This is a genomic window from Candidatus Stoquefichus sp. SB1, assembly GCF_001244545.1.
In the GTDB taxonomy this organism is placed as follows: domain Bacteria; phylum Bacillota_I; class Bacilli_A; order Erysipelotrichales; family Coprobacillaceae; genus Stoquefichus.
Genome location: NZ_LN852692.1, coordinates 57,672 through 173,014, shown reverse-complemented (window position 1 = coordinate 173,014; position 115,343 = coordinate 57,672). Strand labels below are relative to the sequence as shown.

Sequence of the window (115,343 nt, the reverse complement as noted above, 5' to 3'; positions counted from 1 at the left end):
ACGACCTTTTTTAAAGATCATTGGACTACCACATTTTGGACATGTTTCCCCAGTATATTCAACTTCTTCAGGATCCTTTTTAATGTATTTACAAGTTGGATAATTTGAACATGCTACAAATGTTCCATATCTTCCTTTACGAATAACCAAATCTCCACCACATTCTGGACATTGCTCACCCGTTTTTTCAGGCTGAATTTGTTCCATTTTATCATATGCATTTTCTAATAAAGGTTCAAACTTATCTTCAAAAGTTGTTAAAGCATGAACATAATCATCTTCACCTTCAGCAATTTCATCTAACTCTTTTTCCATTTGCGCAGTGTATTCAACATTAATAATACTATCAAAGAATTCAACCAGTTTATCATTTGTAAGAATTCCTGAATCGGTTGGTTTAAATGCCTTATCAGCCATTTCTACATATTGTCTTGTGACGATTGTATCAAGAATACTTGCATAAGTACTTGGTCGTCCAATACCTAATTCTTCTAATTCTCTAATCAATTTTGCTTCTGTATATCTTGCTGGTGGTTTTGTAAAGTGCTGAGATTTTTGAATATCTTGACTTAAGAGCGCTTCTGATACATTGACTTCAGGTAAAAATTCATCTGTTTGTTTTTCATAAGCACTATAAACTCTTAAATATCCATCAAAAGCAATAACCGAACCACTGGCTTTGAATTCATAACCATTATTATCTAAAGCGACAGTTGTTGCATTTAATTTTGCTGGTGCCATTAATGAAGCAACAGCTCTGGCATAAATCAGTGAATAAAGTTTCAATTCATCAGCTGTTAAATATTCTTTCATACTTTCAGGAGTACGCATAACACTCGTTGGACGAATTCCTTCATGTGCATCCTGGACATTTTCTTTTTTCTTAGAAACTTTCACACTTCCAACATAATCTTTGCCATATTTTTCTTGAATATAATGTTTAGCTTCATCAATAAATGTATCAGACAAACGAATAGAATCCGTTCTCATATAAGTAATTAACCCAACGGTTTCTTCTCCAATGTCAATACCTTCATATAACTTTTGAGCAATCATCATTGTTCTTTTTGCTTTAAAATTCAATTTAGAAGAAGCTTCCTGCTGTAAAGTTGAAGTAATGAACGGTGGCTTAGACGCACGTTTCTTTTGTGTCTTTTTCACATCTGAGACAATAAATTCTTTATTTAAAGATTCATAAACATGTTGTGTCTCTTCAGCATTTTTCAATTCAATTTTTTTATTCTGATATTTAGCCAGCTCTGCTTCAAAAGAAATATCATCTTTTTCAAACATCGCTTTTACACGCCAGTATTCTTCAGGAATAAATGCTTCAATTTCTTTTTCTCTTTCACAAATCAATCGCAAAGCAACTGATTGAACACGACCTGCTGATTTTGATTTAATTTTCTTTTGTAATAATTTAGAAAGCTTAAATCCAATAATTCTATCTAAAACTCGACGTGTCTCTTGTGATTTCACAAGATTTTGATCAATCGTACGCGGATGATTTAATGCATCAATAACAGCATCACGTGTAACCTCATTAAAAACCACACGATTTGTTAAAGTCTGATCCAACCCTAGCACTTCAGCCAAATGCCATGAAATAGCTTCTCCTTCACGGTCAGGGTCAGTTGCTAAATAAACATAATCAGCATCTTTTACACATTTTTTTAATTCTTTAACAACATCTTTTTTCTCTTTATTTATGACATAGTTTGGTTTAAAACTATCTTCTATATCTACACCTAAACCACCTTTTCCGGTTGTGGCCAAGTCTCTAATATGTCCTTTTGAAGAAGTCACCTCATAATCAGCACCCAAATATTTTTCAATCGTTTTGGATTTTGAAGGTGATTCGACAATCACTAAATTCTTACCCATCATTTTACCTCCTGTGTTTTTTCTATTATTAGGTCTTTTTTGAATTTTGTCAACCAAAATCTTCATCTTCTATAATATCCTGCACATTTGTCACTAACTTTGCCCCTTGTTTAATCAACTCATTACAGCCATCAAAGTCATCAAATCTGCCTGGCACACAATAAATATCTTTTCCTTGTTCTAAAGCATAACCAGCTGTAATCATTGTCCCACTTTTTTGTCTTGCTTCAGTAATCATCACCTTTTCACTAAGTCCAGCAATAATCCGATTACGAAACGGAAACAATCTTTTCTGGGGTGATGTCAAAAACGGATATTCACTCATGACAAGATGAGATTTCTTGAGTTCATCATACAATAATCTATTCTCTTTAGGATAACAATATTCTATCCCTGTTCCTAATACTGCAATTGTTTTTCCACCTTTATTCATAGCTGTATGGTGTGCAACTGTATCAACACCTCGAGCCATCCCACTTACAATAACATAATCATGATTGACTAATCCAGATACAAAATACTGAGTTGCCCTTTTCCCATAATCGCTCATTTCACGCATACCAACAACACCCATAAGTTTTTCTTTCACCAATGCCAAATTACCATAATAATATAAGACAAACGGTGGACAGTTAATCTGTTTCAAAGCTTCCGGATAATCGTCACTAAAAATCGTTGTATATTGACATTTCAACTGCTTTTTTAGGTCATATTTTTGAACTTCATCAACCTCTTCCTTTTTTAATAACGCATTGTAAATACTTTGAAAATCACCTGCATACTTTAACGAAAAATATAATACTAATTCTTCCATATAATAATCCTCCTACTTCTTATATACACAAAAAAATCCCATTTTTCTTTTTTTATTTTTAAAAAAATAAAAAAAATTATACAAAAATGTATAATTTTAAAGTTCAAGTACCAATTGTTCATTTAAAACATCAATAACAGGTTGAAAAGAACGACGATGAATTGGTGTAACACCATATGTTTTCAATGCTTCTTTATGTTGTTTCGTTGGATACCCCTTATGCTTAGCAAAACCATATTCAGGATATATCAAATCATATTCTTTCATAATACGATCACGTGTCACTTTTGCTAAAATACTTGCTGCCCCAATACTTAAAGACAAACTATCACCTTTAACAATAGCCTGATGTTCAATCGCATCACCTAAAGGCATAGCATCACTTAAAGCATAGTCAGGATGAATACTGATATGTTTAATCGCATCAAGCATTCCTTTTTTACTTGCCTGATAAACATTGAGACGATCAACTTCTTCAACATCTATAATTTCAATCTGATATGCCAAAGCATCACGAATAATGATATCATATAAAATATCTCGTTTTTTTTCTGACAGTTGTTTTGAATCATTAATCATATCATTATAATACCCTTTTTCAAAAATAACTGCCCCAACAACCAAAGGTCCTGCCATTGGTCCACGACCAGCCTCATCCAAACCGATGACATACTTTTTTCCTAAAGCATATGCTGATTGTTCATACTCTAATCGTTTACACATGCTGGCTCCTCCCAAGTGATTCTGCCAATACTTCCATCATTGATTTCACTAAAAAACAATGCCATTACACGATCATAATCCGTTTCACCCTTTAATGGCTTAATTTTACGTAATTGCGCAATATGATCAAAAGTTTCTAATAACCAGTCAGGATGATCCAAATCAATTTCTAACTGATAACGCTGTTTTAATACTTCGGGATAATGGATCGTTAAATACTTCATTGCTTCAATAAACAAATCATCTAAAGGTAAAATCGTTTGTTTAATTGATCCTAATAAAGCAATGTTTTTTGCAACTTGTTCATTATCAAATTTTGGCCATAAGACCCCCGGTGTATCAAACAATTCAAAATCTTTATCAACCTTAATCATCTGTTGTGCTTTCGTCACTCCAGGTCTATTACCAGTGACTGTTGCTTTACGATTGGCTAATTTATTAATAAATGTTGATTTTCCAACATTAGGAATACCTAATACCATCGCGCGTATTGCTCGTGGTTTTAAACCTCTTGATAATTCTTTTTCCATTTTAGGCTTTAATACCTTACGACATTTTTCAATAATCTTTTGATACTCATTAAAATTCTTTAAATTCACACTCATTGACTGATAACCTAACGATTCATAATAACGAACCCACTTAGCAGTTATTTGTTCATCAGCCATATCTTTCTTTGTTAAAACAATAAGACGAGGTTTATTTTTAACAATTTCATTGATCATTGGATTTTTTGATGAATAAGGGGCTCTAGCATCCACCAATTCAATCACAATATCAATCACTTTCATTCTTTCACTAATTTGTCTTTTTGCCTTGGCCATATGGCCAGGAAACCATTGAATTTGTGCCATATATTCCTCCTATTTTATCCATTGAACATCATCAAAAGGAAAGATAACAAGTCCTTTCATACCAATAATATCATCAATTGTAAAAGCACCCAAATCTCTTGAATCAGTTGATCTTAAACGATTATCCCCCATTACAAAATACTCTCCTTCATTGACTGTCACTTTAAAATCATCAGTAAAGTTTTTTGCATTATATGTTATTTTTGATTCTTCAACGAAATCTTTATCTAAAAAATCCTGTGGTGTTTCTTGATTATTCACATATAAAATATCATCTTTAAATTCAATTGTATCTCCTGGCATCCCAATAACTCTTTTAATGATTTTTTCTTTTAAAGTTTCACTATAAATCACAACAATATCAAATCGATGAATATTTTCTTCTTTGACTCCAATTGCATTAATCATAGCTATACTTTTATCATGTAAAGTATTTTCCATTGAAATACCATCAATTCTCACTGGAATGACCACAAATTTAAAAATCCCTATTGTTATAACGATAACAGCTAACATTTCCAGTAATGAATATAGCCACTTCTTATTCTTTTCACTCATATTATCACCTTTTTCTATTATACCTTCATCAGTCATAAAAAACTAGAAAAAAAGTATGGGAATTCCCATACTTCCTATTTACGAATTTCTTTAATTCTTGCAGCTTTACCAGATAATCCACGTAAGTAATGTAATTTAGCTCTACGAACTTTACCGATTTTAGCAACTTCAATTCTATCAATAATTGGAGAATGAATTGGGAAAGTTCTTTCTACACCAACTTGGTAAGAAATCTTTCTAACAGTAAAAGTTTCAGAAATTCCTCCACCTTTTCTAGCAATACAAACACCTTCAAATAACTGAATACGTGTTTTATCTCCCTCTTGAATTTTAACATAAACTTTAACTGTATCCCCAGCTTTAAAATCAGGAACATCTTTTCTTAATTGTTTCTTAGTAATTTCTTGTACTAATTGCATATTCATAATATGACTTCCTCCTTCACAAAATTTAGTCTACGAAGTTCATACGTTTAATAACCAGCGGAGCTTCTGCGTCCAAAGACTTAGTTAGTCTATCATTTTTTATTAAAAAAATCAATTGTTTTTTTGAATTTCATGTAAAATTTCTAATTCTTCTTCACTCATCTGTCGTTCTTCAAGCAAATCAGGTCTTTTATGATATGTTTTCAGTATGGATTGCTTTAATCGCCATTTTCGAATATTCTCATGATGACCACTCATGAGAACCTCAGGAACGACATTTCCATCGTATTCATAAGGACGTGTATATTGCGGATATTCTAAAAGTCCATCACTAAAAGAATCATCAGCATGTGATGCTTCTCTAATAGCCCCTTCTAACAATCGAATTACTGAATCGCACACAACCATGCTTGCTAATTCACCACCAGTTAAGACATAATCACCAATTGATAGTTCAATATCTACATAATCTCTTATTCTCTCATCAAAACCTTCATAATGTCCACAGATAAAAATCAAGTGCTGATATTGAGATAACTTTTGACTCATCTGCTGCTTGAGTGTCTGTCCCTGAGGTGACATTAAAATGACTAAGGAATCTGGTGTGACAAGTGTTTTTAAACAATCAATAATCGGTTGACACATTAAAACCATTCCCTGTCCACCACCGTATGGATAGTCATCAACCTTTTTATGTTTATTATCAGCAAATTCACGAAAATCATGAACCTTTACATCGACAACTTCTCCATCAATTGCTCTTTTAATAATAGAAGTCTTTAAAAATCCCTCAAACATTTCTGGAAATAATGAGAGAATATCAATTTTCATCATAAAAACCCTCAATCAAATGAACATCAATTCGTTTTTCTTCAATATTTTCATGTTCAACAAAAGCATCTACATAAGGAATCAAAATTTTCTGATTTCCTTCAACAACCAAAATATCATGATGATCATATAATTGAACATCTGTCACTTTACCAATCCATTCATTTTGGTTATAAACTTCACAACCAATTAAATCTCCAATATAATATTCGCCTTCATCAAGGAGATTGATATCTTTTTGAGCATACATTGTACATCCCTTATACTTTTCAACCAAATTAATATCTTGAAAACCTTGAAAACTAACCAAGACATGTCCTTTATGAAAACGGTGTGTCGCTACAATCATATCAACCATCTGACCATGATCATCAATCAAAACATGTTGTCCTTTTGCAAATCTTTCCTCAACAAAATCAGTTGAAGATTTGACTTTCAATTCACCTTTAATTCCATGTGTATTTACAATTTTTCCAATAATGACTTGTTCCATATTTTCTCCTTTAAAAAAAATAGATGTGATATCACATCTATTCTCCATAAGATTCAAATTTGATATCTAATTTCTTATCATGTAAACGTCCACTTACAGACATTAATTGACGAATAGAATTAGCCATCATACCTTTTCTGCCAATAAGCTTAGCAATATCATCATGTGCCGCATAAACATATAAAACAATTGTATCATCTTCTAAAGATGGCATCTGTCTTACTTCTAATTTATTCTTGTCACTGACCAATTCACTAGCAATATCATGCAAAGTTTTTACATAATCCACTTTAATCACCAGCTTTATTTCTTAGCTTTAGCAGCATCTTTAGCTTCAGCGAATTTTTTCATAATTCCTTTTTGGCTTAATAAGTTTCTCACAGTATCAGAAGGTTGAGCACCTTTATTTAACCATGCTAAAACTTCTTCTTCCTTAATTGTTACAACTGCAGGATTTTGTCTAGGATCATATGTTCCTAATTGTTCAATGAAACGTCCATCTCTAGGCATTCTTGAATCTGCAGCTACAATTCTATAAAATGGTGATTTTTTAGCACCCATTCTTTTTAATCTAATTTTTACAGCCATACGATTACCTCCGTTTTTTTAGTTTGCTTTCATATCATACCATAAATTTTATATCTGTCAAGTGTTTTTACTTAACACTTTATTTTTCTAATATTTGACCTAACAGGCGAGTCACTTTGATTGCACCATTGTTATTGAGATGAATACCTCCATCTCTAGAGTCAAACAACCAATTGATATGCACTTGCTTAGAAAGATTGAGATCAATATATGGTAAATTTTTATTTTGAGCTAAAAAAGCAACATAATTATGCTTTGCCATTGACCAATCAATAGCTGAAGGAACAGATAGCAATATGAGTTGAATATGATATTGTTGACATATGTCAACAATTTTTTCAAAATACATTTTGGTTATTTCTGGTATTACAAACATTTCTGATGTTTTTTTCATATGATTAAAATATAGACCTGGTATGATTTGACGACTTTCATAAAATCCATATTCATCTAAATAATCTTTTCGTTTTTTCTTGGTATACATTTGTTGAACATGATTATCAGTCGATAATAAATTCAATGATGTTTCTTGACTTTGAGTTGGATTGTGAGAACTATATAATGGATTCGTTTCAAACAAAATAATCTGTGGATGGGTGTGTAGTAAAAATTCAGATAAATATTGATATGTCTTATCAATGGATTGATTCGCAGTTGCCATCACATAGCTTTTCTTTTGATAAAGCTGATAATACAGTTGAGGTGAAAAAGCACTATAAAGATTACTATCACCAACTGCTAAAATATCTAAACGATCATAAATAAATGCCTTACCATCAATATCTCTTATCAAAAACTGACTTGTTATTGTTAATCCTGTTGCAACACAACAAATCAAGATCATGATTATCCATAACTTTTTCATTTCTTTCACTTCCTTATCTTTATTTTAAAATAAAGAAGTAATAAGAATATCTTATCTTTTATAAAGAGTTTCTAAAGAAAAAAAGAAAGATTTATTTTGTTTTTAAATCTCTCCTTATTTTTTCACCATAAATAACAATAATCATTGTTAAGTCTAATACTCCTGCTAAAATGAATGTCCGTAGTTCATCAATTGAATCTATTTGTGTTTGAAATAAAAACATTTCAGTTTTTACAATAACAAACCAATAGATATAAAAGCAAAACAAAGCCAGTAGAACCCAGCAGACCACTTTCAAAAATGTTTCTTTCATAATATGACCTCCTGATCACATTATAACATCTTTTTAGCTAGGAAAAACTGATAACAATTATCTTTTCTTTTTCTTCTTATGTCTTTCTTTTTTACGATTTGGATTGATTACCATATTGTGCTTAGGTTTTTGTGTTGGCATACCTGTTACTGGATCTAAATTACCCATTTGTTTCATCATTAATCGTGACTGTTCAAATTGTTTCAATAAACGATTAATATCAGCAACACTACGTCCGCATCCTTTAGCAATTCTTTCTTTACGTTTTGCATTTAATATATCAGGATGACGACGTTCTTCTTTTGTCATTGAATAAATAATTGATTCTGTCATTTTTAATTTTTTATCTGTATCATCATCATTAATTTCAGGCATTTTAGGCATTCCTGGAATCATTTTTAAGATACCTGATAAAGGTCCTAATTTACGCATTTGATGCATCTGATCAAGCATATCATCTAGTCCAAAAGTTCCTTGTTGCATCTTTTGGAATGTTTTCATCGTATCCTTTTCGTCATAAACATCCTGAACTTTTTCAACTAAAGAAACAACATCTCCCATTCCCAAGATACGATCTGCCATACGATCTGGATAGAATAAATCAATAGCATCTAGTTTTTCACCAGTCCCAATAAATTTAATTGGAACATGTGTGATATGACGCACAGATAATGCACCACCACCACGAGAATCACCATCTAATTTTGTTAAAACTGCCCCTGTAATTCCTAAATGTTCGTTGAATGATTGGGCAACATTAACAATATCCTGTCCAGTTAATGCATCAACTACCAAAAGAATTTCACTTGGATTCACAATGTCTTTAATATTCTGTAATTCTTGCATTAAAGGTTCATCAATATGTAAACGACCAGCTGTATCGACAATCACCACATCATGATGATTAGCATAAGCATAATCCATTGCTTCTTTAACAATGTCTTCAGCCCTAATATCTGTTCCTTTTTCAAAGACTGGAATATCTAATTGCTGTCCTAATGTTTTTAATTGGTCAACCGCAGCTGGACGATAAATATCCGCTGCAACTAACAATGGTTTTTTACCATATTTATTTGTTATTAATTTTGCAATTTTTCCTGAAGTTGTTGTTTTCCCAGAACCCTGTAAACCAACCATCATCACAACAGCTGGAGATTTTGATAAATCTAATTCACTAACACTTGTTCCTAATAATTCTACTAATTCATCATGAACAATCTTTACAACAACCTGACCAGGTTTTAATGATCCTAAAACATCTTGCCCTAAAGCTTTTTCTTTTGTCTTCGCAATAAATTCTTTGACAACCTGGAAGTTAACATCCGCTTCAAGTAATGCTAATCTAATTTCACGAAGCATCTCATCCATATTGTCTTCAGTTAACGTTGCCTGTCCCCTGATTTTCTTTAAACTCTCTTGTAATCTTTCTGAAAGAGATTCAAAAGCCATAAATACACCCTCCTATATATTCTTTAACATTTCTAAATAATCATTTAACTGATCATTAGAAGTCGCTTGTTCAGTTTCAATTCTTTGAATTAAATCCATTCTTTGAATATGTTTTTCTAGTAAATGTAATTTCTTTTCATAATCCTCTAAAGAAGTGACTGCTCTTTTTAAATTATCATAGACAGCATTACGTGAAACATCTAAATCTTCAGCAATTTCAGATAAAGATAAATCTTCTTCATAATACAAAGATAAATATTCACGTTGCTTATCAGTTAATAAATCAATATAACAATCCATCAGTAAATTTACTCTTTGCTTCTTTTCTAAACTTGATTCCATCCTATTCCTCCATCAAGTTCTTGCATAAGCCATAGATATATTGTTCAAGATCAAATTCTTGTAAATCATCCATACTTTCACCCAAACCAATAAACTTAACAGGAATATTTAAAGTATCCTTAATTGATAAAACAATACCACCTTTTGCGGTTCCATCCATTTTTGTTAAAACGATTCCTGTGATATCTGTAATCTTAGAGAATTCCTGAGCCTGTGAAACACCATTTTGTCCTGTTGTTGCATCAATAACAAGCAATGTTTCTTGAGGACCAGCAGGAACAACACGTTTGATAATACGATTCATCTTTTCTAATTCATTCATCAAATTGACTTTATTTTGTAAACGTCCAGCAGTATCACAAATCAAGACATCAACATTTTTTTCTTTGGCTTGATTTAAAGCATCAAAGACAACAGACGAAGGATCGCCACCCTCTTTTCCTTTAATGCATTCAATTCCTAAACGATCAGCCCAAACAGCCAACTGATCAATAGCTCCTGCTCTAAATGTATCACCAGCCGCAACCATGACAGATTTTCCATCAGTAAGCATCATATGGGCAAGCTTGGCAATTGTTGTTGTTTTTCCAGCACCATTCACACCAACCATTAAGATAACAGTCAAATCCTGATCATCATAATTAATTTTTGTTGTCATATAAGAATCATTGGCATAAATAACAAACATTTTATCGATAATAATATCGTTAATAGCTTGAGGATCTTTAATATTTTGTAAACGAACTTCCTTTTTGATTTCATCAATAATTGTCATAACCATTGAAACACCAACATCACTCATAATCAAAATATTTTCTAATTCCTCAAAATAATCATCATCCAATTCACGATAACGTGCTGCCAATTCATTAATCTTTGATGATAATGAAGAACCAGACTTATCTAATCCAGCAACATACTTTTCATTTTGTTTTGCTGAATTTCCAACCAATGCCTCTTTAATCTTATTAAAAAATCCCATTGTCTTCCTCCTTATGCAGTCTGTGCTAAATCAATAGCATCCTTTAACTTCACACTCACAAGCTTTGTAACACCTTTTTGTTGCATCGTTGCACCATAGAGAAGGTCACATTCTTCCATTGTTCCTTCACGATGTGTCACAACAATGAACTGTGTCTGGGTTGAAAATTCTCTTAAATATTTAGCGAATCTTTCAACATTAGCCACATCCAAAGCCGCTTCTACTTCATCTAAAATACACATTGGTACAGGTCGTACTCTTAATATTGCAAAAAGACAAGATATTGCAATTAAAGCCTTTTCCCCACCTGAAAAGAGGGTAATATTTTGTACTGCTTTTCCTGGTGGCTGGACATCAATATCAATACCTGTTTCTAAAATATTATCAGGATCACTATATTTTAATTCAGCTTTTCCACCACCAAATAAATTTCTAAAAACAATATTAAACTCTTTATTAATCTTTTCAAAAGTTTCACTAAAACGTGTCACCATAATTTCATCCATCTCATCAATAGCTTTTAAAATACTATCCTGAGCACTAATCAAATCAATTCTTTGATTATTTAACGTTTCATAACGTGTTGATACTTCCTGATAATCATCAATCGCCTGTAAGTTCACATTACCCAATGAATCAATTTTATGACGTAATAGACGAACAGTTTCTTTGGCTTCACCCATATTTATCTCAGCTGTATATTCATCCTTAGCAAATTCATAAGTCATTTTATATTCATCATTAAGACGTAATAAATAATTTGACAATTCAGTTTCTTGTTTTGCTTTAAAAACCTGCTTTTGCGTCATATCAGATTGAATTTCACGCAAATGTGAACGAGCTGCTTTTAAAGTTTCTTCTAACTGATCATTTTGATTAACAAAACTCATACGCAACTCACGCTTTGCCTGAATACTTTCAGTTAAACGATCACGACGTTTTTTCGCATCATTCAATTCATTAATTAACTGATTATCTTCACTACCGCTTTCAATCTCTGATAATTCAATACTGCGATTGGTTAAACTTTCATATTCGCTTTTCGCGACCTGAAGTTCACTCTTCTTATTTGTCACAACGACTTCTAATTTTGCAAAAGACATCTGTTTTTGCAGCAAATTGTGTGAAATTTCCCTAGCAAGATTATCCAAATCATTCAATTTTGCTTTCTTTTCAGAAATCTCTTTTTCTTGGGTCACAATCACATCTTTAATCATTTCCAATTCACGTTTACTTGCAAAATTAGAAGATTGCTGTTTATAACTTCCACCTGTCAATGAACCACCAACATTGACAACTTCACCTTCTAATGTTACAACTTTATATCTTGCAAATGTCGCACGTGATAAAGCTGAAGCATGTTCTAGTGTATCCACTAAAATAATATTCCCCAATTGGTTTAAAACAACACTTTCAATTGCTGAATCATATTCTACAAAATCACTCATAGTGCCTAGATAGCCATTAAAATTCTGACATACAATTAAATGTTCATCTCTAATGATTCTTGGACGCATAATCTCAATAGGTAAAAATGTTGCTCGTCCAGATTTATTATCCTTAAGAAAACGAATGGCTCTTCTAGCATCTTCATCCGTTTTTGTGACAACGAACTGAACAGCATTTCCTAATGCTGTGGCTAAAGCAGTCTCATATTCTGGAGCACTCTCTAACAAATCCCCAAGTACCCCAATAACACCATTTAATGATTCTTTGGCTTTCATGACTGAACGCACACCATAACTATAACCTGATTTATTTTCAACAATATCAACCAATTGTTCTCTACGATTACGATTATTATGTAATTGTAAATTTAAATTCTCGATATTTTGTCTTAAATTCATCATTTCAGCACGATTTCTTTCTTGAGCCGCTTCCAAATCAAGTTTTTCTTCCTTGGTTTCATTATAACGCTTCACACGATCATTATATTCATTAACAGCATCCTGCAAAATCGCCTTCATTTGGGCAATACGTGCCTGTAAATCTTCTTTATCTGTATTTTCTAAAATATGTTTACGGTTTGTATCTATTTCTACCTTTTGTGTTTCTAGCTCATTAACATTATTCATGGCTGTTAAAAGTTGTCCTTGCAGTCCATTGACTTCTTGATCAAGATCAAACATTTTTTTCTTTAATGTTTCATTTTGTTGTTCATTTAATAGAATTTGTCCTTCAATAGTCACCTTTTCTTTATCTAATGAATCCAAAGATGTATTTAATTCTTTTAAAGAAGCAGATAAATTTTCAATTTCTTTAACCAAAACACTGACTTCAATAGATTGTAATTGATTCTTAAGATCCAAATAAATTTCAGCTTTTTCTTTTTGTCTTTTTAAAGGTGCAATTTGTTTTTCCAACTCTAAGCAAATATCTTCAACACGATCCAAATTATCTTTCGTTCTCTCTAATTTACGAATCGATTCTAATTTACGCTTTTTATATTTAGCAACTCCTGCTGCTTCTTCAAACATACCACGTCTTTCTTCAGGCTTACTATCTGCAAAACTAGAAATATTTCCTTGTGAAATAATCGATAATGAATCTCTCCCTAACCCTGTATCCATTATCAAATCAAGAATATCTTTTAAACGACAAGGTTCCTTATTAATCAAATATTCAGCTTCATTATTTTGACGATATAAACGTCTTGTAATTTCCACTTCATTATAATCAAAATTCATAAAACGATCTTCATTATCAAATACCAAAGTCACCTCAGCAACATTCTGTGGTTTACGATCTTCACTGCCATTAAATATAACATCAGCCATATTAGAACCACGTAATGATTTTACCGATTGTTCTCCTAAAACCCATCTCACTGCATCACTAATATTTGATTTTCCACAGCCATTAGGTCCAACAATTCCGGTAATCCCTGGTTGAAACTCTATTACTGATTTATCAGCAAATGACTTAAAACCATGTAATTCAATCCTTTTTAAATGCATAGATTCAAATCCTTTCTTAAGAATGATTATCTTTATCTTTTTTTATTAATCTTTCACCAATATGGAAAGATCTCACTTGAGGAAGTCGAACAATAAACTGACTGCCACCATCTTCTCTTGACTTTACATCAATTGTTCCTTGATGTAAATCAATAATTCTTTTGACAATTGATAATCCTAAACCATTTCCTTCCACACTTCTTGATTTATCTTGACGATAGAATCTTTCAAAGATATGAGAAATCGCCTCTTTACTCATTCCAACACCTGTATCCTGTATTGTCACTTCTACTTCTTTAGATGTTTTCTTCACTGAAATAGTGACAACACCATTGTCATTCGTATATTTAATCGCATTATTAACAAGATTAATCCATACCTGTTCTAATCTTGATTCATCTGCTTCAATACGGACATCATTTTTAGGAATATTAAATTCAATTTCAATATTCTTACTCATTGCAAGATTATCCTGTGTTTCAATCACACGATTCAATTGCTCAATTAATGAAAATTCACTCATTTCTATTTTCACATCTTCACCCTCTAAAATCGTTAATTGTAACATATTTTTAGAAAGCGTAGAAAGACGTTTACTATGAAACAAAATAATATCCGCATATTTTTGTCTTTGTTCATCTGATAGTTTTTCATTTTTTAAAATCGTTGCAAATCCCTGAATAGCTGTTAAAGGTGTCTGAAACTCATGCGAAACATCAGATATAAACTGTTGCCTTGTTTCTTCCTGTTTGGCTAACTGTTGAGCCATTTGATTAAAACTGCGATTTAAACGTGCAATTTCATCATTACCAGTATAATTGACACGAACCCGATAATTTCCCTTAGATAATTCATTGGTTGCTTTATTTAAGCGAGATATAGGTTTAACAATAATATCCGCTATCACAAGAAAAGTAATACTTCCTGCAATTAACATACAAAAAACAGCAATCATTGCCGAATCAACAAAAACCATTTCTTTTTTACCAATATCTTTTTGAACAAAAACAATATATTGTTGGCCATTGACTTCAAAAGATTTTGCTAATTTTCGCATTGAAGAATCACGTAGTGAAATTGTCTTTCCTAAATGCTTTTCTAATAATTCATGTTCTTTGGTTGTTAATTGACGACCAGATAAAGTTCCATAAACATCTTTATGTCCCTGTGTTTCAATAAAAAAGCTCACTTCTGAAGTTGCCGCATAACCATTTAAAACTTTAGTGAGATTCTCATTATCAATCATTGTTAAAAAATCCGCAATTAATTCTGTTGAATTATCTAATTCTTCAACTGTCAAACGCCCTAGTTCATCAGAATTCTTGCGCAATGAAAAATATCCTGCAATTGAAAAACTAAAAAGAATACTCGCCAAAAAACCTAAGATCAATTTTCCATAAATGGATTTCATTGTTCAACCTCAATTTTATATCCTAGACCTCTCACTGTCACAACTTTAAAACCTGGCAAATGTCCTAAATTTTCTCGAATACGTTTAATATGAACATCAACTGTTCGATCAAACCCATCATAATCCATTCCCCATATTTTCTCAATCAGCTGTTCACGAGTAAAAATCTGATTAGGATTTTTAGCCAATTCAAAAGCCAATTCAAATTGTTTTAATGGTAAATGAATTGTCTCATCATGATAACGAATTTCATATTTATCTCCATCAAAAACAACATCTTTAATCTGTACAATATTTTGACTATTAATACTATAACGTTTTAAAATAGTTTTGACTCTCGCTAAAAGTTCATCAGGATCAAAAGGCTTTGTCACATAATCATCTATTCCTAAAGAAAAACCTCTTAATTTATCAGATGACTGTGATTTTGCAGTTAACATAATCACTGGAATATCTTTAAATTCTTTCATCTCTTCAACCAATTGAAAACCATCCATAACTGGCATCATAATATCAACGATTGCTAAATCTATATATTCATTTTCAAGGAGTTCTAAAGCATCCTCTCCATTAGAAGCTTCCATTACAGAAAATCCTTCTTTATCTAAATAAAAACGGATCAGTTCTCTAATATGTTCTTCATCATCCACCACTAATATTTTTGATTTCATGATTATACACCTCAATTCATTTTGTAATTATATCATAATTACAAATAAATTCCTATATTTATCAATATATTTCATGAACAAAAGCAACATTACAGACCATCATCAAAAAATCCATTTGACTTTGAACAACCCTGCTCTTTTTTGCTTTTATCAATGTCAAAAAAACATTGATAAAAATCATAGTCTAGGAATTCATCATTTTTGATATAAATCAGTCAAACCAAAAAAGAGGTTATCATGAAAAATATAAAACTTATTTTCTATGGCCTTTTTTGTCATGGCTATACTTTCGTCTCAGTACATCATTGGTCTACAAATTCTTTTCACATCTTTCTATTTGGGAATTAAATATAGTTGATATGATTATTATTAATGTTTATGTCGTTTTGATTGGTCCTTACATCTGAATCATCTTAAAAATATTTTGGAATCAAACAAATAAAAATAGCATTTCATCTCAAAACGAGAATAAATGCTATTTTTATATTTATTAATGTTTTTTTCTTTTAAAAATTGAAAATCCTTTTTTACTTTGAGATTTTGATTCAATTTCCTTCATGAGTTCATCAGCATCATTAATTTCACAATCAATCGCTTTTTGACACCACTCTTTTGCAGCTGTTAAATCAATGTCAGTCCCTTGACCATAAGTATAAGCACGTGCAAGGTTGAGATAAGCATGTTCATCATGTCCTTTAGCTGCATCAGCAAACAGTTTAAACGCTTCATCAAAATTAATCTTGACACCGTCTCCTTCTTTATAGCATACACCTAAATTATTCATTGCACCACAATGACCTCGAGCTACTGCACGCTGATAGTATTCAATCGCCTTTTCCATATCACGATATTGTTCTTCTGCTTCAAAATCATACAAAACAGCCAAATTATACATTGCTGAAACATGTCCTTTATCAGCAGCAATACGGAAATATTCAATGGCCTGGGCTGTGTCTTTTGATACTCCTAGACCAACTTTATACATATTTCCTAAAGCATAATAACCTCTTGAAAAGTCAGCATTTTTAGCTTCTGTATAAAACTCAACAGCTTTGTCATAATCCTGTGGAACACCTCGACCAGCTTCATACATATAACCAATTGAAACCGTTGCATCTAAATATCCCATCTCATGTGATTTTAAATAATTTTCCATTGCTTGAGAATAATCGGGCTCTCCTGCTATTCCATATTCGTAAAAACGTCCAAGATTATAATATCCACGTGCCGAAGAAGCTTGAGCGGCTTCCTGATAAAGATGTAAAGCCTTTTTCAAATCAATATCAACACCAATACCATCTTCATAACAACAAGCCAGATTACAGATTGCTGGTGGATAATGCGCCTGAGCAGCTTCCTGATAATAAGTAAAAGCTTTATTCTCATCCACTTCTCCAGCATTTCCTAATTCATAGATTAACCCTAAATTACAAAGGGCACGAGGATAATGTGCCTGAGCTGCTAGTTCATAATAATGTTTGGCTTGTTGCATATCAACAGTGACACCAATTCCATTTTCATAACAATAACCCAGATTACACTGCGCAACTTCATCACCCAAGTCAGCTGCTTTTTGATAATATTCAACAGCTTTTTGAGGATTGGTTTCAACACCCGTTCCTTCTTCATAGAACAATCCCAAATTACATAATGCACGTGTGTAGTTAAATTGTGCAGCTTGTTCATATAATTCTTTAGCTTTAATAAAATCTGGTGCACCATCAATTCCTAATTCATATAAATAACCTAAATTACATAACGCACGAAGATTATTCTGTTTTCCAGCAAGTTCATAATATTCTTTAGCTTTTAAAATATCTTTTTCAACACCAATTCCTGTTTCATAGCAATATCCTAAATTACATTGTGCAACATCATATCCTCTATCCGCTGCCATTTTATAGATTTCAAAAGCCTTTTGTTTATCAACTTCTGTTCCAATTCCCGCTTCATAACAATAACCTAAATTTGTAGTTCCACGTAAATTTCCGCCATCACTAGACATCTGATAATATTCAATAGCTTTATGCAAATCTTGTTGACAACCAAGTCCATTTTCATAAAAATAACCAATCGTACACATCGCAACAGGATCACCTAAATCAGCTGCCTTATTATAATAATCAAAAGACTTTTCAGGATCACGTTCGACCCCAATACCTTCATCATATAAATAACCTAAATTACAAAGGGCACGTGTATAATTATATTGAGCTGCTTCTTCATATAGTTCTCTCGCTTTTGTAAAATCAGGTTCGCCATCAATTCCTTGTTCATATAAATAACCTAAATTACATAATGCACGTAAATTATTTTGTGCGGCTGCACGCTCATAATAACCTTTAGCCTTTTGAAGATTTTTTTCAACACCAATTCCTACTTCATAACAGTAACCCAAATTACATAAGGCAACATCATAATCTAGAGCCGCTGCCTGTTCATATGTTTCAACGGCTTTCTTTTCATTTATTTCTGTTCCAATCCCTACTTCATAGCAATAACCTAAATTGGTCATACCACGTAAACTTCCAGCATCAGTTGATTGTTGATAATATTCAAATGCTTTTTGTAAATCTCTTTCACAACCAATTCCATTTTCATAATAGAATCCCAATGTACACAAGGCTCCTGAGTCACCTATTTCGGCAGCTCTTTGACAATAATCAAAAGCTAAACTCTCATTTTTTTCTACTCCAATTCCATTTTCAAGATAGTAAGAGTATTTACACATTGCATAGACATAACCAATATCAGCACTACGTTTTAAATATTCCATAGCTAATGGCATGTTTTCTTCTTCAATCATTTTTCCATATGACATCATCGCACGAGGATAACCCATATTGGCACTACGTAAATAAAGTTCTTTAGCCTTAGCTAAATCTTTTTCAACACCAATACCCATTTCATAACAATAAGCCAGATAGCAGTGAGCAGGAGCATAATTACGATCAGATGCCTGTTGATACCAATAGACAGCTAATTCAGGATTTTGTTCAACACCTTCACCAGCTTCATAAAAATAACCTAATTGCAATTGTGCGACTTCTAATCCCTCATTAGCAGCTTCCTGATACCAAGAAGCAGCAGAACTTAAATCCTGTGGAACGCCAATACCATATTCATAGCAATATCCAACACTATATTTGGCTTGTGTAAAACCTAAATCGGCAGCCTGTTTATAATGTGTCATAGCCTTCATTTCATCTTTATCGACACCTCTACCAAAACAATAACATTCTCCTAAATAAAACAAAGCACGAGGATGATTTTTTGCTGCTGCTTTTTCAAAATATTCAAAAGCTTGTTCATCATTGACTTCACAACCGATTCCTTCAAAACAGCAAAACGCATAATTACAGGCTGCAATTTCATCATCAAGATCAGCTGCCTGATGATAATAAGCTACTGCTTTTTCTTTATCGATAGGTGTTCCTAGTCCTACTTCATTCATATAACCTAAAGAACAAATAGATTTTGCATGATTGCTGCGTGCTGCTTTCTCATATAATTCATAAGCATGATATTCATCTTGAACACGTTCATTACCATTCATATATTTCAGTGCCAATTGAAATAAATCCTCTTCTAATAAAGGCGTTTCTTCATCTTCTAACTGTGAAATAGCAGATAATAAACATATATCAGTGCCAACAATCTGATTATCATTTTCAATATAATAATGTTCCTCTTGCAAATAAGGTGAATTTGTTAAATCTGGGAATGTCATCACATCATACTTCATCATCAGATCATAAACATTTCTTTCAACTTCACCTTCAGCACACTGAATAGTTTTGACCTTCATCAATGCATACTCATTTTCACTACCACGATCATCAATCAAATAAACCCAAGCCATATCTTCATAATTCATTGCAATAAAATCAACTTTCCATTGTCCAAACAATGGTTCATACATTTTTAAACGATCCATCAATTCGTTCATCTTTTCCCCTCCATCATCATTATTGTATTTGAATAGATGATACAGTCTGACTTGTTGACTCATCATCTACATATTCAATTGTTACTGACTGTCCAGCCTTTAATAAAGGTAACTGACTATTTAAAGATATTGGTGCAATAAATGTTTTCTTTTCACCTTCTAATTGGAAATAATAATTTGAATTTCCATTGACAACTGCTTCTTGAATAGCTGTGATTTTAGCAGTAATCGTCTTAGAATCAAAATCAACTTTCACCTTACCATTATCATTTAATAATTTATAATACTCTTTTTCAGCCGCAGCAACACTCTCACCAGTGGCTACAATCTGATAATTTTCAACACTTACAAAAGCATATTGTTTGACTAATCCAGCACTATCTTTTAAAGACATAAAGTATGTTGGCTGTCCTCCAGCATTAATTAAAATTGGGAATGTAGCCGTATATTTTAAATTCTGAACCTTTCCTTCTGCAGATGACATTGCTGAGAATTCTTCAGCCCCACTAATTGCATAATATTTAGCCTCTTTTGTACGCATATTGATTAAAGCGAATCCAACATTAGATGCATCACTTGAAACAGATGTCAAACCAGTATATAAATAAACATCATCATTTAATGCGATATAATTGTAACCATCAGTTGGTTTTAAAACACCTTTTTGAGAGAACAATGTATTAAAATAACCATTTGTATATTTTCCCCAATTTTGTAATTGACTTAATAATAAGTCTGAAGGATAAACACGATCCACCCATGTTGGTACTTTTTCTATATCATAATATTGACTTTCTCCATTAATTGCATCCACTAAAATAGCACCTGTAATATCTTTACCACCAAACAATCCAATTTTATAAGTATAAGTTGGTGCAATCCAATAAGGATGTCCATCATCATCTATTTCAAATGATGGATTTTCAACCATTTTTGTTGGATAATGAAGACGAATATGACGATTAATATTTCTAAAGAACATATCTGAATGAGAATATTTCATTCCTTCTTTTAATCGAACAACTTCACTTTCCTGAGTGACCATATCTACACGTATATAAGCAGGTAATCCTTCACCATGATTTGTAAACCATTTAATAAGATCACTATAAGAAATCGTTGTCACTCTAAAAGGTTTATCATTATAATTGATTTGACCATACTCATCATCAACTTCAAATTGTGAAACATAGTCAACAATCTCACCCATCTTACGATCACCTAAACGTTCCGCACTATCTTTATCTACAACTGGAATAGACTGATAATTCACTTTCTCATTATCTGCAAAAAAATCAGCATCTTTATCAACATTTAATTGTTTTTGATAACTTGAAGCATGAAAAATAGGCGAACTGATTAATTGTCCAATAAAAACATACGCAATCAAAAGTGCCGCAACACCTAAAAGAACTTTATTGATTTTATCAAAAGCAGCATTAAATAAACTTCTTAAACCAATAAACACAATGATACATAAACTTAAGAAAAAGACAAAGTCTGGTGATCTTAAATTAACTGGCAACAATGTGAAATACTCTGCCACTAAAAAGAAAATCAAAACAATAACAAACGCCTTAATTGAACCACCTTTACGAGGAGTCCGATTGCGAAAGAAATCTCCTTGTTGATTTTCTGTCACTCTCCCAAAAAATCTTTCAAATATTTTATCCATTTAATTTCTCCTTTAATTTCCCAACTAACATTTTTAATTCATCTAACGATACAAGCGTCGCTCCACTTGCAAAAGCATGTCCGCCACCTCTAAACTCATTTGCTATTTCATTAATAGCAACATCACGACTTCGAATGCTGACACGATAATTATTTTCTAGATCATTTTGAGTAATGGCCATCCAAATTTTAAATTCTTTATAATTGGCTAATGTATTCACATAATTAGAACCTTGTGAACGCGTAATCTGCAATGTTTTTAAATCCTCTGTACTCAAATAATACCAAGCAATTTCACCATCTTCATGATAATTGTTATAAATAAATCTCGTCACTTCTAAATCCCTTTTATTTCGCATATAGAGTGCCTGATACAACTCATCAATGTGAATTCCTGCATCCAATAAATAAGCAGCAGCCTCGAATGTTTTTTGAGATGTTGAACTATATAAAAAACGATTACTATCACCAATAATGCCTAAATACAAAGATGCTGCAGCATTCACTGGCATTTGAACTCGTCCTTCTTTCATCAGCAATGCAACAATTTCACTACATGAAGAAGCATGAACATCCTCAATATTAATATCACCATATGAATCAACAACAATATGATGATCTATCTTTAAAATCTTATCACAGATTGTGATATCACCATCAATGCGTTCACGGTTGGCTGTGTCTAAAACAACGCCTAGTGTTGAGCCTTTGATCAGTTGATCTGTTTCAAAAGGTGGAAAAAGTCTTAATAAATCACTTTCCATCTCCCCCGCTAAAACAATATTTTTTTGTGGAAATAATGTTTTTAAAGTCCAATACATTCCTAGTTGTGACCCAAAAGCATCTAAATCCGGATTAACATGTCTATAAATAACAATCTGATCATATTCTTTTCTTACTTTTAATATCCTATCCATAATTATCACCCTAATCAATATAATATCATAGAATGTCCTTAATATGAACCTTGAACAACAATTATTTCTAAATAAGCCTCTATAATCTTTAGTTATCTTCTCTTTTTCTCATAAATCAAAAAGAAGAACTTGCGTTCTTCTATAATTTCAATAATCTCACTGTGTCTCTTGCAATCATCACTTCTTCATTTGTTGGAATAACCATAACTTTGATTTGTGAATATTGATGAGAAATCACTCTGTTTTCTGAACTTCTGACAGCATTTAATTCTTCATCTAAGAATACACCAAATGCTTTAGAAACATCATCAATAATAATACGTCTTAAATAAGCTGCATTTTCACCAACACCAGCTGTAAATGCAATAGCATCACAACCACCAAGTTCTGCATAATAGGCACCAATATATTTAGAGACAATACGGGCATATAATAAACCAGTTAATAAAGCTCTTTCATCGCCTTCTTTAAACAAAGCATTTTCAATATCTCGAGAATCTGAAGAAATACCAGAAATTCCTAGCATTCCAGATTTTTTATTGTAAATATCTAAGACTTCATCTGGTGTTTTGTTTAATTTTTTACATAAATATGGCATAATTGATGGATCAACATCACCACAGCGTGTTCCCATCATAACACCAGCTAATGGAGTAAATCCCATTGATGTATCAATACATTTTCCATCTAAAACAGCTGAAATACTAGCACCATTTCCAAGATGACAAACAATAACACGTGAACCTCTTGGTTTCCCTAACATTTCAATAGCCTGTTCAGAAACATATTTATGACTTGTTCCATGTGCTCCATATCTTCTGACTTTTAAATCAGTATAATATTCTAGTGGCAATGGATATAAATATCTTTCTTGATCCAATGTCTGATGGAAAGCAGTATCAAATGTAAAAACATGTTCTACTCCTGGTAATGCCTCTTTAAAAGCACGATATCCAACCAAATGAGCTGGGTTATGCAAAGGGGCTAATTCACAAAGTTCTTCCACTTTTTCAACAACACTTTCATCAACAACCGCACTATCACTAAAATATTCACCACCATGAACAATACGATGTCCAACCGCATTAATTTCACTTAATTCTTTCACAACACCTTCTTCAACAAGTGCTTTAAGTAGCATATCAACTGCCACTTGATGATCAGGAATCGGACAAGTTGTTGTTTTCTTTTCTCCATTATATTTTATCGTAAAAATACCATCATCCATTCCAATTCTTTCAACAATACCTGAAGTAATCACTTCTTCACTTGGCATATTGAATAATTGAAATTTTAATGATGAGCTTCCTGCGTTTACCGCCATAACTTTTGTCATATCTTTTTTTCCTCCTACATACATATTATTATTGTACATAAAATAGAACATAAACTCAACAACATTTTGAAAGCGATAACAATTTTTTGCATGAAAAAACCCCACTCATAAGGTTTTATGACTAGGGTTTTTATAAAGCTTAATGATTTTGAGATTGTCTACCTGCGATTTGGCTTTGTCCCATTTCAACTAATCTCTTAGTGATTTCACCACCAACAGATCCGTTAGCACGTGAAGTTGCATCAGGTCCAAGGTTAACACCAAATTCATTAGCGATTTCGTATTTCATTTGATCGATTGCATTTTGAGCACCAGGAACTACTAATCTGTTTTTACTTGAATTGTTTGAGTTCATAACTTTCACCTCCTGACACAATTAGTTTGTGTTAGAGTTGAAATCTTATTCATATTTTTTAAAATAAATTTTCAAAATTTTTATAATTGTCATCTATGACAATATCTGATGTCTGATCAATACACTCTTGAACCATCTTTTCAAAGTCCCATTTTTCTTCAAAAGCTTCTGCTTTATAGCTTTTTGGTTTTGTAGCAGGTTGCTTTGGTGTAAAAATTGTACAGCAGTCTTCATGTGGACGAATAGAAATATCATAAGTTCCTATTTGATTAGCAATATCAATAATTTCTAATTTATCCATACAAGCAACTGGACGCAAAACAGGCATAGAGATCACACTATTAATAACAGCCATACTTTCTAATGTTTGCGAAGCAACTTGTCCAATACTTTCACCATTCACAATCGCTAAACAATTATTTTTTTGTGCAACACCTTGGGCAATGCGATACATCATACGACGCATCACAGTCATAGCATAACTTTCCTCACAATGTTCATAAACAGCTAATTGAAGTTCAGTAAAAGGAACAATATGAACAACTATCTTACCATGTGTATATTGTCTTAACACATCAACAAGATCCAATACTTTTTCTCGTGCTAAATCACTTGTATATGGCGGTGAAGCATAATGAATACATTCAATATCAACACCACGTTTCATTGTTAAATATCCAGCGACTGGAGAATCAATACCACCCGATAACATTAAAAGCGCTTTTCCCCCAATACCAACTGGATAACCTCCAGCACCCATAATGACATTATCCATAACATATGTATTCTCTTTACGTAATTCCACTTTAATCATGATATCAGGATGATGAACATCAACTTTTAAATCTTTTGTTGTATGATGAAAAATATATCCAGCAATCGCTGTATTAATATCATGTGAATGAAGAGGATAATCTTTATCATTTCTTTTTGTATTGATTTTAAAAGTTTGACCTTGATTATTTTCAATAATCTGTAAACAAACATCTTTAATTTTTTCTAAATCACTTTCAACTTGATAACAGACAGAAAAAGAGTGAATTCCAAAGACTGTCTTTAACTTTTCACAGACAGCCTTTGCATCCTCACCATTTAAAATAATATACATACGATCAAATGAAAGATCATATCTCAGATGAGAAAAGTCTTTTAATATTTCTTTTGTATTCTGACATAATTTACGAATAAATAATTTACGATTTTTACCTTTTGTTGTAAGTTCTCCAAAACGAACTAAAATATGATTACATTCCATTTCTTTACCTCTGCTTTTTAATTGTCTTTAATATTGTTTGTAAATGAAATAAAAACTCATCTATTTCATTTTGTGTTGTTAAATCAGAAAAACTGATGCGAATTGCACTTTTTGCAACTGCTTCATTCATATGCATTGCTGCTAATGTTCTCGATATATCATTTTTATGTGAAGAACATGTGCTTTTTGTAGAAACATAACATTCTTGTGCCTCTAAAGCATGTAAAATGACTTCTGGTTTATATCCTACACATGAAAAATTAAGAATATAAGGTGAACTGTTTTGTTCTGGCGTATTAATAACAACATCATCAATTTGCATTAATACTTGTCGAACATAACGATTCAATGATTGGACATACTGATATTTCTGACCTTGATTTTCTAATGCTAAACGCAATGTTTTGGCAAACATTGTATGAGTTGCAGTATTAGATGTTCCACCACGCAATCCATATTCTTGTTGTCCAGCACTAATAAGTGGAACTAAAGATGTTGATTCTTTTTTAAATAAAACTCCACTTCCTTTTAATCCATAGATCTTATGTGCTGAAAAACTTGCCATATCAACCAATGATAAATCGATTGGAATTTTACCTAATGCCTGAACCATATCCACATGTAATTTCGTTCTTGCATTTTTTTCTGAAATTATTTTTCTAATCTCATTGATAGGATTAATAATGCCTATTTCATTATTAACATACATAATGGATACAAGGATTGTATCTGGTCTCATTTTTTCTTTTAATTCCTGTAAATTCAACCTACCTTGTTGATCAATCGAAATAAAATCAACTTCAAAACCAAAAACATCTCTCAGTTGTAAACACGTATTATGAACACTAGAATGTTCAATCGCACTGGTTATAATATGCTTGCCTCGATTTTGATATTGAAATGCACATCCTTTAATCGCTGTATTATTAGATTCACTTGCTCCACTTGTAAAAATAATCTCAGTCGGTTTGACACCTAACATTTGTGCCGTTAAACTTCTTGATTTTTCCATTAATGAACTGGTTTGTAATCCTAATGAATACAATGAGTCAGCATTTGCAAAATAATCATTCAATAAAGACTGATACATTTGATTAACATCCTGATTTAAAGGTGTTGTTGATACATAATCTAAATAAATCATATGTTCCCTCCACTCTAATATATGTATATATAACATTTTTATAATTAAAAAGCCACTAAAAAAGTCCTTATTCGGACTTTTGACTCGATTTTTTGATTAATTCTTCATAAGATCCAGGCTGAATCTTTTCAATAATATCAACAGCTGTTGATAATGCTTTTGTATATTCACCATTTCTAAACAAAACTTCAGCCTTTGTTAATTCTGTATTCACTTCTAAGAAAGTTGAACGGAAACGATTCCCAAAGACAATTGCCTCTTCTACCATTTCAGCAGTCACAATTAAATTATGAACATTATCATAGAGTTTATAAATAACATCTCTTGCGCCATCAACACGTTTTGATAATTCTGACAATTCCACTGGTCTATTCATGCGATATGCCTGAATTTGAGCCGCTTTATCATAAGAATCCTGAATATAATCTTTATATGATTCATTAATCATTGGCAAGTGCTTATTCTTAATTTCTGATTTAATTTCCAATAAAACAATATTAATATTTTCCAACTCATCAATAGCTCTTTGTTCTTGTAAATAAAGATGATCTCTAAAAGCAAAGAAAGCATTCAAATCATCTTGATGTGCTGCTGCACGATCATGCATAACTTCAACCTTTGATATCATTTGTGAATATGAAAAATCACCTTTTTTCATCTCTTCTTCTAAATCATAAGATTCTCTTAGAATCTTATCAAATTCATGAAATTTTTCATCAATTTCAACATTATCTACATCAATCAAATATAAACTTTTAATTCTATTATAATCAATCATCGCCTGTTTATATTGATCATAGATATCAGTAATCAATGTGTAACATGAATCCCATTTTTCTTTAAACTCTTTAAATGACTGTTTTTCAGTTTCTAAATCATGAATCAAAGCATCAATACTATCTACTAAATTTTGTAAAACAGCACCCATATCTTCTAATTCTAATCTTTTAATATGAACAATAGATTCTTCAAGAGTATTTTTGATTACCTCAAAGCGCCCTTGTACATCTAACTGATTTAATGAAAAATCATCTTGTGACATTTCTTCTAAAAGTGTTTCTATATGATTCATTTTCTTTGGAATATATTGTCTCACAACTGCAATATAATTAGGTAAATCTTCTAAACGCTGGTCAATCCAATAAACTTTTTCTTCAATTTCTTTCGTATATTGCTGAGCATCTTCAAATCGTTGATTATTCATCATTCCCTCTAATTTTACAAACGAATCATCAACTTCATTAAAAATATCTAAAAGACTTGGAACAAACTCTTCTACTTTAAAACGAATTGTTTCAAAACGATCAATTGTTTGACGATATTTTTCTTTTACACGAATAATTTCAATTCTTTGAACATTTTCAATTTCTGTAATTGTCTCAATTTTCGCTAATAAAGCCTGTGAATCTTTTTCATATGTATATAACATCTCATCAAGTTGTTTCATCTTTTTAGAAACTTGACGCAATTTTCCATAAAATAATTGTTCATCAACTTCATTCACTAAAACTGCCAAATCATTTTTTTGATAATCAGTAATTCTTTCAAATTCTCCAGCATACTCCTGATATTGTTCAACAACATCTGGCATATTTTTAGATATGCTATGAACTCTTCCTAAACGATATTGTAAAGGTAAAGATTTGATTGCATTCATCCTATTTTCAACATCTACAATCATCTTTCGATATTTTCTTAATCTCATTCCACGATAAAACAAGAAAACAATAATTATTATAGCAAGACCAATCCCAGCAAAGATCAGGTTTCGGGTTCCAATTTTTTCAATAAATTCCATAACTTTATCCATAATTCCAAAATCCTTTCTTTTTTTACTTTTTTATTGTACCATAAAATGATAAAAAAGCGTAGGATTACTTTGCAATATAAAGTAATGATTTTTTAATTTTTTAATTTATCATATTTTTTATCTATCGATATACTTTAACTTTTTATTATTTATTGATCATTTGAGTTATTGATTCTTTATTTTATAAATAAAAAAGGTATCTAATAACTGGAAAACAGTTACTAAATACCTTGAATTTAAATTCAATTTTATCCAAGTCTGTTGTAGTATTCTACGATTAGTGACTCATTGATTTCTTGATTTAATTCGCTTCTTTCAGGTAATCTGATGAATTTACCTTCCATTTTTTCAGCATCAACTTCTACAAATCCAGGTACATGATTTTGAGAAGCTAAAGCAGTTTTGATAATTTCTAATGATTTAGATTTTTCTTTAACTGAAACAACATCTCCAACTTTAACATGACATGAAGCAATATCAGTTTTTACACCATTTAATAAAATATGTCCATGGTTAACTAATTGTCTAGCTTGACGTCTTGTTGTTGCAAAACCTAATCTGTAAACAACGTTGTCTAATCTTGATTCAAGTAAGCAGAAGAAGTTATAACCTGTGATTCCTTCCATCTTACTTGCTCTTTTAAATGTGTTGTGGAATTGTTTTTCATTAACTCCATACATATGTCTTACTTTTTGCTTTTCAGCTAATTGTAATCCATATTCAGTTGGTTTCTTTCTCTTTTGCCCATGTTGACCAGGAGCATAAGGTCTTTTTGATAATTCTTTACCAGTTTCTAATGTAGAAAAACCTAAACGTCTAGATTTTTTCCATTGTGGTCCAGTATAACGTGACATAATGTCTTCCTCCTATTGTTTTATTTTGCATAAAACAATAACATGCATGAATATGATAGGTTGTGTTTGTACTAAGTATTTCTCTATTAGCAGCTAGATACTCTACATCCGTTCGTTACAAACGCATTGGCTAACACTTCATGTACTGCTATCATTTAATACGCTCATACACAATACCATAAATACACCATTTAGTCAAACAATTTTGAATCAATTCGATAAATTTAATTGATGTCTTCACTGACAATTGCATAATCTTCATGTGTACATACTTTAAAAATGATTTTTTCACCATTATAACAACATAAATCTTCAAATTCTCCACCAAACACTTTATAAGGTGAGAAAAGTTTTTTCATATGACTCATGACTTCATCAAAAGCAGCCATTGAGAATGTAAACATTTCAAAAACAGGTCCAATACTGACTGGTGTCATTCTTGTATATTCTTTTTTTAATAAATATTCTATAGGTATATCTGATACAATGGGTTCTTGATTTTCAAATTCGCAATATTGACAATTTTCATAAACTTCTAATTCTTGATTAAAAAGTTCATCAAAATAATCCAATGCTTCTTTTTCATCTATAAAATGAAATAATGAATTTAATTCATCACGATATCTATTGAGATTATTCTGATAATCTAATATACGCTGTTCATGTTCATAAACTATTTTATTCATAAACTTTTTTTGCATATCATTGTACTCTTCTTGACTCATATAGCCATTGTAATATCTGACAATTGAAAAAGAAGTACTTTTTAGTTTCACTTGTTCTAATAATTCCTGTAATGCTTTTCTTTTTAAATTGATTTCAATATATTTTTCTTTCATTGTTAATCACCATCAGCATTTTATCACAATTCTTTTTATCATGTTAGATGCATGAATACTTTTTGATAATTTAACATATTCTTTTCATAATTTTCCCATACATTGACTTGAATTATTGTTGTGATTTTATTTTCTTGATACAAGCATACTTTAAAAGCCAGTTTTGTGAAATATTAATTTTAAAGTTATAACATATTAGTATATGTATGTTATCATAAATTATTTAAAATCTCTTTTTCTATAATACTTAATAAAAAATCGTAACCTTTTGCATTCAAATATAATCCGTCATCCGTATAATCTTTGTTTAACCATCCAAACTCATCATTTAAATCATCTGTTTGAATAATTTTATCTGCTTTAATACTTTTTGAAAAACATTGCTTGCACTCATTTACTAATTCATTTCCTATATCTATTCTTCCATTAACATTCAACATATTCACAAAAATAATTTTATGAGGATGATATGTTCGAATTTTTTCTATACAATGATTTATACTGGAAACTGTATCGTTTATGCTATTTCCACATAATAATTCATTAATTCCAAACATAACTAATATATACTCTCCCAATTCATCAAATGAAATATCATTTAAAAAATATTTCAAATATAATTTTGATGTTGCATTCTTGATTCCCCAATTATTAACTTTTTTATTACATATTTTTTCTACATTCCAATTATCAAAAAAAGAATTTCCTATTAAAGTTATTGGATGTTTCACACTTATTTCTAATTGTTTCTTCTCCAAAATTCTTTCTTTAACAATTTTTCTTCTTTCATCAATTATGTTTTTTCTAGAAATCACATTATATGCTAATTCAAAATCATTTCTTCCATCTATATCAATTGAATCATCTTCATTCATTATATAAGCTATACCTTGGCTTCCCAAGAATTGTTTGATTTTTAAATAGGATTGGATTTTTGATATGTAAATTGCCCCATTAGGTTCATACTCATGATATTGTTGCCTCTTATAATTTGAAAAATCATTATTAAAGTATTTTAAACTTCGATCTTTATCAAGAGGTTTAATTAAATCTGATGATTTATGTGCCTCAGTTACACTTACTAAAGTATCATATTGGTAATAGTTTTTTTCATATAATTTAATAGCTTCATTTATATGTTCTGCATTTCTAAATGGTGATGTTGGTTGAAGTAGTACAAAATAATCAATATAAGAAACATCTACTTTAGAAAACAAATCTTTAAGAACATCATACGTAGATGCAGTATCATTCGAAATGCTCTCATCTCTATAAATAACTTCTGCGCCATATTCTTCGCTTATTTTTCCATATTGCTTAGAATCTGTAGATACAATAATTTTATCAAACTGATTGCTTTTAACTGCTGCTTCAATTGTCCATGCAATTAATGGTTTCCCATACAAATTAAGTATATTTTTATGAGGCAATCCTTTTGATCCAGAGCGAGCTGGGATAATGGCTATCTTCTTCATAAATTTACTCCTTTATAAATTCCTCTTTTATATCATAAAATGTCTTCTTTAAATCTATAGTTTTCTCAAGAAAACTCATAGATATATCTACAATTTGTATGGCTGCATTTCCCTCACCATATGGTGAAATAATTTCTTTGCACTTTTCTTTCATTTTTACACTTCTAGCAATTGATACAGCTTGCATGATTGAATTTTTATTATCTAAACAATTAATGATAGAATCGCATTGTAAACGACCTTTTTGCCTGTCGCCTATATTCACTGTAGGTATTTTAAATGATGGTGTTTCAATAATCCCACTTGATGAGTTACCTAATACAAATTCACTATATTTCATTAATGATAAATATCTTTGCATGCCTAAAGATGTGTAAACATGCAAATTTGGAATTTTATTCTGTTCCTGATCAAGAATTTGATTAATCAAAGAGCCGCCCAGATCAGAATTTGATTTTGTTACAATGAACTCTATATCCTTGCAATCTCTTATGACATCAAGAAAGTCATAAACCAGTTTATGTAAATCTACATTATTTAATGTCACTGGATGATATGTGCATAACGCATATCTGCATTCATTAAGTCCTATCGATTTCAAAACATCACTTTTTGATAATAAATCAGTATGAAGAATATTATCAACACTGGTTGAGCCAACATTAAAAACTCTTGATGGATTCTCTCCCAATTGAATAACTCTTCTTCTACTTATTTCATTTGAGACAAAATGGAGATAACTTAATTTTGTGATAGAATGTCTAATTCCCTCATCTATTGCACCTTCAGTTGTATCACCACCACATAAATGAAATATTGGTATTTTGGTATTCATTGCTGCTATAGCTACAGAAAGGATTTCATATCTATCTCCCAAAACCATAATTGCATCATATTTTTCATTTTCAAAATGTTCAGTAAATTTTATAAGTGTAGTTGCCATATTATTTGATATATCTTTTGCTTTAAAATTATTTACTGGTATATCTATCAAATAATCAATTCTAAATTCATCTTTTTTTATTTCATCTATTGTGTGTCCATACTCATTAGACAAATGTGTTCCTGTAATAATAAGATCAATATGAAAATCATTATTTTCTCGTTTTCTAAATTCTCTAATGATAGGAACGAAAAGTCCATATTCTGCTCGTGTTGCTGTGATAATGGCTATTTTTTTCATAATTTAATCAGCTCATCTTTCTGATAATCTCTTTTTGCCACTTGTCCTAATACATCATACCATTTCATAGGTGATATTCCTGTTCCAGGTCTTTTGGTCGTTAAGTTCTCTTCAGTCAAGACTTCACCTTTTTTGATATCTTTTTTAGCAACTATAGATTTTCGTGCAACTTCTTTATTTTTAAATTCTGAATGAGATACTTTTTTCTCATTTACTCCTAGTGATTTTTCTATATGTCTAATTCCTGCAACCATTGATTTTAATTCATCAGGATCCAAACTTGCCACATGATCAGGACCATCCATTGATTTATCTAATGTAAAGTGCTTTTCAATAACTTTAGCACCTAAAGCGACAGCAGCAAGTGATACCTCAATCCCCAATGTGTGATCTGAATATCCTACATCTACATTAAATGTTTCTTTTAAAGTAAGCATTGCTTTTAGATTCACATCTTCATATGGTGTTGGATATTCCGTGTTACAATGAAGAAGAATAATATTTTGATTATTATACTTGCGAATCTGATCCAAAATAAATTGAATTTCACTTAAGGTACACATACCTGTAGACATAATAATTGGTTTATTTAATTTAGCTATTTGAATAATCAAAGGTAGATTTGTAACTTCTCCTGATGGAATTTTCCAAAAAGGCATAGCAATTGTATTAAGAAATTCAACACTATCACTATCAAAGGCTGTAGAACAGAAATCAAGTCCTTTACTTATGGCATAGTCTCTTAGTTCAGCAAAATCATGATATGAAAGTTCTAATTTTTTTAGCATTTCTATTTGTTTAGTATCAGAACTATGAAGATTATTTTTCTGATAATCTGCCAATTCAGTACCTTTGGATACAAGATTTTCTGCTTTAAACGTCTGAAATTTAATGCAATCCACACCCGCTTCACACGCCTTATCAATCAATTTATAAGCTAAATTTTTATCGCCATTATGGTTGACTCCTGCTTCAGCAATGATATATGTTTTCATTTTTTTCTGCACTCCTTTCTTCTTTTAACTTTAAGATATTCAGAATAAATTATCCTATGAACAAATAATCTTCTTTATTATGAAATTTTCTAGTAAATAAACCCTTTTATTCCATATCATTTTCCTAATTAATTTCATTCACTTAAAGTTATTTATATTTTATATAACTCCATATTTTTGAACGTTCTCTGCCACATCATGTAAAACTACACTTCCCATTCCAATAATAACATTTCTCCCTATTTGCACACCTTGAAGAATTGTTGCATTAGCCCCAATATGAGTATCATCTCCTATTTTGCACTTTCCTAAAATAACAGTTCCAGGTGCAATATGAGCAAACTCTCCAATATGACATTCATGTTCAACAATAGCACCCGAATTAATAATGCTTTGATCTTCTATTATTGAACCAACATTAATGATGGCGTTCTTCCCAATAAAAATTCCATTTCCTAAAATCGAATCTGAAGACACAGTTGCTGAACGATCAATAATATTTACAAACTCAAAGTTCATCTCTAATAATTTCTTATACAATTTCCTTCTTGTCATTGTATTACCTATACTCCCTATGGCTATAAATGCATAATGATAACCCTTTTTATACATTTCATAAATCATTTCATCATCACCTACAACTTTAATCCCCAATATTTCTGTTCCAATTTTAATATAAGGATCAATAATAGCAATCTCACTATATAAAGACCGATCTAGAGAATCTATAACAGAAAGACAGTGTCCTCCACCACCAATTAATAACAGTTTTTTATTTTCCATTAATACGTTCTCTCATTTTTTCTAGTTCTTCTAATTGTCCCATATCCATCCATGATTCTTCTCTAATCGGATATACACCTACATTAAGACCTTCATCAATACATTTTTGAATAACATCTGTAATATGTATAAAAGTATCATCAGGTATAAAATCTAAAAATTCAGGTTCAATCACATATAACCCTGTATTTGTGAGAAATTCAAAGCTAGGTTTTTCCTTAAGTTGTAATACATTCCCGTTCTCATCAGTTTTAATAGTTCCATATGGAAATATCTCCTTTTTTAAAGCACATACCATTGTTATAATATTTTTATGCGTTTTATGATACTTCAATATCTCCGAATAATCTTCTTCGATTAACACATCACAATTACTCATAAAAAAAGTTTTATTCATCTCATTTTTTAATAATTTAAGTCCACCAGCAGTTCCCATAAATGTATTTTCATCATAAAAATGAACATCTCTTACTTGTTCATTTTCTTTAAAAAAAGCTTTTATAAATTCTTTTTTATAATTTACAATCATAATAAATGATTTGCAATCATACTCTTCAAAATGATCCATAATTATTTCTGTTATTGTTTTGTCATTAATAGGTATAAGTGGCTTAGGCAATATCTGTGTATAAGGATAAAGTCGTGTTCCTTTTCCACCAGCCATAATAACAACAGGGACATTGAGAGATTCTTTTTTACTTTTTGGTTTATCCAAAAACTTTATTTCAATTATATTCCTATTCTTGTCTAAAATTGGTAATGAAGTAATAAAATGGGTTTTCATATATTCATTAGCATTTATATCCTCACCATAATAAATAAATTTTGGACTTGAATTCATTATATCTTCTGCAGTACCTTCAATTGACGCATTTTTAAGAATATATCTTCTAATATCACCATCTGTAATAACTCCGATTAATCTTTTATCTTGACATACATAAACAATTCCTTTAGTATTCATATCAATTTTCTTCATAGCATCTATAAGAAGAGTATCTGGTGATATTAAATAATCATTCACATTTCTATCCATTAAAACCACCTACTAATCTCTTAATAACATCTATTACATATGTTACATCCTCGTCACACAGATTTGTACTACACGGAATATTAACAATTCTATCAAAATAGTATTCTGCTTTTTCTATATCATATGTCTTTGAATTTACATATGGCAGTTGTTTAGAAATTAATCCCCATATAGGACGACTTTGAATACTGTTTTTCATGAGTCCATCAATAATCTTTTGCTTATCTTTAGGATTACTGAGCATTAATGAATAAAACCAGTAATTTGATCTGATATCCTTTCTAAAATCAAGAATCTGTATTCCATCTATTGAATCAAGTTCATTTTTATAATGCCAATAGTTTCGTTTCTTTGTTTCAATAAATTCTTCTAGTCGTTCTAACTGAGCAAGTCCTACAGCTGCCTGAAGGTTTGTCATTCGATAATTAAATCCTATTTCATTATGAATAAAATTAACTGTATCATCTTTAGCCTGTGTAGATAAATACTTGACTTTCTCTAATATCTCACTGCTTTGAGAAATGACCATTCCTCCTCCACCAGTAGTCATGATCTTATTTCCATTGAAAGAATAAACACCAATAGTGCCAATTGTCCCTGCATACATTCCTTTATATTTTCCATCAATATAATAAGTACCTATTGATTCAGTTGCATCCTCAATAACAGGCAAATGATATTCATCAGCAATCTCCATGATTGATTCCATATCTGCCATATTCCCAAAAACATGTACAACGACAATGGCCTTAATTTGTCTGTTTAGTTCTCTATCCATAACTTTACCGTTTTCACAGTAGCACTCTGTTTCCAAATACTTTCTTAATTTTATTGGATCCATACATAGTGAATCATCACAGTCCATAAAAACAGGTTCAGCATGTTCATACTTTACAGGATTGACTGCTGCAATAAATGTGAGTGTTGGTACAATCACGGCATCATTTTCATTGACACCTAAGTATCTTAATGCCAGGTGAAGTCCAGCAGTTCCTGATTGACACGCTACTGCCCCTTTACTATGAACATATTCAGCCATGTTCTTTTCAAATTTCTCTATCATTGCACCACCAGTAGAAACCCACTCTGATTCTAGTGTTTCTGTAACATACTTAATTTCATTTCCTCTAATATTTGGAACTGAAAGTGGAATAAATTTTGACATAAAAACACCTCCCTAAATGTTGTAGATATCAACCTTATATTTATCTAAATTCTTCTTAAAGAATTCAATCGTTTCTGCAAGACCATCTGAAAGACTATACTGAGGTTCCCAGTTAGTAAGAGATTTGATTTTTTCATTTGATCCCAACAATCTATTCACTTCAGATTTTTCAGGTCTTAATCTTTCTTCTTCACAAATAATTTTTGCATCAGGATTGATTTGACGTATTAACTCTTCGGCCAATTCACCTATTGATATCTCATGCTGAGTTGCAATGTTAATTTCCTCACCAATTGTTTGGTCTGATTCTGCAATGGCAATAAAACCATCCGCTGTATCCTTAACAAAATTGAAATCACGAGTTGGTGTGAGTGAACCAAGCTTGATTTCTGTTTTTCCAGCCAACAATTGTGTAATGATTGTAGGAATAACAGCTCTTGCAGATTGTCTAGGTCCATATGTATTAAATGGTCTTACAATTGTTAAAGGTAAATTAAAAGAGCGATAGAATGATTCAGCTAATCTATCTGCTCCAATTTTTGTAGCACTGTATGGTGATTGCCCCTGATATGGATGTTTTTCATCAATTGGAACATACTGTGCAGTTCCATAAACCTCTGATGTAGAAGTGACTAGGATTCTTTTTGTTCCTAAATCCCTTGCAGCCTGTAAAACATTAAGAGTTCCTTTGATATTTGTATCAACATAGGAATCAGGTGAATGATAACTAAAAGGAATAGCTATCAATGCTGCTAAATGAAATACAATATCAATACCTTTCATGGCTTCCTTAACGCCATTAGGATCTCTGATATCACCTGCAAAGATATCTATCTTATCTAATTTATCTTTAGGTAATGTATCTAGCCACCCCCAATTGTTAAATGAGTTATAATATACAAATGCTCGTACATCATATCCTCTTTCTAATAATCTTTCTGTTAAATGTGAACCAATGAACCCATCAGCTCCTGTTACTAATACTTTTGTCATACTTATCTCCTTATATTTCCAAGTAATTAATTTAAACTATTTAATACCTCAGCAAATGATTTATTAAAACTATAAACAGAAAAAAATTTTTCATAAGTTTTATAAGTGTTTTTTACTAAACATTGATATTCGACATCACTCAATTCGCTTAAAAGTTCAGCAATCTTATTTACATTATCCCTATTTATATTAAATCCACAATTGTTCTTCTCAATAATTTCCTCTGAATCAAATGAAATATTATTAATCAGTGGAATCCCATAGGAAAAATAATCAATAGATTTCATAGTTAATCCTACACACACAGAACTTTTCATAATATTCAGAGCAAAATTACAATCCGAAAAAATTATTTCTTTATCCTTTTCATCAAAAACACTTCCATAGTCATTTAATTCAATATCTATATTTCTTAATCGGTTTAGTAATTCTTCTTTTCTTTCTCCTACCCCAACTATTGATAAAACAACAGGCTTTTTCTGCTTCAGAGATTGGCAAAATTCAACAATCAAATCAATATCAATAATATTATTAATAGATCCTAAATACAATAATCGAAACTTCTCATTGTCTAATTTTCGCACCATTCTTTTATACGTATCATTTTTACATAAATATATTGTTTTTCCTTTTAAGGGATTTTTTGTATTGTTGTTAATAATACTTTCAAATAATTTACATTCATACAAGTAATAGTTATTATTGGAAAGATTATAATCTCTTAATTTCCTCCACATAAAAAAAAACAAATCCATAATTTTGAAACGAATTCTATTTGGAAATGTTTCAGGCCATAAATCACCAATTTCAAATATCATATGATTTTTTTTAAATGATTTTAAAGTATAAAACAAAAAATTAGGTGGAGTTGTAATATATATAATATCATATATATGTGTATTTAAATATTTTTTTACTTTTAAAGCAAATATACAATGAGATATCATTCTACATATTGACATGTTTTTTTTATATTTGGGTACATGTATGTATTTGACATTTTTCCTTTGACATGAATATGTGTCTTTCGTTCTATGATCAAAATCTGAAATTAAAAATTCAACTTTATAATTTTCATCTGTCAGATATTCTTCAACATATTTTGTTCTCACATTGTAACTATAACTATCAAAACATGCAATTATTAAAGCTCTTTTCATTTTATGGTCTCCCTAACTCATTTTAAATTATTAAAAATGATAAATTTAATAATAGATATTAAATATTTGTTTTTTAAACATTTAATTAAAAATTTATATTATAAAAATTTTTATTCTATAATTATAGATGATTATTTTAACAATATATTAAATTAATTATCTTAGTTCTTTAAAAAAATGCATCATTTTTTTTACTGAAAAAACTTTTAGCATTTTTAAAGTTCCAAAAAAAATAATATTTATTACAAAATAGATTAATACTAAAATTAATATATTAATAATAACATTATAATCAAATATATATTTTGTATTGTTAAAAAATAACTGTACTAATAACAACAAACATAAAGTCTCACTAATAATTATAGTTATTTTTTTAATTTCATTTGTATATATTTTGAAATCATATCTTTTTGTCATATCTTGTAATAAAAATACAATAGAAACTATAAAAGACAATGTGGTTGCTAAAATCAATCCTTTATATCCATATATTTTAGATAAAAAATAATTTCCAATAATATTACATAGAAGTGTAATAATAGCATTTTTCATCACTATACTAGTATTAGAATTTGATAAATACATTTTCTCAATAATATTTCTAATAGTCATGGGAAGTATTGAAAGAGTATATAATAGTAAAGATGTAGATGTAATAATTAATGAATTATTATCAAATTTACCTCTAAAAAAAAGAATATGACTAATTTCACTAGAGAATACTATCACAGTTATTAAAATCGGAATAGATACTAACATCGTATAAAATATAGTCTTTTTTAAAAAATTTATACTTTCGATTTTTTTATTCTGATTTACATATTTAGACAATATTGGATAAAATACTGTTATCACAGGTACGCTTACTAAAGCATAAATAATTCCACTAACTTTATTTCCATAATCCATTCCTGATAAAACTCCTATTGCAAAAGATGTTGCAAAAGCTTTATCTATTATTACACTTAAATCAGATATCAATCCTCCAAATAGCAAAGGCAAAATCAACAGAAAAAATTCTTTTAAAACATTAAAATCATATTCAGTTATCTTAAAACATTGGAGAACTAGACCTTTTTTCATCGCTAAAAACATAAAGAAAATAAATTGAATAAGGTAAGTTATAAATATTCCTATATTCAAAAAAACAAGATTAACCGAACCAATTATTAAAGATACAGAAAGTCCTATATTTATTGGCACAGAAATCATACCAACAATTAGAAAATTTTTTCTAACTTGAAAAAATCCTTGCAAAACTCCCATTTCAAAAACAATAACTGAAACCCAGCACAATGATTTCATTATATAGCAGGCCAAATTAGTAACTTCTATGGATGCTGATGGGGCAAGAATTTTAACAAAGGAAGGTATAAAAAAATAAATTAAAACAGATACAAAAACAGATACTATTGCCAGACAAAACATTAATATGATGGTAAATCTATTTCCCAAATCAAAATTATTACTGAATCTTTTCTGATATATTGGTACATAACATTGAGCAACAGCCACTGAGATAACAGCAAAAAACGTATTTGGTAAAGTTAATGCTAGTATAAATGAATCACTTAATGCTGATGTACCGTATACTGAAGCTAAAATTAAATTTTCTAAAAAACTACTTCCTTTAGTAAATATCAAGCCCACTATTAATAATATAATTGGGCTAAACTTTTTCATAGATAAAATACTCCCTAATATATTTTCCTAGTAAATTAAAGTCAGTCTTCATTATTTGGTCATAGCTATACATTTGTATAGGAACATGGAAAGACAATAGTTTTTTCATAAAAAGTCTATTGTCATATTCGACAATTGGCAAATTTAACTCTTCATCACTTAGGTACTTAATCACATGTGCATTAGGGTGTATTGATGAATAATAATTGGATGATAGACACATTACTCTTTTATTTCTAATTAAAGATTCAACTCCAATTGATCCGGTACATACAACTACTGTATTTATATTTTGTAAAATAGTATTACTGTCATCAAATGGATTAAGTAATACTACATTTTCAAAAGTTTTCATATTTTCATAAAAATCTAATTTCCTTATTCCATACATTGTAGGGTGTTCTTTGACAAGATATCTCACATTTTTAGTAGAATTTGATAGGAATTCAAGAATAGTTTCTTCATAATATCCAAATTTTGATGAATCACAAAAATAATCTGTTGTAGCTTCTGGAGTGCAATGGAGCGGAAAATATACATCATTATCTTGAAAAACAAAATTATCTAAATCAATAAAATTTCTTTTTACTTTTTTCCCTAAATATTTCTTTACATTGATTGAATTATACAGATAAGTGTTGTATAAAGAATTATTTCTATCCTTTGTAACAACTCTTCTAAGTGGATTATAAATTTTTTCTATCAAAATTCTTCTATAAAAGTAATAATATCGTTTATTTTCATTACTATATCCCAATCCACCAACACGACCTTTAAAATGATTGCTTAGTAGTTTATCCAAAACATCAGAAACTTCTTCATCAGATACATTTCTTTGCAGTTCTTCTACTTCCCCCTTAACAGTAAAACGCATATATCCATCAATAAATGTCCCCATTGGGGCAATAACTTTAATATTTCGTTTAGTTGCTTCTCTATATATTATATCCATACAATAATTGTCAACAATTTCTGAAACAATAAAGTGATACCCACGGTCTAATATATAATTTATACCACAAGCATAATTAGTTATTAATTTGCTAGCCATCTCATAACTAAGTGTTCGTAAATATCTACATCTATTTATAATATCATAAAGCTCATTTTCATTAAAATACAAATTTTCAGATATTGTATTTGTATATAAAAAATCACCCATCCAAAAATCTCCATCACCTTTAAAATCTGATACTGATTCTATCATAACAGATTGATCAATATTTTTAGCTATTGAATATAAATATTCTTTAGTATGTGGTCTTGTATACAATAATATTTTCATAACTAATTTAATCTCCTTCTACTTCAATATTAATGAAAGTCATTTTTTTTATAAAAATATATAAAATTATGATGAAAAAAACATCTAAATTTATCGAACCAACTCCCCAAATATTATATATTGGTGCAACAATACACATAACTATTGTATAATAATATATCAATTTGCATATATTGTTATAATTTTTATTATTTCTAATATATGCAAACAATAATCCAGTTAAAAAAATCCCTAGTGGCGCTAATACAATTCCAAAATCAACAATATATCCGTGGACAAACGACATATAGCTGCCTGCACCAGGATAAGATAATATAATATTTTTAAATCCTACACTACTATATCCAAAAGGCATCATTAAATAAGTGATTATAGAAAAAGAAAATAGTCCAAATAAATGAGCTTGGCCACCATAATTTTTAAATAAGTAACTAAATGCGCATAAACTTTCAGAAAAATAATGCGATATTTTATATATTGTTATAGTTGCCCCATTTGTTAAATTTGCTAATTCAATGGCCCAATCCTTCAATTTAACATCTCCTGGATAGAATAAATAATTTTCATAAACAGATATATAACCTCGTTCTGTAAATAAATTATATACAACTGTTAAAATAAAAAATATAAATACAACCATTATAACTTTTTTAAAACTAATCTTTTTTCTCTTTCTTATGTAATTATCTTTTTTTATAAAAAAATATAATAGAATATATACAAATGCGCTCCATCTTCCTCCAGTCACTAGATAAGCTAGCGGTGGTAACCAATATACAATATTGCTTAATATTCCTAATTTTTTAAAATTCATTTTATTCAAAGATTTTTCATATATTAGAAAAACAGGCGATGCTAAATGTAGCAAACTTTCTACTAGTTTTTCTAAATTATTTCGTCCATCTAGTATATATCTATAGTCTTCGCTAGCAAAACTATAGTTCGATCCAACGGTTCTGATTATATTAGTTATAAAAATCAAAAAACATATAATTATAACAAAATTGATAATCCATAGAATACAAACAGACTTTTTATTAAGATAATAATTAATCTTTCTCTTCTTTCTTTTTTTTAACACTAACTTATTATTAGAAAGCCCTAAAAAAAATAAAAAACAACAAAAGTAATAATAAATAAGACCATCTATACTATAAATTTTATAAGTAAAAGGACCCCAAAAGAATAATATGCTTACAGAAATTACAGATAGCAGAAAAAGATAGTTTAATCTAATCTTATTCATAATACTCCCATCCTTTTTTTGATTGTCATATTTTTTATTGGTTTAGCTGGGTTTCCAACTACAATTGTATACTTATCAACATCTTTTGTAACAACAGATGAAACTCCAACAATTGCACCATCACCAATTTTTATTCCTAGCAATATTACAACATTTTCTTCCATCCACACATTATTGCCAATAATTATATCTTTACAAATTATTTTTCGCGTATTTAGAGCAGTATAAGGTGTATCTATTTTGAAAGTATCATTTTTTCCATAATTCCCATGACTCGAGTCACTGATATATACATGTGAAGTTATCAAAACATTATTCCCTATTTTCACGTGTTTTGTAGCAACAATATATGTATAATCTCCCATTCCACAATTAATTCCAATTTCCAATTTAATTGATTCATCATCCAATTCTATTCTACAACAATATCCTGTAGTTAATCCTTTTCCATATATAAAATTATTCTTATACTTACATCTTATATATAATGGTTTACGTATCAACCTAGCATCTTTGTAAAAAAATTTTGTAAAAATTATACTATAGGCATTTTTTATAATCTCCGAAAAACTATATCTTTTTTTCATTGTATTCTCCATAATCTGTATTGCTTTATTAAATAATAACTCAGACACTATTTATTATTAGTATAAATATTGTCTTTTTTTATAACTGTTATTAATGTCTTAAAAAAAATTTTTATATCTAACAAAATTGATTTATTTTCTGCATACCATGCATCATATAATCTTTTCTCTCTTGTATTTAAACTATTTCTAAAATATGCTTGTGTATATCCCGTAATTCCTGGTTTAACCTTCATTTTTGGTTTTTCATCTTCTTGATATGTATCTATTGACTCTAAATCACCTGGTCTAGGTCCAATAATGCTCATATCTCCTTTCAAAACATTCCAGAACTGTGGTAACTCATCAAGACTTGTTTCTCTTAAAAATTTACCGATTTTAGTCACTCTAAAATCATCTTTAGAATTATATGTACTTCCGTCTTCATTTAAGATATTTGGAGCATTTTCTATCATTGTTCTAAACTTGTACATTCCAAACACTTTAAAGTTTTTACCGATTCGCTGTGAAACATATAGTACTTTGCCTCTATCTTCCAACTTTATAAAAAATGCTATAAAAAAAGATAAAATAAATATAAAAGGTAAAACAATCAATGATATAACAATATCAAACAATCTTTTTATAAAACTATATATCATAGTTGTCTCCTTATACTATGATTTATTTTTTGAATAATTTCTTCACTCTCTTTATCTAATCTCTCCATACTATTTTCACCATAAAGAATAATATAACCCATACCATCTAGATTATTTCTATATTTATTAATATAATTGCCAACATTGATATGATCCTCAAAAATTACATTATTCCTATAAATATCTTCCTTGAATTGTGTATCATATGAAATAACCTTGCCTTCATCTAATGCTAAAATCTTGGATAAAACATTATATTTACTTTTTTTATTGTTATAGATTGGCTCCCATCCCATTGTAATCCTTATCACATTACCTAAATAGTCCTCATTAAATGCTAATGGAACAATATGAGAGGATATTAAATTACCACCTAATCTTGCCCCCATATCAATAATGCAAATATTATTATATTCATCAACAATATAATCTATGTTATAAGCTCCAAAAGTAATATTAAGTTTTTTTATATAGAATACTATCTGACTTATTATCTTATCCTCATCCAATGTTGTTGGATAATAATGTCCTAATTCTGCATAGTATGGACTAGAAGTCATTTTCTTACCTATTGGTCCATACACAGTTATTTTATTAGCATATACAAAAACATCTGCTCCATATTCTTTTCCCACAATATAATCCTGAATCATCGCAACTCCTAATTTTGAGTTATTCAATGCATCTATAACGCATTTATTTAGTTCATCTAAACAGTTTACTTTATTTACACCTTTACTTCCTGAACCATCTATAGGCTTTACAATTACTGGGTAGCTCAATTTACACTGTAATTCATCCAATTCTTTAACATCTCTAATTTTATACAGTTGTTTGAAATAATTGTGGTTTATTTCATTTAAAACTCTAGAAATTTGATATTTATCTTTAACTAATTTTGATATATTCATTTCAATTCCAGGCAAATTGAGTTTTTCAGCAATATACGAAGTAGTAATAACTCCATAATCAGTAGCACCAGTCATTACTCCATCAATAAACTTTTCCTGAGCATATTTTAGGCACTTTTCAAAATTTGTAATATCGATAATTTCAAATTCATCAGCATATTTAAATCCCTCAGCATCTTTATCACCATCTAATGCCAATACATAAATTCCCATTTCTTTTGCTTTCTTTATAATAAATGACTGTAAAAAACCAGCGCCAATCACTAACAATCTTTTATCCATGGATAATACCTCTATAATTACATACAATATACTCTACATCATCATCACTTAGATGTGTATGAAGTGGCAATGTAATCTCATTCTTATACATATCATAGGCATTTGGATAGTCCTTAATATCAAATCCAAGATTCTTATATGCTGTTAATAATGGCAATGGCTTGTAATGCACATTGCATGCTATGCCTTTCTCTGCCATCTTCTCTATAATATGATTTCTCTGTTCTGGATTTAATCCTGGAATTCTTGTGAGATACAGATGTCCACTTGATTGATGATCATCGTTATAATGATTGAGTACCTCTATACCCAACGGCTTAAGTGCTGCATCATATTGAGATATAATCTCTTTTCTTCGTCTTAATAGTTCTGGATATCTCTCAAACTGTGCCAATCCTATGCCTGCCATGATATCCGTCATATTGCATTTATAGGATGGTGACATGATATCGTATTCCCATGCTCCTAGCTTTGTTTTATTAAGTGCATCCTTTGTTTGACCATGTAATGATAACAGCTGATACTGATGATATATCCAGTCATTATCAATTTCAGGTATATCTCTCCAGACAACTGCTCCACCTTCTGCAGTTGTTAAATTCTTTACTGCATGGAAACTAAAAGAAGTGAAGTCTGCGACCTCACCACACATCTTTCTATTTCTTTCTGCTCCAAATGCATGAGCTGCATCTGCCATCACAATAATTCTTCCAAATGTTTTCTGAAGCTGATTTGATGGATGAAACAATTCTTTCCTAGCTTCAACAACTTCAAATATTCTATCATAATCACACATGATACCGGCCAAATCAACGGGAATGATAACCTTTGTCCTATCCGTTATCTTATCTGCCAGCTGATCATAATCCATTTCATAGGAATCTTTACTGACATCAACCAATACAGGTGTTGCCCCAACATGACAGATAACACTGCAAGATGCAGTATAGGTATAGGCAGATGTAATGACTTCATCACCAGGGCCAACACCTAGCAGTCTTAAAGTCATTTCCATACAGGCAGTTGCACTATTGAGACATACTGCTTGAGATGTATGGCAGAACTGAGCAATTTTCTTTTCGAATTGCTTGACTTTAGGACCAGTTGTAATCCATCCTGATTTTAAAGTTCCTATAACTTCATTTATCTCATTATCACCCATATCAGGTGGTGAAAATGGGATAGTTCTTTTTTCCATGATTCCCCTTCAACTCCTTTCAAACGCAAAAAAAGAATATAGTTTCCCCTACCCCAAGTAAAGGAAACTATATTCAAAATAGGACTGGGGGCGGATATACCATTCTCCCCAGTTTATTTTTACTTGTCTATCTTGAGTCCTACTTTGATCCTTCTCTTCATAAAGATTAAATCAAGGTAAGCACACTGATTATGAACATCAACTTTAACAATCTGTTTTTCAAATGCTTGTAACGGTCCTTCATAAACCTTAGCTCTGCCATCTTGTAAATATGCTTGGGACATCCTTACAACATGATTAGCATCTAATAATAATTCAAACATTTCTATTTCTTCTTTTCTTAAAGCTGATACATCATCTTTACTTAATTGTCTAATGACTCCATCCTTTTCTTCACCCATCTTATTAAGCATAATATTAAAATCTAATTGATTATAATTTGTCTTAACAAATATATAGTTAGGAAACATAGGTCTAATGAGATATTCCTTTGTCTTTCTATAATAAAATTCATATTCTGGTATAAATGCATCAATATTGTCTCTTCTATTTAAATGAGAGACAATTTGATTTGTCTTTTGACTTAATGTAAATAAGACATACCAATTCATGTTTTACTTATAACCTCTAAAGGAACAATTAATCTATTATTGAACAGTTCAGTTTTTAAAGTTGCTATTCTATGATGACGATTAATCTTAATTACTTTATCTTCCATATTCATTAATGGACCTTCATCAACAATCAATTGAGAATTGACTATATTCCCTACTGAATGTTTAATGACATCCTGATTATCAAATAATTTTTCCATCAAAGATTGTTCACTCTCACTTAATGGATAAACATCATCATATCCTAGTAATTGAGCAAATCCATCAACAGTCTCAAAAAACTCTTTAAAACATTTATTAAATTCTTCCAAATCTAATGGACTCTTAATAAACACATAATCTGGATACAAATCTTTAATGATATAATCCTTTATACCCTTCATACTGTACCATTTTTCCATTTTAGGAATAAAAGCATTGGTATTTTCCTGACTATTAAAGAATTTCACCAGTTTAGTTTTTTTATTCTCATTCACATGAGCAATATACCAATACATGGTTATCAACTCCTTTTCATCTGTTCAATTTTTCGCAGAATAATCTATTCTAGGAAAAATATAAAGAAAAAAAGAAGAAAATATTCCTTATTAGCAAATATATTTATTAATAGCAAATAAAATATTTGCAAAATAAGAGAAAACAAATTTGACCTTTCATTTAAAAATGATATATGCTATAATTCATGTCGTAGAATAGATTATTCTACGAAAACAACATCATTAAAGGACATCCATTTTCATAATGGATGTCCTTTCTTATTGCTCTGTGTTATATAAAATTATGTTTTCGTATCTTATCTATATTCTCTTTCCTAAGCAATAGGCTTCATTTAAGAAATGTTCCTTAACTGCTGTTTCTGTTTGTTTTGTTATACAACTACCAGCGAGTACCATTCCTTGATCCTTCCAACCTAGTGCTTTTATAAAAAAGCGATAAAATGAAACAGCTTGTTCAAAAGCATAAAACTCATCACTTCCAGAAGTCATTAATAATACAGTATCTTTTTGAGGATATTCATCATCTGTTGATATTGCGTAAAGCCTATCAATAAAACTTTTCAATCTTGCTGATAGACTCCAAAAATACAATGGTGAAGCCATAACAATTGTATCTGCTTCATCAAACAAAGGGTAAATATCCTTCATCATATCTCGTATAACACAATGATGTCCATTATTTTGACATACACCACATCCTTTACACCCTTGAATATTCTCAGTTAAATTAACTTTTTTCACCTGATGTCCTGTCTCTAAAGCACCCCGAATAAATTCATCTGATAATTGATTTGTATTTCCATGAAGTTTTCCACTACCAACAATAACCAATATTTTTCTCATCATTCTTCTACCCTCTCAATATGTAAATTTCCCCTTAAATTTACAATTTGTTCACTTCCCTCAATAGACTCTCCTAAAATATACAAACCACTATATGCCTCACATTCTCCATAATACATAACAACATCACCCCATGGTGCAAAATATCCCAATGTTCCAACTTGACCATTGATCAATAGAGGTGTATTTGTTGTATCAAGAGGTATTGGAGGATAGAATATTTTTTCATTATCTCCATAATTTTCAACCTGAATATCAAGTGGTAATTGCTGGTATAGTGATTGAGATGCTAAACTCTCGTTTAACAAATAAGTGATTGTATATTCATTATTGCTGATTTTGATTTTCATTTGTTTTTCCTCCTGTAAAATAGATTCATTATTGTCTGGTTGGTTAACTTCTGAAACTTGCTGATATTTATCTTGTATACATCCATATAATCCCAATAAACAAATTAAGCTCATGACTATTATCTTTTTCATACATCTCTTCTCCTTTTTAAAATTATTTTATCGTATTAATATTAAATATCAAATACCTATATCAAATAGGATAATATGCTTTTTGAGTATATGTAGTTATCATCAAAAAAAGAAATCTATTTCACTAGATTCCTTTTTTTAATCTTTTAATTGTCCTCTATATATCCCTGAAAACTATTTTGAATTAAAAATGCAATTGCTTCTTTTACTGCTATATTGACATCAAATGCATCATTGATTTTTGCATTTAAAGATGAATAATCAGCTTTTTCAAAAGCCCTATCATAAGCGGTTCTAAATGATTTATAATAATTCAGTTCAGCTCCAAAAGTTGGATTAGGTTGAATCAATAAACTATTATAAGTTCTTAAAATAGCTGATAATGGCACATGATAAACATTATCATCTAATACAGACATATCATTACATTGATATTTCCATTTTTTCATTATCTCTTGTTTTGTATATCTTAAAATATCATATTCCTCATGACTCAATGGCTGGAAATCTTTCATATACGATGTATTATCTTTAACCTGTTCTAATGATGACATTCCAGAAAGAACAGCCAAAACACCATCGTAGCTCGCACAATAGCGGATTGCATAACTTGCTGTGCTTGCCTCTTTATGTAATGATTGCATTTTTTGTAAAGCAGATGAAGGGACATTCATTAATGCTCCACCTTTGACTGGCTCCATAATAACAACTTGACATCCATGTTTACGAATCACATCATAACAAGCCTTTCCTTGAATCATCGGCTCCTCATCATCATAATAATTCATCACAATCTGAACAAATTCTACTTCTGGATGTTCTGTTAATATTTTATCTAAATGAAAAGCGTCATCATGATAAGAAAACCCAATATGCTTGATTTTCCCTTCTCTTTTCCATTTTTTCATATAATCAAATAAGTGATACTTTTCTACTTCTCTTTCATATAACACACGATTTAAATTATGCAACAAATAATAATCAAAATACTCAACACCACATTTATCTAATTGTTCTTGAAAAATACCTTCAATCTGATGATCATCAGGCATTTGAAAAGTTGGAAACTTAGATGCCAATACATAATGATTTCTATCATGTCTTTCAACTAATGCTTTTTTAATTGCTATTTCTGATTCACCATTATGATAAACATAAGATGTATCAAAATAAGTAAAACCTTCTTTTATAAACAAATCTACCATTTGATTGAGTTGTTGCTGATCAATATCAGTTGGATTGTCACTATTGAGTGGCAATCTCATTAAACCAAAACCTAATTTTCTACTATTCATTTTCTTACCTCACATTCTTTTTGTTTTATAGACTCTTTTTAAACTTTCTAAACGATATTGACTATCTTCTCTTTTTTCTATATCCAATGTCTTTATTTTTATCATTTCTTCTTCACTTAAAGCAAAATCAAAAACTTCAATATTTTCTTTCATTCTTGCTTCTTTTGTTGATCTTGGAATGACAACAAAACCTCTTTGGATATGCCATCTTAAAATAATTTGTCCAACAGTTTTATGATATTTATTTGCAAGTTCTTTTAAAACTTCATTTTCAAATAAATGATTCATTCCCGCAGCAAATGGTGACCATGCTTCTAATTGAATATCTAACTCCTGGTGCAATGTCATCTCCTCTTGTCTTTGTAAAAAGGGATGACATTGAATTTGATTGATAACAGGCTTAATCTCATTGTTATAAACCAAATCATATAAACGATCATTAAAGAAATTAGATACGCCAATTGCCTTTATTTTTCCTTCCTGATATAACTCCGTTAAAGCTCTCCATGCCCCATAATAATCACCCAAAGGACGATGCAGCAAATAGAGATCAATAGATTCTACCTGTAACTTTTCTAACGATTCATTAAACCCCTTTTTTGCTCCTTCATAGCTATTATCTGTAACCCATAATTTAGAAGTAATAAAAAATTCATCTCTAGGAATACCACTTTTCTTTATAGCACTACCAATAGCCTCTTCATTTTCATATATTGCTGCAGTATCAAACAAACGATAACCAACCTCTATTGCCTTTAAAACTATCTTTTCACATTCTTCTAAATCCTTAAATCCACAAACACCAAATCCTATTTGAGGCATCATAATACCATTATTTAATTGAACATATTTCATTCAAACCCTCCTTTACACCTTTATTTCTTTTTGTTACAATAGCATTGTAATATCCTCGAGTCACTCGAGGTCAAGAACTTTTTAAAAAAAGGAGTAAAATACAATGTATACATTAAAAGAAGTTTGTTTATTGTTAGATATGAGTGAACATACAATTCGCTATTATACCGATCAAAATATTGTTCCTCATGTCAAAAGAGATAAGAATAATAGAAGGCTTTTCGATGATGAAACACTTGATTGGTTACGTGGTGTAAAATATTTAAGAAGTTTAGGTATGTCGATTGATGATATTCGTGAATTTCAAAGTTTATGTCAACAAGATAGTGATGAAGCCCTTTCTCAAAGATTAGCTATTTTAACAAATCAACTTAACAAAGGAAAAGAAGCTTTAAAACAAGCCCAACAAAGAGTTAAATATCTTCAGGATAAAGTAGAAAGAGAAAAAAAGATTCTTGAACATCTTATTCCAGATGACAAGAATCCTGCTAAAAAGAAATATTAAGGTTTCTGATGATTTTATTATTATTGATAAAAACCTTGTCGCTTTAATGATAATAAAGTCTTAAGATCTTCAATTCTTTCTAATAATTGATAACCATCTTTTGTATCTTTAATCATTTCCTGCTTTTGACGTGTATAAATAATTGTTGATTCATATTGCATATCATGATGAATATCATAACTACCTAGATGAATATGATGTGTTTTTAAACGCATACCATGACTATTACTAATTAATGTATAGCCTGCTACTCCTGTTTTTCTATGATTTTGCATACAAAATCCCCCATCAATAACAATCAGTTTCCCATTCCCTTTTAAAGGACTCTCTCCTTCTTTCACACGGACTGGTGTATGCCCATTAATAATCATACATTCATGATCATACAAACCAAATTCATTAAGAAGCATAACACATGTTTCTTCACTTTGAATATATTGATAATAAGCATTTTTCACTTCTTCGCAAGGCTGATCTAAGACAATTCTTCGTCCACATAAAGGAGAATAATCACCACACCATAAATACCATAAATAATCTATCGATTCCTGATCATGCTGATAATATGCTTCCTGAATATGCAGATTTACTTCATCAAAATAAGCTTTTCCATAAAGTTCCTGACCAAAACAATGATGATGATAAAACTTTCCATCATCATTAAGTGGTACACAGCCATGAAACAAAAGATGATGATTGGTTTTTAAATATAATGATGAATGTTTCAGTAAAAATTGCATATGTTTTTGAAGTTTTTGACTAGACATAAAACTTTTTTGTAAATCATTTAAAATCGCCTGTTCCTGATTAGTTAACTGTGAATCATGATGTTGCGATAAACGATAGTCCATTTGCCACTCTGGATAAGTGTTGATGAGCTGCGACTCTAATTTGTATAACATATTTAAGCAAAATTCTTCCATTGCCTGATGATGACTCTTTTGGTCCGTTTGATTGGTTGCTGTCATCATGAGTTTGCGTAATGGAATGCCATAACTTTTTTCTAAAAGTTCTATATGCCGATAATGAACACAGTTTTTGACAACACTCATGATGCATGCTGGCTGTCCTAAACTTGCTCCCAGCCATAAAATATCATGATTCCCCCATTGTAAATCAAAACGCTGACAGTTCATTAAATCATCTATAATTTTATCTGGAAATGCCCCTCGATCATAAATATCTCCTAGAATATGCAAACGATGAATGGCAAAAAAACGAATCATTTCTGTGAGAATTGTTATAAAATGATCAGCTTCATCTAATTCAATAATGGTGTCAATAATTTGCAGATGATAAACATATTGTTGATCAAGTTCATCTAACTGTGCATGAAGCAGTTCATCAATAATATATGCATATTCATTTTTAATATTTTCCCTTACATGTGAACGAGTATATTTAGATGTCACATAACGTGTTAAGCGTATCAGTTTTAAAATCATATCTCGATACCAGACTTGTGGATACTTCTGTGTCAGAACTTTATCGGGATAATAGATTAAAAAACAAAGTTCATTAATGTCTTGTAAAGACATTTCATTTTCAAAAATAACAATGGCTTTTTCTTTAATAACCCCTGAACAATTATTCATAAGATGAGCAAAGGCATTATATTCACCATGTAAATCTGATATATAATGTTCTGTTCCTTTAGGTAAATTTAAAAGTGACTGTAAGTGAATAATTTCTTGACAAATGGATTGAATAGTTGGATATTCTCTTGATAATTCCTGAAAATACTTTTGATGATCTTTCATCTTTATAAAAAGAGGCTTATGCAAAACATAAGCCTTTTTCATTTATTGGAAACTTTCTAAAAGAATCTTTTCTGCTTCACTATTCCATAAACCATTTGTTTTCTTTGTAGAATCAGCAAGTTTTTTAAATAATTCATTTGTTTTTCCTAATTCTTCAAAATCATCAATTGCTGTTAAAGGCATTTGAATATGTGTATAGATTAATTTCTTTCCACCTGGAATATTTGGTAAATTCTTTGTCGTATCAGCAACTGCATCTAAACCTCCAATATGAGTAATCATAACAGCTGTTTTGATTTGACCTTGAGCATCTTTTTCAATTGCTTCTTTCATATCATCAATAGTTCCACCCGTGCTTCCTAAGATACGATGTCTTGAATAATGACAATTGTATAAATTCATAGAAGCTGAGAAGTCTGGATCTGTTGGTCCGGCAAATAAGTTAAGATTTCCATCATATGCCATTAACTGATCAGCCATTTCAGAAACACTTTCAAGAGGAACATAGACAAAGACATCATCATAGCCATGTCCATCAGTGAGAGCCATTAATTCTGCCACTGGATCTTTCATTTTAGCAGTATTCACATAATGTAATTCAACACCATGTTTAGCAGCTTCTGCTTCTGAAATCACTTCTCTCGCACGTTCAATTCTTGCATCATCAATATCTGTCACAACAAATCTTTTTGGTTTGTTTTCATAAGTCAATGCATAACTCACTGCTCCTAGTCCCATTGGACCACAACCACCTAAAACAATGATATTTCCATCTTTTTTCGTCCCCATAACATGATCATAACTTCCTGGGACTGTATGATAATGAGTATGGAATCCAGAGATAACACAACACATTGGTTCAGCTACAGAAGCGGCAAAGTAACTATCTCCTTCAAAAGTCCATAAACATCCAGCTTCAATAATATCATTAGGAAAAATACAGTATTCGCTGTCACCACCACACCATTGATATGAATAACCTGGTGATTCCATTTGACCTGGGATAGCTGGCTGTTGAGCAAATTTTTGACCTGGTTTAAATTGATCTTGCCATTTTTTACCAACTTTCACAATATCACCAGCAAACTCATGACCAATAATAATTGGATTGTCATAAACATCATTAGGAACACGTTTATGGTTTGCACCTTGTTTAATTGTTTTGTATGTTGACATACAAATACTATCTGAAACAACTTTGACTAAAATTTCATCATCTTTAATTTCTGGTAAATCAAATTCTTCTAATCTTATATCATCAACGCCATAAAGACGGACTGCTTTTGTTTTCATATATATGTTCTCCTCTTATTTAAAATAAATGTTCACTTCATTAATTAATTTTTCAACCATTGCAAGACTTGGTGCTTTGGTTCCTTCAGTCATAACTGCTCCAGCTGATGTCGCAACTGCCCATTTAATCAATGGAATAAGTTCATAATTCTGTTCAATCCCATAAGCCAATGCGCCAACCATTGAATCACCTGCACCAACTGCAGAATGAGCAACAATATTTAATCCTGGAACACGTGCTACTTCATCATGAGTAATGAACATTGCACCATCTGAGCCAAGTGAAATCACAACCAGTTCAATGCCTTTATAAAGTAATTTACGAGCATTTTCAATTAACACCAAATCACTGACATCCTCATTTAAACCAAAATATTTACACAATTCATATTTATTCGGCTTAATTAAATAAGGTCCTGCTTCAATACCATTAGTGAATAAATCACCATCAGCATCAAGAATCACTTTTGCACCTTTTTCTTTTAATAAAGTTATTAATTCATTATAAATCGTTTTGGGAACACCTTTAGGAACGCTTCCAGCTAACACAACAATGTCACCTTCAAACGTCATTTCTAATAAAGCATCACTCAATGCTTTAACATCTTGTTGACTTATTTCCTGACCCACTTCATTAAGTTCAGTCAAGTTCATATCCTTATCTAAAACTTTTAAATTCATACGTGTATTACCATCAACATGCTGGAATTTATATTCCAAGCCCATCTGGTCTAACTTCTTTTCAATCCATTGCCCATTTTCACCTGCAATGAAACCAGTACAAATAGATTGACCACCTAATTGCTGAATTGCTTTAGAAACATTGATACCTTTACCACCCACATCAAGTAAAACATGATCTAAACGGTTTAATCCATTACAAACCATCTTATCAACTTGAGCTGTTTTATCAATTGCTGGATTTAAAGTCACTGTAATAATCATAAATTTATTCTCCTTGTGTTAAGACCTCATAGATAAAGTCAATATCACAAGCATTTACTATTTTTTCTACTGTTTCCATATCACTCAATTTTAAAGCAATATTTGTTAAGATTTCCATATGGTCATTGCCTTTTGCAGCAATCCCAATCACAATACGTGTTTTATTTCCATTCCAATCAATTCCCTGCGGATAGATCATCACTGCTATCCCAGTCTTTTTTACATAATCTTTAACATCATATTCCCCATGAGGAATTGCCAAATCATTACCTATATAAGTTGTTAAATCATGATCACGATTTAACATTCCCTGAATATAAGGTTCTTCAATATAACCTTTATCCATTAATAACTGACCAACTGCAACAATGGCTTCATCACTGCTACAAGATGGACAATCTAAAACAATTGATTCTTTTGCAAGTATATTGCTATTTTCAATCATCGCTGTCATCTCCTTTGAAATAGTCTGGAGTCTTTTTTCATCTAAGAAATTATCAATAGTATAAACTTTGAGAAAACGATATTGTTTTTGAACATAGGGCAAAAGCGCTCTTTGAACAATCACAACATTACACCTTTGTGGAATATCATAGAGAGAACAATTAGAAACAGCTATATCACAACTAACATATCTTTTGAAAAGACTTGCCCCAAGTGCACTTGATCCCATTCCGGCATCACAGGCAAAATAAACATTTATACGTGCCATTTCATTCTTCCTCCTTAATGATTTTAATAATCCAATTTTGTAAAATATGATTAAATGCTTCGATGATCTTTGCTTCATCACCACTTAACAATTGGTTAAAAAATTCCTGGTTTTCAATCAACTGTGATGAAATATATGACATCATTCTTTTTTCTAATGTTAAAGCGTTGCGAGGCATCAACATTAATAATACAACTTTGATGTCAGCAATATCTGCTCCTGTAAAAATCCCTGTATCTGCTCTTAAAATATGCACACAGCACTCTTTGACAAGTTCTGTTGTACAATGCAGTAAAGCAAATCCAAATGTTGGATAAACATTGCTGCCTTTGGCTTCTCGAGATTGAATTTCTTCAATTAGCTGAGGATTATCTGTGACATATTGACACGCAATTTCAATAACTTCCTGTTTGTTTTTAAAGTGTGAAATAACATGGAGTTGAATATGTGTTATAAATTGTTTAATCATTTCAGTCAACTCAATCAAGTCATAAGACAACTGTGTATGATATGGGAGAAAAGGTTGTTGTCTTTTTTCATGAATAGCCTGTAAAACACGTGTCACATCATTTTGATTTAAGAGTGGTGTTACATAGAGTGCACCGTCAATTTCAAATGTAGAAATAAGCAATTCACATTGATGATGTTCAATGTCCGTTAAAGAGAGAGGAATAAATTGGACATTTGCATCGACAATTCTTTTCAATCTTGCAGTTAACAGTGCTGAAATCCCAATTCCACTGCTACAGACAATACCGACTTGTATAGGACGAAGATGGGAACTCTGATAACGTTCTATGGCCGCTGCAAAATGCAGTGCTAAATATCCGATTTCATCATCGTTCATATCATACCCATAAATATCTGTAAAAGCATCAGATGCAAGCTTGGTTATTTGAAAAATATCGGCAAAGTTTTCTTGAATTTGTAATAACATTGGATTATATATTGGAAGATGATACTCTAAACGAACAAGTGCAGGTTTTAAATGAGCTGCTAAACTTTGATAGAGTTCATAATCTCCTAATAAGTGATAACCCTTTTCTTCAAATACAGATAACATTTTCATGATCACATCATGATATTCTTCAACTGATGTATCATCATGAATAATTGTTAATTTTGCACTTTGAAGATGAATGGCAATAAATGCACATTCTGTAGTTTCAAAAGAAATATCGAATTCTTCTGATAAATAATGAACAATCAATTCGGCTTTCTGATAAGCTTGACGATCATTAATTAAGTTAAATATCTCCTGATTATCACTCATTGCTTTTCCTTCTTTTATACGACTCACAGCAATCATTAAATGAATGATGAGTCCCATATAAGAAGATTTTGCTATTGAATCTAAATCTAACTCTTGATGATGAGTTTGAAAGACTTCTAAAATCTGTTTTAATATTTGAATATCTAATAAATTTTTGATATTTGAATTTTGATTGGCTGTCATTTGGTCTATCACATCTTGAATGTTATATCGATTGAAATCAACATTTAAGATATGATGTTGAATTGTTTTATTGATAATTGATGAAATGGCTTGTCTAATGACATTTTCATCAGCTTCAATACCGACCCCAAATCCTGGTCGTCTAATTAATTGTATATGGAAATTTTTAAAATCAGTTTCTAAGTCATCTAAATCATGTGAAATGGTTGCTTCAGAAACCTGAAATTTATTGCTATAATAAAAGAGTTTTTGAATATCTTTTGTTCTCAGTAGTTCTAAACATAGTAATTCTTGTCTTTCTTCTTTATCCATGTAGTCAATTTTTGATCCCTGGATGTCCATGATAAGATTTTGTTTATCTTCATCACGACCTATAATGCGAATACCTTTTCCTTTTTTGGAAAGGATTTGTAAATTGTGTAAAGAGTCTTTGATTTGATTTAATTCACGCATAACTGTTCGTGAACTGATTTGTAATTCTTCAGATATTTCATGATAAGTAATATAATCATCCCTTAACAAACATAATGATAATATTTTTGCCTGACGAGATGAATACATATGCTTATCCTCCTATTGTAATTTTTTAACGATTTCGTCGTATTCTGTTCCACCCATAAAGTTAGTAATTGGAAAAATCACGACATTTGGAAGTCTTTCCTGTACACGTGCTACAAGTGAAACATGTGTAACAACCACTTGAGAATCTTCTGGTATATCATTGATTGCATAGTGCGGAACTTCAATATCAATACCGGCTGCTTTTAATTTTTTGGTTAATAAGGCAGCTCCCATTGCACTTGATCCCATCCCTGCATCACATGCAAAGACAATCTTTCTTAATTCATGATAAGAAACTGATTTGACTTCTTGATTTGTATTTTTCATATCTTTCATTTGTTCTTGTGCTTCTTCTAGATCTTCTTCTGTTCCTTTAGATGCCTTCAAGATAATTGAAGCTATAAACATTGTCACTGCTGTCGCAACCACAATACTAAGAATAACACCCAGATAACTAGAGGCTTTACACATTCCTAGAATAGCAATAATACTGCCGGGTGATGCTGGAGCAGTTAAACCTGATCCAAAGATAACGTTGACTAAGATTCCACTTGCTCCACCAGCAATAACAGCTAGTAATAATAATGGATTCATTAAGATATAAGGGAAATAGATTTCATGGATTCCACCAACGAAATGGATAATGCTAGCTGCTGGTGCTGAAGCTTTGGCTGAACCTTTCCCAAAGAAACAGTAGGCTAATAAAATTCCTAAACCAGGACCAGGATTGGCTTCTAACAAGAAGAAGATTGATTTTCCTGTATCTAATGCTTCCTGCATTCCGATTGGAGAGAATATTCCATGATTAATCGCATTATTTAAGAACAAGACTTTAGCTGGTTCAACAATGATTGAAACGAATGGTAACAAGCCATGTTCTACAAAGAAGCTGACTCCAATATTTAACATATCATTTAAGAATAGACATGCTGGATTGATAGCTAAACATCCAATAATTGCTAAGACAAATCCTAAGATTCCAGCTGAGAAATTATTGATTAACATTTCAAATCCTTGTGGGGTATGATCTTTTAAAAGTTCATCTAATTTTTTAATTAAGTATGCTCCTAACGGACCAGCAATCATTGCCCCAATAAACATGGGAATAGGTGCTCCCACTAAAACACCAATTGTCATAATTGCTCCGACAGTTGCACCACGTTGACCATAAACATTTTTACCACCAGTATAACCAATTAAGATTGGTAATAAATATTTATTCATTGGCTCAACAAGAGCTGCAAGAGTTTCATTAGGGAACCATCCATCAGCTATAAAGAATGAAGTGATTAATCCCCAAGCAATAAAAACGGCGATGTTTGGCATGACCATTGCACTTAATGTTCTACCAAACTTTTGTAATTTTTCTTTCATTTTTGTGCTTCCTTTCTGTAAATCTCCTCTTTACAACTCTTACTATACAAGCCCTTTCACCAATTCTCAATCTATTGAATTTGAACTTTGTCACTTGTCAAAATGGACAAAATTCAAGAGTCTTACCAGGGTTACTTTTTCAGCATTTTTGACATCTTTTGTCAATTTATTTTTTCTTATAAAAAAGCATTGACATGCTTAAAATTTGTTTTTATTATATTATATCTTTGCATGAAGATAAACAAATTTTGACAAAAAAAGAGAAAGTTATGGTGACTTTGATTTCACTTACTCTCTCTTCTATATAATCAGTTTTAATTAATGATATTTTACTCTAATACACAAATTGCCTCTTTCACTTTTACAAGGCTTTCTTCTTGTAATAAATATTTTATAGACTTACCATTTGTACAAATAATGATGACACTATCCTGATATCCGGCAGATTGAATAGCATTTAAATCAATCTCAGCCAACGAATCACCTATTTTCACTTTTTGTCCTACTTTCACCAATGGTTGAAAGCCTAGTCCATTCATATTAACAGTGTCAATGCCAATATGAATTAATAACTCTATACCATTTTCACCTTGAATACCATAGGCATGACCAGTTTCAAAAACAACTGTTATTTGTCCATCTATGGGTGCAATCAAATGACCATCCGTTGGTTCAATAACAACGCCATCTCCTAACATTTTCTCTGAAAACATACCATCATTTAAAGATTCTAAAAATCTATAAGTTCCATTAACAGGTGCATAAACTTTTTGATCTAACACATCATTTTTAAAACACTTAAACATTCCCATCAATATTATCCTTCCTCATCAACAATTTTTCCATTTGATGCAATCACTTTCTGATACCAATAATATGAATCTTTTTTTATACGCTTGTATGAACCATGTCCCTCATTATCCACATCAACATAAATAAAACCATAACGTTTATCAATATTTCCAGTTGATAATGCAATTAAATCAATAGCACTCCATGGCATATATCCAATGACTTCCACCCCATCTTCAATGACTTGAGATAAAGCTTTAATATGTTCTTTTAAATATTGAATACGATAATCATCATGAACTTTGCCATCAATTAATTGATCAGTACATCCAAGTCCATTTTCAACAATCATTAAAGGTATCTGATAGCGATCATAAACTTCATTCATAAAGTATCTTAAACCAATTGGATCAATCTGCCATCCATATTCACTTACTTCTAAATAAGGATTTTTTAAACCATCCACTAAGTTAGCCGATGTATGTTCAGCATCCTTTGCTTGACCACAACAATTTGTCATATAATAACTAAAGGCATAAAAATCTACAGTTCCCGCTTTTAATATCTGCTCATCATTATCTGCCACCTTAATTTTAATATCATGGTCTTTTAAATAACGGCGAGCATAATGAGGATAGTAACCTCTTACCATAACATCACCACAAAACATATTTTTCATTTGATTTGTTTGTTGCGTTAATAAGACATCGTTAGGATGACAAGTTAAAGGATAATTCATCATTCCTGCTATCATACATCCAATTTGAAATTGGGGATAATTTTTATGAGCATATTCGCAAACCATTGCACTAGCAACAAATTGATGATGTAAAGCCTGAAAACGTAAATTTTCAGTATTTTTTTTATCAAAAATGCCACTATAAATCCCACAAGCTGTCATAATTCCAAATGGTACCAATGCACAATTGATTTCATTGAAAGTCATCCAATATTTCACTTTATTTTGATATCTATCAAATAGTGTTTGACAGTATTTCATATAATGATGAATCATATCACGATTTGCCCAGCCATCTTGTTTTGATAAAACAAATGGTGATTCATAATGAGATATTGTGACTATGGGTTCAATACCATATTTTAATAATTCATCAAAAATATGATCATAGAATTGCAATCCTGCTTCATTAGGTACTTCTTCCAATCCTGTAGGATAAATTCTCGTCCATGCGATTGACATACGATATGCTTTCATGCCCATTTCAGCAAACATCGCAATATCTTTCTTATAGTGATGATAAAAATCTGCTGCTTTATGTGAACTATAATATCTATCCTTTTTGACTCCATCAGTTTCTTCACGAGGACTGTTCATTCCTTTAGCTTGAACATCTATCACGCTGATTCCTTTGCCATCTTCATTCCAGCCACCTTCAACCTGATTAGCAGCAGTGGAGGCACCCCATAAAAAATTTTCATTAAACATGATATTCAATCCTTTCTATGCTTTGGTTGCTGGCAAATCGTCAAATCCCATAATATATGTCACTACAAATGTAATAATGAAAGTAAGTGGAACAGTCATTAACCCTAATAAAAAATGACTATGACCAGCAAAGACTGCAATTGTCAATAAACTTGGTGTCACAAAAGAAGGTGCACTTAAGCCTACCAAACCAATAATGCTTCCTCCTAAAAAGGCACCAATCAAAACTGAAATAAAAGGTTTTTTCATACGTAAATTGACACCATATAAAGCAGGTTCAGTAATTCCTAATAATGCCGATAATGTTGCTGAATAAGCAGTTCCTCTTAATTCTTTATTCTTTGTTTTGACAGCGACTGCACAAGCAGCACCCGCTTGGGCAATATTAGCTGCCATTCCACTTGGTAAGAATATAGCATCAAAACCTTGTGATGCAAACATTTGAACAATCAACGGAATTGTTGCATTATGAGTTCCAGTCAAGACCATTATAGGAAATAATACTGCATTAATTCCAACTGCTAACCAACCCCAAGATTGCATAAAGAGACATAATTGAAAAAATAAATCACTTAAATAAATAGCCACTGGTCCAATCACAATCAAAACAATAGGTGCAACAATAAGTAAAGAAATCATTGGTTTTAAGAAAACTTTGACTAAATCCGGACTCACTTTATCAGCAAATCGATCAACATATTTTAATAACCATATTCCAAAAATCATTGGTAAAGCCTGTGCTGAATAATTCATTATTTTTAACCCTACTCCAAAGAAACTAACAGTTGTTCCTGTTTCACCCATTGCACTCAAATTAGGATGCATAACAATGGCAGCCAATGAAACTGCTAAAAATAAATCTACATTCATCTTTTTAGCAGCGTTAATAGCAACAATAAATGGTAAGAAATAGAATATTCCATCACCAATAACATTCAATATAGCAATTGTTTGTGAATCAGCCGATAATAACCCTGAAAAAGTTAATAATGTTGCTAAAACTTTAATCATCCCAGCTCCAGCAATGGCGGAAATAGCTGGTACAAAACATGCAATAAGCGTATCTAATGCCTGTTTTGCTAATCCTTTTATCGATTTATCTTTAACTTCTGTCTTTTTAACCTCACCAACTTCCTTACCAATAACCTGCATCACTGCATTATAAACATCAGTAACAATTGGTCCTAATATCACTTGATACTGTCCACTTGAAATAATAACATTAATAACGCCCTCAATTGCCTTCAGTCCTTCAATATTGACTTTCTCTTCACTTACCACAACAAATCTTAAACGTGTAACACAATGCGTCAAACTCCCTACATTCTCTTTGCCACCAATTTCTTTAATAATAGCCTCAGACATTTCTTTATAATTCATATTCATTCTCCTCTTATTTTCATATCACTCATGAGTACAGTTTCTATTATAGCAATTGTCAAATACATGTTTCGCATAGATTATTGACATCTTTTTTCTTATTTTTATTTATTTTTTCTTAGTAAGATGAATCTTAAAAAGAAAAGTCAATTATTCATTATGAATAATTGACATAATCTCTTTAATATTGATAAATGATATGCATATAAGCAAATTCATTTGCTTCAAGAACAATATCTAAATCTAATTGTCCATCTTTAACAATATAGGTTCTTATTCTCACTTGTGGAACAGCAACTTGCTGTAGATAATCTATATCATTTTCATGAATATACATTTGATCATTTGGCATCATTCTATTTAATTCATCCTGTACACTGCCATGATTGCGATTAACTGAGCGTGTTTTGACTACATAACGGCCATTCTTTATGTTCTTCAAATGAAAATTTAACTTGACCTCTTCGGTATCATCAAAATAATTATCATAGGCCTCATACTTGAGATTATCTTCTTCTAAATAATAATGATAACTTAATCTTTTACAATTATGACAGACAATTTGATAATTATGGTGACCATTAGTAAAAACAATACCATATTCACTCTTTTGAACAAAATATTCGCCCACATGACGCATAAAATGATAAGCATAATAAGATGGTTTTGGTATTCCATGTTTGGTCAACAAGCCATCCCCACCAAATAAAACTGTTCCTTGTAGTTTATCCGTATAGGCAATATCTAGAGGAACACTATGTGCTAAAGCATTGACATATCCAAAACAATCAATAATAATCTTAATAATTTCAGCTCCACGATACAAAGAATCATTCATCATATTAAAACGCATAATTGTATCTGAACTATTAGTAATAAAGATACGACTTTTATTTTTAGTCATTTCATTTGTATGTTTATAAATATATGATAACTGATTTTTAAGAAAATATTTATCAGTATTTCTTTGAATTGTAATATCATCATAAGTTTGATTAATAAGGTATGGTTCACCTTGAAATGTCATACCTAAAGGTGTTAAATGCATTTTATTGGCAAATGTTTCAAAACATTTCATACTCTGATGATCACTCAAAACAATTCCTGGCCCTAATACTTTTTCATCAACTTCAAACTTATCTAAAATATTTTGAATAGCCTGACTTGTCTTCATATATTTTTCAAGTTTTTCTTCATTAAAAATCGTATTATAAACCAATTCAAAACGCCAACTTTTTATATTTGATATACTATAACGATTTGCAAAATGTGAAAGTAATTTATTAAGATAATCAATCATTTTACCCAAATCATCAATTTGCCGATAATCAATCACAAACCATATTCTCATCTTTTTTTGTACAAGAAAATCAAATTCATTTTCTTCAGAATAAAAAGAATAAAGTTTATTATCATGATAATTCTTCCAATGAAGATAAATTCTAACATATCTAAATTGAAGAGTTTCATGTAACAATGAAAATTGTTCTTTACCAGCATATACACTTAAAATAGAAGCCTCATTAAGATTTATGACTTCAGACCAAAAAGGATAATAGGTTTGTTGCTGTAAAACATCAATAATCATATCTGTAGAAACGATTGTATTTTTTTGTAACTGATACAATTGTGAAACGGTTTTTGATAAAGCCTCTCTATAATTTTTTTCTTTATTAATCTTTTGACTTTTCTTCTCTTGTCTTAATTCTTTAGGAAGCATATGAAACTCTTTTGAAAATTGACGATAAAAAGCTTCAACATTAGGAAAACCATTATCAAGTGCGACATGTAACATGTTTTTGTCTGTATAAATCAAATCTTCAACAGCATGTTCAAGTCTAATCTTATTAAGATATTGATAATAATTAATTCCCATTTCTTTTTTAAAGTACCTTGAAAAGTATTCAGAATTCATTCCAAATACTTCACTTATTTCTTTTAAGCTTAATTCTTCTTCATAATGTAAATCAATATATTCTGTAATATTTTCACAACGTGAATCATTATCTAAATGAAAATCCATGAGTACAAAATTATTAACAATAAATAACAATAATTCATAAGTAAGTTTATTTTGTTCTGCAATTCTATATTCATGTTCTTCATATTGTAATAATAATAAATCTGTTAGATATTTACTTAAAATTTCATAATTATCATTTTCACCATGAGTAGAATTACATTCAAATTGATAATGTTTATGTGGAAAAATACTATGAAAATCTTTCATGGAGATATTAAATTGGGCATAAATAGCATTTTGACTTGATAGTTCATAATGATACTTAGGGTTGATTAAAATAAAATCATTCGTATTTAATAAAGATACATTTTCTTTTACACTGATTTTCATTTCATTTTCTAAACATAATAAAATAATCATATTTTTAGAACAACCTCTATATGTTTCACTTATAGATTCAATGTCATACTTAATTATTTCTCTCATACCTTTAACCCTTCCTCATTTATGTTTTGTACTATAATGTCATACACTATTATTTTGATTCATTATAGCAAACAGACCCTAACTATTTCTATTCTACTAGATTCATCGAATATAAACAATATATTCATTCTCATTGATTTCTTGCAATGATGATATATCCTTATCAAACAAAAAATGAAAAACCATACGTATATAGACGAAAGTCTTTCATTTTCTACATAATTTCATTGCACTTATGTCATTGATTATCATCATTTTCTTAAAAAGAAATTGGTATAACATTATAGGCAACAATGTTTCAATCTTTTAACCATTCTTCCACTTTATCTTTTGTTTCATCCTGTGAATTTTGAGCAGTCGCTCCCAAAATAGAAAAACCATTTAAAACCGTTGCTTGAGGGCAAGTTTTCTTAATATTTGCTTCAGTAGATGCCAATCCACTTCCAGCATGAGTACAAAATGGAATTATTGTTTTTCCAGAAAAATCATAAGTTTCTAAAAATGTATAGACAGCCATTGGCATATCTCCCCACCAGTTAGGATATCCTAAATAAATTGTACTGTAGTCATCTATATTTTCTAATGTCTCAGCAAGCTCTGGTCGTGCTTTTTCTCTTAACTGTTGTTGTGCAACTTTTGTTGTGGCTTCATATTCTTGAGGATAAGCATCTTTTGTCTGAATATGAAATAACTCACCATTTATCTGTTCAGCAATCATTTCTGCTACAATCTGCGTATTGCCTTTTTCTACGTAACCAACTGAATAATTTTCACCATTTCTTGAAAAAAAGGCAACCAACGCTTTTTTAGAATGATCTGTTTGTCCTTGTTCTTGTGTTTGCACAGGTTGTGGAGCATTATCAGCTTCCTGATTTTGAGAAGAACAACCAATTAGTGATATACACATTAATAAACATACGGATAAATTAAATAATTTTTTCATATAGATCCTCCATTTCATTTTTATAAAAATATCAATTATATTTTGATGACCTGCTTGTGAACCACTAATCTTTCTTCAACTTTCATAAACATTGAAAAACTGTCTCGACATCATTATCCATTGATTGATTTCCCCATATGATAAGCTTCTAAATAGGCAGGATGATGAATGGCATCACCTAATTCAAATGCTCCTGCCCCATTGATGATTCCAGCTTCATCAACCGTTTTTAAGACTTGAATAAATCCACGCAACGATTCAATTGTCGCTGTATGTTCACTTAAGTCTGGTGCTCCACTTGTCACAATAAAATAAACTTTTTTGCGTTTCAAACTCTCTCTGATTGTATATTCTCTGGCATAAAAACGGTCAATTAATAATTTCATTTGGGCAGAGACACTATAAAAATACACCGGTGTTGATAAAACCCAAATATCAGCGTCAATCATTTTTTGAATTATCTTATTGGCATCATCTTGACGAAAACAAATACTATCATGTTTTCGACAATAATCACAAGCAATACATGGATGAATTATATAATCATTTAAATTAATTTTTTCAACATCACATCCACTTTCTAATGCACCTTTTTGAAATTGTTCACATAGTATTTCACTATTTCCTTTTCTTCTTGGACTTGAAGAAATAATTATAACTTTCTGCTTCATCATTTAATCCTTTGGTTTTAATGGACCATAGAAATAAGATGCAGTTGCGCCACCATCAATTAAGAAATCAGTACCTGTGATAAAAGCCCCCTTATCACTCATTAATAGTTCTGCTACATTCGCAATTTCATCGGCTGTTCCAGGACGTCCCGCTGGACAAGAAGCAAACATATTTTTATAAAAATCGCCTCTTGGTCCATTGAATTCATCAATTGCTAAAGGAGTGACAACAATTCCTGGTGAAATAGAATTGACTCTGGCTCCTCTTTGTCCCCATTTAACAGCTTCAGCCATTACTCTTTTTTCATTACAGCGTTTCGCAAGCTGATAAGCATGTAAAGTATCTTGAATATTTTCAACTTGTAACAAATCCAATGATAACAATTCTTCTGTTGGAGTTGTGGCTAGCTGTTCATCTTCTAATGGTGTTAACTGTTTCATACGATGTCCAGATTGACTAGAAATGGTAACACCTACCCCGCCATCAGCAATGACTTTCCCAACTTCTTCTAATAAAACAGCTGTTCCATATAAATCCACTTTTAAAATGGCTTCTATTGGTGCCTGACTTGGTGAAACCCCTGCCCCATTCACTAGCATTGTGATGTTTCCATATCTTTTTGCCTTTTCAATCATTGTTAAAATAGATTTTCTTGATGATAAATCCATTTCTATAGGTTCAACATCAAAGCCTGCATCATTCATTACCTTTGCAATCGCATTGGCATTATCAATGTTTTTATCACCCATAATAATCTTTTTACCATAACCCATTCTTCTGGCAATAGCCATACTGATTTGACCAGCACCTGTGACAATCATAACGTCTTTATTCATTTTCATCGCTCCTTTTCATATTATTTATTTTTCTTGATTTGCCGCTTCTTTTACACAGCGTAAAGCATTTAAACTTCTTGGATAACCAATAAATGGGATACATTGAGAAATAATCTTGATTAAAAATTGTTGATCATTGCCTAAACGCATATTGGCAGCAGCATGAGAAATCAACTGTGGTTCACAACCACCCTGGGCAGCCAGGAAACAAAATGTAATCATTTCTCTTTGTTTATAATCTAAACCATTTCTTGTATAATAATCACCAAAACAATTATCCGTTAACCAGTAATTGATATGTTTTGAATCTTCATCACCTGATTTATAAAAATCTCGCATGCTTTCTCCAAAAATATCAACCTGAGCTTGATTTCCTTTTGTTAAGCGATTGTTAGGATTGGTTGTAGATTGTCCAGCCAATGGCAATGCAATGTTATTGTTCATGCAAAAATCATTCACTGCATGTAAAAATGGAAAGACTCTTCCAATGCCTAAATATGCTGTTGCCTGATAAACAATTTCTTTCATTTCAATGGGTGTGACACCAAAATGATAAGCAGCTGTTAACATCGCTTTAAACTCATTAATTCCCTGGCATCCAAGCAAGGCTGCTAAAATTGCCATAAATCTTGTCTGATCATCTAAATCATCATGATTGACAACTTCATCAAAAGCAAAGTTATCAAATAATTCAATAAACTCTGGATCTGTTTCTAATAATTGTGATTCATAGCCAGGAAACATCTTTTCATGATACGCCTTGGCTTTTTGACTGATACTCATAGACTATTTCTCCTTTACCCATGATTTGATTTTTTCATCACTGTTGAACACTTGACTTCCTTGAATTGCTAATCCTTTAAAAACATGACTCTTTGGACATAGCCTTTGAATATCCTTTTCACTCTTTCCCATACCGCTTCCTTCATGAGTACAGAAAGGATAAATATTTTTTGACTTAAAATCATAACTTTCTAAAAATGTCCATACACACATTGGCATTGTTGACCACCAATTGGGATATCCTAAATAAATATTGTCATAATCTTCAAAATGTGAAACAAGATTTTGAATTTTTGGTCTGGCATTTTCACGAAGTTCCTTTTGTGCCAAATCAGTACATTCACGATAAACATAGGGATACTCATGTAATGGTTTGATTTCAAATAAATCACCACCAATGATTTCCTGTAACTTTAATGCAACAACTTTGGTATTACCTGTCTCTAAAACTTTGATATCACCATTCACATAATTCTCTTTATCATGTGAAAAATATACAATTAAATTCTTCATAACCTGATCCTCCTTTTGTGACTCATTTTCTTTTTATAAGCACATATGATAAATACGTGCACAATCTTCTTTTGTTAAAACACGATAAGCATGTGGCAATGAATCTGCACCATGGGTTGCTTTTTCAACCATCTCATCAATTGGTAAAGACTTAATACCCATTTCAGATAGATGAACAGGTAAACCAAGTTCATCTTTAATAAACGTCTGCAATGCTTCTATTCCAAGATTAGCAACACTCACTTTATCCTCATTATCAGCTACACCCATGACATTAACAGCAAATCTTGCAAAATCATCAGCCACACTTTCATCTCTATCCAACAAATATTTCATCCATTTAGGTGTTAGGATTGCTAACCCTAATCCATGTGTTAAATCTAAAGTTGATGAGAACTGTTCTAAAGCATGTAATGAAGCTTGTGTCTTGAAACCAGAAGTACAGAAACTATTTAATGCCCAACTGGCTGCCCAAAGCATCGTAGCTCTGGCTTCATAATTTTCTGGTTCCTTGATTGCGATTGGTAACTGATTGCGTACGGTTTTCAGCAATGTTTCGACAACATTGAATTGTAATGGATATTTTGGAGCGTTGACAAAATAATTCATATCGAACAAATGAGCCATAATATCATACCCACCACAAGCTGTTTGTCTTGCTGGAACTGTGAATGTATTTGTTGGATCTAGAAAAGCTGCTTTAGGACGTATCGCTTCTCCATTAATACCACTCTTTATTCCTAATTCCACATTTGCAATCACACATGATTTATCCATTTCACTTCCAGTCGATGCAATGGTTGGCATCGCAATGACAGCTAATGCTTTATCCCATGTAACTTTGCCTTCAACCAAATCCCAAATATTATCACTTTCTGACAAAGTTGTGGCTGCAATGGCTTTACAGCAATCAATTGTTGAACCTCCTCCAATCGCTAAAGTTGTTTGAATACCATTATCTTTACATATCGCAACACCATTGTTCACTGTTGTATGTCGTGGATTCGGTTCAACTGCTCCTAATTCAAAAACTTGTACACCATTTGATTCTAATTCATCAATAACTTTTTGATATAATGGCGAATTCTTAATAAAATTCCCACCATGCGCAACCAAAACCTTATCACCATATTTTAAAACTTCTTCATGTAAGTGACTTAATTGATTTTTACCAAAATAAACTTTTGTTGTGTTTTGAAATTGAAAATCATTCATACTTTATATCCTCCTTGTTCTTTTCTAATGTTATTATAAACAATCCTTTCTTTTTCAACAATTTGAGTTACTAATGGTATTCATAAGTAAAACTTATTTGAACTCTATCTCATAAGTAGCTTCTTTTATCATTGTTTCATAATATTTTATACACTCACATATATCTGTATAAAAAAAGTTGTAACAATGTTACAACTCAGAAAATATTTGATTTTTTAAGACATGAGAATTCTTCATATTATCTAAACAATGAATTAACATCTTTTACTGTAAACCTTATTTTTCTTATCATTCTTATAATAACTTCTAATCACTCACATTTTCAATATTCATTAATAAATGTTTGGCTGTCATAGAATTATGAACTTTCAATAAATCCTCTGGTATTCCTTCAAATAAGACTTGTCCTCCATGATGTCCACCGGCTGGACCCATATCAATAATCCAATCTGCCTGACTGATTAATTCCAAACGATGTTCAATAATAACAACCGTATTTCCTCTTTCTACAAAATCATCTAGTAAACGAGATAATTGATGAACATCTTGCTCATGCAAACCAGTTGCTGGTTCATCTAAAATATAAGTATTTCCTTCTTTATTTAATTCATTTGCTAATTTTAAACGCTGATTTTCGCCACCGGACAAAGTATTGGTTGTTTGTCCTAATGTCATATATCCCAAACCAACATCAACAAGTTTTTTTAATCCATTTTTGATTTTAGTTGATGTAAAAAAATCTAAAGCCTGTAAAACGGTTAATTCCATAACCTCAACAATATTTTTATCCTGATATGTATAACGAAGTGCTGTTGGATTATATTTTTGACCTTGACACTCTTCACACAAAATCGCAACAGGATCAGCAAATGCTACATCTGGTGTGATTTCTCCCTTTCCTTTACAGATTGGACAAGCACCTTTAGAATTAAAACTAAACCACTCGGGCCCGACATTGTTTTCTTTAGCAAACAATTTTCTGATTTCATCCATAATTCCTGTATAAGTTGCAATGGTGGAACGTGAAGATGTACTGATTGCTTTTTGACTCACAACAATAGCCTCAGGATATTGTTGTAAAAACACATTGGTCATAAGAGTACTTTTGCCAGAACCTGCAACTCCAGTTATAGCTGTCATGATAGCTTTAGGAATCGTCACACTTACATTTTTTAAATTATGGAGAGAAGCATTTTTAATTTCAAATCCATCATGCCATTTTCGCGGTGATGTCTTTATTTTTATTGTTTCTTTTAAAGACAATGCAGTTAATGTTTTTTGCTTTTTCAATTCCTGCAAAGAGCCTTGGAAAACAACTTCTCCACCATGAATGCCAGCACGAGGACCAAGTTCAACAATATGATCAGCCAGTTCAATCATGTCACGATTATGTTCAACAACAATCACTGTATTATATCTATCTCTTAACTCTAATAACAGTTGTCCAATTTTTCTTGCATCTTCTGGATGCAATCCTGCTGTTGGCTCATCAAATATATAAGTGATATTACTTAATTGACTCCCTAAATGTTTCACCATTTTAAGTCTTTGCGTTTCTCCACCTGACAGAGTATCCGTTCTCCTTGATAAAGACAAATAGCCTAGTCCCACTGCAACCATATGCTTTAAAGAATCCGTAATCTGTTTTGCAATTGCTTTTCCTAATGGGTTTGTGATGTCTTGAAGAATCTTAACCAAATCTGAAACTTGCATTTGATAAAATTCAGCAATATTATAACCATTGATTTTTGATGCAAGTGCCTTGGGATTCAACCCTATCCCATGACAATGTGAACACGGTGTCTTATGGACAAATGTCATAATTTCTTCTTGAAGCGATTTTTTCAGTTTGGTAATATCACGATTCAGGTATAATCTTTTAAAACGTGTGATGACTCCCTCATATTGTGAATATGTGACATCACCAGTATTTTCACTATAAAAAGGAACTTGCGTTGCCCCCTTTTCCTGATAACATAAAATATGCCATTCTTCATGACTATAATCTTTTAATTTTTTATTTGGATCTAACAATGGACAATTTGTATATAATCTTGTTTGCCAGCTTGAACCAGAAAATTGACTAAACAAAATTGCTCCACTCAAAATAGATTGATTCAAATCAAAGAACTTCTCTTCATCAATTTGTAATTCTTCTCCCAAACCTAAACAGTGAGGACACATACCTAAAGGATGATTAAAAGAATAGGCAGTTGCACCTCCTGCACTTGGTTCTCCGACTCTTGAAAACAACAGTCTCATCAAAGGTGCAATATCGCTGACCGTCCCCACTGTTGAACGTGTATTATGTCCAATTCCTTTTTGATTCACAACGATAGTTGGTGTTAAATGAAGAATATAATCAATCGCTGGTCGTTCATAACGAGGCATCCTATTTCTAATAAACAATGGATAGGAGGCTTGCCATTGACGATGACTTTCAACTGCAATCGTGTCAAACGCTAAAGAACTTTTCCCTGAGCCAGAAACGCCAGCAAAAACAATCAGTTTCTCTTTTGGTAAAGATAAAGATATATGTTTTAAATTATTTTCAGATGCACCAACTATATCAATACGATCTTCTTGATTTATCATAATGTCCTCCTCTTATTTACTATAAACATGAATATATCATTTCACAAAGAAAAACTGGAATGATATCCCAGTTTCAAATTCAATATCATAAACTAAATTTTTCTAAATTCCTGCAACTCTAATATAAATAGTGTTGCTCCACCAACTTCGACTTCTATATATTGGGGAGTTAATGAGGCAAATTCATTGAATGGAATTATTGGTTTTTTTATTTTTCTTTTTTGAGAATATTTTGAAATGATACCAACAACTTCATCAACTCTATCAGTTCCGATTAATAAAGTTGTATTTCCTTTCTCTAAAAATCCACCAACACTTGCAATTTTGGTTAAATAAATATGAGCCTCTCTTAAATGTTTTTCAACATTTTCAGTATCTTCATGATTAATAATAGCAATCATTAACTTCATTATTGATCAAACTCCTTTGATACTTCTTTCAAATAATCAATAATAGAAAGATGTTGTGGACAGACACCTTCACATTGTCCACATTCAATACATGCACTTGCTGGTTGATTCTCTCCAGAAGAATGATTCTGATAATAAGTATCATATCTCCTGTTTGTTCCATATGTTTTGGCACTATTATAAGCTGTAAATAAATCTGGAATATTGATCTTCATTGGACATCCAGGAACACAATAGCGACAAGCCGTACAAGGAATTGTTGGGAAAGATAATATCTTTTTTGTTACTTTTTCAATACGTTCATATTCTTCAGTGTTGAGAGGTTTAAAGTCTGACATTGTTGATAAATTATCATTCATTTGTTCTTCATTGGACATGCCTGAAAGAATTGTCATAATTCCATCTTGAGAGCCAATATATCGTAATGCCCATGAAGCAATCGAATTGTCAGGATGATAATCTTTTAAAATAGCTTCTACTTCTGTTGGAAAGGCTGCTAAAGTTCCACCTTTAATAGGTTCCATAACAACAATGGGTTTATGATGTTTTCTTGCAACTTCATAATTCTTACGTGATTGAATCACACCATTTTCCCAATCTAAATAATTTAATTGGAGTTGTACAAAGTCTATTTCAGGATGTTTTGTTAATACTTTATCTAAAAATTCAGCACTATCATGGAATGAAAAACCAATATGCTTAATTTTTCCTTGTTTTTTCATCTCTGAAATAAATTCAAAACAATGATATTTTTCATAAGTTGGATAATGACTTTCTTCTACACTATGAAGTAAATAGAAATCAAAATAATCAACACCACATAATGATAATGATTCTTGAAATATTCTTTCAACATCATCCTGACTCTTTAATTTCCAGGCAGGTAATTTATCAGCAATTGTAAATGATGTACGTTCATAACGATCCACCAGAGCAATTTTCATTGCTGCTTCACTTCCAGCATAAGCATATGCTGTGTCAAAATAATGAAAACCTTTTTTCATAAAAGCATCTACCATGCGATTGACTTCTGCCTGCTTAATATGGCCTTCATCGTCCTTTGGTAAACGCATGAGTCCAAAACCTAATTTTGAATCTGATAGCATCTTACTGTCCTCCTATTGATAATTGAACAATTTTTTGTAAATCGTCTTTTGAAATGACTTCTCTTTTAGCGACTTCGTCTATTTCATTTTGGAATTCGTGATAAGTTTCAAAAGGCATATCCATATCTCTTAAACAATGAGCTAATCCCATGTCATCAAAGAATGCCTGTAATTGTGCCGCTCCTTCATAAGCAACTTCCAAACATGTTTTTCCTTCTTGGCTAACCCCCATAACCTGAATTGCAAATTGTTTAAATAATGATAAATGATCTTTATAACAAACCATCATATATTTAGGAAATGTTATAGCAATTGCAGTTGTATAATTCAATCCTGCTTTTTCATCAATGATACCACTGAGTGGTCCTGCCATCCATGGCGCACCTTTCCCACGACCTAAAATACGATTGGTCACAAGTGCACTTGCCCACATCAATTGACTTCTGGCATTATAATCTTTTAAATCATTCTTCAATGTTTTTAATGATTCCATCACAACTTTACAAATGACTTCAATAAACCCATCTTGGATAGGAGTATTTTGAGTCTCACAAAAATACTGTTCTAAAGCTTGAATCATAATTTCTGCACCATGATAAGCCGTCTTTTGAAACGGAATAGAATATGTTAACTCTGGATCTAAAATCGCAAATGAAGGATATGTTTTCATAAATGAACCAATACTGCCATGAACACCTGTATCAGGATTATCAATTTCACTATTGCCATCCATTTCACTACCACTTCCTGCGACTGTTACGACAGCACCAATGGGTAAAACATTGAGATCTTCCCAAGGAATTTTTCTTGTTAAAACATCCCAAATATCAACATCATTAACAGCTCCTAAAGCAATAGATTTAGCAACATCAATACACGTTCCTCCTCCTATTCCAATAACCACTTCAACTTGATTATGTTGACAGATTTCAATCCCCTCATACACGCGATCAAGAGTCGCAGCTTTAACGCCTCCTAACTCAAAAACAGAAATACAATGTTTTTTCAATTGGGTCATGATACAATCATATGTTCCATTATCCTTAATACTATTTCCACCATAAACCAATAAAACACGATTCCCAAAATTTAAAACTTCATTACTTAACTTATCAATTGATCCTTTTCCAAAAACAACTCTGGTAGGATTTTGATATTCAAAATTAATCATAGTGATTCCTCCTTATATATCCAATATATATCCATGAATAAAGAACAACAATACTCATAAGTCCATTTGAAATATCGTTTACAATTTTTTTCATTTTCAATATTCATTTTTCAAATGTTATTTACATTTGGCATATGATATAATAGGCAATAGGAGGTGCATATGAGATGCTCATTACTGAACGTTTAGAACGCTGCGATTTTTCTAATAGTGAACGTATTATTATTGATTATATTCTTGAAAAGAAATTAGAGATTGCTAATATGACTGCTAAAGCGATCGCAGAAGCAACCTATACGTCTCCATCAACCCTCATCAGAATTGCTCATAAAATGAATTTTGATGGTTGGAATGAATTGAAGCAAGCCTATTTAAAAGAAACAGAATATTTAGAATCACAAGTCTCAGATGTAGATGCCAATATACCATTCAAGCGTAATGAAACAATTATGAATATAGCTCAAAAAATTGCTGTCTTAGAAAAAGAATCAATTGATAATACTCTTTCGCTTATTACTCATGATGATCTACAAAAAGCGATTCAAATCATTCGCAAATCTGATTGTATTCATTTATTTGCAGTAAGTAATAATTTACTGATTACTCAAGAATTCAAGCATCAAATGTCAAGAATCAAAAAAAGAGTTGAAATTCATGCATTACAAAGTGAAATTGTTTTTAATGCTTGTTTAAGTGAACCAACATCTTGTGCTTTAATTGTTTCTTATTCTGGTGAAACAGATATTTTAAATCGTTGTATTCGCGCTTTAAAAGCCAATTCAGTTCCCATCATAGCCATTACAAATATCGGTGATAATACAACTGCACGCTTATCAGATTGTGTCTTAAAGATATGTACAAGAGAAAAACTGTATTCAAAAATTTCTACATATTCAACTGATACAGCCATTGTCTATTTATTAAATGTTATTTACTCATGTGTTTTTGCGCTTAACTATGATTACAATTTAAATTTAAAAATAGAAAGTTCTAGAATGATTGAAAATGGTCGTTTTTCAACACTGAATATCATTAAAGAAGATGAAAATGAAAATCCGAGATAACTCGGATTTTTTAATGGAACAAACGTTTTTCACTTCCTTTAGGTAATTTCATCAAACAACAAATCAAAAATGTAACAATTGAACTTATTAATAAAAATGTAAATAATGTTTGATAACTGCTACAATCAAGAATAAATCCACCTACACTTTGAAACAAAATAGAAGCAAGATTCTTAAATGTAGAAACAATTGCTAAAGCTGTCATTTGATGTGTTTCATCAACAAGTGATGCAACAATTTTCATATTTAACATAATAAATGTCATTGTTGCTACAGCCTTGGTCAATATTGCAACGATAATCTGGATGGTCTGAATATGAACAAAACTATAGGTAAAAAATTGAATCATTAATAAACTCATAACACCCAGTATCAGTTGTTTATTTGTCAGTTGATCCATATATTTATGTGAAAAAAATATGATTGGAAGTTCAGATAAAGTGATGAAGAAAATAATTGTAGAAACATTGTCAACCGCAATGCCTTCATTTTGAAACATTGCTGGTAAATAGGTCGAATTGATATTTGTTATTCCATAAAATAATGATGCAACAAGTAAATACATAATCAATTGCTGATTAAGGAAAACATCTTTCAATGAACCTTTATGTTGTGATTGAGTATTCTCACTTCTTTTGATATCACTTGTACCATATATTCCTAAAATACAAAGAAGTAAAGAAATCGAAAAACAAACATACATACTTTCAGGTGATATATACTGATAAATCAAACCACCTATTTGTGATCCTAAAGCATATCCAATGGTTCCCCAAATTCTAATATGTCCATATGTAAATCGTGAAAAAGTAGCCATTCTTTCAATGACAGGATTGGTTCCATTAAATAAAGCCAGGGCTAAACTATAAACCAAAGCAATCAGATAAATGTTTGTCATCCATATAAAACTTATCCCCAGGATTGCCGAAAGAAACAAACAAAAGCCATTGACTTTTTTGACTGCAAAATGATCATTGAGATAACCGATGAATGGCTGAAAAACCATTGATAATACAAACGAACATGAAACAACAAAACTCACTTGTGATGCCATATATCCTTTATCCATCAAATAAATAGAAATAAGTCCAGAAAATAAAGCTAATGATAAAAAATAACATAAATACATCAACAAATAAGCCAAATAACTGTCTTTAAATTTCATCATAGGACCCTCTAAAAATCAAAATGATCAGGATCTGGTCCAGTTCTTAAATTTTGATTTAAAGCATCCATTAAGCATATATCTTCATCTTGTAATTGAAAATCAAAAAGATTTGCATTTTCAATAATTCTCTCTTCATGGACTGATTTAGGAAGAATAACAATTCCTTTTTGTAATAACCATCTTAAAATAATTTGCGCTGGTGTTTTCTGATATCTTTCAGCAATAATTTGAATCGCAGGAATTTGTAGACAAGCTCCACTTCCTAATGGTGACCAGGCTTCTAAAATGATTCTGTTTTCTTTACAAAATTGATATAATTCTTGATCTTGCATTTGTGGATTGAATTCCATTTGATCAACTGCTGGGATAATATGAACTTGTGATAATAAGTCTTCTAAATGATGTTTCTTAAAGTTAGAGACACCAATATTTCGAATATATCCCTCTTTCATTAGATTTTCCATTTCTAAGTAAGCATCAACATATCCATTTACAGGCCAATGAATTAAATATAAATCGACATAATCCAAACCTAATTTGTTTAAACTTGTCATCAATGCTTCTCTTGTCTTACCAAGACGTACATCATCATTCCATAATTTTGTTGTAATAAACAATTCCTCTCTGGCGATGCCACTTTCTTTAATCGCTTCACCAACAGCTTCTTCATTGCCATAAGCTGCTGCTGTATCAATATGACGATATCCAGCCTTTAAAGCACTAAGGACAGCTTGTTTTGTTTGTTTTCCACTTTGCCATACACCTAATGCAAGAATTGGCATTTGATTTGAATTATTTAATTTCACTTTTGTTCGCATTTCCATAATATGACTCCTTTGTCTATTTTCGTTTTATTCTCAATAAGAAAAGAATGGAATAAGAGAAATATGAAATATTCATTTTAAGATATTTTTTGGGAGAAAACATGTTTATGAACTTATTTCAAAAGAAAAGCAATAATAAACACTATGCATCATTTCATATTTCTCTTCCTATGACATGCTCTTATATTGAGATATCTTTTTTGAAATAATCTGCTTTTATTATTTCATCTCAAGTTTATCTTCTTTATATCAAAAAGAAAATATGATAAACCCAATTTCAAATACTGTTCGCAAATTTATAGTATTTTGTTTATTTTTTTGTAAATGAAATTTTTACTAGGAAATAAAAAAATCTACGAAAAGTCTCATATAAACTTCGTAGATTATTTATATTTTGTAATTCAACAATCAATATACCTGAAAATCATATTTGAAATAATTCTTGTAGTTTATAGGCAACCCCATCTTCATCAACACTCTTACATATCTCTTTGGCTTTCTTTTTTAATTCTTCTATAGCATTTTCCATAGCAATAGGATAAGAAATGATATCAAACATTTCTATATCATTTTCTCCATCGCCAAAACAATAAGTATTTTCTATAGGTCCATCAACAACATTCAAAAGATTCTTAATTGCAGAGGCTTTTGAATGTCCTTTTTTAAAGAAATCAATGCTATCTATTTCATGATAAACTTCATAAGATAATATTTGACAATAAGATTTTAATAAATGGAAATGTTGTGCTGTATCATAATGAACTTCAAGTTTTACAACCTTATCCATAATCTCTTTTTCTATCATATCATTGCTGATCATAAGATATTCCTGATTTGTTTTATAGAAATTTGATTGAGCAGTAAAAGTTTCATGCATATAACTTGCAAAAGGTGTATGGACAACATACTCTATTTGATTATTTTTAAGTAGCAACAAAAGTTCATTAACAATGTCAGATTCAATAGCGTTGATTTGAATATCTTTATTCTGATATTGAATATGTGCCCCACTTGCAAGGATATAGCCATCAAAGCCAATCTCTTTTATAGTAGAATCAAGGTAAGAATACGGACGACCAGATGAGATAAAACAAAGATGTCCTAACTGCATTGTTTTTTGAATAGCATCCCTAACATGTTTTGAAACCATTTTTGAAGATGGCGAATAGATTGTCCCATCAATATCAAAGAAGATAATCTTTTTTAAATTCATAACTGATTCTCCTCGAAATTCATCTTTACATAAATTTTTCATTATTTATACTTTATTTTATAAGTTAAAATAATTGAAGCAAAGATAAATGTAATGGCATTGGCTCCTATTAAGTTATAATCCTGAATATTCCAGCCATGAATAATCCATAAAAATACCCCTACTACAAAAGCTATATACATTCCTAGTGAAATTCCTGATGTATCTTTTGTTTTTATCACTTGATATGCCTGTGGCACAAATGATAATGTTGTTAAAACGGCTGCAATTGTTCCTATCATCTTTCATTCTCCTCCTCAATTAATTCTTGAATAACATGTTCCACATTTCCAGTAGCAAAATCATATGAATCAATCATAAAGACTTTATTTCCATATTTTTCTCTCATTTGTGCATATTGATAAGAAATCTGTGGTGCTAAGAATATAAAATCATAACGACTTTGAACATTATCTAAATCAGTATAACTTACTGCATCTACAATCACGTTGTGGTTACATTTGTTGATTGCATTTTCTAACAAGTAAGCAAAATATGATGTTGTTATACCAGATGTACAACTGAGCAGAATTCTTAAGTCATCTTTCATCGTTGCTACATTTGATAAAACATTGGATTCATTTGTATGATTATCCTGTAAAAAACTAAAAAATGCATTGATATTCTCTGTTGCCATTTTCATATCTTTCATTTGAAAATGCAAATAGAATAAACTCTCTTGTGTCTCTTTATCAATAATTCTTAATTCAATAATATTGTCTTTATGAAAATCAATTGATGCATGATAATGATCATTGCAAAAACAAAGAGAACAAGAACTTCTTCCTTTTTTAGCATTTCCATGAGTGGCTGCCCATTGATAAATAATAGGTGTTAATAAACTTTGATAAACTTCATTCATAGTCAATTCCTCCTTTAGACAATTCTCATTATAACTATCAATTGATTTCTTTCAAGACAGCTAAACACAATTGAAATTATGTTTACAATTTTCTAAAATTCATCCTTTATCATTGTAAATGATTTTTACAATTGTTATGAATTAAGGACTTCTTGATCCATTTTATTCTGATTTTTTTCATACATCTTCACAAATGGAATATAGATCAATACTGATAATACAATGGCTAGAAGTTGTGTAATACCTGCCATAAGACTTCCCCCAGCAGCTAAGAATCCCATTAAAAATGGTGGCATTGTCCATGGCATTGTAACATACATAACAGGACACAATCCAAAATATGTCATAAAATATCCAAATGTCATTGCAACGAGTGGTGATAAAATAAATGGAATAATTAAAAATGGATTTAAGACAACGGGAACACCAAACATATTAATTTCACCAATATTAAATAAGTTTGGAATAATCGCAACTTTTGCAATCGCACGATTATCTGCTCTTTTAGAAACAAGGAAGATAGCTAATGTTAATCCGATAATCATACCTGTTCCACCGGTTGCTAAAAAAGTTCGATAAAATGACCAGTTGACAATATTTGTTGCTGCTTTTCCTGCTTCAACAGCATTTGTATTTTCTAACATAAGTGTTAACGTAATAGGTTGAATCACACCAGCAATCATATTATCACCATGTAATCCAACAGTCCAAAACAGACCACTGATTAAAGTTAAACATAAAATACCTGGTAATGATCCACCAACATATGTTAATGGTTTTTGAATTAAGTTAAAGATTAATTCATTGATATAAACACCTGTTGTCTTTTGAATCAATAAACTTAATAAAGATGTTATAATCAAAACTATAAAAGCTGGTAATAAATATTCAAAAGAACGAGATACCCCTTCTGGAACTTGTTCAGGTAATTTGATTTTTAACCAATCAACCTTATAAAAGAGTCTAAACAATTCTATTGTCAATATTGCAACAACCATTCCAGTAAACAGACCATCTGTCCCTAATACACTTGAAAATAATCCTGAAATGGTAATTGTTTCATTTTGTAAATTAATCATACTTGTTGATGTGTTTAACATTGAAACCCATGCAACAACAGCTAAAAATCCACAAAAAGAAGAACTTAATTGATAACTCTTTGAAAGTTCATTTCCAACCAGAAAAGTAATTCCTAATGCAATAATCCCCATTGTACAAAAGTTAATCGCATTAAAAGCTGGATTTAAGAATGATAAATTCATGATTGGTTGCCAAATTGCACCCAATCCTGTCTGATCATTGACAATAACATTTGTCCATAAGACTGCAATTGCACCAATAATAATTAATGGCATATATATTTCAAAAGCATTTTTTATCGCAACTAAATATCGATTTCTTGAACTCCATTCACCAATTCGGCTTAAAAGATTCTGCATCTTTTCCATCTTATTTTAATCCTCCTACGCCTGTTTCTAACATTTCTATTTGTAATAAAGTTTGTTCATGTTTAATGACTTGTTCTTTTCCATGAACAATACAGTCATAAATCCCATCATAGACTCTTGCATAATCACCTTTGATCGTTGGAATCTTTTCTTCATGATAGACATTTTGTTCATCATAATATGTTAAGACACCAAAATGATCAGGTGTATCTAAGCCAAAATCATCATTTGTTGGCATATGGAAAAGCTTTAAATGTTCTTCTTGTCTATCTTTAGTTTGTTTGACAAACATCCCTTTCTTTCCATAAACAACAAAGCTTGGACGTTCTTTCACTCTAAAATAACTTGATTTCACTGATATTTTTAATGTTCCATAATACATATCAATATCAAAATAATCATTCATTCTTCCTGTTCCTAATAATTGACGAACATCATAATGAACATCATCTGGTTTTCCAAAATAACTAATGACTTGATCTAATGTATGACAGCCATGTCCATATAAATATGAAAATGCGGGATCAAAATAATCAATACTTTCAGGGACTTCAGGACGATAATAATCATAATGCATTTCTATTTCTAATAGATCTCCTAGTTTCCCAGATTCAATCACTTTTTGAACAGTCAAGAAATCACTATCATATCTTCTATTTTGATATGCGGAACAATATAAGCCAAATTGATCAGCTAAAGCAAAGATTTCTTTTGCCTGTTCACTTGTTTCCATAAATGGTTTCTCTACTAAACAATGTTTATGAGCATTTAATACCTTTTTAGCATACTCATAATGTAAATGATGTGTCGTACAAATAACAACCATATCAATTTCAGGATCATTTAAAATATCATCAACATTTTCAGTGTAGTGAACGCCTTCAATCTCATCCCACACATCATGTCTAACCTGAATATCAAAAATAGTCTTCACAATAAACTTATCTTTTCTTTGCATAACAAATGGTAAATGATAGCGATTTGCACTTTTCCCATTACCAATATATCCAATCACTAATTTATGATCTATCATTATCAAAAACAACTCCTTCCTGTTTTCTTCCTTTTTCCATAACTTTTGATATTTGTAAACTTAAATTCAACATCTCTTGTTGTTTTACCGTATCATTTTCTTCAATCATTCTAATAAATTCTTTAAACTCATAATACAAACGATGTTTATTCGTATTATCCTCATATAAAGTCTCTTGCCCCTGATTATCAATAAACTTATATGCAATCATCTGATTCACAGGTTTTTCAATAACAATCACACCCTGATCACCTTGAATTGTCGAAATGACTGGAGCTTTACAATCTTTAGCACCAATTGAAACAGCTTTGAATTTTCCATAATCTAAAACCATCATTCCACTGGTATCAATCCCTTTTTCAACATTTGCAAAATAGCGATTATCTTGAGGATCGCCAAACAATCCCATAATAGCATTGAGATTATAAACATTTAAATCCATCAGAGCACCACCAGATTTATGATAATCAAAGGCTGGTAAAATATGCCCCTCTAAAAATGCACCATAACGAGATGAATATTGACTATAATTAAAATTAACAATCTTGATATTTCCCACTTTATGAATATTTTCTTTTAATGATTGAAATGCTGGAAGATAATGAATATTCATTGCTTCAAATATCATCACATGATGTTGAGCAGCAATATCCATCAACTCTTCTAACTCCAAGGCATGTGATGTGATTGGTTTTTCAATAATCACATGCTTATTATAAAGGAGTGCCTTTTTCGCAAATGCAAAATGTAAATGATTAGGTAAAGCCACATAGATTGTATCAATATCACTATTTAATAATTCTTCATAATCATAGAAAACACGATCAATCTGATACTCTTTAGCAAGATTTTCAGTTTCTTTTTGTGTTTGACTAGTCCCTAAAATTGCCATTTTTTCAAAGTGAAATTCATGGATTGTTGTTAATAAATCTTTAACAATCATGCCTGTCCCTAAAATTCCTAATTTCATCTTGCGTCCTCCATTTCCTTTAATATTCTTACAATTAACTCATGATCATCCCCATGCTTTAATCCCGAAATACAGATAGCACCCACACACTGTCCATTTTCGATAATGGGATATCCTCCTCCACAAATAGCATAACTTTCATCATCCATCCAAGTTTGATAATCTTCCTGATGACAGTAAACATAATAAGAACTATGGCCACTATCCAATACTGTTTTTGCTTTTCGCTTTAACCAATTATCCTCCTTTTTACCATCCATCAAATATTGGAAAACCAGCAAATCTTTATAAACAATTCTTATACCAACAGCTTTTAAGTTTTCCTCTTTGACAATTTGTTGAGCTTTTACACCAAGAATCAATGCTTGCTCATGACTAAAATTTTCAAATGAATATAGACTTTCTTCCATAAGTTTCCCTCCTTCTATATTCTTTTTACCATACATCAAAACCTCAATAAAGGTTTCTCCCGTACTTAGAAACTCAGGTCCGTTTTTTTGATTTGAAAAAGCAAAAAGTCCGAACTTCAGGTTCAGACTTTATGGGCTTTTTTTAATTTGGCATATAACAAAGAATAGATGATATTTAAGACATATTGAAAGGCCAATTGGGAATAAAACGTAGCAATTTTATTATCATTTTCTTTATTAGGTAATAAAATACAAAGGTCACTTTTTTGAGCAATGATACTCTTTTCATTTGCTGTGATTGTGATAATTTTACAGCCACTTCTTTTTAAGATAGAGAAGCAATTTGAATAATCAACTGTTTCACCACTATAGCTAATAAATAAAGCACAATCCTGTGAATTGACACTTGCACTGATTGATGTTTCTTCATGATTATCAGTAGCAGAAATAGCATAATAATTAATCTTGATTAACTTATTAATAAAACTCTTTGCTGTTATTTTAGAATCACCAATAGAGTAGATAAACATTCTTTTGGCTGAATAAATGGTTTTTACAATTTGTTCCATCACGTTTAGATCAATACTTGAATTAATAATATCAATACTTTCTTTATAAAGATTAGATATATTATTAATAATTTCTAAAACAGTTTCTGAAGAATAAAACGGAATGGTAAAATCAACTGTCTGTTTCATATGTTTTTGTGACTCTATTTCTTTGATTAAACGTTGCTTGAATTCTTTAAAACCATCACATTCCAGCTTACGACAAGTTCTTAAAATCGTTGCATTAGAAGTATAGGTTGCCTTTGCAAGTTCACCAATATTCATTAATGTTATTTTATATATATTATCCTTGATATACTGAACTACTTCCCATTCTACATCAGTAAATAGATCTCTTTGCTCAAATAAATTCATCCATGTCATTATGTATTTCCTCTGTATTCTCTTTTAATATGATCATAAGAAAGTATATTTCAATATACTATGCGACTTCAAAATCATCTTCTGACTGACTCATCTTGATATAAGAATTATTATAAAAAGAATATAAAAGTTGGATACACATCATACACCAAATAACTGGTTCACATATAATGACTCCAAAATAACCCAAATATCCTATAAAGAATGTTGCAAAAATAATTTTTCCTACAAACTCAATAACACTAGATATAAGTGGTACAATTTTCATACCTAATCCTTGTAAAGCATTTCTTAAAATTAATAAAACCCCTAAAATAAAATGGAATGGTGCATTCAAGATTAAATATTTTGAACCTGTATTGATTACCTCAAGTTGTGATGAACCCGATATGATTTCAACCAGTGGTTTAGCACCAAAATACATGATTATACTTATGAGCATTGCCCAAACAAATAGGATTTGAAAACATATCTTCACTCCATCTTTAATGCGCTGACGTTGATTTGCCCCTCTATTTTGTGATACAAACGTTGCTAAGGATGTTGATAGAGTGGTTGCTGGCATCATACAAAAGGCATTGATTTTTCTTGCAGTTGTATGCCCTGCGATTGTCAAAAAGCCAAAGTGATTAATGGCCTTTTGTAAAATAACTGTTCCAGATGAAACAATAGCCATCATAAATCCCATTGAAAAACCTTGTCCCAATAATTCTTGATATAAATTCTTTTGGAAATGAAAATGTTGTCTTTCAGGAATTAGTTGAGGAACTTTAAAGTATATATATAAAAGACATAATAAACATGATATTCCTTCAGCAATAACAGTTGCGATTGCAGCACCTTGAATACCACTATGAAATTGTGCAATAAATAGATAATCTAAAAGAATATTAATCAGTGATGAAAGAATTAAGAATATAAGTGGAATAAAACTATTTCCAATTGCTCTTAAGAGTCCAGCAAATAAATTGTATGCAAACATAATCCCAATAAAGAGGATGATGATATAAATATAAGAATAGGCTTCTTCTATAATATGTACTGGTGTATTTAATAAAGTAAGTAATGGATAGACACCGACAAAACCTAAAATCATCATCAAAGCAGTGAAGAGTCCACCTATAAGCAATGCTCCAGCAACTGATTGTTTTAAAAGTTCGTCGTTCTTGGCGCCAAAATGTCTAGCAGCAACTATACTAAAACCATTCCCTACTCCTAATGAAAATCCTACCAATAAGTCATATATTGCACTACTTGCTCCGATTGCTGCTAATGATGTATCTCCTAAATAATTTCCTACAATCATTGTATCTGCTGTATTGTAAAGTTGTTGAAAGATATTTGAAATGAGTATAGGTATAGCAAATATAAGTATTGATTTTAAAATATGATCTTTTGTTAAATCAACTTGTAAATGAAATATTTTAATCACCCCTTTTTTACTTTGATCTGGTATAAATATTTAGGATATGAGTAAAATGGTTCATCTCTTACCATTGTAGTTTCTTGATAACTTATAGAACCAATAATACCAAAATACTTTTTGATATCATGAACTGTAAAATATCTTTGTGCATAACTCCCCATATCATAATAATTCTCTTCAATTTGTTTACCATGATATGACATATCATCATATCTTGAAACACGTGCTAATAAAACTCCATCTTCTTTTAAAACACGCTTGATTTCTTTCATAATTCTTAAAGTTGTAGAGTCATCAAAATAATGTAATGAAATATCTGCAATCATCACTGACAGACTTTGATCATCAAAAGGAAATGGAGATCTCATATCAAGATGCTGAATATAACTATCTTTAATATGATCATGAATATTCATTAATGCTTCAATCGCATAATCACAAGATAACACTCTATATCCCCTTTCCATCAAATACAAAGTATTGGCCCCTATACCTGCTCCTAAATCAACAATCACATTCTCTTTATTTTCTTTTAATACATCTTCATACTCATCTAACCATTTATCATAGACCGGTTTCCCTTTTCTGCTTTTAGACCAGTTATTCCACATGTTTAGTCCATCATATGACATATCTTTTCACCTCTTTTTTACAAATCTTAAAATGATTTTTCATCATGGAACTGAAATCTTTAACGAAAAACTGAAACAAATCATGCTTCAGTTTTATCATTAATCTAAATCTTCACCATTAGATGCAATGACTTTTTTATACCAGTCATATGAATCTTTCTTGCTTCTTTCTAATGTTCCATTTCCTTCATTATCTCTATCTACATAGATGAAGCCATAACGTTTTTTCATTTCTCCTGTTGTAAATGAGACACAGTCAATACATCCCCAAGGTGTATATCCCATTAAGTCTACCCCATCTTCTTCAACTGCTTTCTTCATTTCCTGAATATGGGCTCTTAAATAATCAATACGGTATGGATCATGACATGTTCCATCTGATTCTTTTTGATCAATAGCTCCAAATCCATTTTCTACGATGAATAATGGTTTTTCATATCTTTCATAGAAGATATTTAAAGCATATCTTAAACCTTCAGGGTCAATCCCCCAACCCCAGTCTGAAACTTGAATATAAGGATTTTCAGCTGAATATGGTGAAGAACCATCAGTAGCTTTAGAAACATCTTTTTGTGAATCAATATCAACTGTTTCACTCATATAATAACTAAATCCAATATAATCAACAGTTCCTTCAGCTAAGACTTTCTTGTCTTCTTCAGTAATATCAATATTGAATCCTTTTCTTTCAAACATCTTTAATGTATAAGCAGGATAATGCCCTCTTACTTGTACATCACAGAAGAACCATCTATTGTGCATTTGCTGCATCATGAGATTCATATTTGCTGGTTTACAGCTTTTTGGATAATAAGGAACCATTGAAATCATATTTCCAATCATGAAGTCAGGATTGATTTCTTTACCAATCTTCACTGCTTTTGCACTCGCTAACAATGTATGATGTCCACATATATACATCGCTTCTTCTGGATTCTCATAGTCTCCAAAATGTACTCCACTATTTGTCCAGCCAAAAATATCATTTTTGAAGTTCATTTGATTATTGATTTCATTAAATGTCATCCAATATTTCACTTTATCCTTATATCTTCTAAAGCATACCTCAGCAAACTTCACAAAGAAATCAACTGTCTTTCGATTCATAAATCCACCATATTCTTTAGCCAGATGATAAGGCATTTCAAAATGTGATAAAGTAATAACTGGTTCAATTCCATATTTCAATAATTCATCAAAGACATCATCATAGAACTTCAATCCTTCTTCATTAGGTTTTTCTTCATCACCATTAGGGAAAATACGTGTCCAGGCAATTGATGTTCTAAAACATTTAAAGCCCATATCTGCAAACATTGCGATATCTTCTTTATAATGTCCATAAAAATCAATACCAATATGATTTGGATAATAGTTTCCCTCAACAACACCATCAGTAATCACACGTGGGACACCATGAGCCCCAGCGGTCATCACATCAGCAACACTTAATCCTTTAGAAGTATTCAAGACACCACCTTCAAACTGATGAGCAGCTAAAGCGCCACCCCATAAAAAATCTTTACTTAATGCCATATAATTCCTCCTATAAATTTTTATTTCTTTCATTAACTCTCAAAGCATTTACTTATATTTCACTTTATAAGTAAGAATTGTTGAAGCAAGTATGAATGTCACCCCATTAGCAAGTATTAATGCCATATCCTGAATACGGATACCATGAATAAGCCACAGTGCAATCCCTGCTACAAACATCATATACATTCCAAGTGAAATCGAAGATGTATCTTTTGTTTTTACAATTTGAATAACTTGAGGAACAAATGAACATGTTCCTATAACAGCTGCAATCATTCCAATCATCTCTCAAGACCTCCTTTTGAAATGTCTTCTATATTGATTTGTTGATAATAATAGAGAGAAGTCATTTCATGTTTTATATTGACTTGAATTATTTATATTTGATTTTATAAGTTAAAATAATTGATGCAAAAATGAAAGTAATAGTATTTGCCCCAATTAAGTTATAGTCTTGAATATTCCATCCATGGATAATCCATAAAAAAACACCAATGACAAACATTGTATACATTCCAAGTGAGATACCAGAAGTATCTTTGGTTTTAATCACTTGATAAGCTTGAGGTAAAAAAGACAATGTTGTTAAGACTGCTGCAATTGTTCCAATCATATAGTTCCACCTCCTTTATTAACTTGACATGATGATAACTTGCTTGATAGAAAATGTAAATTACCTTTTCCTGTTTTGTAATTCCGTTCACAAATTCAATGAAAAAATCTTTCATTTTTTCAAATGATATTTACAATTTTATTGATTCATTTGTGAAAAAAGAGAATGAATCATTTGTATACAATCAACAAATGATATTCTCTTCAAAATCTATTTATATGATTTTTGGAAAATCTCCAGATAATCTTTATCTGATAAAGGAAGTGGGTCAGCTGTGATATCACCACCCAATACTTCATGCATACGTTGTGGATATTTTTCTAGTTCTTCAAAAGTAATACCTTCATCACTCATTTTTAAATCAGCACATCCAACTGCTGTAATTAAATCATCTAATGCTTTGATAAAATCCTTCCCTGATACTGGATTTGAAACACCCATTGCTTTTGCCATTTTTATCATTGGTTCTTCAACAGCTTTTCGTTGAGCAAAGAAATCATAATAAGCATGTGCGGTCATAATCAATCCTGCTCCATGAATTAGATCTTTATGATAACTTCCCATGACATGTTCAATTGTATGTGCTGAAGTACATAACATGTAGTAGGCAGCCAATGTATTGGCCAATGCCATGTTCGCTCTTGCCTCTTTATGAGAACCATCTTGATAAGCAATCGGTAAGTATTTAGCCACTAATTCGATTGCTTTTAAAGCAAACATTTCACCCATTGGATGCTGATTTTTATTCATCATACTTTCAGCTGCATGGAAGAATGTATCCATTCCTTGGTAAGCAGTCAATTGTGGTGGTACACTCATCATCAAATTTGAGTCAACTACTGATAGAGTTGGGAACATTGAAGGAAAGAAAATACCTGTTTTTTCATTAAGTTCGTCATCTGATATAACAGCTGCAATATCAACTTCACTTCCTGTACCAGCAGATGTTGTAATCGCAACAATTGGTAAAGCATCAAAATCTGCATTTTTCTTTCCACCAGCCTGTGATAAACTATAATCCCAAATGTCACCAGGATTCGTTGCCATTAAGGCAATGCATTTCGCACAATCCATTACTGATCCTCCACCTAATGCAATAACCAAATCACAGTGGTTCTCTTTTGCCATTTGAGCTCCATCCATTACATTTTGTCTTGTTGGATTTGGGCGTATCTGATCAAACAAAACATATTCAATATTAAGTAAATCTAACTCGTGTTTTAATTGATCTAAGTATCCATACTTTTTCACTGATTTTCCATTTGATGTTGTAATTAATGCTTTCTTACCTGGAAGTTGTTCTTCATGTAAGTGTTGTAATTGTCCAGCACCAAATAATACCTTTGTAGGCATATAAAATTGAAATTGATCCATCTTTTATTTCTCCTTTTCTTTAATTTTGTAAGTATTATATTTATTTCTTATATCTATTGATATCATTTTTCTCATATTTTTGTTATATTTATCATATAAAGAGGTGATAAAAATGGAATATGTCAATAAAAAGAAATTATTATATTTAGAATATTTACATCGTGAAAATGATATTCGTCATCATCGCTATGATGAAGAAATGGCACAATATGACTATTTGAAAGTAGGTAATCCAAAAGCAATTGAAAAATCAATTGAAATGTTTCACTCAAATCTAATGGGACATGTTTCTCATGATTCCCTGAGAAATATGAAATACTTATTCGTTGCATCAATCACTTTAGCAACACGTTTTGCAATAACTGGTGGTATGGATGAAGAAACAGCTTATAATGCAAGTGATCTTTATATTCAAAAAATGGATACATTAACTGATATTGAAGCAGTGCAGGCATTACATAAAGATATGTTTTCTTTCTTTACTCATTACATGGGATCAATTCAAAAAGAAAAAATATTTTCAAAACATATTGTCATGTGTATTGATTATATTAATTATCATTTAAATGAAAAAATCACTATCAAAAAACTGAGTGATTATGTTGGACTAAATCATAATTATCTTTCTGAATTGTTCAAAAAAGAAACAGGCTATACAATTTTAGAATATATAACCAATAAACGAATTGAAACAGCCTGCAATATGTTAAAATATTCGCAATATTCATCTTCTGAAATTGCTTCTATTCTTGCTTTTTCATCACAAAGTCATTTTGTTCAAATCTTCAAAAAGAAAAAACATATGACACCTAAACAATATCGAGATACACATTATCGTAATGAACTTTCTGAAAAAGAATAATTAAAAAAAGTCAAACCATAAACACCTTGAAAAAAATGTTCCAAAATCTTTAATCTTGTGTTTAACAGTTTAACTTCCTAAAAACAAAGTATAATTTTAATGATTATCTTGATTGGCAATAATCCATTTTGCCCAATTTGTAAATTCTACTGCCAAATGTTTTTGGTGAGCTTTGATTAAGAATTTTGGACATAAAGCAGGAAACTCAACCAAAAGACGACATTCAATACCTGATGATGTATCTCTAAATTGATGCCTGACTCCTCCAATAATAGTCCCATCATTTAATTTTGCAACACCTACTGATTGGTGAGTAAACTGTTTATTAACTGGTTCAACAATGCCTCGCTCATCATGAAATGTGATAAAAAATTGTGTTGGAAGTGGTGAATTGCCTGTTGTCTCAACAACTTCTAGAACTCCATCAACAGGATTTAAAATATAATGTTCTAAGTTGGCTGATAAATTGACACTACGATTTTCTTTTGATGGTTTAAGCATTAAATCATCAAGCATTTGACTAAATTTTGTTGCTGTGATTCCCTCAGCAAATACAGTTGTTTGAGATGCCCTGCGATGACGACCAGAAAGAACACTCGCAAATTTCATAATCAATCTACTGACATAAAGTTTCTTATGCAAAAGTTTCAGCATTTCATCATGTGTTAGTTTTTCTTTTTTATTCATCACTTCTTGATAAATGTCTAATACATCTTGACTATTGCTGGTTTTTATTTTTAAGGTACGGCAAGCTTTCCTTAATCTTTTGACATTCCATAATTCTAATTCCTTTGCAGAAAATTCTTTTCCATCAATAAAAGCTTTTACATTCATTTCTTTCATATTTTTCATTCCTTTCTGTTTTATGCTTCTCCATCATTTTTTTATAAATGCTGGTTGAAGTTCGACACAATTGAAACAACCAATTGTTTATGATATGATACAAATTGTATCATGTTTTATGATAAACTCAAGTTGGTAACCTGAGACAAAAAAAGGAGAAATGTCCCATGGATAAAAGAAAAATAGCAAATCAAAAAGTAAAAGATAATTTATTAGCAGCTCTTATAGAATTAGCCAAAAATGAAAATTGGTCAAATATAACAGTAACAGCATTAATTGAGAAAGCTCATGTAGCAAGGTCATCTTATTATCGTAATTTTTCATCGATTGAGGATATTGTTGATTATGGAATCATGCAAATGCATAAAAAATATCAGCATGAAAGACCAACACCTTACGAAAATTTCCATGATAAAAATTTAATGCATTTTAAATTTGAATTTTATAAAAAACATGCAGATCTTTTATTAACCTTTCACCATACCCAAACATCTCAAAGTTTATTATCTGTCATTAATGATTTTGTTATAGATGCTTGTGGGGATATGCCATATAGTTCCATTTCAAAATATGAGCTATACTACTATTCTGGTGCTTTCTACAACATGGTCATCTGTTGGTTAGAAGATGGTGCAAAGGAAAGTCCAGAGGATATGGCCGAAGAATTTTTACGTATCGTGAATACTGGTGTTTCTAAAAATTTTAAAAAATAGAGTACCACAATCTTAGACTTCATTTATCCATATCATTAGTGTTTTATAACTTCAATATTATTATTTTCATTTGAAGAGACATGATAATTACTGACACACTTCTTATTGATTGGATTTTCCAAATATAAATGATATAGCATTCCCGATAACATAATAGCTGCTCCAATCAATGACATCTGTCCAATCGTTTCATGAAAAATAAGATATGCCCAGATAGGCGCAAAAATAATTTCTAGCATACATATAATATTGGCAGTCAAAGCATTAACCTTGCTTATCCCTTTCGCAAAACATAGACTTCCTAAACCGGCACAAATCAGTCCACTGGTTGCCATAGCACTCCATTCAACAATTGTTACATTTCCAAAATCCTTGATTACAAAACCAATCAAAGCTATTGAAAAAAGGAAATTGACAATCATTGAAGAATAAGGATCAGCATTTTCTTTTGTATTGATATAGAATTGTAAACCATAAAATGCTCCTGATATAATTGCAATGATATTACCCAATAAACCTTGAAAAGAAATAGAATCAAGGAAAAATAAAATCATTCCAACAATAACAACAAATATAATGAGAATCTGTTTAAGTTTTGGCAATTGTCTTTTATCAATACATTGATAGATTAAAACAAAAATCATTGAAGTATACTGTAAAATAATTGCATTTCCAACTGTTGTCAGTTGATTAGCTAAAATAAATGTTACTCCCATCATAAACTGACAGAATCCAGCAAATAATATTGTTTTATTCAGTTTGATTTTCTGATGATTAAATATGAGATTAAAGCATACTCCAATCATCGCATTGATAACACTAATGAATAATGCTGACTGATTATTAAATCGAATACAAATGCCTGCAAAACTCCAAAATAAAGCAGTCAACACCAAATAAATATATCCTTTCTTCATCTTTTTCTCCTTATATACTCATCTTTAAAAAGACAAAACCATATTTTTAACTTTGTTTTTGTTTAATCATTAACATTGTTCCATTTAATTTATGAGGAACATATAATTCTTCTAAATAATCAATATCATCTTGTGTTAACTTGACATCTAATGCCTTGATTGCTTCATCTATATGATATAACTTTGTCGCTCCAATAATAGGAGCACTCACTTTTGTCAACAGCCATGCAAGTGAAATCTGTGTCATTTCTACATTGTATTGATCTGCTAAATGAATGACTCTATTGATAATGTCTTGATCAATATCTTTTGTATCATCATACTTACTTTTGGCAAATTGATCTTCTTTCAAACGTTTACTGATTTCTCCAGGACGCTTAGATAATCTGCCAGATGCTAAGGAACTATAAGGTGTTAATGCAATATTTTCTTCCTGACAATAACGATTGATTTCTCTTTCATCTTCTCTATAAAGTAAATTGTAGTGATTTTGCATTGAAATAAATTGTGGATATCCCTTACTTTTAGCATAAGTATTGATTTTAGCCAATTGATAAGCATAACAGTTAGACATTCCAATATAACGAATCTTACCTAAACGATGCGCTTCATTTAATCCTTCCATAATCTCTTCAAATGGCGTTTCTTCATCCCACATATGCATAATATATAAATCAATGTAGTCCATCTGTAAATTTTCTAAACTTTCATTTATACGTTTTAAAACAAAATCTTTCCCACTTAATCCTGCTTCTTTTTCTATCTTTGTTCTTGGCATAAATTTTGTCGCAACAACTATTTCTTCTCTTTTTGCAAAATCGTTGAGTGCTCTGCCAATAAACTGTTCACTAGATCCTTCTTGATAAATAGCAGCTGTATCAAAAAAATTAACACCTACATCAAGTGCATGCTTGATAATCTTACGAGATGCTTCTTCATCGAGAGTCCATGAATGCCTCCCAGCAACTGTTTTCCCATCATTTTGACTTGCATTTCCAAACCCCATACAGCCTAAACATATCCTAGATACATATAAGTCACTCTTTCCTAATTGAATATATTCCATTTTATAACCTCCCTTACATTGATAAGATTATCATAAAAAAATCGTCAGTATAATATTGATAGAAATGAATGAAATCATGTTTACACTTTCTTTTTATTTTCAGCATTTCATTGTAAATAAGATTTACAAACTTTAATCAACAAATCTCTTTCCAATTTTTAATTTGTAAATCGTATTAAGATTTTATATAATGAAAACGAGGTGACAGACCATGTTGTTAAAAGATAGGATGAATAATTATCCTTTTTCTCATAGTGAAAGGATTATTGTTGATTACATATTAGATAAACAAAATGAAATCAAAGATTATTCAACAAAAATGATAGCTGATGAAACTTATACTTCGCCATCTACCCTTATTAGAATATCAAAAAAATTAGGTTTTCAGGGGTGGAATGATTTTAAAGATGCTTATCTTAATGAAGTTGATTATTTGAATAAACACTTTCAGGATATTGATCCTAATTTTCCTTTTACAAACCAAGATACAATTATGAATATTGCAAGTAAAATTGCTAATTTACATGCTGAAAGTGCAAAAGATACTTTATCACTTATACATCATGATGCTTTACAAAAAGCAGTTCAAATTTTAAGACGCTCTCAAGAAGTAAGAATTTTTGCTATATCAAATTTAAATTATGTTGGTGAAGAATTCGTTTTTAAATTAAATCGTATTCAAAAAAAAGCTAGTATTTCTCTTGTCCAAGATCTTATGTTCCATGATGCTGCTATGATGGAAGATGACGAATGTGCTATTTGTATTTCGTATTCAGGAGAAACACCACATATCTTACAAGTTGCAAATACTTTAAAAGAAAATCACGTACCGATTATTGCGATCACAAGTGTTGGGAATAATCATTTATCTGACATGGCACATGTGACATTACATATTTCTACAAGAGAAAAGTCTTTTTCTAAGATTGCTGGTTTTGTCTCTCTAGAATCAATATCAATTATTCTAGATACTCTTTATTCTTGTTTATTTTCATTGAATTATCAGGCAAATCTAGATTATAAATTAAAAATGTCAAAACGTATTGAAATTACACGTTCAATAAATAATGAAATTATTGCAGAAGATATCAAAGAAGATTAAAGGTTCAAGTTATTTCACTTGAACCTTTTTTGAATAATCAATATGAATTTTTATTGAAATGATAGATTTCTTTTATATTTTTGACATAACTATAACTTTCTATATTTCGGTTATAAACACAGCCTGCTTCAACAATCGTATGATGTCCAACAACAATGGGACCAAGCAGTTTCGCATTTGGATAAATAATCACATTTTCTTCAACAGTTGGATGTCGCTTGCTCCCTAAATCTTTCCCATTATTCCCTAATGTTACGTTTTGATGAATGACACAATGATCTTTAATAACTGCACTACTTCCTATCACAATACCATATTTAGAAGGAAACTTCACAGTGTTTGCTATTTTTGCTTCAGGATGAATATCAATTTTAAAAAGAAAACGATTAAGATTACTAATCAATCTAGCAAGTGTATAAAGATGCAAATGCCAAATCAAATGAGATATGCGATAAATCAATAACATTTAATGAAATAACTCCTGATCATTACCTGCTGGAACTTTAAATAACAGTGTCATTACAAAGCCAATCAGAATGACTCCTAATGCACATAAAAACATATTTTGATATGATGTAACATTAAGAATCTGACCACCAATGTTTTGAAAAATAACCGATGAAAGATTACGACAAGTTTGGACCAATGCTAAAGCTGTAATTTGATATTTTGCATCAACCAATGTATTCACAACTTTTAAGTTAATCATGATAAATAACATACCTGCTGGATGTTTGACAATAAAAGTCGCGATGATTTGTAATGGTAGCCAAAGTTGAAAAGCGTAAATAGAATATAATCCTATAACCATACAAAAAGCAATCATTAATAATATTTTATTGGCAATTTTATCCATAAACTTATATGAGAATAAAACAATTGGTGCCTCACAAATAACTGCTAATGAGACAATCAGAGAAACGGTAGAAATATTTAGCCCCATTGATTGAAAATAAGCTGGTGTAAATGTATGTCCCATATTGGTAACTCCAAAAAAGATTGCTGAAATAAGTAAATAATATAAATACTTTTTATTTGTGAGTATTGCTTTGAAGAAACCTTGACTCTGATTTTCAGTTTCTGCTTTTTCGACTTTTTCTGTATGAGCACTTGTTCCAAGTAATCCAATAATAGAAATCACCATTGTCAATACAAATGTTATAAATATGGCTGAAGGAGAAACAAAATCATAAATGAATCCTGCTAACTGTGAACCTAATGCATAACCAATCGTTCCCCATATTCTAATACGTCCATATGGATAAGGACTGGTTGTTGCAATTCTTTCCATAATTGGATTGGTTCCATTAATAAGTGTTAAAACAAAACTATATCCAATGATCAATTCAATCAAACTTTTTGCATTGACAAAATAAATACCACCAAGCCCTGCCAAAGCAAACAAAATCGCATTCACAAGTTTTAAGCTATATTTATCACTTAAGACACCAATGAGTGGTTGAAAAATCATTGAGGCTAAAAATGATGTTGAAACAACCAATGAGACATCACTTGGTCTAAATCCTTTATCAAGTAAATAAACGGATATAAAAGATGAGAATAAAGCCCAAGATAAATAATAAAAGTTATACATTAAAAAATAACTAAGATAACTATTTTTAAATCTGTTAAGCAATTGTGTCAACACACCTTGCTTATTCAATTTTATAGGCATTTCTTTTTCCATAACTGCCACCTCCACTTGATAAATTACATAAATTATACAAACGATTCAATAAACGAAAGAACAGTTCATATATCATTTACAATTGATTTATAATTTCTCATATAATTTGTAAATGTTATTTACAAATCATGAGGGACTTCTAATTTATGATGAATGAATTTTCTAAAATAGATAAAGTTTGTAGATGTTGTGATCAAATCAGAAATAGGTTCTGCTAGGACAACAGCCATCATTTGATTCTTCATAAACATCGGTAAGATAAAGATTAAAGGAATCAATAAAATTATTTTTCGATAAAAGGCAAAGAAAAATGACATCTTCCCTTCTCCCATAGAATTATAAGTTTGTTGACAGGTGGAATTCACTCCTAACACACATGCTCCAAATATGTAAATTCTTAACATTTGTGAACCTAGATCTAATAATTCTGGAGATGATGTAAAAAGTCCGACAAAACATTGAGGAAAAAATTCCATCATCATTGTAGCAATCAATGTATATGTTAAAGCCACTTTCATGGCGAGTGATATTGTATGTTTGACACGATCATAATTTTTTGCTCCATAATTAAATGAAATAATGGGTTGGCTGCCTTGTGCAATTCCCTCTACTGGTAAAAGAATAAACTGGAACATGGATGTCATAATTGTCATTGAACTAATTGCAAGGTTGCCACCAAATCTTAAAAGCTGCTGATTAAATGATATCGTCAGTAATCCTTCAGTTGCTGACATAAAGCATGGTGAAGCCCCTAGAGATAGAATTTGTTTCATAATTCGCCATTTGGGTTTTAAATACTTTTTACGAATATGTAAAATCGTTTTTTGACCAAAGAAAAAATAAAGGACCCAAAAACATGAAGCACTTTGAGCAAGAACAGTTGCCAATGCTGCACCCTTTACACCCATATCAAAATAGAAAATAAAGATAGGATCTAAAATAATATTCAATCCAGCTCCTAAAAGAATTGTCGCCATACCATATTTAGTAAAGCCTTGAGTATTGATAAAGTAATTGAGTCCAACTGTCAGTTGGATAAAAATCGTTCCTAAAGCATATATCATTATATAATTTTGAGCATAAGATAAAGTTTCCTCACTTGCTCCAAACAAATAAAGAATAGGTTCTTGAAAAATAAGAACAATCAATGTAATGACTATTGATGAAATCATTAATGACATAAAACTATTTGACAAGATATGATCTGCTTCTTCATAGTTTTCTTCTCCTAAACGAATAGAGCTCAGTGGTGCTCCACCTCGTCCAAATAAACCATTAAAAGCATTAATGATTGTTGTTAATGGCACACATATGCCTATGGCTGCCATTGCTAAATTTCCATCTGGTAATCGTCCAATATAAATACGATCAACCATATTGTATAAAAGTGAAACAATTTGAGCACAAATAGCTGGCAAAGCTAAAGTATATAATAATTTTGATATTTTTTGATTTGCTAATTTTTCTGTCATCGTTATTCTCCTTTTAAACATTCATCTAAAATCTTAGTTCCAATTTGAATGACATCAGTACAACAGCGATTATTTCTTTTTTTATTTTCTTCTAGTATATCCTGACATTTTAATGAACCGATTTTTTCTTTAAAATCCATTGCTAAACATTTTGCACATGCATAACTCCTGAGTTTAGATTGTGGTACTTTTAAATTGCCATCACTTGTTTCTAAATAAGATGTTATCATTGCCATTAAAATTGGTATACAACACATTTCTTCTAATCCAGCAACGCCTCTACCGATTCCTTCAGCTAATCGAAATAATGTCTTTTCATCTATGAAAAGTTCATCTTTATAACTACATAAAAACGCTTGAGCACAGTTATAGCCATTTTGATGTAAATGTTTTGCACTATGCTGATGTTTATCATCCATTTATCAACACCTCTTTCATTTTTATAAATCTATTTTATTGAATTTAGGATTGATTAAAAATACTTGCGTAGTGAATTCAAATGTCATTTACAATTTATAATTAAAACTTGATATATTTTGTAAATAAGATTTTATAAAAAAAGCACTAACCTTTTGGCTAATGCTTCTTGATAAATTTTCTAAAATATAATTATATTTTTAATGACCACCAAATACTAAGAAATCCATTGTATCTAATTGATCATCCAATGCTTTCACCTCTTCTTTGGTTAATATGACTTGACCAGCATCAAAGTTTTCTTTGAGTCTAGATACTTTTCTAGATCCTGGAATCGGAATAATATAATCTTTTTTACACATCATCCAAGCCAGAGAAATTTGTGCATTCGTTGCATTTTTTTCTTTTGCATATTTTTCAATAATGTCCAGTAATTTTCGTGTTTTTTTCATTCCTTCTTCACTATATTGAGGCATATCTGGTCTAAAATCCTGATCTCCATTACCAAAATCTGCTTTTGATTGATAAGCACCTGTTAAAGCACCGTTTGCCATAGGTGAAAAGGCAACATAAGTTATTCCTAACTCTTCACATACTTTAAAAATAGGTTCATGCCATCTTGCCATCATCGAATATCTATTTTCAATAGCAGTGACTGGACATACTGCATGTGCTCTTCTTAAATACTCTTCAGTTGTTTCAGAGATTCCCCAAGCTTTAATTTTTCCTTCTTCAATTAATTCTTTCATCACACCAGCAACAACTTCTGGTTCAACTTTTGGATCAATACGATGCTGATAATATAAATCAATATAATCTGTATCTAACTTTTGCAATGATTCTTCAACACTTTGTCTAATTTTTTCTGGTGAACTATCGAATTCTAAATGATCACCTTTATGAGTAACACCAAATTTTGTACATAAAATAATTTGATTTCTAAATGGTTTGATTGCTTCACCTACTAATTCTTCATTATAATTTATCGATCCATCTGGATTGATACCCGTATAACATTGTGCTGTATCATAAAAATTATACCCTATTTGATAAGCTTCTCTTAAAACAGCAATGGCTTCATCTTTAGGCATAGGTGTACCACTGGCATGAGAAAATCCCATACATCCTAATCCGACAGGATTAACATACATATCTGTTTTCCCTAATCTTGTTTGTTTCATATTCTTACTCCTTCATTTATTTTGTTATTGTTCCTTTATAGTTAAGACCATATAGACTTGCAAAACGTTTCATGGTATATTCTCCTGCTTCCATTTGTTGCACTGTTGGAGCATATCCTTGAAATACGAAATACAGGTCTTTTCCTTTTAACAAATCTTCACTCACATTACCATAAAAACGATCCAATAAATTTCTGATTGCTCCTGACATACTATGCCAATATAACGGTGAACCAATAATGATAGTATCAGCTTTTGTCATCTCTTTAACGACTTCATCAAATTGATCATCAGCAAAGTTTTGACCATAACTATATATTTTATAATCAACCAAATGCAATGTTGCATATTCTTGATCTTTTAAAAATTCATGCGCAAGTGTCACTGTATTTCCATCTTTATGAGGGCTACCATTTATAAATAATGTTGTCATATAGAACTCCTTTACTGATAATCCGCTTCTGCTGACACTTCTGCCCATTTGTCTAATTCTGCAATCTTTGCTTCTAAAGTTGATTTGACTGCTGTGACTGCATCTGCACCTAATGTTAAGATTTGTGGATATTCATCACTATTAACAACTTTGACAATAACCTCTCCTGCTCTATCAGGGTCACCAGGTTGTTGACGTTTGTTTTCAAATTTGCCAACTCTTGTTTTTCCGACTGTCTGTGCATAATCACCAATTTCATCTTTCGTTCCTTTTAAAGATTCAGCATCATAGAATCTTGTTCTAAAAGCTCCAGGTTGTACAACCATGACTTTAATTCCTAAAGGTTCTACTTCTTTTGCAAGTCCGTTAGTAAGTAATTCTAAAGCGGCTTTTGAAGAGGCATAATATCCTGACCCAATTGCACTTCTTGCAGCTGCAATGGATGTCACATTTAAGATGGCACCAGATTTTTGTGCTCTCATTGCTGGTAAGACTGCTTTTATCAATTCAATTGGTCCAAATAAATTTGTTTGAAATAATGTTTGAACTGCTTCTACTTCACCTTCTTCTACTGCACTACGATATCCATAACCGGCATTATTAACCAATACATCAATTGTTCCAAATTTTTCATTGGCTTCTTTCACTGCATTTTGGATGCTTTCATTATCTGTCACATCTAAAGAAACTGCTAACGCTCTTTTAGGATATTGATTGACAATATCTTGCACTTTCTCCTTATTTCTAGCAGTCACAACAGCTTGATCGCCGCTCTTTAAAACTGCCTTTGCAATTCCTGCACCAATTCCACTACTACATCCTGTAATTAACCATGTTTTCATATTTTCGTTCCTTCTTTCTTCCTATTTCCTAATGCCATTTTATTAAGTTTTGCTTATTTTGTACAATGCTATTTTATCAATCAACTATAACTTGAACGCATAGCACTGATGATGAAAGTAATGAATAACTTTATCACAATTTTATTCATCAAACATTTGCATTTTTGAATAACCTGTAAATGAGTCATTAGACTTTTCCAACTCTTTAATAAAGCAACGTATGGTAACGATGAATATTTTTTATGGAAGAACTTGTTGCATAAGAAATAAATCTATATGGATACATCTTACAAGATGACTGGATAGAAATACATATTTAAGAAATCCTTTAAATGCAGCTAACTGATTGCTGTTTCTCTGCCTATGTTCATTGATTTACACACTTTTGCTTTAAATCCTATCCAAACGAAAAAAGACACAATAAAGTTAGTTATTGTGCCTCAAATATTGTATTTCAGATATAGAAAAGATATAGGCCCACATCAATCTGCACATCCAACCTCAAGTGGTCAGAAACCTATATCCATAGAGAGTATACTCTCTTTCTATCCATAATATACCATATTCAATTTTAAAATACAAATATTTATCTTTATTTAACATTGTTTTTTATGAGAAGATAAAACTCATTTTTATCATCTGAAAAAGATTGTCTTATAACACTGCATAAATTATCAACAAACTGTATCTCTGCCTCATCAAAGAAATTTCTGTACTGAATAGAAATAACATTTTCATTTATTCCAATGAAAGGAATGATTTTATCCTCAAAATCTTTCTTATTAAAGGAATCAAATATTATTTCAATATCATATAGAATAGATAGAACAATCTAAATTCTATATTTTTAACTTATTTGTTTCATTGCTTTCTTTGACCTTATGAAGTTTATCTTTATAACAATGCTTCTATTCTTTATCCCCTCATTCTTTCTTTTCCACACATTATTTTAAAACGGGATAGAAAAACTGTACAATGCCATTCATGAAATGTGCTATAATATAAACACATAGTGGAGGTAACCATATGCTTGAATTTAACCAATTAGAACAACTTATATGTATTGCTGAAAATGGAACAATCTCTAAAGCAGCTGAAAAACTCAATCTTTCCCAACCCGCTTTAAGTCGTTCCATGCAAAGATTAGAAGATGATATAAATGTTTCATTATTTGATCATTATAAAAACAAAGTCATTTTAAATGCAAATGGAGAGCTATTTGTTCAATATGCAAAACAACTGATTCAAAGTCGAGATAAAATGATACAAGAAACGCAATTATTTGATATATCACATCGTTTCATATCGATTGCATCATGTACACCTGCACCATTATGGGATATTGAACCTCTTATCAAAGATATTTATCCTCAAATGAAAATCACAACACAAGTTATCGATAAAGATAATCTCATTAAAGAATTAAAGGAACAAAAATATTCAATGGTCATTACACCTTTTGAAGTCAATGACAAAGAACTCGTCTGCTATCCTTATATTGAGGAAGATTTATTTTTGTCTATTCCAATGGATCATCCTTTTCAAAATAAAAAAGAAATCAGTTTTCATGATATGGATGGAGAAACAATGTTATTATATTCAAATATAGGGTTTTGGCATGAATTACATATGAAAACTATGCCAAATACAAATTTTCTTATGCAAACGGATAGAACAACTTTTAATGAAATCGTGAAAACTTCGACATTACCTTCATTTACATCAAATTTATCTATTAAAAGAGAAGGAAAACCAAATAATCGAATAATTATTCCTTTCAGTGATGAGGAAGCTCATGTAACATTTTTTCTTGTTATGTTAAAAGAAGATAAAAAGAAATATGATGATCTTATTTGCAAAATTGATACTTATTATGATTATTAGAGACAATATAAAAAGAAGTTATATTGATTTTATATGGAATAAGTTGTCTTATGACAAAGTTATAAAAAATAAAATTTATAATCCCTTGACAAATGAAAGCGCTTTATATATCATATAAGTATAATAAATAGTCATTAAAGGCTTGTTATAACATCTCGTTAGCAAAACCTTGCTCTTTTATAGTGCAGGGCTTTTTATTATCTCAAGAAAAAATGGAGGTGTTATTATTTTGAAAAATAAAGTTTTAGAAAAATATGGTCATGTCTTTTTGCCTTTACAAGTTAAAAATATTATTTATACCAATCGTCTATGTTCTACCACAATGTCTACAGTTCCTACTCATACCCATTTATCTACAACCAATTATGGCGGAATAGGAATTTATGATAAAGCAAAAGGTGGTGTTGCAATGATTGGAATGATGTATCATGGAACGGCTGGATCATCATTATACGAAGCAAATGGTGCAGACCCATTTAGTAAGTATAATCTTGATGTTTTACGTGAGTCACTATCTGTTGTGAAACAAGGTGGTGCTTTAGCAGGATTTGCAGTTGGTATGGGAAATACTTATAAAGGAGAAATTTACACTCCTTCAGGATTACCTTTTGCAAGACCCTATTCCAGAGAGACAAGAGTGATAACTGAAGATATTATACAATCACTGCTTGAAACAGTTATTAAAAAAGCCAAGAAAGCAAGACAATTTGGTTTTGATTTATTAATTTTAGATATTAGCAATGATAATATTGTTGGACATTTTATGGCTCCTGGCTTTAACCAAAGAACTGATCAATGGGGTGGTAATTATGAAAATCGTTTTCGACTGGCTCATCTTATTGTAAAAAAAATAAGAGAAGCTATTGGTAATGATTTTGTTTTAGAACTGAGAGTGAGTGCCACTTTAGGTGTAAAAGAATCTTATTCATTTGAAGAAATGTTAGCATTCTTAAAATCTGTTGAAAATCAGATTGATATTGTCAATATTGTTACAGGGATGGATGAGTATCATGATGGAAATGTCAAACTTTGCCCACCTATCTTCGAAAAACATATGTTAAATTATGAGGTTGCTAAAAGGATCAAAGAAACGTGCCATGTTATTGTGAATATAAGTGGTGCTATTATGAATCTTGAAGAAGCAGAAAAAATCCTTGCTGATGGGGTTGCTGATTTAATCCTAATTGGGCGTTCTATTGTTGCTGATCCTTATATGCCTAAAAAAATTCTAGCTGGAAAAGAAGAGGATGTAGTCCCATGTATTAGATGTAATAACTGTTATCATATTGCAACTGAACATTGGAATACTTGCTGTAGTGTCAATCCTAGAATCTATCGTGAAAACAGAGTCCCTCTTCACCTTCAAAAAACACTTCATCCAAAAAAAGTTCTTATCATCGGTGGCGGACCTGCTGGTTTAAAAACAGCATTAACTGCATATGAAAAAGGGCACGATGTCACAATTATTGAAAAGAATAATGTTATTGGAGGTGCTTTGATTCAAGCCACAAAAGGTGATTTAAAGCAAGATCTATTAGCATATTTACATTATCTAAGAGTACAAATCAAAAAAAGTCAAATAAAACTTATATTAAATACAACTGCATCAAAAGAATTTATTGAGTCAGAAAATCCTGATGTTTTAATTATTGCGACTGGAGCAAAAGCCGTTATTCCCCCTATCAAAGGTATTCAACATACTAATGTTTATAAGGCAACTGATTTTCTTGAACGTGGATTTGAAAAGGCTGCTCAGACAACAACCATTTTAGGAGCTGGAAGTATTGGTTGTGAAATAGCTTTAGAAATAGCCAATTTTGGAAAAAAAGTAAATCTTATTGAAATGAGTGATACATTAGCAAAAAATGGAAATGAACTCTATCGTGTCAGCTTACTTCAACATATACTTTCCCATCCAAATATTCAAATTATGTTAAATAGTCAATGTATAGAAATCAGAGAAAAAGAATGCCTTGTTCAAAATGAAAATAATGTTTTTAACATTCCTCATGATGAAATGATTATATCTGTTGGATTTCAACAAGATATAAAAAGTATATTTCCATATTTCGGTCTTATTCCAGAAACATATTATGTAGGAGATTGTAAAAGAGTTGCTTCTGTAACTGAAGCTGTAACAGAAGGATACTTTTTAGGAGCAAGTCTCTAAAAAACACTTTCCTACTTACATGGCTTGTCATATTTTAGCAAAACCATATTCAATTTCATAATGAAAGTAGGGAAATACGATGTACATTAAACAAATCTTAAATAACAATGTTATTATTGCTTTAGATAATTCTCAAAACGAAATCATTGCTGTTGCAAAAGGCATTGGTTTTAAAAATAAAAATCATTCTACCATTGATGAGAATGATTATGATGATCTTAAGAAATATGTATTAGATAAAGCTGAATTTGACGAAATTCGTAATATTTATAAAAGAATTCCTCAAGATATGATTGAATTATCAAGTACATTATTAGAAAAAGAAAAGAAACATAAAGATTTAAATTGTCTTATCACATTCAACGCTGTCATGCTATTAGCAGATCATATCCATGAAACAGTAAGTCGATTACAAAAAGGATTATATCTTAGAAATGCACTCACTAATGAAATTAAAATGTTTTATCAAAGTGAGTTTGATATCAGTATGATAGCAAAAGAAAAAATTCTTGAAAAATATGAAGTGATCCTTAATGATGATGAGATTGCTTTCATTGCGACACATTTAATAAATCTTAACTCTAATAACATGAATGAAACTTTGACATCTATTCAAATTGTTGATGATCTTGTCAACATTATTCGTCGTATGATGAATATTGAGTTAAAAGTCAATTCATATACATATACAAGATTTATTACTCATTTAAAATATTTTTCATTACGTATTTTAAATAATCAAAAAATTGATTCTCCTTATGATGAAAAACTTGCTCAATTTGTACAAGAAAATTATAAACTCCCTTATTCATGTGCAATAGCAATAAAACGTTATATCATGAGTAAATACAATTATGCGATTGATAACGATGAAGTCATATATCTCACAATTCATTTGAAAAATTTAGAAAAAGAAAAATAAGAGGTTAAATTATGAATATAGAAAAAAATGCTATTTATATTTTAGAAAATATTGGTGGTAAAGAGAATGTTAATCAGGTTTCACACTGTGCTACAAGATTACGTTTTCAAGTCAAAAATAAAGATTTAATTAAAAAAGATATAATTGAAAATTTGGAAGGTATCTTTGGTGTTCATATCATTGGAAATGAGTGTCAAATTATCGTTGGTGGCGATGTTATTAAATATTACCCAATCATCCAATCCAAAATTGATAAAACAGAAAACATAACAGTTTCAAAAAAGAAAAACTCATTGAAAGATTATGGTTTTGCCTTTCTTGATTTTGTTTCAGGGACAATGACTCCATTAATTCCTGCTTTGATTGGTTGTTCAATGATTCGTGGGCTTCTCATCTTATTAAGCCAATTTGGATTGATGAATGCTGAGAGTCCAACATATGCTATTTTGAATGCAGCATCCAATGGTATTTTCTACTTTTTGCCAATTTTAGCGTCATTTTCAGCAGCGAAAAAATTAAATGTGAATCCTTATATTGCAGCGTGTATTTCAGCTGCATTAATGGAACCTAACTTTTCTGGGTTAATGCAAAATACAGGTGATATCGTTGATTTCTTCGGTATTCCTGTCATGATGTTTAATTATGCATCTTCCCTTATTCCAGCTTTGCTTTCTACATGGCTCTACTCTTTTTTATGGAAGTTCCTAGAAAAGAAAATGCCAAGTTCTATTGCTGGTGTCTTTAATCCTGCAATATGCTTATTTGTATTTGTTCCTTTAACTGCTATTTTATTTGGACCAATTGCTTATTATATTGGAAATTTTGTCGGAGATTTATTTAACAGTATAAATGGTATCAGCCCTATCATTGCAGGCATCTTTATTGGAGTTACAATGAACTACTTAGTTATTTCTGGTGTTCACTGGGTAATTACTGCAATTTGTATTAATGAATTTGCATTAAATGGATACTCAACATTGTTTGGATATTGGTGGTGTGCTTGTATTTCCTACATTGCAATAGCATTAGGTGCAATATGGGTTGCCAAAAATAAAAAAGAACGTAGTTTAGCAATCTCATGCAGTATAGTTGCTTTATTTGGTGGTGTATCTGAACCTACATTATATTCTTATTTACTTAGAAATAAAAAATATGCTATTCCAATGGCTATTTCTGGTGCGTTAGGTGGCGCCTTGGCAGGTATTCTTGGTACAAAGGCAACTGCTTTTTCAATGGCAACTATTTTTACAGTTTCTTGTGTAGAAATGAATGGCAGTTTTATAACATCTTGTTTTGTTTTTGCTAGTCAAATTGTTGTTGGTGTTATTTGCACAAAGATTTTTGTTGGTCAATCCAAAGCAGTATCCTTTTTGGCCCCTATGACTGGAAGTATTATCCCACTTAGTAATGTCAATGATTCCGTATTTGCCCAAGAAACACTAGGTGGTGGATTTGCTATTATTCCAACTGATAATAAAGTATATTCACCTTTTGATGGAGAAATCATTTCATTATATCCTACAAAACATGCCATTGGATTAAAGGATAAAAATAATAATGAAGTTCTTATTCATATCGGTATTGATACTGTTCTTTTACAAGGTGAGGGATTTGTTTTACATGTTGCTCAAGGTGATCAAGTAAAAAGTGGTCAACTCCTACTTGAATTTGATGAAGCTCTCATGAAGTCTAAAAATATTGATTTAACTACACCTATTATTTTTGTAGGAAATCATAATATAGATAATTTAAAACAACATTCTATTTCAGCTAAAACACAATTAATTCAAATATAAACAAAGACTATCATTTATATGACAAATTATAAATCATAATGAAAAAGCATATATCATTGAAATACATAATGATATATGCTTTTTAACAAATAAGGGACTATCCCTTATAAACTACAGAAATCAATCTATATTTATGACTTCACTCACTCCTTAAAAATTAAAACGCTTTCTATACAAATAAAGAGCAGAATATCACACTTTTATAAATCTTCTCCATTACTTAAAATAACTTTTCGATACCAATCAAAAGATTTCTTTTTATATCTTTTGGTGGAACTGACTCTGGCATTTTAATCTTGATATTTTTATCTAAACACCAAACATAAATTCTCGCTCCAGAAATTCCTGCAATCATGGCTAAAAACAATCCTGTTGCTCCAAATGATGAAACAGGTAATACACTACTTACAATGCCAGATACTTCTGCACCAGTTGCATCTGTTAATATCGCCGTTGTCTCAAATGGAGTCAGTAACAATAATGCCCCCAAACCAATCATTGCACCTGAAAAAGGATTTTTGCCAAACGACTTTGCAGTAAAATAACCTAAAGCAATAACCAAATATAGTGAAATCAAATCACTTGTAATCATTACAGGAAAATTTAAGATATCTACTAAACCTGTACTTGTTAAAAAATTGGTATACCAATCTCCTAATGGTAAAGAGCGAATTAACATAAAGATTGATCCTCCAATTGCTAATGCACTTACACCCATAAATCCATCCATAATAATCTTTACATATCGAGCATTTGTAAATTTATCAATACTTGGTACGATTTTTTCTTCAAAATAGTTTTTGATTTTACTCATCTTTTATTCCTCCCTTTCTTTAATTCAATCATACCAACATATCTATATAAGTTGTATTTCATTATTTTCCAAAATTACTATATTAATTTGACATTTTTTAATAATAATCTTTACAGTCATTGAATCTATAGAACAACCATCATAAAAACAATTGGAGAATGAAATGAGTTTTATCAATTTACGTGAGTAAATAAATTATTTTTAATTAATCATTAGATGATTTTTTAATGATTAAAGATTTTTTATCACAACTTGATTTTTCTTTTTAATCTTTTCTATCATTTTTTAATACACCTAAACAATAGCTCTACTTTACTAATTCAATAATAAAGTTTTGTAAACTTATGTCAACTTAATTGTGAAACTCATTAATTATATTATAAACCTTTTTGTTTTTTTAATATTAATAATTTTTGAATATTCATTAAAGTCTTATAATCACCAAAAACGAATCCCTGTGCATGTGCAATTTACAATAAATTATATATCATAATCCTCTTCAAGAATAATTCTATATGATGATTAATAATTTCATCATTCATTATTTTTAGATCAGACTAATCTTTAAGTTTGAATATAACAACTTGCGTCAAAGAAATAGAAAAATTAATATCATAAAATCGCAACCAAAACATACATACAAGATCATCTGAGATAATTAATTTTGTATCAATATGATTATCAGCAATATATCAATCATAGTTTAAAGTCAACATTTGTAAAATTTTTAATCTTGGCCTTATTTCAATCTGGATTTTACCCCCATTAGTTATTAGTTCATCTATGAATTTATTTTTATCATTATCATTAAATTTAATGATGACTAATATATATAATGATTTTCAAAACAAATAACAAAAATCTTTTATAAAGGAGAATTTGTTTTTTTAGGTTATACACTTTGACGGATTTCTTTTATCAGTGAATAGTAAGCTTCATTTTTTTCTTAAGTCATTGAGATATTGATTGTGTATCGTGTAAGTATTTTGTATAAATTTTATCGTATATTAATCCCTTTCTGCAGATTGTAAATTATCTGATTCCAAAGCAATAGCTTAGGATAAATGCGATAACAAAAAAAACAATAATAATTAGTCCCCAATAAGTTGAAGCACGCCCATGATCTCTCATACTTTCTTGTAGTTCCTTGGTCCTTTTTGGATCAATAAATCTGATTTTCTTAGACATTTTTTATCAAGGAAGCGTAATATAACTTGTACCAGACATTGTAAAAGTCATTCCTGCTGTCAAAGTACACGTTCCTTTAAAATTTATTTGAGATGATGACCATGAGGTAACAATAACTTTAGGATTTGAATAACCTGTTGCTCCATAGTGGTTATTAACACCAGTTATAACAGGATTTTCATAACCAATACATAAAGATTTATGATTACTATCAATTCTAAAGAATACGTTAATGTAAAAAGTAATATTTACATTAAGTTGCGGTGAAGCAGCTGCACCTTCTCCTTTACAAGTCACTCCATAATTATATGTTCTATAATAATCATAATTTGATGGAATTGATTTTGGAATTAATACAGCTTTATCTGCTGAGTCTATTCTTGAATCAAATACTACTTCATAGTTTTCTAAATCTTCACGACTGATATCTTCAATTTTGGGCACTTCGCCATCAAATACCAAATTCAATAGTTGATCTTTTGTTAAACCTTGATCTAAGGCCACTACTGATGTAATACTTGAAGTTGCAAAGCAGCATAGTAAAGATAAAACTAAACATAATATTTTTTTCATATTGTTTCCCTCTTGGATTAATATACGATAGAAATATTATAACAGTATAATATTTTATAAACTAATGACGTATATCATCATTTTTTGATTACATATGTCATGATTTTTACAGATTTTTATTTAAATAATTTATTTGATATATATATCAAATCCACTAATTATAGTTTTCATCAAGAAACTACTGAAATTATTACAGTCATTGCTTTTATTTACAACTTCTAAAATATCATGCTGAGAATACTCTTTTTCTTATGTCTTGATAATTTTATGACCTTATAATCATTTCCACTATATTATAATCTATAAATATGCAGTTTTATCTCATTCAGATGCCAGTTAAATTTGATTTGATTGTTCCATTTTTAAATATGTAAACTATAGTGAAGTATCGTGATTAAAATACGTACACTTTTTTTTGCATAATACAACATGTCTAAATTGATACATTTCTTTTTGGACTTTTAAAATATAAAAGATGTTAACATTTTGCTAACATCTTTTTATACTTATCTTACAACTACATTGACAACATTATTGTCAATTCCAAAAAAGCATTGAAAATAAGGCGTTTTTTATTTTAGAATGGTGACTATACCAATTTTTACACCAATTGAAACATTAAGTTTTACAGAATTATAAAGACTATATGACAAAAGCAGCAAACTTGTAGTTTGCTGCTTCCCGCAAATGGAATATTTGGATTATGGCACAACCCTAGCCTTCCAACGGTTATATGCTACTTTATCTACATATATTATAGCATACAATTGAAATTATATCATTTATAGTTTGTGTATTTTGTCATATTTACTTTCCCAATCTGACGGTAAGATTTCAAGTAATTTCCAGTCTACTTTACTTCTTAAAAGTATTTTACTAAGTGCAACTTTAAATTCTGTTCTTTCCTTATCATGTAATAATTTATTCAACGCATATACTCTAGAGAATAAATCAGAATTTGAAAGAAGCAGTCCATTATCAATCCTATCTTCTAGAACTATTGAAGATGTTCTCCCAATCAAGATATTATGATGACAACATATATTCCTTAAATTTTTAATTGCATCTAACCATGTAACATATTGCTCAACATCCGTCTTTGAATGAGTCCTACCTAAATAACCTTTATCTAATACCATCTTCTTATATTTCATATTCAAATACGAATACATTAAACAAATATTACCAAAATCAGCATATGAGAAATATACCCAACATGGTAATTTTTGATTCGTTCTAATACCACCTTTGCGATATTCAGCTAATTCTGGATATTTTTTTTGATTTTTTCTTATTTCTTCTTCTCTTTTTAATAAATCTTTAAACATAGTTTTAAAATAATGTTGATTCTTTTTCTTTTTTATTTTACTCTTCTCCGATTTAGATGGAGTATAAGAATTGACATCTAAATAAAATAATTCATTATTCAACTCTAATGATATAAAGTCAGATATATAAGTTCTTGTCTGTATTTCTATATATTGACAGTATTCAAAAAATAATTTGCGCAACTCTATATCCAAACGATATAAGTTAAAAAGCAAATTATGATCAGGTTTTCTTCCTAACTGCATTGTATGTGATAATAAATATTTGCCATATCTACTAGCCCGAAAATAACCCACACACTTCAAATATTCTCTCATTTTTTTATTTTGTCTGAAATTGACATACTTCTTCATCCAATTAATTTGTTCTTCTAAATTAATCGGTATATTATCTTGTTGTGACAATGTATTTACCTCCAAAAAAAAAGAATGGTATACCACTCTCAATCCCGTAAATGGAATATTTGGATTAGGGCATTACCCAAGCCTTCCAACGGTACAAATAAAGTATAGCACAATTAAAAATTGCTATCAACTTTTAAATACATAAAAATGCAGAAAAAGATGTCAATATTTTTTTGACATCTCATTTTATTTATCTTATAACCACATTCACGATTTTATTCTTAACGACAATCACTTTGACAACAGTTTTACCTTCAGTATGAATTTTAACATTGTCTTGAGCTAATGCTTCTGCCCTAACAACCTCATCATCTTCATCTTTAGCGACTGTAATCTTAGCACGTAATTTACCATTGACTTGAACTGCCATTTCCACAGTTGCCTGTTCTAACATTTTTTCATCATATGTTGGCCAAGCAGCATATGCAATTGTTCCTTCATGTCCTAATAATGACCACATTTCTTCACCAATATGTGGCGCAATACAACTTAACATTTTGACTAAGTTTTCAGCATAAGGACGATAAAGTGTTGGTGATTTATAGGCTTCATTAACAAATATCATCATTTGTGAGATTGCTGTATTGAAACCTAATGTTTCATAGTCAGCAGTGACCTTTTTAACAGTTGCATGATAAATAAAGTCTAATGAATGATCATTTTCATCAGTTAATTTATCAGATTCAATAATCAAACGATAAACACGATCCAACCATTTTCTGGCACCATCAACACCGCTTTCACTCCATGGTTTACTT

Annotated in this window: 107 protein-coding genes and 1 pseudogene (2 of these 108 cut by a window edge); 9 read left to right on the top strand and 99 right to left on the bottom strand. The window is 30.6% G+C overall.

Annotation, left to right across the window (positions count from 1 at the left end; genetic code table 11):
* The 49 genes and pseudogenes from topA to BN1865_RS00625 all read right to left on the bottom strand — a co-directional run.
* A protein-coding gene (topA, locus tag BN1865_RS00865) for a type I DNA topoisomerase (protein WP_050635378.1) crosses the window boundary here: on the bottom strand, positions 1-1,884 show its 5' portion. It extends 192 nt beyond the left edge of the window; the window shows 1,884 of its 2,076 coding nt (coding positions 1-1,884); it begins with the start codon at positions 1,882-1,884; the stop codon falls past the left edge of the window.
* A gap of 49 nt (positions 1,885-1,933) precedes the next feature.
* A complete protein-coding gene (gene dprA / locus BN1865_RS00860) occupies positions 1,934-2,698 on the bottom strand; it encodes a DNA-processing protein DprA (protein WP_050635377.1) in 765 nt (254 codons plus the stop codon).
* A 96-nt stretch (positions 2,699-2,794) separates the two neighbouring features.
* Complete coding sequence (locus BN1865_RS00855; protein ID WP_050635376.1) at positions 2,795-3,421, bottom strand: ribonuclease HII; 627 nt, start codon at positions 3,419-3,421, stop codon at positions 2,795-2,797.
* On the bottom strand, positions 3,406-4,275 hold the full coding sequence (gene ylqF / locus BN1865_RS00850) for a ribosome biogenesis GTPase YlqF (RefSeq protein ID WP_050635375.1): 870 nt from the start codon (positions 4,273-4,275) through the stop codon (positions 3,406-3,408). The genes BN1865_RS00855 and ylqF overlap by 16 nt, the downstream gene beginning before the upstream one ends.
* Positions 4,276-4,284: 9 nt before the next feature.
* A complete protein-coding gene (gene lepB / locus BN1865_RS00845) occupies positions 4,285-4,833 on the bottom strand; it encodes a signal peptidase I (RefSeq protein ID WP_050635432.1) in 549 nt (182 codons plus the stop codon).
* Positions 4,834-4,907: 74 nt separating this feature from the next.
* Positions 4,908-5,258 (bottom strand): 50S ribosomal protein L19, encoded by a 351-nt coding sequence (rplS, locus tag BN1865_RS00840; protein WP_082189868.1) that lies wholly within the window; start codon positions 5,256-5,258, stop codon positions 4,908-4,910.
* 111 nt (positions 5,259-5,369) lie between these two features.
* On the bottom strand, positions 5,370-6,089 hold the full coding sequence (gene trmD, locus BN1865_RS00835) for a tRNA (guanosine(37)-N1)-methyltransferase TrmD (RefSeq protein WP_050635430.1): 720 nt from the start codon (positions 6,087-6,089) through the stop codon (positions 5,370-5,372).
* The gene (rimM, locus tag BN1865_RS00830; RefSeq protein ID WP_050635374.1) at positions 6,079-6,582 is read right to left on the bottom strand and encodes a ribosome maturation factor RimM; all 504 of its coding nucleotides are present in this window, start codon (positions 6,580-6,582) and stop codon (positions 6,079-6,081) included. Before rimM ends, trmD begins: the two co-directional genes overlap by 11 nt.
* Positions 6,583-6,619: 37 nt before the next feature.
* Complete coding sequence (locus BN1865_RS00825; protein ID WP_050635373.1) at positions 6,620-6,871, bottom strand: KH domain-containing protein; 252 nt, start codon at positions 6,869-6,871, stop codon at positions 6,620-6,622.
* A 14-nt stretch (positions 6,872-6,885) separates the two neighbouring features.
* On the bottom strand, positions 6,886-7,170 hold the full coding sequence (gene rpsP, locus BN1865_RS00820) for a 30S ribosomal protein S16 (protein ID WP_050635372.1): 285 nt from the start codon (positions 7,168-7,170) through the stop codon (positions 6,886-6,888).
* A 79-nt stretch (positions 7,171-7,249) separates the two neighbouring features.
* Positions 7,250-8,035: a hypothetical protein gene (locus BN1865_RS00815; protein ID WP_050635371.1), complete on the bottom strand. Its 786-nt coding sequence runs from the start codon at positions 8,033-8,035 to the stop codon at positions 7,250-7,252.
* Between the two features lie 91 nt (positions 8,036-8,126).
* A complete protein-coding gene (locus BN1865_RS00810) occupies positions 8,127-8,348 on the bottom strand; it encodes a hypothetical protein (RefSeq protein ID WP_050635370.1) in 222 nt (73 codons plus the stop codon).
* Positions 8,349-8,405: 57 nt separating this feature from the next.
* Complete coding sequence (gene ffh / locus BN1865_RS00805) at positions 8,406-9,797, bottom strand: signal recognition particle protein (RefSeq protein WP_050635369.1); 1,392 nt, start codon at positions 9,795-9,797, stop codon at positions 8,406-8,408.
* A 12-nt stretch (positions 9,798-9,809) separates the two neighbouring features.
* Complete coding sequence (gene ylxM, locus BN1865_RS00800) at positions 9,810-10,139, bottom strand: YlxM family DNA-binding protein (protein ID WP_050635368.1); 330 nt, start codon at positions 10,137-10,139, stop codon at positions 9,810-9,812.
* 1 nt (position 10,140) lies between these two features.
* The gene (ftsY, locus tag BN1865_RS00795) at positions 10,141-11,121 is read right to left on the bottom strand and encodes a signal recognition particle-docking protein FtsY (RefSeq protein WP_050635367.1); all 981 of its coding nucleotides are present in this window, start codon (positions 11,119-11,121) and stop codon (positions 10,141-10,143) included.
* An 11-nt stretch (positions 11,122-11,132) separates the two neighbouring features.
* Positions 11,133-14,078 (bottom strand): chromosome segregation protein SMC, encoded by a 2,946-nt coding sequence (locus tag BN1865_RS00790; RefSeq protein WP_050635366.1) that lies wholly within the window; start codon positions 14,076-14,078, stop codon positions 11,133-11,135.
* A 16-nt stretch (positions 14,079-14,094) separates the two neighbouring features.
* Entirely contained in the window at positions 14,095-15,489 is a 1,395-nt protein-coding gene (locus BN1865_RS00785) for a sensor histidine kinase (protein ID WP_050635365.1), read from the bottom strand.
* On the bottom strand, positions 15,486-16,160 hold the full coding sequence (locus BN1865_RS00780) for a response regulator transcription factor (RefSeq protein ID WP_050635364.1): 675 nt from the start codon (positions 16,158-16,160) through the stop codon (positions 15,486-15,488). The genes BN1865_RS00785 and BN1865_RS00780 overlap by 4 nt, the downstream gene beginning before the upstream one ends.
* 490 nt (positions 16,161-16,650) lie before the next feature.
* The gene (locus BN1865_RS00775) at positions 16,651-20,109 is read right to left on the bottom strand and encodes a tetratricopeptide repeat protein (protein WP_050635363.1); all 3,459 of its coding nucleotides are present in this window, start codon (positions 20,107-20,109) and stop codon (positions 16,651-16,653) included.
* A 19-nt stretch (positions 20,110-20,128) separates the two neighbouring features.
* Positions 20,129-21,784, bottom strand: coding sequence for a hypothetical protein (locus BN1865_RS00770; RefSeq protein WP_050635362.1), 1,656 nt, complete (start codon positions 21,782-21,784; stop codon positions 20,129-20,131).
* A complete protein-coding gene (locus BN1865_RS00765) occupies positions 21,777-22,700 on the bottom strand; it encodes a DHH family phosphoesterase (RefSeq protein ID WP_050635361.1) in 924 nt (307 codons plus the stop codon). The genes BN1865_RS00770 and BN1865_RS00765 overlap by 8 nt, the downstream gene beginning before the upstream one ends.
* 139 nt (positions 22,701-22,839) lie before the next feature.
* A complete protein-coding gene (locus tag BN1865_RS00760) occupies positions 22,840-24,036 on the bottom strand; it encodes an acetate/propionate family kinase (protein WP_050635360.1) in 1,197 nt (398 codons plus the stop codon).
* Between the two features lie 139 nt (positions 24,037-24,175).
* A complete protein-coding gene (locus BN1865_RS00755) occupies positions 24,176-24,391 on the bottom strand; it encodes an alpha/beta-type small acid-soluble spore protein (RefSeq protein ID WP_028042385.1) in 216 nt (71 codons plus the stop codon).
* Positions 24,392-24,449: 58 nt separating this feature from the next.
* Positions 24,450-25,646 carry a tRNA uracil 4-sulfurtransferase ThiI gene (gene thiI / locus BN1865_RS00750; protein WP_050635359.1) on the bottom strand — a complete coding sequence of 399 codons (1,197 nt, stop codon included), beginning with the start codon at positions 25,644-25,646 and terminating at the stop codon, positions 24,450-24,452.
* Between the two features lie 4 nt (positions 25,647-25,650).
* Positions 25,651-26,790, bottom strand: coding sequence for a cysteine desulfurase family protein (locus BN1865_RS00745; RefSeq protein WP_050635358.1), 1,140 nt, complete (start codon positions 26,788-26,790; stop codon positions 25,651-25,653).
* Between the two features lie 67 nt (positions 26,791-26,857).
* The gene (locus BN1865_RS00740; protein ID WP_050635357.1) at positions 26,858-28,600 is read right to left on the bottom strand and encodes a septation ring formation regulator EzrA; all 1,743 of its coding nucleotides are present in this window, start codon (positions 28,598-28,600) and stop codon (positions 26,858-26,860) included.
* A 248-nt stretch (positions 28,601-28,848) separates the two neighbouring features.
* Positions 28,849-29,454 carry a 30S ribosomal protein S4 gene (gene rpsD, locus BN1865_RS00735; RefSeq protein ID WP_050635356.1) on the bottom strand — a complete coding sequence of 202 codons (606 nt, stop codon included), beginning with the start codon at positions 29,452-29,454 and terminating at the stop codon, positions 28,849-28,851.
* A 224-nt stretch (positions 29,455-29,678) separates the two neighbouring features.
* Positions 29,679-30,293, bottom strand: a complete 615-nt coding sequence (locus tag BN1865_RS00730) for a hypothetical protein (protein ID WP_050635355.1) — start codon at positions 30,291-30,293, stop codon at positions 29,679-29,681.
* Positions 30,294-30,505: 212 nt separating this feature from the next.
* On the bottom strand, positions 30,506-31,768 hold the full coding sequence (locus tag BN1865_RS00725) for a cytidylyltransferase domain-containing protein (protein ID WP_050635354.1): 1,263 nt from the start codon (positions 31,766-31,768) through the stop codon (positions 30,506-30,508).
* Between the two features lie 4 nt (positions 31,769-31,772).
* Positions 31,773-32,951, bottom strand: a complete 1,179-nt coding sequence (neuC, locus tag BN1865_RS00720) for a UDP-N-acetylglucosamine 2-epimerase (protein WP_050635353.1) — start codon at positions 32,949-32,951, stop codon at positions 31,773-31,775.
* Positions 32,948-33,946: an N-acetylneuraminate synthase gene (neuB, locus tag BN1865_RS00715; protein ID WP_050635352.1), complete on the bottom strand. Its 999-nt coding sequence runs from the start codon at positions 33,944-33,946 to the stop codon at positions 32,948-32,950. The genes neuC and neuB overlap by 4 nt, the downstream gene beginning before the upstream one ends.
* Positions 33,947-34,105: 159 nt before the next feature.
* Positions 34,106-34,729, bottom strand: coding sequence for an acetyltransferase (locus BN1865_RS00710; protein ID WP_050635351.1), 624 nt, complete (start codon positions 34,727-34,729; stop codon positions 34,106-34,108).
* Entirely contained in the window at positions 34,719-35,765 is a 1,047-nt protein-coding gene (locus tag BN1865_RS00705; protein WP_198527214.1) for a sugar phosphate nucleotidyltransferase, read from the bottom strand. Before BN1865_RS00705 ends, BN1865_RS00710 begins: the two co-directional genes overlap by 11 nt.
* On the bottom strand, positions 35,758-36,930 hold the full coding sequence (locus BN1865_RS00700) for a LegC family aminotransferase (RefSeq protein WP_050635350.1): 1,173 nt from the start codon (positions 36,928-36,930) through the stop codon (positions 35,758-35,760). The genes BN1865_RS00705 and BN1865_RS00700 overlap by 8 nt, the downstream gene beginning before the upstream one ends.
* A gap of 12 nt (positions 36,931-36,942) precedes the next feature.
* Positions 36,943-37,923, bottom strand: coding sequence for an NAD-dependent 4,6-dehydratase LegB (locus BN1865_RS00695; protein WP_050635349.1), 981 nt, complete (start codon positions 37,921-37,923; stop codon positions 36,943-36,945).
* Positions 37,924-37,949: 26 nt separating this feature from the next.
* Positions 37,950-38,741 (bottom strand): glycosyltransferase, encoded by a 792-nt coding sequence (locus BN1865_RS00690; RefSeq protein ID WP_157844063.1) that lies wholly within the window; start codon positions 38,739-38,741, stop codon positions 37,950-37,952.
* A gap of 498 nt (positions 38,742-39,239) precedes the next feature.
* Positions 39,240-40,769 carry a lipid II flippase MurJ gene (locus BN1865_RS00685; protein ID WP_050635347.1) on the bottom strand — a complete coding sequence of 510 codons (1,530 nt, stop codon included), beginning with the start codon at positions 40,767-40,769 and terminating at the stop codon, positions 39,240-39,242.
* Positions 40,756-42,054 (bottom strand): capsular polysaccharide export protein, LipB/KpsS family, encoded by a 1,299-nt coding sequence (locus BN1865_RS00680; protein ID WP_050635346.1) that lies wholly within the window; start codon positions 42,052-42,054, stop codon positions 40,756-40,758. The genes BN1865_RS00685 and BN1865_RS00680 overlap by 14 nt, the downstream gene beginning before the upstream one ends.
* A 7-nt stretch (positions 42,055-42,061) precedes the next feature.
* Positions 42,062-43,300 carry an O-antigen polymerase gene (locus BN1865_RS00675; protein WP_050635345.1) on the bottom strand — a complete coding sequence of 413 codons (1,239 nt, stop codon included), beginning with the start codon at positions 43,298-43,300 and terminating at the stop codon, positions 42,062-42,064.
* 35 nt (positions 43,301-43,335) lie between these two features.
* Positions 43,336-43,491, bottom strand: a pseudogene (locus tag BN1865_RS19045) (chloramphenicol acetyltransferase); the annotation flags it as partial.
* Between the two features lie 443 nt (positions 43,492-43,934).
* Positions 43,935-44,528, bottom strand: a complete 594-nt coding sequence (locus BN1865_RS00665) for a sugar transferase (protein WP_050635343.1) — start codon at positions 44,526-44,528, stop codon at positions 43,935-43,937.
* Positions 44,525-45,721: an ATP-grasp domain-containing protein gene (locus tag BN1865_RS00660; RefSeq protein ID WP_050635342.1), complete on the bottom strand. Its 1,197-nt coding sequence runs from the start codon at positions 45,719-45,721 to the stop codon at positions 44,525-44,527. The genes BN1865_RS00665 and BN1865_RS00660 overlap by 4 nt, the downstream gene beginning before the upstream one ends.
* The gene (locus BN1865_RS00655) at positions 45,714-46,919 is read right to left on the bottom strand and encodes a DegT/DnrJ/EryC1/StrS family aminotransferase (protein ID WP_050635341.1); all 1,206 of its coding nucleotides are present in this window, start codon (positions 46,917-46,919) and stop codon (positions 45,714-45,716) included. The genes BN1865_RS00660 and BN1865_RS00655 overlap by 8 nt, the downstream gene beginning before the upstream one ends.
* A gap of 119 nt (positions 46,920-47,038) precedes the next feature.
* Complete coding sequence (locus tag BN1865_RS00650) at positions 47,039-47,530, bottom strand: transcription termination/antitermination NusG family protein (protein ID WP_050635340.1); 492 nt, start codon at positions 47,528-47,530, stop codon at positions 47,039-47,041.
* Positions 47,527-48,030 carry a transcription termination/antitermination NusG family protein gene (locus BN1865_RS00645; RefSeq protein WP_050635339.1) on the bottom strand — a complete coding sequence of 168 codons (504 nt, stop codon included), beginning with the start codon at positions 48,028-48,030 and terminating at the stop codon, positions 47,527-47,529. The genes BN1865_RS00650 and BN1865_RS00645 overlap by 4 nt, the downstream gene beginning before the upstream one ends.
* Positions 48,031-48,330: 300 nt before the next feature.
* Positions 48,331-48,876 (bottom strand): flavodoxin family protein, encoded by a 546-nt coding sequence (locus BN1865_RS00640; RefSeq protein ID WP_198527213.1) that lies wholly within the window; start codon positions 48,874-48,876, stop codon positions 48,331-48,333.
* Positions 48,873-49,355, bottom strand: coding sequence for a cyclophilin-like fold protein (locus BN1865_RS00635; protein WP_050635338.1), 483 nt, complete (start codon positions 49,353-49,355; stop codon positions 48,873-48,875). Before BN1865_RS00635 ends, BN1865_RS00640 begins: the two co-directional genes overlap by 4 nt.
* Before the next feature lie 146 nt (positions 49,356-49,501).
* Positions 49,502-50,650 carry an aldo/keto reductase gene (locus tag BN1865_RS00630; RefSeq protein ID WP_050635337.1) on the bottom strand — a complete coding sequence of 383 codons (1,149 nt, stop codon included), beginning with the start codon at positions 50,648-50,650 and terminating at the stop codon, positions 49,502-49,504.
* A gap of 9 nt (positions 50,651-50,659) precedes the next feature.
* Positions 50,660-51,505 carry an aldo/keto reductase gene (locus BN1865_RS00625; RefSeq protein ID WP_050635336.1) on the bottom strand — a complete coding sequence of 282 codons (846 nt, stop codon included), beginning with the start codon at positions 51,503-51,505 and terminating at the stop codon, positions 50,660-50,662.
* Positions 51,506-51,608: 103 nt separating this feature from the next.
* Here BN1865_RS00625 and BN1865_RS00620 point away from each other — a divergent pair, with 103 nt between their 5' ends.
* A complete protein-coding gene (locus BN1865_RS00620; RefSeq protein WP_050635335.1) occupies positions 51,609-52,010 on the top strand; it encodes a MerR family transcriptional regulator in 402 nt (133 codons plus the stop codon).
* Between the two features lie 20 nt (positions 52,011-52,030).
* On the opposite strand, the gene BN1865_RS00615 is transcribed toward BN1865_RS00620, so the two are convergent.
* From BN1865_RS00615 to BN1865_RS00520, 20 genes are all read right to left on the bottom strand, one after another.
* Positions 52,031-53,812, bottom strand: a complete 1,782-nt coding sequence (locus BN1865_RS00615; RefSeq protein ID WP_050635334.1) for a fructose-bisphosphatase class III — start codon at positions 53,810-53,812, stop codon at positions 52,031-52,033.
* Complete coding sequence (locus BN1865_RS00610) at positions 53,813-55,063, bottom strand: zinc-binding dehydrogenase (RefSeq protein ID WP_050635333.1); 1,251 nt, start codon at positions 55,061-55,063, stop codon at positions 53,813-53,815.
* Between the two features lie 15 nt (positions 55,064-55,078).
* Positions 55,079-56,008, bottom strand: a complete 930-nt coding sequence (gene pfkB, locus BN1865_RS00605; RefSeq protein ID WP_050635332.1) for a 1-phosphofructokinase — start codon at positions 56,006-56,008, stop codon at positions 55,079-55,081.
* A 4-nt stretch (positions 56,009-56,012) separates the two neighbouring features.
* Complete coding sequence (locus BN1865_RS00600; protein WP_050635331.1) at positions 56,013-56,720, bottom strand: PTS sugar transporter subunit IIA; 708 nt, start codon at positions 56,718-56,720, stop codon at positions 56,013-56,015.
* A gap of 1 nt (position 56,721) precedes the next feature.
* A complete protein-coding gene (locus BN1865_RS00595) occupies positions 56,722-58,737 on the bottom strand; it encodes a BglG family transcription antiterminator (protein ID WP_050635330.1) in 2,016 nt (671 codons plus the stop codon).
* A 12-nt stretch (positions 58,738-58,749) separates the two neighbouring features.
* Complete coding sequence (locus BN1865_RS00590; protein WP_050635329.1) at positions 58,750-60,111, bottom strand: PTS mannitol transporter subunit IICB; 1,362 nt, start codon at positions 60,109-60,111, stop codon at positions 58,750-58,752.
* Between the two features lie 329 nt (positions 60,112-60,440).
* Positions 60,441-60,917, bottom strand: coding sequence for a PTS sugar transporter subunit IIA (locus BN1865_RS00585; protein WP_198527212.1), 477 nt, complete (start codon positions 60,915-60,917; stop codon positions 60,441-60,443).
* Positions 60,918-60,928: 11 nt separating this feature from the next.
* Positions 60,929-62,350, bottom strand: coding sequence for a glycoside hydrolase family 1 protein (locus BN1865_RS00580; RefSeq protein WP_050635327.1), 1,422 nt, complete (start codon positions 62,348-62,350; stop codon positions 60,929-60,931).
* A gap of 15 nt (positions 62,351-62,365) precedes the next feature.
* Positions 62,366-63,730 carry a PTS transporter subunit EIIC gene (locus BN1865_RS00575; RefSeq protein ID WP_050635326.1) on the bottom strand — a complete coding sequence of 455 codons (1,365 nt, stop codon included), beginning with the start codon at positions 63,728-63,730 and terminating at the stop codon, positions 62,366-62,368.
* 181 nt (positions 63,731-63,911) lie between these two features.
* Positions 63,912-66,179 carry a helix-turn-helix domain-containing protein gene (locus BN1865_RS00570; RefSeq protein ID WP_050635325.1) on the bottom strand — a complete coding sequence of 756 codons (2,268 nt, stop codon included), beginning with the start codon at positions 66,177-66,179 and terminating at the stop codon, positions 63,912-63,914.
* Between the two features lie 298 nt (positions 66,180-66,477).
* Positions 66,478-67,122 carry a flavodoxin gene (locus BN1865_RS00565; RefSeq protein ID WP_050635324.1) on the bottom strand — a complete coding sequence of 215 codons (645 nt, stop codon included), beginning with the start codon at positions 67,120-67,122 and terminating at the stop codon, positions 66,478-66,480.
* Positions 67,123-67,235: 113 nt separating this feature from the next.
* Positions 67,236-67,793 (bottom strand): flavodoxin family protein, encoded by a 558-nt coding sequence (locus BN1865_RS00560; RefSeq protein ID WP_050635323.1) that lies wholly within the window; start codon positions 67,791-67,793, stop codon positions 67,236-67,238.
* Between the two features lie 3 nt (positions 67,794-67,796).
* The gene (locus BN1865_RS00555; RefSeq protein ID WP_050635322.1) at positions 67,797-68,630 is read right to left on the bottom strand and encodes an SDR family oxidoreductase; all 834 of its coding nucleotides are present in this window, start codon (positions 68,628-68,630) and stop codon (positions 67,797-67,799) included.
* 24 nt (positions 68,631-68,654) lie between these two features.
* Positions 68,655-69,413, bottom strand: a complete 759-nt coding sequence (locus BN1865_RS00550) for a carboxymuconolactone decarboxylase family protein (protein ID WP_050635321.1) — start codon at positions 69,411-69,413, stop codon at positions 68,655-68,657.
* Positions 69,414-69,416: 3 nt separating this feature from the next.
* Complete coding sequence (locus BN1865_RS00545; protein ID WP_050635320.1) at positions 69,417-69,926, bottom strand: flavodoxin; 510 nt, start codon at positions 69,924-69,926, stop codon at positions 69,417-69,419.
* A gap of 33 nt (positions 69,927-69,959) precedes the next feature.
* Positions 69,960-71,141 carry an iron-containing alcohol dehydrogenase gene (locus BN1865_RS00540; protein ID WP_050635319.1) on the bottom strand — a complete coding sequence of 394 codons (1,182 nt, stop codon included), beginning with the start codon at positions 71,139-71,141 and terminating at the stop codon, positions 69,960-69,962.
* Between the two features lie 306 nt (positions 71,142-71,447).
* Positions 71,448-73,736: an ATP-binding cassette domain-containing protein gene (locus BN1865_RS00535; RefSeq protein WP_050635318.1), complete on the bottom strand. Its 2,289-nt coding sequence runs from the start codon at positions 73,734-73,736 to the stop codon at positions 71,448-71,450.
* A gap of 92 nt (positions 73,737-73,828) precedes the next feature.
* Entirely contained in the window at positions 73,829-74,146 is a 318-nt protein-coding gene (locus tag BN1865_RS00530; protein ID WP_050635317.1) for a cyclic-di-AMP receptor, read from the bottom strand.
* Complete coding sequence (locus BN1865_RS00525) at positions 74,146-75,252, bottom strand: aldo/keto reductase (protein ID WP_050635316.1); 1,107 nt, start codon at positions 75,250-75,252, stop codon at positions 74,146-74,148. Before BN1865_RS00525 ends, BN1865_RS00530 begins: the two co-directional genes overlap by 1 nt.
* Before the next feature lies 1 nt (position 75,253).
* On the bottom strand, positions 75,254-76,423 hold the full coding sequence (locus BN1865_RS00520) for an iron-containing alcohol dehydrogenase (RefSeq protein ID WP_050635315.1): 1,170 nt from the start codon (positions 76,421-76,423) through the stop codon (positions 75,254-75,256).
* 167 nt (positions 76,424-76,590) lie between these two features.
* On the opposite strand from BN1865_RS00520, the gene BN1865_RS00515 reads away from it, so the two are divergent.
* Positions 76,591-77,487, top strand: coding sequence for a MurR/RpiR family transcriptional regulator (locus tag BN1865_RS00515; protein ID WP_050635314.1), 897 nt, complete (start codon positions 76,591-76,593; stop codon positions 77,485-77,487).
* A gap of 10 nt (positions 77,488-77,497) precedes the next feature.
* Here the strand turns inward: BN1865_RS00515 and BN1865_RS00510 are convergent, their stop codons facing one another.
* The 16 genes from BN1865_RS00510 to BN1865_RS00435 form a co-directional block, all read right to left on the bottom strand.
* Positions 77,498-78,655, bottom strand: coding sequence for an MFS transporter (locus BN1865_RS00510; protein ID WP_232780286.1), 1,158 nt, complete (start codon positions 78,653-78,655; stop codon positions 77,498-77,500).
* 8 nt (positions 78,656-78,663) lie between these two features.
* Positions 78,664-79,479 carry an aldo/keto reductase gene (locus tag BN1865_RS00505; protein ID WP_050635313.1) on the bottom strand — a complete coding sequence of 272 codons (816 nt, stop codon included), beginning with the start codon at positions 79,477-79,479 and terminating at the stop codon, positions 78,664-78,666.
* A gap of 424 nt (positions 79,480-79,903) precedes the next feature.
* Positions 79,904-80,692, bottom strand: a complete 789-nt coding sequence (locus tag BN1865_RS00500) for a Cof-type HAD-IIB family hydrolase (RefSeq protein WP_050635312.1) — start codon at positions 80,690-80,692, stop codon at positions 79,904-79,906.
* A 41-nt stretch (positions 80,693-80,733) separates the two neighbouring features.
* Complete coding sequence (locus BN1865_RS00495) at positions 80,734-80,973, bottom strand: SemiSWEET transporter (protein ID WP_050635311.1); 240 nt, start codon at positions 80,971-80,973, stop codon at positions 80,734-80,736.
* On the bottom strand, positions 80,970-81,593 hold the full coding sequence (locus tag BN1865_RS00490) for a PTS sugar transporter subunit IIB (protein WP_050635310.1): 624 nt from the start codon (positions 81,591-81,593) through the stop codon (positions 80,970-80,972). The genes BN1865_RS00495 and BN1865_RS00490 overlap by 4 nt, the downstream gene beginning before the upstream one ends.
* Positions 81,594-81,727: 134 nt before the next feature.
* On the bottom strand, positions 81,728-83,041 hold the full coding sequence (locus tag BN1865_RS00485; RefSeq protein WP_050635309.1) for a PTS sugar transporter subunit IIC: 1,314 nt from the start codon (positions 83,039-83,041) through the stop codon (positions 81,728-81,730).
* A 1-nt stretch (position 83,042) separates the two neighbouring features.
* Entirely contained in the window at positions 83,043-84,074 is a 1,032-nt protein-coding gene (locus BN1865_RS00480; RefSeq protein WP_050635308.1) for a Gfo/Idh/MocA family oxidoreductase, read from the bottom strand.
* A complete protein-coding gene (locus BN1865_RS00475) occupies positions 84,061-85,044 on the bottom strand; it encodes a Gfo/Idh/MocA family protein (protein ID WP_050635307.1) in 984 nt (327 codons plus the stop codon). Before BN1865_RS00475 ends, BN1865_RS00480 begins: the two co-directional genes overlap by 14 nt.
* Positions 85,041-85,454: a heme-binding protein gene (locus BN1865_RS00470; protein ID WP_102134051.1), complete on the bottom strand. Its 414-nt coding sequence runs from the start codon at positions 85,452-85,454 to the stop codon at positions 85,041-85,043. Before BN1865_RS00470 ends, BN1865_RS00475 begins: the two co-directional genes overlap by 4 nt.
* A 122-nt stretch (positions 85,455-85,576) precedes the next feature.
* Positions 85,577-86,377 carry a MurR/RpiR family transcriptional regulator gene (locus BN1865_RS00465; RefSeq protein WP_198527210.1) on the bottom strand — a complete coding sequence of 267 codons (801 nt, stop codon included), beginning with the start codon at positions 86,375-86,377 and terminating at the stop codon, positions 85,577-85,579.
* Between the two features lie 67 nt (positions 86,378-86,444).
* Complete coding sequence (locus BN1865_RS00460) at positions 86,445-87,818, bottom strand: MATE family efflux transporter (protein ID WP_232780285.1); 1,374 nt, start codon at positions 87,816-87,818, stop codon at positions 86,445-86,447.
* Complete coding sequence (locus BN1865_RS00455; protein ID WP_050635304.1) at positions 87,815-88,444, bottom strand: class I SAM-dependent methyltransferase; 630 nt, start codon at positions 88,442-88,444, stop codon at positions 87,815-87,817. Before BN1865_RS00455 ends, BN1865_RS00460 begins: the two co-directional genes overlap by 4 nt.
* 99 nt (positions 88,445-88,543) lie before the next feature.
* A complete protein-coding gene (locus tag BN1865_RS00450; RefSeq protein WP_050635303.1) occupies positions 88,544-89,980 on the bottom strand; it encodes a 6-phospho-beta-glucosidase in 1,437 nt (478 codons plus the stop codon).
* A 48-nt stretch (positions 89,981-90,028) separates the two neighbouring features.
* Positions 90,029-90,268, bottom strand: a complete 240-nt coding sequence (locus BN1865_RS00445; protein ID WP_050635302.1) for a SemiSWEET transporter — start codon at positions 90,266-90,268, stop codon at positions 90,029-90,031.
* Positions 90,269-90,356: 88 nt separating this feature from the next.
* Entirely contained in the window at positions 90,357-90,596 is a 240-nt protein-coding gene (locus BN1865_RS00440) for a SemiSWEET transporter (RefSeq protein WP_050635301.1), read from the bottom strand.
* Between the two features lie 210 nt (positions 90,597-90,806).
* Positions 90,807-91,970 (bottom strand): iron-containing alcohol dehydrogenase, encoded by a 1,164-nt coding sequence (locus BN1865_RS00435; RefSeq protein WP_050635300.1) that lies wholly within the window; start codon positions 91,968-91,970, stop codon positions 90,807-90,809.
* Between the two features lie 112 nt (positions 91,971-92,082).
* Here BN1865_RS00435 and BN1865_RS00430 point away from each other — a divergent pair, with 112 nt between their 5' ends.
* Complete coding sequence (locus BN1865_RS00430) at positions 92,083-92,832, top strand: helix-turn-helix domain-containing protein (RefSeq protein ID WP_050635299.1); 750 nt, start codon at positions 92,083-92,085, stop codon at positions 92,830-92,832.
* Positions 92,833-92,928: 96 nt separating this feature from the next.
* Here the strand turns inward: BN1865_RS00430 and BN1865_RS00425 are convergent, their stop codons facing one another.
* The gene (locus BN1865_RS00425) at positions 92,929-93,684 is read right to left on the bottom strand and encodes a hypothetical protein (RefSeq protein ID WP_157844062.1); all 756 of its coding nucleotides are present in this window, start codon (positions 93,682-93,684) and stop codon (positions 92,929-92,931) included.
* 158 nt (positions 93,685-93,842) lie between these two features.
* On the opposite strand from BN1865_RS00425, the gene BN1865_RS00420 reads away from it, so the two are divergent.
* Positions 93,843-94,388: a TetR/AcrR family transcriptional regulator gene (locus tag BN1865_RS00420; protein ID WP_050635297.1), complete on the top strand. Its 546-nt coding sequence runs from the start codon at positions 93,843-93,845 to the stop codon at positions 94,386-94,388.
* A 35-nt stretch (positions 94,389-94,423) separates the two neighbouring features.
* Here the strand turns inward: BN1865_RS00420 and BN1865_RS00415 are convergent, their stop codons facing one another.
* Both BN1865_RS00415 and BN1865_RS00410 read right to left on the bottom strand, forming a co-directional pair.
* Entirely contained in the window at positions 94,424-95,305 is an 882-nt protein-coding gene (locus tag BN1865_RS00415) for a DMT family transporter (protein WP_050635296.1), read from the bottom strand.
* Positions 95,306-95,351: 46 nt separating this feature from the next.
* Positions 95,352-96,371 carry an aldo/keto reductase gene (locus BN1865_RS00410; protein WP_050635295.1) on the bottom strand — a complete coding sequence of 340 codons (1,020 nt, stop codon included), beginning with the start codon at positions 96,369-96,371 and terminating at the stop codon, positions 95,352-95,354.
* Between the two features lie 211 nt (positions 96,372-96,582).
* On the opposite strand from BN1865_RS00410, the gene BN1865_RS00405 reads away from it, so the two are divergent.
* Complete coding sequence (locus BN1865_RS00405; RefSeq protein ID WP_050635294.1) at positions 96,583-97,473, top strand: MurR/RpiR family transcriptional regulator; 891 nt, start codon at positions 96,583-96,585, stop codon at positions 97,471-97,473.
* 37 nt (positions 97,474-97,510) lie between these two features.
* Here BN1865_RS00405 and BN1865_RS00400 read toward each other — a convergent pair whose 3' ends face one another.
* From BN1865_RS00400 to BN1865_RS00370, 7 genes are all read right to left on the bottom strand, one after another.
* Positions 97,511-97,939, bottom strand: a complete 429-nt coding sequence (locus tag BN1865_RS00400; RefSeq protein WP_050635293.1) for a serine O-acetyltransferase — start codon at positions 97,937-97,939, stop codon at positions 97,511-97,513.
* The gene (locus BN1865_RS00395) at positions 97,940-99,160 is read right to left on the bottom strand and encodes an MFS transporter (RefSeq protein ID WP_198527209.1); all 1,221 of its coding nucleotides are present in this window, start codon (positions 99,158-99,160) and stop codon (positions 97,940-97,942) included.
* A gap of 119 nt (positions 99,161-99,279) precedes the next feature.
* Positions 99,280-100,632 carry an MATE family efflux transporter gene (locus BN1865_RS00390; RefSeq protein ID WP_050635292.1) on the bottom strand — a complete coding sequence of 451 codons (1,353 nt, stop codon included), beginning with the start codon at positions 100,630-100,632 and terminating at the stop codon, positions 99,280-99,282.
* 2 nt (positions 100,633-100,634) lie between these two features.
* Complete coding sequence (locus BN1865_RS00385; RefSeq protein ID WP_050635291.1) at positions 100,635-101,051, bottom strand: C-GCAxxG-C-C family protein; 417 nt, start codon at positions 101,049-101,051, stop codon at positions 100,635-100,637.
* Between the two features lie 198 nt (positions 101,052-101,249).
* Positions 101,250-102,230 (bottom strand): aldo/keto reductase, encoded by a 981-nt coding sequence (locus tag BN1865_RS00380; RefSeq protein WP_050635290.1) that lies wholly within the window; start codon positions 102,228-102,230, stop codon positions 101,250-101,252.
* A 16-nt stretch (positions 102,231-102,246) separates the two neighbouring features.
* Positions 102,247-102,663 carry a flavodoxin family protein gene (locus BN1865_RS00375; RefSeq protein WP_050635289.1) on the bottom strand — a complete coding sequence of 139 codons (417 nt, stop codon included), beginning with the start codon at positions 102,661-102,663 and terminating at the stop codon, positions 102,247-102,249.
* A gap of 11 nt (positions 102,664-102,674) precedes the next feature.
* Positions 102,675-103,505, bottom strand: coding sequence for an oxidoreductase (locus BN1865_RS00370; RefSeq protein ID WP_050635288.1), 831 nt, complete (start codon positions 103,503-103,505; stop codon positions 102,675-102,677).
* 1,026 nt (positions 103,506-104,531) lie between these two features.
* Between BN1865_RS00370 and BN1865_RS00365 the strand changes: the two genes are divergently transcribed.
* The 4 genes from BN1865_RS00365 (at position 104,532) to BN1865_RS00350 (ending at position 110,277) form a co-directional block, all read left to right on the top strand.
* On the top strand, positions 104,532-105,389 hold the full coding sequence (locus tag BN1865_RS00365; RefSeq protein WP_050635287.1) for a LysR family transcriptional regulator: 858 nt from the start codon (positions 104,532-104,534) through the stop codon (positions 105,387-105,389).
* Between the two features lie 229 nt (positions 105,390-105,618).
* Entirely contained in the window at positions 105,619-107,559 is a 1,941-nt protein-coding gene (locus BN1865_RS00360) for an oxidoreductase (RefSeq protein WP_050635286.1), read from the top strand.
* A gap of 79 nt (positions 107,560-107,638) precedes the next feature.
* Positions 107,639-108,481: a PRD domain-containing protein gene (locus BN1865_RS00355; protein WP_050635285.1), complete on the top strand. Its 843-nt coding sequence runs from the start codon at positions 107,639-107,641 to the stop codon at positions 108,479-108,481.
* 11 nt (positions 108,482-108,492) lie between these two features.
* Positions 108,493-110,277: a glucose PTS transporter subunit IIA gene (locus BN1865_RS00350; protein WP_050635284.1), complete on the top strand. Its 1,785-nt coding sequence runs from the start codon at positions 108,493-108,495 to the stop codon at positions 110,275-110,277.
* Between the two features lie 220 nt (positions 110,278-110,497).
* On the opposite strand, the gene BN1865_RS00345 is transcribed toward BN1865_RS00350, so the two are convergent.
* The 4 genes from BN1865_RS00345 to leuS form a co-directional block, all read right to left on the bottom strand.
* Entirely contained in the window at positions 110,498-111,091 is a 594-nt protein-coding gene (locus tag BN1865_RS00345) for a PTS transporter subunit EIIC (protein ID WP_232780284.1), read from the bottom strand.
* Positions 111,092-112,285: 1,194 nt separating this feature from the next.
* Positions 112,286-112,852: a hypothetical protein gene (locus BN1865_RS00340; protein WP_050635283.1), complete on the bottom strand. Its 567-nt coding sequence runs from the start codon at positions 112,850-112,852 to the stop codon at positions 112,286-112,288.
* A 782-nt stretch (positions 112,853-113,634) separates the two neighbouring features.
* Positions 113,635-114,585, bottom strand: coding sequence for an Abi family protein (locus tag BN1865_RS00335; protein ID WP_050635282.1), 951 nt, complete (start codon positions 114,583-114,585; stop codon positions 113,635-113,637).
* 190 nt (positions 114,586-114,775) lie between these two features.
* Positions 114,776-115,343, bottom strand: partial view of a leucine--tRNA ligase gene (gene leuS / locus BN1865_RS00330; RefSeq protein WP_050635281.1) — the 3' portion only. The gene runs 1,829 nt beyond the window's last position; only the last 568 of its 2,397 coding nucleotides appear in the window; its start codon lies beyond the right edge, outside the window; it ends in the stop codon at positions 114,776-114,778.

Excerpts from the sequence above, each read along its gene's own strand:
- BN1865_RS00565 (WP_050635324.1), bottom strand. The coding sequence starts at position 67,122 with ATGAAAAAATTATTTAATTTATCCGTATGTTTATTAATGTGTATATCA.
- BN1865_RS00510 (WP_232780286.1), bottom strand. The coding sequence starts at position 78,655 with ATGATGAAATTTAAAGACAGTTATTTGGCTTATTTGTTGATGTATTTA.
- BN1865_RS00470 (WP_102134051.1), bottom strand. The coding sequence starts at position 85,454 with ATGGAAGAAAGTCTATATTCATTTGAAAATTTTAGTCATGAGCAAGCA.
- BN1865_RS00650 (WP_050635340.1), bottom strand. The coding sequence starts at position 47,530 with ATGAATTGGTATGTCTTATTTACATTAAGTCAAAAGACAAATCAAATT.
- BN1865_RS00430 (WP_050635299.1), top strand. The coding sequence starts at position 92,083 with ATGGAATATGTCAATAAAAAGAAATTATTATATTTAGAATATTTACAT.
- BN1865_RS00495 (WP_050635311.1), bottom strand. The coding sequence starts at position 80,973 with ATGATAGGAACAATTGCAGCCGTTTTAACAACATTATCATTTGTGCCA.
- ftsY (WP_050635367.1), bottom strand. The coding sequence starts at position 11,121 with ATGGGATTTTTTAATAAGATTAAAGAGGCATTGGTTGGAAATTCAGCA.
- BN1865_RS00445 (WP_050635302.1), bottom strand. The coding sequence starts at position 90,268 with ATGATTGGAATGATTGCAGCTGTTATAGGAACATGTTCATTTGTTCCT.
- BN1865_RS00550 (WP_050635321.1), bottom strand. The coding sequence starts at position 69,413 with ATGAGTATCAGTCAAAAAGCCAAGGCGTATCATGAAAAGATGTTTCCT.
- trmD (WP_050635430.1), bottom strand. The coding sequence starts at position 6,089 with ATGAAAATTGATATTCTCTCATTATTTCCAGAAATGTTTGAGGGATTT.
- lepB (WP_050635432.1), bottom strand. The coding sequence starts at position 4,833 with ATGAGTGAAAAGAATAAGAAGTGGCTATATTCATTACTGGAAATGTTA.
- BN1865_RS00490 (WP_050635310.1), bottom strand. The coding sequence starts at position 81,593 with ATGAATGAAGTTTATCAAAGTTTATTAACACCTATTATTTATCAATGG.
- BN1865_RS00375 (WP_050635289.1), bottom strand. The coding sequence starts at position 102,663 with ATGACAACATTATTTATAAATGGTAGCCCTCATAAAGATGGAAATACA.
- BN1865_RS00620 (WP_050635335.1), top strand. The coding sequence starts at position 51,609 with ATGTATACATTAAAAGAAGTTTGTTTATTGTTAGATATGAGTGAACAT.
- BN1865_RS00535 (WP_050635318.1), bottom strand. The coding sequence starts at position 73,736 with ATGATAAATCAAGAAGATCGTATTGATATAGTTGGTGCATCTGAAAAT.
- BN1865_RS00420 (WP_050635297.1), top strand. The coding sequence starts at position 93,843 with ATGGATAAAAGAAAAATAGCAAATCAAAAAGTAAAAGATAATTTATTA.
- rpsP (WP_050635372.1), bottom strand. The coding sequence starts at position 7,170 with ATGGCTGTAAAAATTAGATTAAAAAGAATGGGTGCTAAAAAATCACCA.
- rplS (WP_082189868.1), bottom strand. The coding sequence starts at position 5,258 with ATGAATATGCAATTAGTACAAGAAATTACTAAGAAACAATTAAGAAAA.
- ylqF (WP_050635375.1), bottom strand. The coding sequence starts at position 4,275 with ATGGCACAAATTCAATGGTTTCCTGGCCATATGGCCAAGGCAAAAAGA.
- BN1865_RS00515 (WP_050635314.1), top strand. The coding sequence starts at position 76,591 with ATGCTCATTACTGAACGTTTAGAACGCTGCGATTTTTCTAATAGTGAA.
- neuB (WP_050635352.1), bottom strand. The coding sequence starts at position 33,946 with ATGAAAACATATATCATTGCTGAAGCAGGAGTCAACCATAATGGCGAT.
- ylxM (WP_050635368.1), bottom strand. The coding sequence starts at position 10,139 with ATGGAATCAAGTTTAGAAAAGAAGCAAAGAGTAAATTTACTGATGGAT.
- BN1865_RS00570 (WP_050635325.1), bottom strand. The coding sequence starts at position 66,179 with ATGAGAGAAATAATTAAGTATGACATTGAATCTATAAGTGAAACATAT.
- BN1865_RS00435 (WP_050635300.1), bottom strand. The coding sequence starts at position 91,970 with ATGGATCAATTTCAATTTTATATGCCTACAAAGGTATTATTTGGTGCT.
- BN1865_RS00345 (WP_232780284.1), bottom strand. The coding sequence starts at position 111,091 with ATGAGTAAAATCAAAAACTATTTTGAAGAAAAAATCGTACCAAGTATT.
- BN1865_RS00665 (WP_050635343.1), bottom strand. The coding sequence starts at position 44,528 with ATGATATATAGTTTTATAAAAAGATTGTTTGATATTGTTATATCATTG.
- BN1865_RS00855 (WP_050635376.1), bottom strand. The coding sequence starts at position 3,421 with ATGTGTAAACGATTAGAGTATGAACAATCAGCATATGCTTTAGGAAAA.
- BN1865_RS00540 (WP_050635319.1), bottom strand. The coding sequence starts at position 71,141 with ATGAATGATTTTCAATTTCAAAACACAACAAAAGTTTATTTTGGTAAA.
- BN1865_RS00680 (WP_050635346.1), bottom strand. The coding sequence starts at position 42,054 with ATGAAAATATTATTGTATACAAGACCACATACTAAAGAATATTTATAT.
- BN1865_RS00395 (WP_198527209.1), bottom strand. The coding sequence starts at position 99,160 with ATGGAAAAAGAAATGCCTATAAAATTGAATAAGCAAGGTGTGTTGACA.
- BN1865_RS00590 (WP_050635329.1), bottom strand. The coding sequence starts at position 60,111 with ATGAAAGAAAAATTACAAAAGTTTGGTAGAACATTAAGTGCAATGGTC.
- BN1865_RS00810 (WP_050635370.1), bottom strand. The coding sequence starts at position 8,348 with ATGAAAGAAACATTTTTGAAAGTGGTCTGCTGGGTTCTACTGGCTTTG.
- BN1865_RS00765 (WP_050635361.1), bottom strand. The coding sequence starts at position 22,700 with ATGGATAGGATATTAAAAGTAAGAAAAGAATATGATCAGATTGTTATT.
- BN1865_RS00530 (WP_050635317.1), bottom strand. The coding sequence starts at position 74,146 with ATGAAGTTAATGATTGCTATTATTAATCATGAAGATACTGAAAATGTT.
- BN1865_RS00575 (WP_050635326.1), bottom strand. The coding sequence starts at position 63,730 with ATGAATTATAAAGAAATGTCTGAGGCTATTATTAAAGAAATTGGTGGC.
- BN1865_RS00685 (WP_050635347.1), bottom strand. The coding sequence starts at position 40,769 with ATGAAAAAGTTTAGCCCAATTATATTATTAATAGTGGGCTTGATATTT.
- BN1865_RS00740 (WP_050635357.1), bottom strand. The coding sequence starts at position 28,600 with ATGGATAAAGTTATGGAATTTATTGAAAAAATTGGAACCCGAAACCTG.
- BN1865_RS00390 (WP_050635292.1), bottom strand. The coding sequence starts at position 100,632 with ATGACAGAAAAATTAGCAAATCAAAAAATATCAAAATTATTATATACT.
- BN1865_RS00485 (WP_050635309.1), bottom strand. The coding sequence starts at position 83,041 with ATGGAAAAGATGCAGAATCTTTTAAGCCGAATTGGTGAATGGAGTTCA.
- BN1865_RS00410 (WP_050635295.1), bottom strand. The coding sequence starts at position 96,371 with ATGGAATATATTCAATTAGGAAAGAGTGACTTATATGTATCTAGGATA.
- BN1865_RS00700 (WP_050635350.1), bottom strand. The coding sequence starts at position 36,930 with ATGTCAAAATTTATTCCACTTTCAGTTCCAAATATTAGAGGAAATGAA.
- BN1865_RS00755 (WP_028042385.1), bottom strand. The coding sequence starts at position 24,391 with ATGAACTCAAACAATTCAAGTAAAAACAGATTAGTAGTTCCTGGTGCT.
- BN1865_RS00595 (WP_050635330.1), bottom strand. The coding sequence starts at position 58,737 with ATGTATTCATCTCGTCAGGCAAAAATATTATCATTATGTTTGTTAAGG.
- BN1865_RS00505 (WP_050635313.1), bottom strand. The coding sequence starts at position 79,479 with ATGGAAATGCGAACAAAAGTGAAATTAAATAATTCAAATCAAATGCCA.
- BN1865_RS00425 (WP_157844062.1), bottom strand. The coding sequence starts at position 93,684 with ATGAAAAATATGAAAGAAATGAATGTAAAAGCTTTTATTGATGGAAAA.
- BN1865_RS00455 (WP_050635304.1), bottom strand. The coding sequence starts at position 88,444 with ATGTCATATGATGGACTAAACATGTGGAATAACTGGTCTAAAAGCAGA.
- dprA (WP_050635377.1), bottom strand. The coding sequence starts at position 2,698 with ATGGAAGAATTAGTATTATATTTTTCGTTAAAGTATGCAGGTGATTTT.
- BN1865_RS00780 (WP_050635364.1), bottom strand. The coding sequence starts at position 16,160 with ATGAAATCAAAAATATTAGTGGTGGATGATGAAGAACATATTAGAGAA.
- BN1865_RS00600 (WP_050635331.1), bottom strand. The coding sequence starts at position 56,720 with ATGGCACGTATAAATGTTTATTTTGCCTGTGATGCCGGAATGGGATCA.
- BN1865_RS00500 (WP_050635312.1), bottom strand. The coding sequence starts at position 80,692 with ATGAATTTAAAAAAGATTATCTTCTTTGATATTGATGGGACAATCTAT.
- BN1865_RS00520 (WP_050635315.1), bottom strand. The coding sequence starts at position 76,423 with ATGATTAATTTTGAATATCAAAATCCTACCAGAGTTGTTTTTGGAAAA.
- BN1865_RS00645 (WP_050635339.1), bottom strand. The coding sequence starts at position 48,030 with ATGTATTGGTATATTGCTCATGTGAATGAGAATAAAAAAACTAAACTG.
- BN1865_RS00745 (WP_050635358.1), bottom strand. The coding sequence starts at position 26,790 with ATGATTTATTTAGATTATGTATCAACAACACCTTTAAATCAGGATGTT.
- BN1865_RS00545 (WP_050635320.1), bottom strand. The coding sequence starts at position 69,926 with ATGAAGAATTTAATTGTATATTTTTCACATGATAAAGAGAATTATGTG.
- rimM (WP_050635374.1), bottom strand. The coding sequence starts at position 6,582 with ATGGAACAAGTCATTATTGGAAAAATTGTAAATACACATGGAATTAAA.
- neuC (WP_050635353.1), bottom strand. The coding sequence starts at position 32,951 with ATGAAAAAAATAGCCATTATCACAGCAACACGAGCAGAATATGGACTT.
- BN1865_RS00775 (WP_050635363.1), bottom strand. The coding sequence starts at position 20,109 with ATGAACGAATTGATGGATCGTTTAAAAATGTATGAACCATTGTTTGGA.
- BN1865_RS00555 (WP_050635322.1), bottom strand. The coding sequence starts at position 68,630 with ATGAATAAAGACGTTATGATTGTCACAGGTGCTGGTCAAATCAGTATG.
- BN1865_RS00365 (WP_050635287.1), top strand. The coding sequence starts at position 104,532 with ATGCTTGAATTTAACCAATTAGAACAACTTATATGTATTGCTGAAAAT.
- BN1865_RS00625 (WP_050635336.1), bottom strand. The coding sequence starts at position 51,505 with ATGAAATATGTTCAATTAAATAATGGTATTATGATGCCTCAAATAGGA.
- BN1865_RS00630 (WP_050635337.1), bottom strand. The coding sequence starts at position 50,650 with ATGAATAGTAGAAAATTAGGTTTTGGTTTAATGAGATTGCCACTCAAT.
- rpsD (WP_050635356.1), bottom strand. The coding sequence starts at position 29,454 with ATGTCACGTTATACTGGACCACAATGGAAAAAATCTAGACGTTTAGGT.
- BN1865_RS00710 (WP_050635351.1), bottom strand. The coding sequence starts at position 34,729 with ATGGAAAATAAAAAACTGTTATTAATTGGTGGTGGAGGACACTGTCTT.
- BN1865_RS00675 (WP_050635345.1), bottom strand. The coding sequence starts at position 43,300 with ATGAATAAGATTAGATTAAACTATCTTTTTCTGCTATCTGTAATTTCT.
- BN1865_RS00815 (WP_050635371.1), bottom strand. The coding sequence starts at position 8,035 with ATGAAAAAGTTATGGATAATCATGATCTTGATTTGTTGTGTTGCAACA.
- BN1865_RS00730 (WP_050635355.1), bottom strand. The coding sequence starts at position 30,293 with ATGAAAGAAAAATATATTGAAATCAATTTAAAAAGAAAAGCATTACAG.
- BN1865_RS00705 (WP_198527214.1), bottom strand. The coding sequence starts at position 35,765 with ATGGATAGAAATGTGAATGATTATTTAATATCACCAGATACTCTTCTT.
- BN1865_RS00450 (WP_050635303.1), bottom strand. The coding sequence starts at position 89,980 with ATGGCATTAAGTAAAGATTTTTTATGGGGTGGCGCTTTAGCTGCTCAT.
- BN1865_RS00660 (WP_050635342.1), bottom strand. The coding sequence starts at position 45,721 with ATGGATAAAAGATTGTTAGTGATTGGCGCTGGTTTTTTACAGTCATTT.
- BN1865_RS00610 (WP_050635333.1), bottom strand. The coding sequence starts at position 55,063 with ATGAAAACAAAAGCAGTCCGTCTTTATGGCGTTGATGATATAAGATTA.
- BN1865_RS00695 (WP_050635349.1), bottom strand. The coding sequence starts at position 37,923 with ATGACAAAAGTATTAGTAACAGGAGCTGATGGGTTCATTGGTTCACAT.
- BN1865_RS00640 (WP_198527213.1), bottom strand. The coding sequence starts at position 48,876 with ATGATGAGAAAAATATTGGTTATTGTTGGTAGTGGAAAACTTCATGGA.
- BN1865_RS00405 (WP_050635294.1), top strand. The coding sequence starts at position 96,583 with ATGTTGTTAAAAGATAGGATGAATAATTATCCTTTTTCTCATAGTGAA.
- BN1865_RS00770 (WP_050635362.1), bottom strand. The coding sequence starts at position 21,784 with ATGGATAAAATATTTGAAAGATTTTTTGGGAGAGTGACAGAAAATCAA.
- BN1865_RS00725 (WP_050635354.1), bottom strand. The coding sequence starts at position 31,768 with ATGAAGAAGATAGCCATTATCCCAGCTCGCTCTGGATCAAAAGGATTG.
- BN1865_RS00480 (WP_050635308.1), bottom strand. The coding sequence starts at position 84,074 with ATGATAGATCATAAATTAGTGATTGGATATATTGGTAATGGGAAAAGT.
- BN1865_RS00355 (WP_050635285.1), top strand. The coding sequence starts at position 107,639 with ATGTACATTAAACAAATCTTAAATAACAATGTTATTATTGCTTTAGAT.
- BN1865_RS00790 (WP_050635366.1), bottom strand. The coding sequence starts at position 14,078 with ATGCATTTAAAAAGGATTGAATTACATGGTTTTAAGTCATTTGCTGAT.
- BN1865_RS00340 (WP_050635283.1), bottom strand. The coding sequence starts at position 112,852 with ATGAAAAAAATATTATGTTTAGTTTTATCTTTACTATGCTGCTTTGCA.
- BN1865_RS00380 (WP_050635290.1), bottom strand. The coding sequence starts at position 102,230 with ATGAAACAAACAAGATTAGGGAAAACAGATATGTATGTTAATCCTGTC.
- BN1865_RS00385 (WP_050635291.1), bottom strand. The coding sequence starts at position 101,051 with ATGGATGATAAACATCAGCATAGTGCAAAACATTTACATCAAAATGGC.
- BN1865_RS00655 (WP_050635341.1), bottom strand. The coding sequence starts at position 46,919 with ATGGAAAAAAGAACTATCCCATTTTCACCACCTGATATGGGTGATAAT.
- BN1865_RS00525 (WP_050635316.1), bottom strand. The coding sequence starts at position 75,252 with ATGCTATCAGATTCAAAATTAGGTTTTGGACTCATGCGTTTACCAAAG.
- BN1865_RS00415 (WP_050635296.1), bottom strand. The coding sequence starts at position 95,305 with ATGAAGAAAGGATATATTTATTTGGTGTTGACTGCTTTATTTTGGAGT.
- BN1865_RS00760 (WP_050635360.1), bottom strand. The coding sequence starts at position 24,036 with ATGACAAAAGTTATGGCGGTAAACGCAGGAAGCTCATCATTAAAATTT.
- BN1865_RS00465 (WP_198527210.1), bottom strand. The coding sequence starts at position 86,377 with ATGAATTTATTTGAGCAAAGAGATCTATTTACTGATGTAGAATGGGAA.
- BN1865_RS00785 (WP_050635365.1), bottom strand. The coding sequence starts at position 15,489 with ATGAAATCCATTTATGGAAAATTGATCTTAGGTTTTTTGGCGAGTATT.
- BN1865_RS00370 (WP_050635288.1), bottom strand. The coding sequence starts at position 103,505 with ATGAAAACATGGTTAATTACAGGATGTAGTAGTGGAATTGGTGCAGGA.
- BN1865_RS00350 (WP_050635284.1), top strand. The coding sequence starts at position 108,493 with ATGAATATAGAAAAAAATGCTATTTATATTTTAGAAAATATTGGTGGT.
- BN1865_RS00400 (WP_050635293.1), bottom strand. The coding sequence starts at position 97,939 with ATGTTATTGATTTATCGCATATCTCATTTGATTTGGCATTTGCATCTT.
- BN1865_RS00580 (WP_050635327.1), bottom strand. The coding sequence starts at position 62,350 with ATGTTTAATGAAAATTTTTTATGGGGTGCCTCCACTGCTGCTAATCAG.
- BN1865_RS00440 (WP_050635301.1), bottom strand. The coding sequence starts at position 90,596 with ATGATTGGAACAATTGCAGCAGTCTTAACAACATTGTCTTTTTTACCT.
- BN1865_RS00690 (WP_157844063.1), bottom strand. The coding sequence starts at position 38,741 with ATGATATTTGAAATTGGTGATTTATGGCCTGAAACATTTCCAAATAGA.
- BN1865_RS00585 (WP_198527212.1), bottom strand. The coding sequence starts at position 60,917 with ATGTTTAAGTGTTTTAAAAATGATGTGTTAGATCAAAAAGTTTATGCA.
- ffh (WP_050635369.1), bottom strand. The coding sequence starts at position 9,797 with ATGGCTTTTGAATCTCTTTCAGAAAGATTACAAGAGAGTTTAAAGAAA.
- BN1865_RS00475 (WP_050635307.1), bottom strand. The coding sequence starts at position 85,044 with ATGAAATTAGGAATTTTAGGGACAGGCATGATTGTTAAAGATTTATTA.
- BN1865_RS00615 (WP_050635334.1), bottom strand. The coding sequence starts at position 53,812 with ATGAAAAAGGCTTATGTTTTGCATAAGCCTCTTTTTATAAAGATGAAA.
- thiI (WP_050635359.1), bottom strand. The coding sequence starts at position 25,646 with ATGGAATGTAATCATATTTTAGTTCGTTTTGGAGAACTTACAACAAAA.
- BN1865_RS00560 (WP_050635323.1), bottom strand. The coding sequence starts at position 67,793 with ATGAAGCAGAAAGTTATAATTATTTCTTCAAGTCCAAGAAGAAAAGGA.
- BN1865_RS00635 (WP_050635338.1), bottom strand. The coding sequence starts at position 49,355 with ATGAAAAAGATAATAGTCATGAGCTTAATTTGTTTATTGGGATTATAT.
- pfkB (WP_050635332.1), bottom strand. The coding sequence starts at position 56,008 with ATGATTATTACAGTGACTTTAAATCCAGCAATTGATAAAACAGCTCAA.